Raw genomic sequence first — 115,343 nt, 5'->3', positions numbered from 1 at the left:
CTCGGCGACGTCGACCTCGATCCGCGACTGCTGATGTGGGACATGCACCGGCACGTCGACCACACGGTTCTGCCGGAATCCCGGGTGGTCGTGGAGTTCGTCTTCCCCGCAGTCACCCACGCGTCGCGCCGGTGGTGGATGGTCATCACGCCGCAGGACGTCGACGTGTGCGACGAGGACCCGGGCTTCGAGGTCTCGATCCGGGTGACGGCGGGACTGCGGGAACTGACCGAGATCTGGCGTGGCGAAACCACATGGCCGGACGCGTTGCGCTCGGGTGCCGTGGTCGTCGACGGTCCGAGCGCCCTGCGCCGGTCGCTGCCGCGCTGGTTCGACTCCCCTCTGGCCTCACCGGTCGAGCACGCCGCCCGGTGAGGCGGGGCGTCTATCCGTTCGCGGCGGGCCGGGACGGACGTTTCGGCGGCTCACAGCACCCGACGGCGCACAGGCTCCCGTTGCACGCGGATCCGAGCAGCGGTTCGGTGCCGCAGCGGCGGGCGGTGATCCCGTCGCGCTGTTCCTCGACGAGCTCGCGGACCAACTGCGCGAAGCGCGGGTCGGTTCCGGCCGTTGCCGCGCGTGAGAAGCCCATCCCCAGTTCGGCAGCGCGGTCGCGGGCCTCGGTGTCGAGATCCCACACGACCTCGAGATGGTCGGAGACGAATCCGACCGGCACGACCACGACGGCGCGGACTCCCCGTTCGTGCAGGGCGTCGATGTGGTCGACGATGTCGGGTTCGAGCCACGGCACCTGCGGCGGACCGGACCGCGACTGCCACACCAGGTCGTAGTCGTCCTCGCCGAGCGCTTCGGCCACCAGCTGCGCCGCTTCGGCGACCTGCCGGCTGTAGAGACGACCGCCCTCCTCCGGCGGACCACCGGTCGCGTCGAAGGAGGTCGGGACGGAGTGGGCGGTGAACACCACGCGTGCGGAATCGCGCACCTCGTCGGCGAGTTCGACGCGGGCCGCGCGCACGGCGTCGGTGACGGCGTCGAGGAACAAGGGGTGGTCGTAGAAGTGCCGCAGCTTCGTCAGCTGCGGGGCGTCCTCGACGGCGTCCCGCGCCCGAGCGATGTCCTCGTGGTACTGCCGGCATCCCGAGTAACCGCCCCAGGCGGAGGTCGCGAACACCAGAGCGTTACGGATCCCGTCGTCGCGCATCCGCGCGACGGTGTCCTCGACCATGGGATGCCAGTTGCGGTTGCCGAAGTAGATCGGCAGGTCGATACCGTGCGCGTCGAACTCGGCGCGGACGGCATCGATGATCGCCCGGTTCAGGGCGTTGATCGGCGAGACACCCCCGAAGTGCAGATAGTGCTGCGCGACCTCGTCGAGTCGTTCCGGCGGGATCCCTCGTCCGCGGGTGACGTTCTCGAGGAACGGCCGCACGTCGTCGGGTCCTTCCGGTCCGCCGAACGACAGCAGCATCAGCGCGTCGTACGCCCCGGGGGTGTTCGTCATGGAAGTGCCTTCCGTCGTACGGTCAGCTGCCGAAGCCGACCTGGGAGTGGAAGCCACCGTCGACGTAGACGATGGATCCCGTTGTCCCGGGTAGCCAGTCGGACAGCACCGCACACACGGTCTTCGCCACAGGCGTCGGATCGTCGACGTCCCAGCCGATCGGGGACGCGGCCGACCAGCCCTCGTTCAGGCGGTTCATCTCCGCGCCCGGGCCGGTCGCGTCGCCCGCGATGGCCTTGGCCGCGAGTGTCTTGATCGGACCGGCGGCGACGAGGTTCGAACGGATGCCGCGCGGGCCGACCTCCTTGGCCACGTAGCGGTTCACCGACTCGAGCGTCGCCTTGGAGACACCCATCCAGTTGTAGAACGGCACGGCCCGGGACGGGTCGAAGTCCATTCCGACGATCGAACCGCCCTCGTTCATGACGGGCAGGACGGCCTTGGCGAGCGCGCCGTAGGAGTAGGCCGACACTTCGAGCGCCACCGCGACGTCCGTCCACGGCGCGTCGAGGAACGGGCTGCCCAGGCACGACCGGGGTGCGAAACCGATGGAGTGGACGACACCGTCGATCCCCTCCGGTGCGAGTTCGCGGATCTTGTCGGCGAGACCGTCGAGATCCTCCTGGTTCTGCACGTCGAGGCTGATCGCCGGCGGCACCGGCTGTGGGAGACGTTGTGCGATCCGGTCGATCAACCGGAGTCGCTCGAAGCCGGTGATGATCACCTTCGCGCCCTGTTCCTGCGCGGCCTTCGCGGTGTGGAAGGCGATCGAGGCATCGGTGATGATGCCGGTGACGAGAATGGTCTTGCCCTCGAGCAGTCCGCCCATGAGTGTGTCGGTCCTCCAGTGAGATTCGGATGTGGTCGCGAGACCGTCAGTGGCCCATGCCCATGCCGCCGTCGACCGGGATGACGGCGCCGGAGACGTAGGCGGAGTCGTCGGAGGCCAGGAAGCTGACGACGGCTGCGACGTCCTCGGGCTTGCCGAGTCGCTGCAGCGGGATGAACTTCTTCGCGGTGTCGCGCAGGTCGTCGGACAGATCCGCGGTCATGTCGGTCTCGATGAAGCCGGGAGCGACGACGTTGGCGGTGATCGATCGCGAACCGAGTTCGCGGGTGACGGAGCGGGCGAGACCGATGACACCGGCCTTCGAGGACGCGTAGTTGATCTGACCGGCCTGACCGGCGAGGCCGACCACGGAGCCGAGGAAGATCATGCGGCCCCAGCGGGCACGGAGCATCGCGCGGTTGGCGCGCTTGGCGCACCGGAAGGCCCCGGTGAGGTTCGCGTCGATCACCGAGCTGAACTGGTCCTCGGTCATGCGCATCAGCAGGGTGTCGTCGGTGATGCCCGCATTCGCGACGAGCACCTCGACGGGTCCCTGATGCTCCTCGACCTCCTTGAACGCGGCGTCGACCGAGTCGGCGTCGGTGACGTCGCACCGCACACCGAACAGGCCGTCGGGCGCGCCCGAACCGCGGTGGGTCACGGCGACCTTGTGGCCGTCGGCCTGCAGGCGACGGGCGACGGCGAGGCCGATCCCCCGATTTCCGCCGGTGACGAGGACGGATCGGGGGGTGACACCCGCGCGCGTGGACGCTGCGGCACTATCTGCGTCAGTCATGCATTCCAACCTATCTGGTGGCCGGTCCGGGACGGAAAACGCTCCGTGAGCGTGCACAAGACGGATCAGGGCAGCCGTTGGCGCAACACCATCGCCGCGCCGAGCCCCGCGATGACCGACAGCGCTCCGAGCAGGAGCCACGGACGGCTGGCGTCGCCGCGGGTCGTCTCGAAGCCGATCTGCTCCTCGAGCGTGTTGTAGGCGTCCTCGAGTTCCTCGAGGCTCGCCGCCGTGAAGAAGCTTCCGCCCGAGAGGTTGGCGATCTCCTTGAGCGACGGATCGTCGACGGGCACGGGAATCCGGTCGTCCTCGATGGTGACGGTGCCCGTCTGGGTCCCGAACGAGATGGTCGAGACCGGGATCCCCTTCTCCGCCGCCTGTCGCGCCGCGGTGAACCCACCGCGGGGATCGTCGGGACTCTCGGGGACGGTCTGTTTGCCGTCGGACAGCAGTACGATCCGCGCGGGCGGTGCCTGGTCGCTGCCGCCGAGCACGGCGGCGAGCGTGTCGATCGACTGCATCGCCGTGAAGATCGCCTCGCCGGTCGCGGTGCGCTCGCTGAGCTGCAGGTTGTCGATCGCGGACTTCGTCGCCTCCCGGTTGGTGGTCGGCGAGACCAGGACCGAGGCGGTACCCGAGAACGCCACGAGACCGAGGTTGATGCCGGGTGTCAGATCGTCGGCGAACTGCTTGGCCGCCTCCTGAGCAGCCGCGAGTCGCGTAGGTGCGACGTCCGTGGCCTCCATCGACAACGACACGTCGATGACGAGCACGACCGTGGCACGGTTGCGCGGCACCCGCTGTTCGGCGGTCGGACCGGCGAGCGCCACGGTGAGGAAGACCAGACCGACGAGCAACAACGCGACGGGGAGGTGCCGGGCGCGCCCAGGGCGGGCGGGCGCGACCTTCTCGAGCAGCTCGAGATTGGTGAAGCGCAGCGTGTTCGTCTGGCGCCGGCGCTGGACCAGCACGTACGCACCGCCGAGGGCGGCGACGACGAACAGCAGCAGCAACCACCACGGTGAAGTGAAACCGGACAGGCTCATCGTCCCCCCTGCCGTGCGGGTGCGCCGAAGCTGTGCCGCCGGGCCGCGACGAACCGGACCACGTCGCCGATCCAGTCGCGGTCGGTGCGCAGCGTCAGCACGGGCGCACCGGAACTGCGCAGCGCCTGGTGCACGGCCGCGCGGTGTTCGGCGGCGGCCTGCGCGTAGTCGGCCCGCAGTTCTGGAGTGGTCGTGAATTCACGGGTGCGGCCCGTCTCCGGGTCGTGCAGCACCACGTCGCCCAGATCGGGCAGTTCGAGGTCGCGGCGATCGATGATCTCGACGGCGAGCAGTTCGTGCCGGCCGGACAGTGCCCGCAGAGATCGCTCCCAGTCGAGAGGGCCGAGGAAATCGCTCACCACGACCGCCAGACCGCGGCGGCGCTGGGGACGTCGCAGCGACTCGACGAGCCCCTGGAGATCACCGCGGGTCCCGTCGGGTGCGTGCGGGGTGGTCGCGACGGTACGCAGCAACGATTGGGCGTGCAGCCGTCCGCCGCGGGCGGGGACGCGGACCGTCTCGTTGCCGGTGGAGATCACCGCGCCGATCCGATTCCCGCCGCCGGTGGTCAGATGCGCGAGCGCGGCCACCGCTGCGATCGCCAGGTCGCGCTTCTCGCACACGCCGGTACCGAAGTCCAGGCTGGCCGACAGGTCGACCGCGAGCCACGTCTCGAGTTCCCGGTCGGCGACGGTCTGCCGCACGTGCGGGTGCGTCGTGCGCGCGGTGACCGACCAGTCCATCTGCCGCACGTCGTCGCCCGGCTGGTACTCGCGGGCGTCCCCCGGCTCGGAACCGGGGCCCGGGATCAGACCGAGATGGTCGCCGTGCAGGACGCCGTCGAGACGGCGCCGCACGGTGAGCTCGAGGGTGCGGAGCGCGGCGGTGAGCGCGGGATCGCGCAGCTCACCGGAGCGGAACCGCGGTGGCGACCCGTCGTGAGGACGTGTGCTCACCGCGCGCCCGCACCTCCCTGCGGACCGGGTGCACCGACGGGCGCCTGCTGACCGGCAGCGGCCCGCGGATCGGCCGGCGCCGGGCCGGGGGTCGCGGTCGGTACGGGTGCGTTGGCCTGCGGGGCGACCTGCGGAAGTCCCACGGTCTGCAGGATGCGGGTGATGATCTGGTCCGGGGAGACGTCGTCCGCGAGCGCGTCGTAGGACAGCACCAGGCGGTGGCGGAGCACATCGGGGATGACGTCGACGATGTCCTGCGGCACCACGTAGTCGCGGCCACGCACGAGCGCCAGGGCACGCGCCGAGGAGATGATGCCGAGCGTCGCGCGGGGCGAGGCACCGTAGGCGATCCAGCCCTGCACGTCGTGCAGGCCGAGTTCGGCGGGCCGACGCGTCGCGAAGATGACCCGCACCACGTAGTCGACGAGCGCGTGGTGCACGAACACACGTCCGGCGATCTTCTGCAGGCGCAGGAGCTGCTCGTTGTCGAGCACCTGCTTCGGCTCGGGAGCGGCGACACCCATCCGGTAGACGATCTCGCGTTCCTCCTCCACCGTCGGGTAGTCGACGAGGACCTTGAAGAGGAAGCGGTCGCGCTGTGCTTCCGGCAGCGGGTAGACGCCCTCGTTCTCGATGGGGTTCTGCGTCGCCATCACGAGGAACGGCTCGGGCATCGGGAAAGTCTTGCCGCCGATGGTGACGTGGCGTTCGGCCATCACCTCGAGCAGCGCCGACTGCACCTTCGCCGGGGCGCGGTTGATCTCGTCGGCGAGCACGAAGTTCGCGACGACCGGTCCGAGTTCGGTGTCGAACTCCTCGCGTCCCTGCCGGTAGATGCGGGTACCGACCAGGTCGGTCGGCACGAGGTCGGGGGTGAACTGCACGCGGGAGAACGATCCACCGACGACCTTCGCGAAGGTCTCGACGGCCAGCGTCTTGGCGACGCCCGGAACGCCCTCGAGCAGCACGTGCCCGCGCGCGAGCACACCGACGAGCATCCGCTCGACCAGCAGGTCCTGGCCGACGATCACACGCTTGACCTCATAGATGGCCCGTTCGAGGAGACGGACGTCGTCGGCCGGGTCGTACGCCTTCGCGGGAGCGTCACCGGGTTTCCGCATGTTCGCGCCGGTTGCCTGCTGGGTGTTCGTACCGGACCCCTGCGGAGCCGGCTGAGCGTTCGCGCCGGACCCCTGCGGAGCCGGGCCGTTCGCACCGGCCGCCTTCGGCGCCGGCGCAGCACCCGCTGCAGCCTGGTTGTTCTTGCGTCCGTCGTTACCGCCCTGGTTGCCCGGCGTTGCCGAACCGGACGTCCCACCCTCGCGTGAGGTCACCAACAATCCACCGCTTTCGCCTACGTCGCTCCGCTGGAAACACCTGCTGCACCACTATTGCAGGTGCCGGCTCGGTGTGTCGTCGCCCCTGCACCGACCGGGAGACGACATCCGGAAACGACCGGATGGCACCCGTCCTCGGTGGTACGAGGGCCGCGGCAAACCTCGCCCTCACGACACCATGCGCACCACGTACGGTGTCATGCCGCCCCAGCGTACCGGCGAGATCTTCACGAACGATCCCGACTGCGGCGCCTCGAGCATCTGCCCGTCGCCGAGATACAGCGCGACGTGCTGGCTGGCGTTGGGCCCGTAGAAGATCATGTCGCCCCGTCTCATCTGCGACGACGGAACCTGGGTACCGGCCGTGTACTGGTAGCCGGTGTAGTGCGGGAGCGAGATGCCTATACCCGCGAACGCGTAGATCATCAGTCCCGAACAATCGAAGCCGACCTTGGCGTAGTCGCCGTGGACGTCGGCGACGCCACCGTCGCGGATACCGCGGGTCGGGCCGTTCTCGTTGCCACCACCCCACGCGTACGGGACGCCGATCTGGGACATCGCGCGGTCGATGACGATCTCCACCGCAGCGGGACCGGTGACGGACGGACGCGACGGGGTGCTCGGCGTCGAATTCGGTGTGGAGGGGCGGGAACCCGATCCCCCGGTACCCGATCCGGGAGTCTCCACGACGGGGTCGCCCGGATCCGGGTTGTCCCAGTCGATGCCACCGTCGCTGCCGCTGTCCTCGTCGTCGTCCTCGTCGGGGATCGTGCCGCTGTCGGTGTCATCGGGGACGGTTCCATCGTCGGTATCGTCCGGGACGGTTCCGCTGTCCGTGTCCTCGAGGACGTCGTCCAGGACGCTTCCACGGTCGCCGTAGTCCGGAACGGTGACGTCGTCGGTGTAATCCGGTGCAGCCGTGTCGGTGCCACTCGTATCGGTGCCACTCGTATCGGTGCCACTCGTAGCGGTGTCACTGCCCTCCGGCACTCCGGATTCGGTGGTGACCTCGCCCGGTGCGGCGACGTCGCTCTCGCGGGTCGACGGAGACTCCTCGATCAGCGTGTGGGGGCGACGGCCGTTGGCCAGTTCCGACGCACGTTCCCGGGCTGCGGCGTCGGCGGCGACACGCTCGGCTGCCTCGGCTGCCGCGACCCGTGCCGCCTCGGCGGCCGCCGCGGCAGCTGCTTCCTCGGCTGCGCGGCGACGCTCCCAGTCCTGGTACTGCGCGCGTTGCCCTTCCAGGCCCGCAACGTTCACGCGGGCCCGGTCGAGTTCGCTCTGCGCGTTCGCACGTTCCTGCTCGATGCGCGACTTCTCGGCAGCCTGCCGACCGAGTTCCGCTCGCGCGACGGCGATCGCGGCCTCGGCCTCGGCCCTGCGCTGCTCGGCGGCTTCCGCCGCCGCGTCGGCCTCGAGCTTGGCCGCGCGTGCCCGCGAATGGGAGTTGGCCTCCTGGGCCCGGGCGCGCTGGAGCGCATCGAGCACCGCGGTGCGCCCGGCGGACAGCAACCGCATGACCTGGGCGCGGTCGAGCAGATCGTCGGGACCGTCGACGTCGAGGAAGGCCGCGAGGGAGACCGAGTTGGCGCCACGGGTGTAGCTGTCCCGGACGAACGCGTCGAAATTCTTCTGGGCAGCGGCGATCCGGTCGGCGGCGTCGTCGAGTGCGCGGCGGGAATCCACGACCACCCGTTCGGCGAGATCCGCCGCGTCGCGCGCGCTCTGGAGATCGACGAGGGCGCGGTTGACGTCCTCGCGGCGGATGGCGACCTGCGCGTCGAGCTCGGCGAGCTGCTGATCCGCGTCGGCGATCCGGACGATCAGCTGCCCGACCCGGTCGATGTTGGCCGCGACGGCCGCACCTGCGCGGTCGATCTCGGCGTCCGAGGGGTTCGGCGGCGGGGGCGGTGCGGCGGACGCCGTCGTGGTCACGGTGAGGAGCACGGCTGTGACCAACCCCAAACCGGCGAGGAGCGTGCCGGTGCGCGTCCGCGGGGTGCGACCGGGCGTCGGACCGTCGGGTCGACGGCCTGCAGTGAGCGTCGTGGCGGTGCCGTCCGGCCCCGACCGTCGCGGAATCCCTCCGTGGATACCGAACCGTCTCACTTGCATCTCCCTCGGTCGCACCTGGTGGCCGAGACATCCGGCCGGACGACCCGAGGAAGGCAGGCAGCATCCGCTCGCCGTGGGTGCCCCACGGCTCACACGCTGCAGTCGTACACCGGCTGCGGACAGCGCCCCCACGAGCCGGGTTGTGACACACCTTCCCCAAGAGCGTCATGAGAACCGTACGACACCTCAGGGGTATGTCGCATGACAGTCACGAAGATCGGCCGGAAGAACTCCGAAAGAACACGGAGCGGACACCGAGGAACACCGTGAGGACAACGAACGATCTTCCCTGCCGGATTCCGTCACGATCGAGGCGCCGAAGGCTCGTATTCCCTCTCCGGGGTGACGGGAAAGAGACCTCAGAGGTCCTTGGGCGATGACGGTCCGTTACCTCCGGCAACGGTCGCGTCACCGTCCGCGCGGCGGCGTTTGGCGAGATAGGTCGCGCCCGCCGCGAGGGCGACCACCGCGACGATCAGCAACGTCATCAGCGTCCATGGCGGCGACGGCTCGAGCACCGAATCCACGAAGTTGCGCGTGGAGACCACCGGGTCACCGGTGTAGGTGCGATCCTGGGCAGCCTCGAGAGTGACCCTGTCGAGGTCCTCACTGAACGTCCCGACCCATCCGGGGCTGAGAACCAGCACCGTGCCACCGTCCTCGGCTCCGACCTCTGTCGCGAGGTCGCGCAGCTGCGAATCCATGCGCGGGTCCCGGTCGAGCACGACCACGCTGAGGTCGATCCCGTTCTCCTGCGCGCGCTGCACCTCGGCGACGAGGTCGTCGACGTATTGCGAGGGCGCCGCCACCTGGTCGTCGGCGAGATCGGCGAACACTTTTTCGACCGAGACCCCGGTAGGAAGATCCGTGAGCACAGGGCCCGGTATGCGAAGCAGTGGCGCAGACATCTCTCTCCGGTGGTGCAGGGTCGGAAGCCGGGTGATACGGCGATCCGGCCGCGCGGAGACGACACGAAAAGCCACACCCGTGCGGCAAGGGAGAACACTACGCGATCGCGCAACGGCGGCTCGAAGCACTCGTCGCGAGCAGGACCGATGCCGGCGGGACACTCAGTCGGAACGACGGACCCCGACTTCGATTCAATACAGGACAAGCGTACTGTTAGAATCGAGTGCGAGACGCCACGACTTCGGCATCCGGGCAACAGGCCGCGGGTGGACGTCGTGTGCCTCGCTTCAGCCGTCGACACAGCCCCGTCGGCGGCCAGCCGAAACGACGAGTGGAGCTGACGTGAGCACCAGTAGTGATTCGTTCGGCGCCAAGGGTTCGCTGCAGGTCGGAGACAACTCCTACGAGATCTTCCGCCTGTCGGCCGTCCCCGGCACCGAGAAACTTCCTTACTCTTTGAAGGTCCTGGCCGAGAACCTGCTGCGCACCGAGGACGGTGCCAACATCACGGCCGATCACATCCGGGCCATCGCCAACTGGGATCCCTCCGCCGACCCGAGCATCGAGATCCAGTTCACGCCCGCCCGCGTGATCATGCAGGACTTCACGGGTGTCCCCTGTGTCGTCGACCTCGCCACCATGCGTGAGGCAGTGACCACCCTGGGCGGCGACCCGAACAAGGTCAACCCCCTCTCCCCCGCCGACATGGTCATCGACCACTCGGTGATCCTCGACTACTTCGGTCGCGCCGACGCCCTCGAGCGCAACGTCGACCTCGAGTACGAGCGCAACGGCGAGCGCTACCAGTTCCTGCGCTGGGGCCAGGGCGCCTTCGACGACTTCCGCGTCGTGCCCCCGGGCATGGGCATCGTCCACCAGGTCAACATCGAGTACCTCGCCCCGACCGTCATGGTCCGCAACGGGCAGGCCTACCCCGACACCTGCGTCGGCACCGACTCGCACACGACGATGGTCAACGGCCTCGGCGTGCTCGGCTGGGGTGTCGGCGGCATCGAGGCCGAGGCCGCGATGCTCGGCCAGCCGGTCTCCATGCTCATCCCGCGCGTGGTCGGCTTCAAGCTCACCGGTGAGATCCAGCCCGGCGTGACCGCGACCGACGTCGTGCTCACCGTCACCGACATGCTGCGCAAGCACGGCGTCGTCGGCAAGTTCGTCGAGTTCTACGGCGCCGGCGTGGCCGAGGTCCCCCTCGCCAACCGCGCGACCCTCGGCAACATGAGCCCCGAGTTCGGTTCGACCGCAGCGATCTTCCCGATCGACGGCGAGACCATCAACTACCTGCGCCTGACCGGCCGCAGCGACGAGCAGCTCGCTCTCGTCGAGGCGTACGCCAAGGAGCAGGGCCTGTGGCACGATCCGAGCCGCGAGCCCGAGTTCTCCGAGTACCTCGAGCTCGACCTGTCGACGGTCGTCCCGTCGATCGCCGGCCCGAAGCGCCCGCAGGACCGCATCCTGCTGTCCGAGTCGAAGGTCGCCTTCCGCAAGGACATTCACAACTACGTGGAGGAGAACCTCCCGGCCGAGCACACCAAGCTCGACGAGGCCGTCGAGGAGACCTTCCCGGCGTCCGACCCGGCCGTGCTGTCCTTCGCGGACGACGGTGCCGTCGACGTCCACTCGGCCGCCAACGGCGCCCACGGACGTCCGTCGAAGCCGGTCAAGGTCGTCTCCGAGGAGCGCGGCGAGTTCGTCCTCGACCACGGCGCCGTCGTGGTCGCGGGCATCACCTCCTGCACCAACACCTCCAACCCGTCGGTCATGCTCGGCGCCGCGCTGCTCGCCCGCAACGCCGTCGAGAAGGGCCTGTCCACCAAGCCGTGGGTCAAGACCAACATGGCTCCGGGTTCGCAGGTCGTCAACGACTACTACGAGAAGGCCGGCCTGTGGCCGTACCTCGAGAAGCTCGGCTTCTACCTCGGTGGCTTCGGTTGCACCACGTGCATCGGTAACACCGGCCCGCTGCCCGAGGAGATCTCGAAGGCCGTCAACGACAACGACCTCTCGGTCACCGCGGTGCTCTCCGGCAACCGCAACTTCGAGGGTCGTATCTCCCCCGACGTGAAGATGAACTACCTGGCCTCGCCGCCGCTGGTCATCGCGTACGCGCTCGCGGGCACGATGGACTTCGACTTCGAGACCGACGCGCTGGGCAAGGACAAGGACGGCAACGACGTCTTCCTGAAGGACATCTGGCCTTCCGCCCAGGAGATCGACGACACCATCAAGTCGGCGATCAACCAGGACATGTTCCGCAAGTCCTACGCCGACGTCTTCAAGGGCGACGAGCGCTGGCAGAACCTCGAGACCCCCGAGGGCGACACCTTCGCGTGGGACGAGGAGTCGACGTACGTCCGTAAGGCTCCGTACTTCGAGGGCATGACGATGGAGCCGGACGCGGTCAGCGACATCAAGGGCGCTCGCGTCCTCGCGCTGCTCGGCGATTCGGTCACAACCGACCACATCAGCCCGGCCGGTCCGATCAAGCCGGGTACCCCGGCCGCGCAGTACCTCGACGCCCACGGTGTCGAGCGCAAGGACTACAACTCGCTCGGTTCGCGTCGTGGCAACCACGAGGTCATGGTCCGCGGCACCTTCGCGAACATCCGTCTGCAGAACCAACTGCTCGACGGTGTCTCCGGTGGCTACACCCGCGACTTCACCCAGGACGGTGCTCCGCAGGCGTTCATCTACGACGCCTCGCAGAACTACCAGAAGGCCGGCATCCCGCTGGTCGTCCTCGGTGGCAAGGAGTACGGTTCCGGCTCCTCGCGCGACTGGGCCGCCAAGGGCACCCGCCTGCTCGGCGTCAAGGCCGTCATCACCGAGTCCTTCGAGCGCATCCACCGCTCGAACCTCATCGGCATGGGTGTCATCCCGCTGCAGTTCCCGGCGGGCGAGTCGGCCGCGTCGCTGGGCCTGACCGGCACCGAGGTCTTCGACATCGAGGGCATCGAGAAGCTCAACGAGGGCGTCACGCCGAAGACCGTCAAGGTCACGGCGACCAAGGACAACGGCGAGAAGGTCACCTTCGACGCTGTCGTCCGCATCGACACCCCCGGTGAGGCCGACTACTACCGCAACGGCGGCATCCTGCAGTACGTGCTGCGGAACATGATCCGCGGCTGAGAGCAGTGCTCGTGACCCGATCGGTCACATCCGTGTGAAGCGGCGGGCCCGGGACGAGACTCGTCTCGGGCCCGCCGTCTCCATCGAGCCGAAAGGAAGTGGCGCGTGCCCAAGGTCAGTGAGGACCATCTCGCCGCGCGGCGCAGGCAGATCCTCGACGGTGCCCGTCGCTGCTTCGCCGAATACGGTTACGACGGCGCGACCGTGCGACTGCTCGAAGACGCCACGGGTCTGTCTCGTGGCGCGATCTTCCACCATTTCAAGGACAAGGACGGACTGTTCCTCGCCCTCGCCCAGGAGGATGCGAGACGGATGGCCGACGTCGCGGCCAACGAGGGTCTCGTGCAGGTCATGCGCGACATGCTGTCCTCCCCCGACCAGTTCGACTGGCTCGGGACGAGGCTCGAGATCACGCGCCGTCTCCGCACCGACCCCGAGTTCGCGAAGGCGTGGATGCAACATTCGGCCGAACTCACCGAGGCCACCGTCGGACGCCTCGAACGGCAGCGGGAAGCGGGCCGGCTGCGCGACGACGTGCCGACCGAAGTCGTCCTGGGTTATCTCGACCTCGTGCTCGACGGGCTCGTCGCCCGCCTCGCTTCAGGGCACACCGAACAGGACCTCGTCGCGGTTCTCGACCTCGTCGAGGAATCCGTGCGCCGGCGCGACTGACGCGCCGGATCCGTTCCTCACGCCTTCTCGTCGCTCGCTGCCGCCCGACGACGATTCGGGCCGCCGCGGCCCCGCAGCCGCACCTGCGACTCCACGAGAACGTTGTGCACGAAACCGTAGGATCGACCGGTTTCCTGCGCGAGCCTCCGAATGCTCGCGCCCTCCTCGTAGCGGCGCTTCAGATCCTCCTGCAAGCGGTCCCGCGATTCCCCTGTAACTCGGGCTCCCTTCGCGTAGGTCGTCTCTCCACCACCGGAATTTCGCGCCATCGGATCCTCCCTGCGCCCTCGCCAAAGGTCCCTTTCCCAGGCTAGAGGACTGTCAGGTTGCGCGGACGCAGATCGGACCAGCGGGAGCGGATCAGGGGGCGGATCCGACCGGGAGCCCGATCAGGCGAGCTGGATGAGCTCGAGGTATTCCTGCGACCAGTGGTCCTCGGTTCCGTCGGGAAGCAGGATCACCCGTTCCGGGTCGAGGGCCTCGGCCGCACCCGGATCGTGGGTGACCAGCACGACGGCACCCTCGTAGCTCCGCAGCGCGTCGAGCACCTGCTCGCGCGAGATGGGATCGAGGTTGTTGGTCGGCTCGTCGAGGAGCAGCACGTTCGCTGCGGACGAGACGAGGCCCGCCAGGGCGAGTCGTGTCTTCTCACCGCCGGAGAGTGTTCCGGCCGGCTGCTCGAGCTGCGGACCGGTGAACATGAACGCGCCGAGCAGTCCGCGCAGGTCCTGTTCACCGGCGTCCGGAGCGGCGTGCCGGATGTTCTCCCACACCGTCGCCGAGTCGTCGATGGTGTCGTGCTCCTGCGCGAAGTAGCCGATCTTCAGACCGTGACCGGGCACGAGTTCGCCGAGATCCGGCTGCTCGACACCGGCGAGCAGTCGCAGCAGCGTCGTCTTGCCGGCACCGTTGAGGCCGAGGACGACGACGCGGCTGCCCCGGTCGATCGCGAGGTCGACGCCGGTGAAGATCTCCAGGGAGCCGTAGACCTTGGTCAGTTCCTTGGCCATCAGCGGGGTCTTTCCGCAGGCGGCCGGCGTGGGGAACCGGATCTTGGCCACCTTGTCGGCGACGCGTACGTCGTCGAGGTCGGAGAGCAGCTTCTCGGCGCGCTTGGCCATGTTCTGGGCGGCCGTGGCCTTGGTGGCCTTCGCGCCGAGCTTCGCGGCCTGCTTCTGCAGGGCGGACGCCTTCTTCTCGGCGTTCGCGCGCTCGCGCCGGCGCCGCGCCTCGTCGGTGGCGCGTGCGTCGAGGTACTTCTTCCAGCCCATGTTGTAGACGTCGGCCTCGCCGCGCACCGCGTCGAGGAACCACACCTTGTTCACCACATCGGCGAGCAGGTCGACGTCGTGGCTGATAACGATGAGCCCACCGTCGTGGTTCTGCAGGAAACCGCGCAGCCAGGTGATCGAGTCCGCGTCGAGGTGGTTGGTCGGCTCGTCGAGCAGCAGCGTGGTATCGGACTTCCCGCCGGAGCCGTCCGAGGCGGCGAACAAGATGCGGGCGAGTTCGACACGACGGCGCTGACCACCCGACAGCGTGTGCAGCGGCTGGCCGAGGACCCGGTCGGGCAGGCCGAGGCTGTGGCAGATACTCGCAGCCTCGGATTCGGCGACGTATCCGCCGAGCGTCGCGAAACGCTCTTCGAGCGAACCGTACTTGCGCACGGCGCGGTCGCGGATCTTCTCGTCGACAGCCTCCGCCATGAGCGCCTGCTGCTTCTCCATGCTGCGCATGATCTCGTCGAGACCTCGCGCCGAGAGCACCCGGTCCTTGGCGAGGACGTCGAGATTGCCCTCCTTGGGATCCTGCGGCAGGTAACCGATGTCGCCGGAACGGATCACGGTGCCGGCGTAGGGTTCGCCTTCACCCGCGAGGATCCGCAGGGTCGTGGTCTTGCCGGCACCGTTGCGTCCCACGAGGCCGATACGGTCCCCGGCCTGCACCCGCAACCCCGATCCGGGGGCGGAGAGCAGTGTCCGCACGCCGGCGCGGACTTCGAGGTCGGTAGCGGTGATCACGCACGGGCTCCTAGAACGAAAGACGATGGATGAGTGCCATGGTGGCAAACAGCCGGGCACACGAACCACTCATTTTACCGTGACGGCCCCTCTCCCCCACGGTGAGATTCGCTACCCTCGCCACGCACGGCCGGGTCCTCCCCTCGCGCGACCTAGGCTGACGCCCGTGACCCACCTTCCCCCCACCGACCTCGTCGTGGCCGGACTCGGTCCCGCGGGCCGTGCGCTGGCGTTCCGAGCGGCCGCAGCCGGACTGTCGGTGACGGCCGTCGATGTGCGCCCGCAGCGCCGATGGACCGCGACCTACGCGGCGTGGGCCGACGAACTACCCGCCTGGCTGCCCGACGAGGTGGTGGCAGCGCACATCGACAGGCCCGCAGCGTGGACGACCGGGCCCCACGTCGTCGATCGCGCCTACCGGGTGCTGGACACGGCGGGACTGCAGGACTTCCTCGCCCTCGACGCCGTCACGGTGGTCACGGGTCGGGTGCGCGACGTCGATGCGGACGGCGTGGTCCTCGGGGACGGCCGCCGGGTGCCTGCCCGCTACGTCGTCGATGCCCGCGGGGTTCCCGCCGAACCGGAACGCGCCCAGCAGACGGCGTTCGGGCTGATCGTCGACGATGCGACCGCGGCTCCGGCACTCGACGGCCACGACGCCTGGTTCATGGACTGGCGCCGCGACAACGGCACGGGCCCCGACGACGTGCCGTCCTTCCTGTATGCGGTGCCGGTCGGTGACGGACGCACGATCCTCGAGGAGACCTGCCTCGTCGGCCGTCCGGCACTCGGTCTCGGCGAACTCGAGCGGCGCCTGCACATCCGCCTCGCAGCTCGAGGAGTGCGCACGACCGGCGACGAGCAGGTCGAACGGGTTCGCTTCGCCGTCGAGGGTGCACCGACAGCCCCCGGGGTGATCGGTTTCGGCGCTCGCGGTGGTCTGATGCATCCGGCCACGGGATACGCGGTGGCTACCGCCCTGTCCACCGCTGATGCGGTGGTCGATGCGATACGCCGCGGCGACGATCCGCAGCGCGTCCTGTGGCCGGTCCGCGCCCGCTCGGTGGCGACGCTGCGGCAGATGGGGCTGCGGGTCCTGCTGCGACTCGACGCACGCGGAGCGATCGAGTTCTTCGACGCGTTCTTCGACCTTCCGGTCGAGCAGCAACGCGCCTACCTGTCCGGTCGCGACGATGCGACCGGCGTGGCGGCCACGATGTGGCGGCTGTTCCGGGTGCTGCCGATGGGTGCGCGCGCGACGATTCTGCGTTCGCTCCGCTGATCCGCCGGGCGCGGCGGTGTGGCGAACGTCGCGGCGAACCGGCCGGTGAGTTTCGCAGCTTTCCAGCGTGGCCCCGAGGTGTCGATCATGATGGACACATGCGGTCGATCTGGAAAGGCTCACTCGCGTTCGGCCTCGTCAACGTGCCGGTGAAGGTGTACTCGGCCACCGAGTCGCACGACATCTCCTTCCACCAGGTGCACGCGAAGGACGGCGGGCGGATCAAGTATCAGCGCGTGTGCACCGAGTGCGGTGAGGTCGTCCCGTACCAGGACATCGACAAGGCGTACGACTCCGAGGACGGCGAGCGGGTCGTGCTCACCGACGAGGATTTCGAGAAACTCCCCGCGGCCGAGAAGCACGAGATCCCGGTGCTGCAGTTCGTGCCCACCGAGCAGATCGACCCGATCCTGTTCGAGAAGTCGTACTATCTCGAACCCGATTCGTCGTCGCCGAAGGCCTACGGCCTGCTCGCCGCGACCCTCGAGCAGAGCGACCGGACGGCGCTGGTGCACTTCACGCTTCGTCAGCGCACCCGCCTGGCGGCGCTGCGCACCCGTGACGGACTGCTCATCCTGCAGACCCTGTTGTGGCCCGACGAGGTCCGCGCAGCCGAGTTCGAGTCGCTCGACGACATCGAGAAGCCGAAACAACGCGAACTCGCGATGGCAGAGACCCTCGTCGAGTCGATGTCCGACGATTTCGATCCCACCGAATTCACCGACGAATACCAAGTGGAACTGCGCACACTGATCGACGAGGCCCTCGCTCGTGGCGGCGAGAAGGTCTTCCAGGTCGCCGAACCCGACACCGGCGAAGAGGACGCCGAGGTGCTCGACCTCGTCGCGGCCCTGCAGCGCAGCGTCGACGCGGCGGGCAAGAAGGTCCCGTCCGGTTCGTCCTCCGGCGGGAAGAAGTCCTCGAAGGACGACGACGAGGACGAAGGCGAGGACGAGGGCGCGAAGAAGAAGGCCCCCGCGAAGAAGACCGCGTCCAAGAGCACGGCGAAGAAGAGTCCCGCGAAGAAGACCGCGGCGAAGAAGACCACGTCCAAGAGTTCGGCGTCGAAGAGCACGGCGAAGAAGAGTCCTGCGAAGAAGACGGCCGCCAAGAAGACCTCCGGCGAACGCAAAGGCGCCTGACCTCCGACGAGAAGTCGAAGATCAGGCGCCGAGGATCGGAGCCGGAGAAGGCCGGATCAGACGGTGAATCCGAGTGCGCGCAGCTGTTCGCGTCCGTCGTCGGTGATCTTGTCGGGACCCCACGGCGGCATCCACACCCAGTTGATGCGCAGCTCGTCGCACAGACCGCTGCGCACGAGTGCGCCCTTGGCCTGCTCCTCGATGACGTCGGTGAGGGGGCACGCCGCCGAGGTGAGCGTCATGTCCACGGTCACGGTCTCGTCGACCTCGGAGATCCCGTAGACGAGACCGAGATCGACGACGTTGATGCCGAGCTCGGGGTCGACGACGTCGCGCAGCGCTTCCTCGAGTTCGTCGAGGCGGCCCGGATCCAGCGGCGGGGCCGTGGCCGCGACCAGCGTCGAGGTCTCGTCCGCGCCGGCGTCGGCCGTCGGATTCTCGTCGGTGTTCACGGTGCCCGGTGCGGGTTCGGTCATCAGTTCTGTCCTCCGCTCGAAAGGGTGTGCGCGCCGCCCGCCAGGTCGGCGGGGGCGGCGTCCACGGTCTGCGCGACCGCGTCCTTGAAGGCCATCCAGCCCAGCAACGCGCACTTCACGCGCGCCGGGTACTTCGCGACGCCGGCGAACGCGATGCCGTCGCCGATCAGGTCCTCGTCGCCCTCGACGGTGCCGCGACTGCCGACCATCTCGACGAAGCCCTCGACGATCTTCAGTGCATCGCCGAGCGGAACGCCGATCACCTGGTCGGTGAGCACGGACGTCGACGCCTGGCTGATCGAGCAGCCCTGCCCGTCGTAGGAGACGTCGGCGACGGTGTCGCCGTCGATGTGCACGCGCAGGGTCACCTCGTCGCCGCAAGTGGGGTTGACGTGATGCACTTCGGCGCCGAACGGTTCGCGCAGTCCGCGATTGTGCGGGTGCTTGTAGTGGTCCAGGATCACTTCCTGGTACATCTGCTCCATCCGCATCGGATCACGCCTCCCCGAAGAACTTCTGGGCGCGCCGGATCGCCGCGCCGAGTGCCTGCACCTCATCCGGCGTGTTGTACACGGCGAACGATGCGCGGGCGGTCGCGGCCACCCCGAAGCGGCGGTGCAGCGGCCAGGCGCAGTGGTGTCCGACCCGGATCTCGACGCCCTCGTCGTCGAGGATCTGGCCGAGATCGTGAGCATGGATTCCGTCCACGACGAACGACACCGCCCCGCCGCGCTGTTCGCCGGTCGTGGGTCCGATGATGCGCACGCCGTCGATGCCGCCCAGCTCGGCGAGTGCCGCAGCAGTCAGCTCGTGTTCGTGTGCGGCGACGGCGTCCATGCCGATGTCCTGCAGGTAGCGCACGGCGGCACCGAGGCCGACGGCCTGCGAGACCATGGGCGATCCGGCCTCGAATCGCTGCGGCGGTGCGGCGAAGGTCGTCGCCTCCATCGTCACCGTCTCGATCATCGAGCCACCGGTGATGAACGGCGGCACGTCGGCGAGCAGGTCGCGGCGACCGTAGAGGACGCCGACGCCGGACGGACCGAACATCTTGTGTCCGGAGAACGCCGCGAAATCCACACCGAGGGCACGGAAGTCGACGGCCATGTGCGGCACCGACTGGCACGCGTCGAGCACGACGATCGCGCCGACCTCCTTCGCGCGCCGCACGATCTCCTCGACGGGGGCGACCGCACCGGTCACGTTCGACTGGTGCGTGAACGCCACGACCTTCACGGCGTCGGTCAGCGTCAGCGAATCGAGATCGATGCGACCGTCGTCGGTGACCCCGTACCAGCGCAGGGTGGCACCCGTCCGCCGCGCGAGTTCCTGCCACGGAACGAGATTCGCGTGGTGCTCGAGCTCGGTGACGACGATCTCGTCACCGGGGCCGAGCCGGTGCGGGAACCGGTCGTCGGCGAAGGCGTACGCGACGAGGTTGAGCGACTCGGTGGCGTTCTTGGTGAACACCACCTCGTCGACGTCGACCCCGACGAAGGACGCGATGACGGCGCGGGCGTCCTCGTACGAGTCGGTCGCCTCCTCCGACAACGCGTGCGCACCGCGGTGCACGGCCGCGTTCCGCGTCGCGAGGAACTCACGCTCGGCGTCGAGCACCTGTACCGGGCGCTGGGAGGTGGCCCCCGAGTCGAGGTAGACCAGGGGTTTGCCGTCGCGCACCGTGCGCGCGAGGATCGGGAAATCGGCCCTGATCCGGGCGATGTCCAAGGTCCGCACCGGCACCGTCATCCGATCACGCTCCTTGCGTTGCTGCCTGGGTGAAACGAACGTAGCCGTTGGTCTCGAGCTCGTCGGCGAGCTCCGGGCCACCGGACTCGACGACACGGCCACCCACGAAGACGTGCACGAACTGCGGCTTGATGTAGCGCAGGATGCGGGTGTAGTGGGTGATGAGCAGGACGCCGCCGTTCTCGTTCTCCTGGTAGCGGTTCACGCCTTCGGAGACGACGCGCAGCGCGTCCACGTCGAGGCCGGAGTCGGTCTCGTCGAGGATGGCGATCTTCGGCTTGAGCAGACCGAGCTGCAGGATCTCGTGGCGCTTCTTCTCGCCACCGGAGAAGCCCTCGTTGACGCTGCGCTCGCCGAAGGCCGGATCGATGTCCAGCTCGGACATCGCCTGCTTGACCTCCTTGACCCAGTGGCGCAGCTTGGGGGCCTCGCCGCGCACGGCGGTCGCGGCGGTGCGGAGGAAGTTCGACATCGACACGCCGGGCACCTCGACCGGGTACTGCATGGCGAGGAACAGGCCGGCGCGGGCGCGCTCGTCGACGCTCATCTCGAGCACGTCCTCACCGTTGAGGGTGATGCTGCCCGAGGTGATCTCGTACTTGGGGTGGCCGGCGATCGCGTACGACAGGGTGGACTTGCCGGAGCCGTTGGGGCCCATGATGGCGTGCGTCTCACCCGAGCGGACCGTGAGGTTCACGCCCTTGAGGATGTCGATCGGCTCGGCGTTCTCGTCGGTCTGTGCGACGCGGACGTGCAGGTCCTTGATCTCGAGGACGTTCGAAGGTGTGGACATCGAAATGCGTTTCCTTAGTGAGGTATCGGGAGTACGGGGAGGCAGGGCCGGTCAGGCGCCGACGGCGGCGAGTTCCGCCTCGATGGCGGCCTCGAGCCGGTCGCGGACCTCGGTGACCGTGATGCGCTCGAGCAGTTCGTGGAAGAAGCCGCGGACGACGAGGCGACGCGCTTCCTCCTCGGGGATGCCGCGAGCACGCAGGTAGAACAGCTGCTCGTCGTCGAAGCGGCCGGTCGCCGACGCGTGTCCGGCACCGACGATCTCACCGGTCTCGATCTCGAGGTTCGGCACCGAGTCGGCGCGTGCACCGTCGGTGAGCACCAGGTTGCGGTTGAGCTCGAAGGTGTCGGTGCCCTCGGCCTCGGCGCGGATGAGCACGTCGCCGATCCACACGGTGTGCGCGTCGGGCTTGCCGGAGGCCGGATCGCCCTGCAGCGCACCCTTGTACACGACGTTCGACTTGCAGTTCGGCTGCGAGTGGTCGACGAGCAGGCGCTGCTCGAAGTGCTGACCGGCGTCGGCGAAGTACAGGCCGAGCAGTTCGGCGTCGCCGCCGGGGCCGTCGTACTTGGTGGTCGCCGAGACGCGCACGAGATCGCCGCCGAGCGCCACGGTGAAGTGGCGCAGCACGGCGTCGCGGCCGAGTCGGGCGTGGTGCGCGGCGACGTGCACGGCGTCGTCGGCCCAGTCCTGCACCGCGACGACCTTCAACTGTGCGCTGTCGCCGAGCACGAACTCGATGTTCTCGGCGTAGGTGCCGCTGCCACGCTGGTCGATGACGAGCGTGAGGTTGGCGAACGCCTCGAGCCGGATCTGCACGTGCCCGTAGGCGACGGCGCCCTCACCCGGTCCCGTGATCGTCACGGTGACGGGTTCGGCGACCTCGACCTCGCGGCCGACGGTCAGGACGGTCGCGGTCTCGAACGACGAGTACGCCTGAGCTGCGATCCGGTCGAACGGCACACCGGCCTGCCCGAGTCGCGCGTCGTCGCGCGCCACGGTCTCGACCTGCACGCCGTCGACCGGGGTGACCTCGACGGTCGCGGTGCCGGTCGCGGGAGCGGTGCCGTCGTGCAGACCGCGCAGGCGACGCAGCGGGGTGAACCGCCACACCTCGTCGCGACCCGACGGAATCTCGAAGGCATTCACGTCGAACGACGTGAAGACCTCACCCTTGTTGATTGCCGGCTTGCCGGCGGTGTTGACGGCCGGCACCCGGTTCTCGGCACGCACGGCATCCTGCACGCCCGTCGCGGTAGCCGGCGTGTTCTTCGCTTCCGCAGTCATTTAGCCGACTGCCCCTTCCATCTGCAGTTCGATCAGGCGGTTCAGTTCGAGGGCGTACTCCATCGGCAGTTCCTTGGCGATGGGCTCGACGAATCCACGCACCACCATCGCCATGGCCTCGTCCTCGTCGAGTCCGCGGCTCATGAGGTAGAACAGCTGGTCGTCGCTCACCTTCGAGACGGTCGCCTCGTGACCCATCGTGACGTCGTCCTCACGGATGTCGACGTACGGGTAGGTGTCGGAACGGCTGATCTGGTCGACGAGCAGCGCGTCGCACTTGACCGTCGACTTCGAGCCGTGAGCGCCCTTGTTGACCTGCACGAGGCCGCGGTAGGAGGCACGTCCACCGCCACGCGCCACCGACTTCGACACGATGGTCGAGGAGGTGTGCGGAGCCAGGTGCAGCATCTTCGCGCCGGTGTCCTGGTGCTGGCCCTCGCCGGCGAAGGCGACGGAGAGCACCTCACCGCGAGCGTGCTCGCCCATCATCCACACGGCCGGGTACTTCATCGTCACCTTGGAACCGATGTTGCCGTCGATCCATTCCATCGAGCCGCCGGCCTCGACCTTGGTGCGCTTGGTCACCAGGTTGTAGACGTTGTTCGACCAGTTCTGGATGGTCGTGTAGCGGCAGTGGCCGCCCTTCTTGACGATGATCTCGACGACCGCGGAGTGCAGCGAATCGGACTTGTAGATCGGCGCGGTGCAGCCCTCGACGTAGTGCACCGAGGCGCCCTCGTCGACGATGATCAGGGTCCGCTCGAACTGGCCCATGTTCTCCGTGTTGATGCGGAAGTAGGCCTGCAGCGGGATGTCGACGTGCACACCCGGCGGGACGTAGATGAACGAGCCACCCGACCACACCGCGGTGTTCAGAGCGGAGAACTTGTTGTCGCCGGCCGGGATGACCGTGCCGAAGTACTCCTTGAACAGCTCGGGGTGCTCACGCAGACCCGAGTCGGTGTCGAGGAAGATCACGCCCTGGCTCTCGAGGTCCTCGCGGATCTGGTGGTAGACCACCTCGGATTCGTACTGGGCGGCGACACCGGCGATGAGGCGCTGCTTCTCGGCCTCCGGGATGCCCAGCTTGTCGTAGGTGTTCTTGATGTCCTCGGGGAGCTCGTCCCAGCTCGCGGCCTGCTTCTCCGTCGAGCGCACGAAGTACTTGATGTTGTCGAAGTCGATCCCGTCGAGGTTCGAGCCCCACACCGGCATCGGCTTCTTGTCGAAGGTGCGCAGCGCCTTGAGGCGGATGTCGAGCATCCACTCGGGCTCGTTCTTCTTGGCGGAGATGTCCCGCACGACCTCTTCGGACAGGCCGCGCTGCGCCGTGGCGCCGGCGGTGTCGGGGTCCGCCCAGCCGTATTCGTAGTGGCCGAGAGAATCGATCGTCTCTTCCTGCGTCAGCGGCGCGGTGCCGGACGTCTGATCCGATGCGACGGTCATGCGAGCTCCTTCCGGAGTCTGGTGGGCGTCGGCGCGGGCTGTGCGTCGACGGTCGACGGGTGGGTGGATGTCTTCCTGGTGTGCCCTGGTTCGCGGAGCACTCGCGGTGGGATCGTCACGTGGGCGGCTCCGGACGGGGCACATCCGCTCTGGGGAGAACGGGCACGTGTGTCGTGCAGAAGGCGTCGCCGTTCGCGATCGTCGCGAGGCGTTGCACGTGGGTTCCGAGGATCCGCACGAAGGCCTCCTGTTCCGCCTCGCACAGTTCGGGGAACTGCTCCGCGACGTGCGAGACCGGGCAGTGGTGCTGGCAGATCTGCACGCCGGTGCCGACGCGGCGGGTCGAGGCGGCGAAACCGGAGGCGGTGAACGCCCCGGCGATCTCCTCGGCGACACTCTCGACGTCGTCGACGTTCTCGTCGGCGGGTGCGACGGTGCCGAGGATCGAGTCCACGCGGCGTCGCGCGAAGTCCTCCACGGCGGCGTCGCCGCCGAGTTCGCGGAGGTGCCGCATGGCGGCGGTGGCAAGATCGTCGTAGGAATGTCCGAGGCGGGCGCGTCCGACGGCGGTGAGCTGGAAGCGGCGGGCGGGACGGCCACGACCGCGTCCCTGCCTGCGCGGCGGCGCGGCGGCCTGCGCCTCGCCGGACTCGATGAGGGCGTCGAGATGGCGTCGCACGCCCGCGGCGCTGAGCCCCAGACGCTCGCCGATCTCCGGCGCGGTGATGGGACCTTCTTCGAGCAGCAGCTGCACGACGGCGGCGCGGGTCTGACCCTCCGGGATCTCGCGACCTGCCGAGGCAGGATTCTTGCGGGTGTCCTCGCCGCGCGACGCCGTCGCGGCAGGTGCGTGACCTGCGCGTTCTGCGGTGTCGGTGGTGTCGGACGGGTATTTCACAACACCAGTGTGACGGAATTCGGAAGCACGGTCCACCAAGGGTGCCCTTTGTTACACCTCATGACGGAGCCGTCGGAGACCACCCTCGCCGTCCCGTTACGCTTCTGACGTGCCGTCGACTCCTCCCCTGTCCGCCCCGCGCACGACGTCTCCGTCGCCGGGCCGATCCGGGGTCCGCGAACGGCTGCACGTGTGGATCCGACGCGCCCTGGGCCTCGACGCCCCGGGCCCACACGCCGATGTCTCGGTCGTGCTGCACGGCGACGAGACCGAAGGTCGCGGACTCGATGCGATCGAGAACATCTATCTCCACCGCATCCGATTGCTCGGCGCCACCGGTGCCGTCCTCATGGCCGTCGGAGCGCTCGGCGCCGGCGCCCAGCCGGTCCTGCAGAACCCCGTGCAGGGCGTCCGCGCCCTCGGGTTGGCGGCACGCATGCCGAGCGCCGCCCTCACGACGACCATGATCGGCACGGCGCTGGTGATCCTCGCCTGGTTGCTGCTCGGCCGGTTCGCGATCGGCCGGGGCGCACCGGACGGTCCCGTGCGCCGACTGTCCCGGTCGCAGCTCGACCGCACCTTGCTGCTGTGGATCCTTCCGCTGGTCGTCGCGCCGCCGATGTTCAGCAAGGACGTCTACTCGTATCTCGCGCAGAGCGAGATCGCGGCGCGCGGGCTCGATCCCTACGCCATCGGTCCGGCCGGCGCGCTGGGGGTCGACCACGTCCTGACCCGGACTGTGCCGAACATCTGGCGCGACACCTCGGCCCCCTACGGCCCGGCCTTCCTGTGGATCGGCGAGAAGATCACCTACCTCACGGGCGAGAACATCGTGGCCGGCATCTTCGTCCACCGCCTGCTCGCGCTCGTGGGTGTAGCCCTGATCGTGTGGGCGCTGCCGCGGCTCGCCCGCCGGTGCGGCGTCGCGTCGGTGAGCGCATTGTGGCTCGGTGCCGCGAACCCGCTGTTGCTCTTCCACCTGGTTGCCGGCATCCACAACGAGGCCCTGATGCTCGGGCTCATGCTCGCCGGAGTCGAACTCGCGCTGCGGGCCGTCCACCCGGACGACGAGGCAGCCTCGCGCCTGCGTCTCGCGGGATGGCTCGCGGCCGGCACCGCGCTGATCGCCCTGTCGTCGATGATCAAGGTGCCCTCGCTGCTCGCGCTCGGATTCGTCGGCATGGCCCTTGCCCGCAAGTGGGGTGGCGGCTTCCGCGCCGTGATCGCCGCCGCCGCGATCCTCGGGATCGGGACCTGCGTCGTCATCGGCGCTGTGAGCTGGGGCAGCGGCTTGGGCTTCGGCTGGACGAAGACCCTGGGCACCGCCACGGAGGTCCGCAGCTGGATGTCGATCCCGACCCTGCTCGGCATGGGTACCGGCCTCGGGGGCGTGCTGCTCGGTCTCGGCGACCACACGACGGCCGTACTGTCCATCACACGCCCCATCGCAGCGCTGGTGGCCGCCTTCGTCACGGTGCGCATGCTGCTCGCGGTGCTCATGGGACGGATCCATCCGGTCGGTGCGCTGGGAGTGTCGCTGGGTGCGATCGTGCTGCTCTTCCCGGTCGTGCAACCGTGGTATCTGCTGTGGGCGGTGATCCCGCTCGCGGCCTGGGCGACCCGCCCGGTCTTCCGGATCCCCACCATCGCGTTCTCGTCGGTCGTCGGCATGATCCTCATGCCCAACGGCAGCGAATACCAACCGTTCATCATCGTCCAGGCGTCGATCGCGACCATCGTCGTGGTCGGGCTGATCATCGTCGCCACACGCTCCCGGCTGCCGTGGCGGCTGCAGGAGCGCACACCACCGCGTCCGACGGAAACCGCGGACGCCTAGGCTGGAACCCTGTGACCCCGAGTTCTCCCGCCGGTGCGGTACCGGCCGTGCGCCTGGACGGCGTCGTCAAGACCTACGGGGGCGTCACCGCCGTGAACGGTCTCGATCTGACCGTCGAACGTGCCCAGGTGCTCGCCCTCCTCGGCCCGAACGGCGCCGGTAAGACCACCACCGTGGAAATGTGCGAGGGGTTCGTCACTCCCGACGCGGGCACGGTCCGCGTCCTGGGTCTCGATCCTGTCGCCGATTCCGACGCCCTCCGCCCCCGGATCGGCGTGATGCTGCAAGGTGGCGGCGCATATCCGGGTTCGCGGGCCGGCGAGATGCTCGACCTGGTGGCGGCGTACTCGGCCGATCCCCTCGACCCCGACTGGCTGCTCCAGCGCCTCGGACTCACCGATGCCCGCCGCACCCCCTACCGCCGGCTGTCGGGCGGACAACAGCAACGCCTCGCGCTCGCGTGCGCGCTGGTCGGACGCCCCGAACTGGTGTTCCTCGACGAACCGACGGCGGGTCTCGACGCGCAGGCCCGGCTCCTCGTGTGGGAACTGATCGACGCGCTGCGCCGCGACGGCGTGAGCGTGCTGCTCACCACCCACCTCATGGACGAGGCCGAAGAGCTCGCCGACGAGATCGTCATCATCGATCACGGCCGGGTGGTCGCCGCGGGAACGCCGGACGAGGTCACCCGTGACGGCGCCGAGGGCCAGTTGTGGCTGACCGCGCCTGCGGGTCTCGACCTGAGCGCCCTGCAGTCCGCTCTGGCCGGCACCCACCGGGTCCGGGAGGACAATCCCGGGCGGTATCTCGTCGAGGGCACGATCGAACCGTCCGTCGTCGCGGCGGCGGCCACCTGGTGCGCGAACCTGGGCGCACTGGCAACCGAGATCCGGGTGGATCAACGCAGCCTCGAGGACGTCTTCCTCGAGTTGACCGGTCGGGAGTTGAGAGGGTGAGCGTGACCCACGATCGTCTGGCGAACAACCGGTTCGCGGAGGGGACCTTCACCCCGCGACCGCAGCCGAACTCGCCGTCGAAGATGCTCGCGGCGCAGACCGCCATGGAACTCAAGCTGCTGCTACGCAACGGCGAGCAGCTCCTGTTGACCATGTTCATCCCGATCACGCTGCTGATCGGCCTGTCGCTGCTGCCCATCGGCGATCTCGGCGACTCGCGGGTCGACAGCGTGCTGCCTGCGGTGATGATGGTGGCCGTGATGTCGACGGCGTTCACCGGTCAGGCGATCGCCGTGGGCTTCGACCGCCGCTACGGCGCCCTCAAGCGGATCGGCGCGACCGCGCTGCCCAAGTGGGGGATCATCGCGGGCAAGAGCGCAGCGGTGGGCATCGTCGTCGTGCTGCAGGCCGTGCTGCTCGGCGCCATCGGACTGGCCCTGGGCTGGCGCCCCTCCCCCGTCGACCTGCTCATCGGGGCGGTCGTCATCGCCCTGGGCACGGTGATGTTCGCGACACTGGGGCTGCTGCTCGGCGGAACCCTGCGCGCCGAGATCGTGCTCGCCCTCGCGAACATCGTGTGGTTCGTGCTGCTGGGCATCGGCAGCATCGTGGTGCTCGGCGACGTGATCCCCGAAGCGGTGGTCCACCTGCTGCGGATCGTGCCGTCGGGGGCGCTGACGCTCGCGCTCGAGAACGCCACCTCGGGTGTGTTCGACTGGCTGTCGATCGTCTCGCTGCTCGTCTGGACGGTGATCGGCGGCACCGCCGCGGCGCGCTGGTTCCGCTTCACCTGACTCGTGGGCGGCCCGATCGGGCACGACCCAACTACAGCGTGTAGTGGTTCACGCCGTACCATCGAACCGTGTTGTATCGCGGCTACCTGAGCCTTGTCGACCGTCTCCCCCTGCCGTCGCTGCGGACGCAGAAGATCATCGCGTTCCTCACGATCGTCACCCAGGGCGGCATCGCCGTGACCGGCTCGGTCGTCCGCGTCACCGCCTCCGGACTGGGTTGCCCGACCTGGCCGCAGTGCTTCCCCGGGTCGCTGGTTCCGGTGGGTGTGTCGAGCGGGGTGAACACCCTGCATCAGGTGGTCGAGTTCGGCAATCGGCTGCTGACCTTCGTGGTCGTGGCCGTCGCAGCCGCGATCGTCCTGGCCGTCACCCGCGCGCGGCGCCGCAAGGAGGTCATCGCCTGGGCATGGTTGATGCCTGCGGGCACCGTGCTGCAGGCGATCATCGGCGGCATCACCGTCCTGGCCGGTCTGGCCTGGTGGACGGTCGCGATCCACCTGCTCGCATCGATGCTCATGGTGTGGCTGGCGACGGTGCTCTACGCGAAGGTGAGCGAGCCGGACGACGGGACGGTGGTGCAGGTTCTGCCCCAGCCGCTGCGCTGGCTCACCGCGTTGTCGGGTGTCGCGCTCGCCGGGGTCCTCGTGCTCGGCACGATGGTCACCGGCGCCGGCCCGCACGCCGGAGACAAGAGCATCGACAGGCCCGTTCCGCGCCTCGCACTCGACATCACCAATCTCGTCCACCTGCACGCCGAAGCGCTCGTCGGCTACCTCGCGCTGCTGATCGGCCTCACCTTCGCCGTCTACGCGGTCCGCGCACCGCGAGCCGTCACGCTGCGACTGAAGGTCGTCCTCGCCCTGGTGGTCGCACAGGCCGGCATCGGCCTCGTCCAGTTCTGGACGGACGTGCCAGCCGTACTGGTCGTCTTCCACGTCGCCGGCGCCGGACTGTGCACGGCGGCGACCGCGGCGGTGTGGGCGGCCGGACGGACGCGCACGACCGCTCCGGATCGCGAACCCGTTCCGGCCTGATCGTTCGACGACGCGGCCCCTTCCCGGGTTTCCGGAAAGGGGCCGCGTGTCGTCGTACGGGGATCGGGCCTGTCAGCGCTCGTTGCGGGCCTTCGGGAACTTCGTCTGGCGTGCCACCCAGCCGGCCATCTTCGCCCAATGACCCTTCTGCGGGTTGGCGATGCTGGTGACCTCGCGGTCCCACTCGGAGACGGTGACGTCGGGGATCTCCTCGACGATGACGCGCGCCGTCGGGAGGTCCTTCGCGACGCGGTCGCCGAGGGTGCCGTCGGCGGCGACCACGGTGATCCGGACGCCGGACAGACCGATCGGCTGCAGCACGGCCTTCCCGGAACCTCCGTGCTCGGCGACGAAGCTGCGGATGGACGAGACGATGTCGGCCGGTGCGGCCACGACCTGTGTTTCGACGCTCATGTCTGCAGAATACTGTGAGCGCTATGCACGCAATCGAAGTGGCACAGCACGGAGGCCCCGACGTCCTCGTCCCCGTCGAACGACCCGACCCCTCGCCCGGACCGGGTGAGCTGCTGGTCCGCACGGACGCGATCGGCGTCAACTTCATCGACACCTACTTCCGCACCGGCCTCTACGGCACGGAGCTGCCGTACATCCCGGGCTCGGAGGGCACGGGCACGGTCGTCGCCGTCGGCGAAGGTGTGCGGGACACGGCGGTCGGCGACCGGGTGTCGTGGTGCGAGGCACCCGGCTCGTATGCCGAACTGGTCCGCGTCCGCGAGCAGGTCGCCGTGCCGGTCCCGGACTCGGTGCCGGCCGAGCAGGCCGCCTCGGTCCTCCTGCAGGGCATGACGGCGCACTACCTGCTGAACTCCGTCCACCCGGCACAGCCCGGCGAGACGGTGCTCGTCCACGCCGGTGCCGGTGGGGTGGGGCTGATCCTGACGCAGCTCGCCGTCGCGAAGGGCGTGCGGGTGATCACCACGGTGTCCTCCGACGAGAAGGAGGCCCTGTCGCGCGAGGCCGGTGCCGCGGAGGTGCTGCGCTACGGCGACGACCTCGCCGGGAAGGTGCGCGAGCTCACCGACGGTGAGGGGGTGGCCGCGGCCTACGACGGTGTCGGTGCCGCGACCTTCGAGGCGTCGCTGGCGTCCGTCCGCGTGCGCGGCACGGTCGCGCTGTTCGGTGCCGCGAGCGGACCCGTCCCGCCCTTCGACCTGCAGCGGCTGAACCCGGCGGGTTCGCTGTTCGTCACGCGGCCGACCCTCGTGCACTACACCCGCGACCGCGAGGAACTGCTGTGGCGGGCGGGCGACGTGCTCGCGGCGCTGGCCGACGGGTCGCTGAAGCTCCGCGTCGGAGCGAGCTATCCCCTCGCCGAGGCCGCCCGCGCCCACGCAGATCTCGAAGGACGCCGGACCACCGGATCGATCGTCCTGATCCCGTGATCTCCCGACCCGACACGACGAACGCCCCGGCCGATCGGCCGGGGCGTTCGTCGTCGAGCGTGGGTCAGAAGTACGAGCCGATCGTGGGCAGTGCGAGCACGGAGTCGATCGCCAGGCCCAGGCACACCACCGCGAGGTAGTTGTTGGACTGCAGGAACAGCTTGAGCGGCTTGACCGACGCCCCACCGCGCACGCTGTTGAACAGCTGGTGCGCGACGATCAGGAACCAGGCGCCCGCGAGCAGCGCGACGGCCGCGTAGATCACACCGGCGGCCGGGACGATCACCAGCGTCGCGATCACGGTCGCCCAGGTGTAGAGCACGATCTGCTTCGTGACGTGCTGCTCGGTGGCGATGACCGGCAGCATCGGCACGCCGGCGGCCTTGTAGTCCTCCTTGTAGCGCATCGCGAGCGCCCAGGTGTGCGGCGGCGTCCAGAAGAAGATGACCAGGAACAACACGATGGGTTCCCAGCTCAGCGAACCCGTCACGGCGGCCCAGCCGACCATCACGGGCATACATCCGGCGGCCCCGCCCCAGACCACGTTCTGCCAGGTCCGGCGTTTGAGCACCATCGTGTACACGAGTACGTAGAACGCGATCGTCGCCACGACCAGCAGTCCGGCCAACAGGTTGGCGCGCCACCACAACCACGCGAAGGACGCGATCCCGAGGATCATGCCGAAGACGAAGGCGTTGCGTGTCGGCACCGTCTGCCGGGCGAGAGGACGCAACGCGGTGCGTTTCATCACCTTGTCGATATCGGCGTCGACGACGCAGTTGAGCGAGTTGGCGCTCGCCGCACCCATCCAGCCGCCGAACAGGGTGCTCAGGATGAGCACGATGTCGACGTTGCCGCGGTCGGCGAACAGCATCGCGGGAATGGTCGCGACCAGCAGGAGTTCGATCACCCGCGGCTTGGTCAACGCGATGTAGGCGAGGACGGTGCCGGAGATCCGGCCCCACGCGGTGTCGGGGCGCGGGGCGCTCGGCGCTTCGGGGACGCCGAAGCCGTGTCCTCCCGGCCGTCGCCCTGCCCGCACACTGTCTCCTTGTCCCACGCGGATCCGCACCTTCGTTTCGCCCGTTCACGGTCGCCCGGTTCCGGACGCTCCTCTACTACGAACGATGGTAGACCGGACCGTTGCCCGGACCGAATCGACCCGTTCGGAGCAGCGCACTAGTCTGAAGTAGCGCGCGGGCCGACTTCCACCCGCCGGGACCCCGTACACCCATGTCAGGAGACTTCAAGCTCGTGTCGATCACAGACGAGATCCGCACCCTCACCCAGCCTGCGCATCCTGCCGACTGGACCGACCTGGACACCAAGGCCGTCGACACCGCGCGCGTGCTCGCCGCCGACGCCGTGCAGAAGGTCGGAAACGGGCATCCCGGTACCGCGATGAGCCTCGCTCCCCTCGCGTACACCCTCTTCCAGCGTGTGATGCGCCACGATCCGACCGACCCCGAGTGGGTCGGCCGCGACCGCTTCGTGCTCTCGTGCGGACATTCGAGCCTGACGCTGTACACCCAGCTGTACCTGTCCGGTTACGGACTCGAGCTCGCCGACCTCGAGGCGCTGCGCACGTGGGGTTCGCTCACCCCGGGCCACCCCGAGTACGGCCACACCGCCGGCGTCGAGATGACCACCGGCCCGCTGGGTCAGGGTCTCGCCTCCGCCGTGGGTATGGCGATGGCCGCCCGCCGCGAGCGCGGTCTGTTCGATCCCGAGGCGCCCGCCGGCTCGAGCCCGTTCGACCACTACGTCTACGTGATCGCCTCCGACGGCGACATCGAGGAGGGCGTGACCTCCGAGGCGTCCTCGCTCGCCGGTGTCCAACAGCTCGGCAACCTGATCGTCTTCTACGACGACAACAAGATCTCCATCGAGCACGACACCGCGATCGCTCTCGGTGAGGACGTCTCCAAGCGCTACGAGGCCTACGGCTGGCACGTGCAGACCGTCGAGGGCGGAGAGAACGTCGCCGCGCTGCTCGAGGCCGTCGAGGCCGCGAAGGCGGTCACCGACCGTCCGTCCTTCATCTCCGTCCGCACGATCATCGGCTACCCGGCCCCGACGAAGATGAACAGCGGCGACGCGCACGGTGCCGCGCTCGGCGCCGACGAGGTCGCCGAGATCAAGAAGATCCTCGGCTTCGACCCCGAGAAGAACTTCGACGTCGACCCGGCCGTGATCGAGCACGCCCGGCAGGTCGTGACGCGCGGCACCGAGGCACGCGCGGCTTGGCAGGCCGACTTCGACGCGTGGGCCGCCCGCGAGCCGCAGCGCAAGGAACTGTTCGACCGCCTGCACGCCGGTGAGTTCCCGGAGGGCTGGGTCGACGCACTGCCGACCTACGAGCCCACCGAGAGCGGTCCCGCGACCCGCTCGGCGTCCGGCAAGGCCCTCGCCGCGCTCGGACCGGTGCTGCCCGAGCTGTGGGGCGGCTCCGCCGACCTCGCCGGCAGCAACAACACGACGATCCCCGGTTCCGACTCCTTCGGTCCCGAGTCGATCTCCACGAAGGACTGGAACGCGCAGCCCTACGGACGCACGCTGCACTTCGGTGTCCGTGAGCACGCGATGGGATCGATCCTCAACGGCATCGCCCTGCACGGCCCGACCCGCCCCTACGGCGGCACCTTCCTCGTCTTCTCCGACTACATGCGGCCCGCGGTGCGTCTCGCGGCCCTCATGCAGACCCCGGCGATCTACGTGTGGACGCACGACTCGATCGGTCTCGGCGAGGACGGCCCGACGCACCAGCCGATCGAGCACCTCGCGGCGCTGCGCGCGATCCCGAATCTCGCCGTGATCCGCCCGGCCGACGCCAACGAGACGTCGTTCGCGTGGAAGGCCGCGCTGGAGAACCGCACCGGCCCGACCGCGCTCGCGTTGACCCGTCAGAACGTGCCGGTGCTCGAGGGCACGCGGGAGAAGGCCGCCGAGGGTGTCGCCCGCGGCGCCTACATCCTGGCCGAGGCATCCTCGGGCACCCCGGAGGTCGTGATCCTCGCGACCGGTTCCGAGGTTCAGCTCGCCGTCGCCGCCCGCGAGACCCTCGAGGCCGACGGTGTGGCCACCCGCGTCGTCTCGGTGCCGGTGCTCGACCGGTTCCTCGAGCAGGACCAGGCCTACCGCGACGAGGTGCTGCCCCCGTCCGTGCGTGCCCGCGTGTCCGTCGAGGCCGGTCTCGCGATGCCGTGGTACCGCCTCATCGGCGACGCCGGTGAGCCGGTCTCGCTCGAGCACTACGGCGCCTCCGCCGACTACAAGACCCTGTACCGCGAGTTCGGCATCACTGCCGAGGCCGTCGTCGACGCCGCGCGTCGCTCGCTGACCCGAGTGAAGGGATGATCCGATGACCCAGCAGACCTCCACGCAGAACGCTGCGCTGGCCGAACTGTCCGCCCAGGGTGTCTCGGTGTGGCTGGACGACCTGTCCCGCGACCTCATCGATTCCGGCAAGCTCGCCGAGCTCGTCGCGACCCGCAGTGTCGTGGGCGTGACGACCAACCCGTCGATCTTCCAGGCCGCCCTGTCGAAGGGCCACGCCTACGACGCGCAGATCCGCGATCTCGCTGCCGCCGGCGCGGACGCCACCGAGGCGATCCGCACCGTCACCACCGACGACGTGCGCGCGGCCTGCGACGTCCTCGCGCCGGTGTTCGAGGCGACGGACGGCCTCGACGGACGGGTGTCGATCGAGGTCGACCCGCGTCTGGCGCACAAGACGGACGACACCGTCCAGCAGGCCCTCGAGCTGTGGCGCATCGTCGACCGCCCGAACCTGTTCATCAAGATCCCGGCGACGGTGGCGGGTCTGCCGGCCATCGCCCGGGTGATCGGTGAGGGTGTCAGCGTCAACGTCACGCTGATTTTCTCGGTCGAGCGCTACGAGCGGGTCATCGAGGCCTACCTCGACGGCCTGACCGCAGCGAAGGCCTCCGGCCACGACCTGTCGAAGATCCGCTCGGTCGCGTCGTTCTTCGTCTCGCGTGTCGACACCGAGATCGACCCGCGCCTCGAGGAGATCGGCACCGATCAGGCGCTGGCGCTGCGCGGCAAGGCCGGTCTCGCCAACGCGCGGCTCGCGTACGGCGCCTACCAGCGCGCGTTCGAGGGCGGGACGCGGTTCGAGCAGCTCACCGAGGCGGGTGCCGTTCCCCAGCGTGCACTGTGGGCGTCGACGGGTGTGAAGAACCCCGATTACCCCGACACCCTCTACGTCACCGAGCTGGTCGCGCCGAACACCGTGAACACGATGCCGGAGAAGACCCTCGAGGCCGTCGCCGACCACGGTGAGGTCACGGGCGACACCGTCACCCGCAACATCGCCTCCTCCCAGCAGGTCTTCGACGCGCTGGCATCGGTCGGTGTGGATCTTCCCGACGTCTTCCGCAAGCTCGAGGACGAGGGTGTGGAGAAGTTCGTCGTGTCGTGGAAGGACCTGCTCGCGGCGACGGCGGAACAGCTCGCGGCTCACGCGCCGGGCGCGGAGGGCTGAACGTGCCCGAATCCGGTGCGGCGGAGTGGGTGAATCCGCTCCGGGACAACAGAGATCGCAGACTGCCACGTATCGCCGGCCCGTGCGCGCTGGTGATCTTCGGTGTCACCGGCGATCTGGCCCGGCGCAAGTTGATGCCCGCCGTCTACGATCTCGCCAACCGCGGCCTCCTGCCGCCCGGATTCGCGCTCGTCGGTTTCGCCCGGAGGGACTGGGCCGACGAGGATTTCGGTCAGGTGGTCCACGACGCGGTACGTGAGCATTCGCGTACCCCCTTCCGCGAGGAGGTCTGGCAGCGCCTCGCGGAGGGGATCCGCTTCGTGCAGGGCACCTTCGACGACGATGCGGCGTTCGCGGAGCTCGCGACGACCCTCGAGAAGCTCGACCGCGAGCGCGGTACGGGTGGCAACCACGCGTTCTACCTGTCAGTTCCCCCGGACGCCTTCCCCGTGGTGTGCGGGCAGCTGTCGCGTTCGGGCCTGGCCGCGCAACGCAACGGCTCGTGGAGCCGCGTCGTGATCGAGAAGCCGTTCGGGCACAACCTCGAGAGTGCGCGCGAGCTCAATTCGGTTGTCGGTGAGGTGTTCTCCGAGGAATCCGTCTTCCGTATCGACCACTATCTCGGCAAGGAGACGGTCCAGAACATCCTCGCGTTGCGGTTCGCGAACCAGATGTTCGAGCCGGTGTGGAACGCGCACTACGTCGACCACGTGCAGATCACGATGGCCGAGGACATCGGTCTCGGTGGTCGCGCCGGCTACTACGACGGCATCGGCGCGGCGCGCGACGTCATCCAGAACCACCTCCTGCAGCTGCTCGCCTTCACCGCGATGGAGGAGCCGGTGAGCTTCGCGGCGTCGGAGCTGCACGCGGAGAAGATCAAGGTGCTCTCCGCGACCCGGCCGGCCGAGCCGTTCGACGAGACCACCGCGCGCGGCCAGTACGCATCCGGCTGGCAGGGCGGCGAGAAGGTCGTCGGTCTGCTCGAGGAGAAGGGCTTCGCGGCGGATTCGACCACCGAGACGTACGCGGCCATCACCCTCGAGGTCGACACCCGCCGCTGGGCGGGTGTCCCCTTCTATCTGCGCACCGGCAAGCGCCTCGGCCGCCGCGTCACCGAGATCGCGGTGGTCTTCAAGCGGGCCCCACACCTGCCGTTCGACAAGACCATGACCGAGGAACTCGGTCAGAACGCGCTGGTGATCCGCGTGCAGCCCGACGAGGGCATCACGATGCGCTTCGGCTCGAAGGTGCCCGGCTCCGAGATGGAGGTCCGGGACGTGAACATGGACTTCAGTTACGGCCAGGCGTTCACGGTCTCCTCCCCCGAGGCCTACGAGCGGTTGATCCTCGACGTGCTCCTCGGCGTCCCGTCACTGTTCCCGGTGGACGAGGAAGTCGAATTGTCCTGGAAGATCCTCGATCCGGTGCTCGAGCACTGGGCGGCGAACGGGCGACCGGAGCCCTACGAGTCCGGCACCTGGGGTCCGCGTTCGGCCGACGAGATGCTGCGGCGCACCGGCCGGGAATGGAGGCGTCCGTGAGGCTCCAGTTGCGCAACACCTCCGCCAACGCCATCAGCCGCAAGCTGGTGGAGTTGCGGCGGTCGAGCGGAATGGTCACGCAGGGACGTGTTCTCACGTTCATCGTGTGCGCCGGCGACGCGCGGGGCCTCGACGCCGCGATCACGGCCGCCACCGAGGCGTCGAAGGAACATCCCTGCCGCGTCATCGTCGTCGGTCGCGGCCGGCAGGACGGTCCGTCGCGGCTCGACGCGGAGATCCGGGTCGCCGGTGAAGCGGGTGCCTCCGAGGCGTTGATCCTCGCCCTGCACGGCGAACTCGGTGAACATCAGGAGTCGGTCGTGGTGCCGTTCCTGCTGCCGGACACCCCCGTCGTCGCGTGGTGGCCCAACCAGGCCCCCGCGGTCCCGGCCGAGGACCCGGTGGGTCGCCTCGCCGTCCGCCGCATCACCGACGTGACCAACTCCGACGACCCGCGTGCCGATCTCGCGACCCGCCTGTCCGGTTACCGGCCGGGCGACACGGATCTGGCCTGGGCCCGCATCACCTACTGGCGGGCGCTGCTGGTCTCGGCACTCGATCAGCCGCCCTACGAGCCGGTGCTCTCGGCGCGCGTGTCGGGTCTGCGGACCGAGCCGGCCGTCGATCTGATCGCGGGCTGGCTCGCGAGCCGTCTCGACTGCCCCGTCGAGCGATCCGTCGGCGAGCTGAGGGTGGAACTGCGCACGGCGTCGCAGACGATCGCCCTGGAACGTCCGCAGGAAGGTCGCGTGGCGACCCTCGAACGCACCCACAAGCCCGATTCGCTGATCAGCCTGGCGCGCCGGAACTCGGCCGAATGTCTCGCCGAGGAACTGCGTCGCCTCGATCCCGACGAAGTCTACGAAGCCGCATTGTCGGCCCTGCCGAAGGTGGATTATGTCTGACACCGTCCGCACTCCGTCCGAGATCCGGCGTTTCGCCGACGCCGACGAGGTCGCCCGCGCGGCGGCGTCCGCCTTCGTCGATGCCGTCGTCGCCGCGCAGCGCGAGCGGGTGCAGGCCCACGTCGTGCTCACCGGCGGCGGTACCGGTATCGCGATGCTCGAGAACGTGCGGCGCGACCAGGGCGCCATCGACTGGTCGGCGGTGAACGTCTACTTCGGCGACGAGCGGTTCCTGCCACCCGGCGATCCGGATCGCAACGAGGTGCAGGCCCGTGAGGCTCTGCTCGACCATGTGCCGATCGACCCGGCCCGCATCCACACCATGCCGGCGCTCGGTGAGGACGGGTGCAGCACGCCGCAGGACTCGGCCCAGCGGTACGCCGAACTCCTCGCGGCGCACTCTCCCGACGGCACCGCACCGGTCTTCGACGTGCACCTGCTCGGCATGGGCGGTGAGGGACACATCAATTCGCTGTTCCCCCACACCGACGCGGTGCGCGAGTCCGAACGTCTCGTGGTGGGTGTCGACGACTCCCCGAAGCCGCCGCCGGCCCGGGTGACGCTGACGCTGCCCGCCGTGCAGCGGGCGCGGCAGGTCTGGTTGCTGGTCACCGGTGACGCCAAGGCGGAGGCCGTCGCAGCGGCCGTGGGTGGTGCCGCACCGGAGGACTTCCCCTCCGCCGGCGCCCGCGGCACCGAAGGGACCGTGTGGTTCCTCGATCCGGCTGCCGCAGCGCAACTCCCGGCGTAGTAACCGAGCGGAGCGCCGGGAGCCCGACGCCGTGATCGGCGATCCGGACGTCACGCGCCGGCGCCGTCGAAGTCGGGATCGTCGGCGTCGTCCGTCTCCACACGGCGCCCCTCCGAAGTACCGGCGGTGTCGCCGTCGTCGACACCGCTTCGCACGCACCGCATCCGATTCATCGAACGCGGGCCTGCCGTCGAGCGCAGCGCGCGCAGTGGTGATCGGCCCGGGACACATCGCACCGTTCGTGGGTCCATGCCGGTGAGCTCCTCCCGTCGTGGACCGTTGTCGTCACGGCCCTCTGTCTCGTTCGACGCGCCGGGACGCCCGACGGTTCCACTCGGGACGAAATCGATGGTTCCGATCCGGGATCGAGCGGTCAGATACTCCGTTCGATCACCGCGGCGGTGACGCGGTCGTCGATCGACGACACGGGGTTCTCCCGTGCCACCCAGGGATCGCCACCGAAGTACTTCGCGAAGATCTTCTCGGCCGTGCGGGTGGCGATCGCCTGTGTCGTCAACGTCGGGTTCGGGCCTCCGAGACTGTTGGCGAGCGCCGAGTTGTCGGCGACGAACAACCTTTTCACCCACCGCGCCTCCGCGTCGGCGTCGAGCACCGAATCCCGGTCGCTCACCCCCATCCTCATGCTCGACTGCGAGTGCAGGATCAGCGGTGGCCAGTCGCAGCGATGCACCCTCTTCGCGCCCGCCGCCCTCATCAACTCGACGGCCGTGCGGGTCGCGTGGTCACGATTGCGGCGGGTACGAGCCGAGCGCCGACGATGCTGCACGGTCACCCGCGGCGCCAGACCCCCTTCGTCCGGATACAGGATCGGTGAGAGCGTCACGCGGTTGTCCGGTTCGACGTCGTCGTCCGAGATGACGAGCGCGGCGAGGACGCGGTCGGCGTCGGCCATCGTGTCGAGCAGGTCGCGTCCGACGAGCCGACCCACACTGTCGGCCCCCGCCGAATCGACGACACCGCCGGCACGTCCGTATCCGTGGATGCCGGAGTCGCTGAAGTTCAGCGCGTACGCGATCAACGCCGGGGGCAGGCCGACCTGCTCGATCCCGCCGTAGCCGGGCAGATCGACGCGCGCGTTGGATCCCGGTCCGCGCGTCTGCCCGGTGTACTCGTCGAAGACGCCGAAGACCGCGTCCATGTGGTGGTCGGTGAGGCCGCGGCCGACCCAGCCGTTCGGATTCGGCAGCGTCGAGTTCAGCCACAATCTCGGGCTCTCGATGCACCCTGCCGCCAGCACCACCACCGGCGCGGTCGCCTCGTGCTCCTCCCCCGCTGTCGTGAACCGCACGCCGCGCGCCACGGTCTCCCCGTTCACCTCCTCGACGAGGATCTCGGAGACCACCGCATCGGCGATCAGGGTGACGGCACGCCCCTGGGGTGACCACGCGTCTGCGGTGAGCATCATCGGGACATACGAGTTGTCGGTGGAGCGTTTGGCCTTGAGATTCCGCGGCGCCCCCAGCGGCAGGAAACAGCCCTGATAACAGTGCCCGCACATCGTGCAGCCCCGCGCTTCTGGATGGTGCAGACGCGCGCGGTCCCGGGTGCGGCCGGCGGTGCCACCGGGCTGGAGGATCGCGTTCTGCTGGGCGCGATGGGCTGGCCCGGTGGTGTCGAGCGAGGTCTGGTGCGGCAGCCCCATGGCCGCTGCACCCCGCAGGAACAACTGCTCCTTGGCGCCCATCGGTGCGGTCTGCACGGGCAGCGTGGCCTCCACCCACTCGTAGTAGGGACGCAGCTCGTCGTATCCGAAGGGGAACAGGTGCGCCGTGTCGTACATGGCGCGGTCGGCGCCGTCGTATCCGGAGAACGCGCCGGGTGCCGCCCGCGGCGAGTTGCCGAAGAAGTGCAGCGTGGTGCCACCGACACCGGACACCTGCCACACGAACGAGTTCTGGGGCAGATCACGCAGCCACGGCGTGCCCGAGCGGTCCCCCGGCCCGTGGCGGAACAGCCCGGTGATCGGATTGTTGATGTCGTCCTCGAAATGGGTCCACTCGTTCTCCGGGTCGGCGAAGCGGGGGCCTGCCTCGAGAACGAGCACGTCGAGACCGCGCGCTGCGAGTTCCTTGGCCACGACGGGTCCGCCGCCACCCGCCCCGATGACGATGACGTCGGTCATCTATTTCTCCACCTCGTCGATTCCGCCGTAGTAGCCCAGGAACTCGTCCCACCCGTCGCTCGGCCCGGAATAGCGGCTCAGTTCCCAGCCGACCGGGCGCCCGGTGACCTCGCGCCGGGCGCGGTCGTACGCGGAGACCTCGGAGAAGGCCGCGAAGGCGGCCAGGGTGGGGATCGCGTTGACCACGAATTTCAGCACCAGGCCCTCGAAACGCGGGTCGGTGTCGAGCCATTCGAAGACCTGCGCTTTCGCGGCATGGCTCAGATTCGCGAAGGGCGCCGCGAACGGCCCGCTCACCGAACGCGGGTCGGCGGTGACACCGAAGGTGTTGAGCAGCACTGCGATCGCCGCGGCACCGGGCAGGTTGCCCGCCTCGGGTCCGAGCAACGGCATCGGCGACGCCTGGTCCAGGGTTCGCTCGAGGGATTCCGCCGTGCCGACGGTGACGCCGCCGGGCCGGTCGGTCCACACGCCCTGCTGGTGCGAGTACGGGTCGTTGCCGGGTACGACGAACGCGAGCACTCCGTTGATCGTGTCGCGCACGGGAGGCGTCTCGCTCAGCGGACTCGCGTTCACCTCCCGCGCGAACACGCCTGCGGTGCCGACCAACGCCGCCATCGTCGTGGCCATCCCGGCGAGAAAACGCCGCCTGTTCCAGTACCCGTGCTGCGGGTCGTCCACGTCGCCCCCTCGTCGCTTCGTGGTGCAGCGTACGAGATGTCACGGAACGGTTGCGGTATTTCGTCCGGATCGCCCCTCGGTCGCACGGACCGGCGGAGCGATCGACGGAATCGGGTAGCTCGCTACCCGTGCCGTCCGCACCCGAGGCGCGCAGGATTCGAACACAGCCGAACGATGCAACGGGGTGAGAATCATGTTGCAGAAGAGGGAGAGCAACCGGTTCGCGTCTGCCCTGAAGACACTCCGAAGCCTGGACGATGCTCTCGCTACCCGTCCCGGCAACGATAGCCACGGCGGCGCTCCCGCGCCGGCTTCGGACACGGCACCTGCGGAACTGCGCAATGCGACGCCTTCCCGCTTGCACATCACCCACGCGGACGGTCGGACGCTCGTGTTCGCACCGCTCGAACGCCGCGTACCGACCGACCCGGAGCGACAGTGGCCCTGGGAGGGCCTGATCCGCCACGGATACGTCGTCCCCCTGCACGCCACAACGGATACACCCCTCGACGGCACCAAGGCTCGTTCCCGCCGTCAACTCCACACGGTCACGTTGTGGTGCATGCTCGTGATCAGCGTGGCGGTGCCTATCTCGGCATTCGCTACCGGACTGGTGAGCATCACGGCGGCGCCCGTCGTCGCAGTCGCATTTGTCGCAGTGGCAACCATGTTGCCGGGCCTGTTGTTCTTCCTGTTCGACCGTCAACGTCTGAGTACGCTCCGCGACCGCTTCGAATGGCAGATCTTCCGCCTGGACCCGAACGTCCACACGTTGGCAGACGTGCAGGCCAAGTACGGCGGCCAGATGGACGAGGTCTTCTACGCCGCAGACGAGCGGACCACCACGGTGAACGCCACCCAGCGACTGTGGCCCATCCTCGTTTCCACCGTCACCATCGCGTTGGGCTGGACCATGGCGCTGTACTCCCCAGCCGCGTCGTCCGGCACGCCCGATACGAGTCTCTTCACTGCGCTCGCCGATCCGCTCGCGTTCGCATTCCTGGGCGCGTACTTCTTCTCCCTCAACACCTGCCTGCGCCGGTATTCACGGAACGACTTACGGCCCAAGGCATACAGCGCGATCACCGTACGAGTGATCACCGTCGTCATCCTTGCCTGCTTGCTCCAGGCCGTCGTCGAATCACCGGAGTCGCGGGTCTACGACGCCACCGTGCTCCCATTGGCGTTCGTGATCGGCGTGCTTCCCGAAACCGCGATGGTGCTACTGCGCGACACCCTGCGGCGTTTCGCCCTCACCAAGAAACGCCGCATGCTCGAAGAGCAATTGCCGCTCACCGACATCGAGGGACTCGACCTCTACGACCGGGCACGACTGATCGACGAGGGTGTGCCCAACGTCGAAGCCCTTGCGCATCACGATCTCGTCGATCTGCTGCTCGAGACACGGATTCCGGTCGGCCGCCTCGTCGACTGGGTCGACCAGGCGATTCTGCGACTCCATATCGTGGATTCGACCGCCGAGACGGATCCCGAGGGCGCGAGAGTGCTGTCCGACCTGCGCGCACTGGGCATTCGTAGCGCGACCGACCTCCTGGCGGCCCGGCAGAGATGCGCCCACCGTAAGGCGTTGGTCGAGGCGGTCGCCCGTGGTAACGAGTCACCCGCAGACGCCGAGAACCGTCTGGAACTTCTCGTCACCGCCCTGTGTGACGACGAGTGGATCACCTACATACGCACCTGGCGGGACCGGACCCTGGTCTCGGACCGGTACATCCGGCTCGACCGGAACGGTGAACCCGCATCCGTGAGGACCGAAGTGCCGGACAACGACCTTCACGACTGCCGCCGTCCGAATTCGCGGATCTCTTCCCTGTACCGACGGTTCACCCCGCCGTACCGAATCGAGACGATCCTGTGAACGGATTCGAGTAGCGCACTACTCGTGCCGATGCCTGCCGATGGCGCACACTGGGAATATCGATTCGGTGGACACGGAAGCGTCCCCCGTCCGAGGAGAAGTCGTGCGAATGCAGAACATGGAGCGACGAGTATCGCATCGGTGATCCCGCCTTCCGGCGGTCCGATCCCGGCGTGCCCTCGCTTCGTGTTGCATTCCGTTCCGGCCCTGCCCTCGACTCCGTCGAGCGCCGACTTCTTCCAAGGACCCGTCATGTCCTCGCACCATGTTGCGGTTCCGCAGCTCTCATCACCGACGTCCGGCGATCCATTACCCACACATCGCGACATTCTCGCGGTGCTGCTTCCCCTGCTCGCCGCGCTGTTCGCCGCCTTGCTCTCCGGCACCGTCGCGATTCCTGCACTGCCTGCCGTCACGGCGGAACTCGGTGGCGGGTCCGTAGGCCTGACCTGGATCATCACGGTCGCTCTCCTGGCCAACGCGACCACCACCCCGGTCTGGGGATCGATATCCGACCGCTACGACACACGCCTCCTCGTCCAGGCGGCGCTGCTGACGCTGACGGCGGGATCGGTGGTCTCGGCCTGCGCTCCGGCTCTGCCCGTCCTCCTCGCCGGCCGCGTGGTGCAAGGGATCGGCCTCGGCGGCGTCGTGGCCGTCACCGTCGCGGTGCTCGGCGCCCTCATCCCGCCGCGGGAACAGGGTCGTTATGCCGGATACGGCGCCGTGGTCATGGCGGTGTCGATGGCCGGCGGTCCGCTCCTCGGCGGCGCCCTCGTCGATACGCCCCTCGGCTGGCGGGCCTGCTTCCTCGTTCCTGCGGCACCGGCCGCCATCGCACTGGTCGCACTGCGACGCAGGCTGAAGCCGGGGCCGCGCAGCTCGTCGGACGCGCGGATCGACTGGGTCGGCGCGGTACTGCTCACGTCCGGGGTGACGCTGGTGCTCGTGTGGGTCAGCGCCGGAAATGGGAGCCGGTCGTCGTGGCCACAGGTCGGATACCTCCTCGGCGGCGGTGTCCTGCTCGTCGCTGCGCTCGCCGTCGAACGCCGCACTCCCGCACCTGTGGTTCCGGTGGATCTGCTCGGGCAGCGCACCGTCGCGTGCGCCCTGATCACGTCCGTGTCGTCCGGGTTCGCGTTCTACGCAGCGCTGTCCTTCCTCAGCGAGTACTTCCAGGCGGTGCGCCACCACACGGCCACTGCCACAGGGATCCTACTGACCCCCTTGGTGTTCGGACTCGCGTCGTCCTCCTACACCTCGGGTCGTCTCATCACCCGCTCCGGCAGGTGGAAGGCACTGCTCGTGGCCGGGTCCGTGCTCCAGGTCGCCGGATGCGCGATGCTCGCGTTCGCCGACGGCAACACCGCTCCGTGGTGGATCGAGCTCGCCGTCCTGCTGCTCGGCCTGGGAATCGGGGTCCTGTTGCAGAATCTCGTGACGCTGGTCCAGAACGCCGTCGCTCCGGAGCGTTTCGGAGCGGCCGGTGCGGCGGTCTTCTTCTTCCGTCTCATCGGAGCGGCGGTGGGTCTGCCTCTCCTCGCCGCGACGGTCCCGCCCCACGGCCAGGGCACCGGCCAGGTCTTCCTCCTGCTGGCGGCGCTGTCCGTCGTCGGACTCGTCGCGGTCGCGCTGCTGCCCAACCAACGGCTGCGCACCTCCTTCGCCGCAGCGGAGGAACCATCGCGGTGAAACGGACCGCGCAGGCAGCCGAATGCAGGACAATTCCGATAAGGCGAGCGCCATCGAGAGGAGCCGTGATGAGCACGCCGAGGACGAACACAGGCGAAGTGAGCCCGGAACGTGATTGTCCGAGCGACGCGTCGCTGGTGCGGCTGATCTACCACCGCAACTTCCTGCTCCCGATCGGCGAGGTCTGGGCGGCACTCACCGATTCGGAGAAGCTGGGTCGCTGGTACGGCACGTACACCGGCGACCCGGCCACGGGCCGTGTGCTCCTGACGATGACCGACGACCTCGACTCGGCCACCACCTATGTCGACATCCTCCGGTGCTCTCCCCCGGAGGGATTCGCCGTCGACGTGGACGGGTGGCAGCTCGAGGTGGCGCTGCGCCAGGTCGGGAAGGTCACCACCCTCGAGTTCACACACCGCCACGTCCCGCGCTCGGAGGCCGGAGAGATCGGGCCGGGGTGGCAGTACTACCTCGACCGTCTCGACGCGGCACTGGCCGGCACTCGCCCGCCGGTGTGGGACGACTACCTCGACCTGGTCGACGAATACCGCTGACCGGCGCCGTTCGCTGCAGTGATCCGCCCGACGAGCACCACCGGATTCGAGTAGCGCACTACCCGTGAGACCTCCCGAGCCGCCTCCTAGCGTCGAATCCACCAACCGGTCGCATTCAGGGAGCACTACGATGCCGCAGCCCGGAACGAGCACACAACCGACAGAGATCACGCAGAAGGTCGCGAGAAGGAAGGGATCGAAGAACATCGTCCTGTGCTTCGACGGCACCGGCAACGAAATTCGGGCGAAGGGGAACACCAACGTCGTCCGTCTGTTCCGCGCGCTCGAGAACACGACGGGCGAACAGGTCACCTACTACGACCCCGGCGTCGGTACCTTCTCCTCCGCCGGGGCCTCGACGCGTGTGGGACAGAGGATCTCCCGCACGCTCGGCCTCGCATTCGGCGTCGGTATCAAGACGAACCTCGCAGAGGCCTACACGTTCCTGATGAAGCAGTGGGAGCCCGGTGATCGCATCTATCTCTTCGGGTTCAGCCGGGGCGCCCACACAGCACGTGCCTTCGCGGCGATGTTGCATCTCGTCGGCCTTCCACGGGCGTCGTCCGAGAATCTCGTGCAGTACGCGATCGCCGCATACGCCCGTCGCAGGTCCTGGGACTCCGACGACTTCGCATGCGCCGAACAGTTCGCGACGACCGTGTGCCGCGCGTCGAACGGGACGTTCTCCGTCCCCGTGCACTACCTCGGGATCTGGGACAGCGTCAGCGCACCCGGAATCTTCGAGAAGGACTACCACTTCGAAAAGACGGCCGAGTTGCCGAACGTGGAATCCGGCCGGCACGCGATCTCCATCGACGAGTACCGCAGGCCGTACAGGGTGGACAAGGTCGCGAACGACCGGATCGAGGAGGTCTGGTTCTCGGGCGTCCACTCCGACGTCGGAGGCGGATTCGAGGACTGCCGACTCGCCGACATCTCGCTCCGCTGGGTCCTCGAGGGTGCCCTCGACCACGGCGTGCTCCTGCGCCGGACGGTGAGCCTGCGGCAGCTTCCGAAACCGGAGCAGACGAGCGCGACGGCCACGCCGACCCGGATGAGCCGCATCTGGTGGCTCATCGGTCGAGGAACTCGTGAGATCCTCGGCGGGACACGATCTCCCGAAGGACTGAAAGTCCACGAGAGCGTCAGGCTCCGGGAGGACCGTCTGGCGGCCCGGCTACGGAATCCGCACTGGGTCGATCCGGAGTGGTACACGCCGAAGCGCTACGACCTCGAGGTATCCGGCTATACGAACCGCCGAACCGCGCCGCTCCGTCCTGATCGGAGGTCTCGGCGCACCGGGGTCGGTCACAACTCGCGCGAACGCGACAGCTCCGCCGACCTCGCCCTGAGGTGGCGTCGCTCGGGTTCGGTACCGGCGAGCTCGAACGCCCGCCGATATGCTTCGGCCGCTTCGCCTTTCCGGCCGACCCGGGCCAGCAACTCGGCCCGCGCCACCACGTACGGCCCGTAGTCGCGCAGACCCGGCTCCTCGGCGAGTCCGTCGAGGAGTTCGAGGCCGGCCGCGGGCCCGTCGCGCATCGCAACCGCAACGGCGCGGTTCAGTGCGACGACCGGTGACGGGCTCATGGCGGTCAGCACGTCGTAGAGGGCGACGATCTGCGGCCAGTCGGTGCTGTCGAGGTCACTCGCTTCGTCGTGCAGCGCGGCTATCGCGGCCTGCACCCCGTACGGTCCGGGTGGTCCTCCGGTGAGCGCGGCGACCACCAGTGCACTGCCCTCGTCGATCATCGCGCGATCCCACCGGGAACGGTCCTGCACCTCGAGCAGCATCACGGCGCCGGACGGGTCGGTGCGCGCGTCCCGGCGGGCGTGGACGAGCAGCATCAGCGCGAGCAACCCGCTCACCTCCCGTTCCGCCGGCATCAGACGGTGCAGGATGCGCGTGAGGCGGATCGCTTCCTCGGCCAGGTCGGGGCGTTGCAGATGTTCGCCGCTGCTCGCGGCGTAGCCCTCGGTGAAGATCGCGTACAGCGCCGCGAGCACCACGGGCAGCCGCTCGGGCAGTTCGTCCGGTCCGGGCACCCGGAACGGGATGCGGGCACCGCGGATCTTCTTCTTGGCCCGCACGATCCGCTGCGCCATCGTCGGCGACGGGACGAGGAAGGCCCGCGCGACTTCGTTCGTGGTGAGACCGCCGAGGCAGCGCAGGATCAGCGCGACGCGGTCGTCCGTCGCGAGGGCGGGGTGGGCGCACGTGAAGAACAGCTCGAGGCGGTCGTCCGGCAGTTCCCCGGCCCCGAGCGGCTCGTACGGCGCGCGACGTTCGGTGTCGACGGCGAGTTCGGCCAGTCGCGTCGCATACACGCGGTCGCGGCGCACCCGATCCAGCGCTCGGCGCCTGGCCGTGGTGAGCAGCCACGCGCCCGGACGCTCGGGCACACCGTCGACCGGCCAGTGCACGAGCGCCGCCTCGAGTGCCTCCGATGCGACCTCTTCGGCGAGATCGAGATCGCCGAAGCGATGGACGAGCGCGGCGAGGAGCCGGCCGTGTTCCTCACGGAACACCGACTCGACGGCGGCGGCCGACTCCCCCATCGCTCAGTCCCCGAAGTCGGCGATCGGCCGCACGACGACCGTGCCGCCGTCCCTCGACCCGGGGCAGCGTGCCGCCCAGTCGAGTGCCTCGTCGAGGCTGCCGACGTCGATGACGTCGTATCCGCCGAGCACCTCGCGGCTCTCGCCGAACGGCCCATCGGTCACCGTGCGTCGTCCGTCCGCGTCGACCTGCACGGTCGTCGCGGTGACGAGATCCTGCAGGGCGTGCCCGGACACGAGGACACCCGCATCGCGCATCGCCTTCTCGTAGTCCTGCCAGTCCTCGAAGGTGCAGGTGGGCTCGTCGGTCGTGGATGCGTAGATCAGCAGCATGTACTTCATCGCGGTTGCTCCCGTCTGTGTGGTGTTCGTCCTACACCATCACGACGAGCGGACACCTGCCGTATCGACAACCGACGAGAAAAAATTTCTAGCCGCTGTTGCGCAACGCCGTGGCGAGACCGTTCATCGTGATCTGGATACCGCGCCGGACCCGGTCGGTGTCCTCCCCGGCACGGAACCGCCGCAGCAATTCGACCTGCAGGTGGTTGAGCGGTTCGAGATACGGGAAGCGGTTGTGCAGCGACCGCTCGAGCGCCGGATTGTCCGCGACGAGCGAGTCGTATCCCGTGATCTGCCGGTAGGCGTCGACCGTGCGGGCGTGCTCGTCGACGATGCTCCCGAACACCCGCTCGCGCAGTTCGGTGTCCTCGACGAGTTCGGAGTACCGGGCGGCCAGGCCGAGATCGGACTTGGCGAGCACCTGCGCCATGTTCGACAGCACCGAACGGAAGAACGGCCAGCGACGGTAGAGATCCTGCAGGGTCGCCAACCGGTCCGGATCACCGGCCACCCAGTCCTGCACGGCCGTTCCCGTGCCGTACCAGCCGGGGAGCATCACGCGGCTCTGGGTCCACGAGAGCACCCACGGGATGGCCCGCAGGTCGCTGATCGCCTTCGTCTGCTTGCGGGACGCGGGACGGCTGCCGATGTTGAGGGCACCGATCTCCGAGACCGGTGTCGCGGTGGTGAAGTACTCGACGAAACCCGGTGTCTCGTGCACGAGCCGGCTGTACGCGGCGCGAGCGAGATCGGCGAGTTCGTCGAGGATCCGGTAGGCCTCCGGTGCGTCCTTGCCGAGGCCCTCGACGTCGAGCAGGCTCGACTCGAGGGTCGCCGAGACGAGCGCCTCCAGGTTGCGGCGGGCGAGCACCGGTTCGCGGTACTTCGCGGCGATGACCTCGCCCTGTTCGGTCAGGCGCAGCGAGCCCTGCACCGCGCCGGGCGGCTGGGCGAGGATGGCGTCGTAGCTCGGTCCACCACCGCGGCCGACGGTGCCGCCGCGACCGTGGAACAGGCGCAGCCGGATCCCGGCGGTGCGCGCCGCCTCGACGAGGTCGAGTTCTGCGCGGTAGAGCGCCCAGTTGGCGGTGAGATAGCCGCCGTCCTTGTTGGAATCGGAGTAGCCGAGCATGATCTCCTGCAGTCCGTCGTGTCCGTCGACGAGGCTGCGGAACTCGGGCACGGCGAGCGCGGCGGTCAGCGTGGCGGCACCGCCGCGCAGGTCGTCGATCGTCTCGAACAGCGGGATGACCTGCACCGTGCTGCGCGGATAACCGCGGTCGAGATCGAGCAGCCCGACCTCCTTGAGCAGGACCTCGACCTCGAGCAGGTCGGACACCGACGTGCACATGCTGATGATGTAGTGCTCGATGGCGGCCGGTCCGATGCGACGGACCACGTCGGCCGCGGCACGCAGGATGCCGAGTTCCTTGGCGGTCTCGTCCGACAGGTGGGCGTCAGGAGCAGTGAGCGGGCGCCGGATCCGCAACTCCGCGGTGAGCAGCGCGACCTTGTCGTCCTCCGGCAGGTCGCGGTAGCGGTCGGTCACCCCCGCCCAGGAGAGCAGTTCGGCAACGACGTTCTCGTGGACCTCGGAGTTCTGCCGCAGATCGAGCGGGGCGAGATGGAAGCCGAAGACCTCGACGGCGCTGCGCAGGTGCGCGAGCCGATCGTCGGCGATCACGGCCGCGCCGCCGGCACGCAGCGAGGCGTCGACGATGTTCAGGTCGGTGTGCAGGCGGGCCGGGGTGGCATAGGGCTCGCACGGGATACGCACCGTGTGGGGCAGATCGACGCCGGGCAGCAACCTGTCCGCGGTCGCGGTGAGGCGAGCACGGATGCCGTGCACTGCGCGTCGGTACGGCTCGTCGCTGTGGGCGGGATTGTCGTCGCCCGAGTCGTCGGCGAGCTTCTTCAGAGCGCTGCTGATAATCGCGGTGCGTTCGGACATCGACAGTGCGCGTTCGAGCGCAGCGAGTTCGGTGAGGTGGTGTCGCAGCGCGGTCTCACAGGCGCGGTTCGCTGCGGTGGTGACGACCTCGCCGTCGACATTGGGGTTGCCGTCGCGGTCGCCGCCGATCCAGGTTCCGGGCCGGACCAGCGGTTCGGTGAGCACCGCCGCGTCGGGCCAGCGTCGCCGGAGTTCGCGTCGCACTTCGGCATTGAGGGCGGGAACGACGTCGAACAGCGCGAGGTCGTAGTAGCGCAGACCGTTGTCGACCTCGTCGCTGATCCTCAGACGCGCGAGCCTGATGAGCGCGGTGTCCCACAGGGTCAGGATGTGCCGGTACAGGGCGCGGTCGATCTCCTCGAGCGCGGCGGGATCGTCGGTCCTCTCCCGGCGCCGCATGAGCTCGGTGACGGCGGTCTGGACGTCGAAGACGGTACGTCGGCGGGTCTCGGTGGGATGAGCGGTGATGACGGGGGCGACGAGAGCCGATGCGAGCGCGTCGGTCACGGTATCGGCGTCGAGACTCGGGCCGGCGGCGTCGAGTTTGGCATAGGTGGCGGCGAGGCTGCTGTCCTGCGGTGGGTCGCCTGCGCGCACGTGCAGGGCCCGACGTCGTTCGCGGTGCAGGTCCTCGGCGAGATTGGCGAGCAGACCGAAATGGCTGAACGCCCGGGCGACGGGAATCAGGTCGTCGGTGGCGACGCCGGCGAAGCGTTCGGCGAGTTCGGTGCGGTCGATCTCGGAGCGCCGGATCCGGAAACTCTCCACCCGGGCGGATTCGACCAGGTCGAAGGTCTCGGGTCCCGCCTGCTCACGGATGACGTTGCCGAGGATGCCGCCGAGCAGGCGGATGTCCTCGCGGAGTGGTTCGGTCGCAGAGGCAGGCACAGTGTCCGTCATACAGCCAGTATCTGTGCCTGGCGGCCGGGGCGCGACCGCGGCAGCGGCTGTGCACCCGCGGGGATCAGCTGAACTTGATCTGCAGTCCGATGCCGAGGATCGAGATCACCCAGATGATGCCGGTGAAGACGGTGAGACGGTCGAGGTTCTTCTCCGCCACGGTCGAGCCCGAGAGATTGGACTGGACTCCGCCACCGAACAGGCTGGACAGACCACCGCCCTTACCGCGGTGCAGCAGCACCAGCAGGATGAGCAACAGGCTCGTGACGATCAGGAGGATGTCCAGGAACAGTTCCATGTCGGTGTTCGATGTCCTTCGGATGGTGGGCGACGTCGGCGTCAGCTTACCCGCTCGTCATACGGGGATGCTGCGGGTGTGCCGGGGACGGTCGTCGTGGCTGCGCGGGTCGGGGTAGCAACACCGCGGTGAGGCGAAACGCGGGTGGGGTGCAGGATCTCGTCGAGATCCTGCACCCCACCGTGATGCCGGTCGCTCTAGAGGAGCGGACCGCCTGCGGCGATCGCCGACAGCTGGGCGAATTCGTCGGCCTTGAGGGAGGCGCCTCCCACGAGGCCGCCGTCGACGTCGGTCTGAGCGATGAGCTCACCGACGTTCTTGGCGTTGACCGACCCGCCGTACAGGACGCGGACCGAGGCCGCGACCTCGGGCGAGGCCAGCTCGGCGAGGGTGTTGCGCACCGCGGCGCACACCTCCTGCGCGTCGGCCGCCGAGGCGACCTTGCCCGTGCCGATGGCCCAGACCGGCTCGTACGCGACGACGATCTTCGCGATCTCCTCGGCGGGCAGGCCGGCGAGCGAGTTCTTCAACTGCTCGACGTTGTACTCGACGTGGTTGCCGGCTTCGCGGACGTCGAGTCCTTCACCGATGCACACGATCGGCGTGAGACCGTGCCGCAGCGCGGCCTTGGTCTTGTCGCGGACGATCTCGTCGGTCTCACCGTGCAGGGTGCGACGCTCCGAGTGCCCGACGACCACGTAGGTGCAGCCGAGCTTCGCGAGCATCGCGCCGGAGATCTCGCCGGTGTAGGCGCCGGAGTCGTGGACCGACAGGTCCTGGGCTCCGTAGGTGATGCCGAGCTTGTCGCCCTCGACGAGGGTCTGCACCGAGCGGATGTCGGTGAACGGCGGGATGACCGTCACGTCGACCTTCTCGAGGTACTTCTCGGGAAGGGTGAACGCGATCTTCTGCACCAGAGCGATGGCCTCGAGGTGGTTGAGGTTCATCTTCCAGTTGCCCGCGATGAGCGGTGTCCGTGCCATGACCGTCAGCCCTCCAGAACTGCGATGCCGGGCAGTTCCTTGCCCTCGAGGTACTCGAGGGAGGCGCCACCACCGGTGGAGATGTGCGAGAAGCGGTCCTCACCGAGTCCGAGCGACCGCACGGCCGCAGCGGAGTCGCCACCGCCGACGACGCTGAACGCTCCCTTGCCGGTGGCCTCGATGATCGCTTCCGCGACACCCTTCGTTCCGGCCGCGAAGTTCTCGAACTCGAACACGCCCATGGGGCCGTTCCAGAACACCGTCTTCGCCGAGCCGAGGAGCGAGGCGAAGCGCTGCACGGATTCCGGTCCGATGTCGAGGCCCATCCATCCGTCGGGGATGGAGTCGGCCGCGACGGTCTGCAACTGTGCGTCGGCCGCGAACTTGTCGGCCACCACCACGTCCTGCGGGATGTGGATGACGTCGCCGAAGCGTTCGAGCAGCTGCTTGCAGGTGTCGATCATCGACTCCTCGAGCAGCGAGGTGCCGACCGAGTAGCCCTGTGCCGCAAGGAAGGTGAAGCACATACCGCCACCGATGACGAGCGTGTCGACCTTGGGTGCGAGCGCCTCGATGACCCCGAGCTTGTCGGAGACCTTCGAGCCGCCGAGCACCACGGCGTACGGACGCTCGGTGTCGGTGGTGAGCTTGGCGAGCACGTCGACCTCGGCTGCGACGAGACCACCCGCGTAGTGCGGGAGCAGCGTCGCGACGTCGTAGACCGACGCCTGCTTGCGGTGCACGACACCGAAGCCGTCGGAGACGAATGCGCCGTCGTCGCCGACGAGCTCGACGAGCTCACGGGCGAAGGCGAGCCGCTCGGCATCGTCCTTGCTGGTCTCGCGAGCGTCGAAGCGGACGTTCTCGAGCAGGAGGATGTCGCCGTCGGTCAGCCCTTCGGAACGCGCCAGCGCATCCTGGCCGACGACGTCGGAGGCGAGCTGGACGTTGCGGCCGAGCACCTCACCGAGCTTCGCTGCGACGGGCGCGAGCGAGTACTTCGGATCCGGCTCGCCCTTGGGGCGGCCGAGGTGCGCGGTCACGACGACCTTGGCCCCGGCCTCCGCGAGCGCGCGGATGGTGGGCGCGGACGCGAGGATGCGGCCGGCGTCGGTGATCGTGTCGCCGTCGAGCGGGACGTTGAGGTCGGAGCGCACGAGTACGCCCCGACCCTCCACACCTGCGTCGAGCAGATCCTCGAGGGTCTGAACTGCCACTGTTCAAATGTCCTGTTCTACGAGTTTCAGAGAGACTTGCCGACGAGACCGACGAGGTCGGCAAGACGATTCGAGTAGCCCCACTCGTTGTCGTACCACGAGACGACCTTGACTTGCTCGTCGATGACCTTGGTCAGAGGCGCGTCGAAGATCGACGAGTGCGGGTCGGTGACGATGTCCGAGGAGACGATCGGATCGGTGTTGTACTTCAGGATGCCCTTCAGCGGACCCTCCGCAGCAGCCTTCAGTGCGGCGTTGACCTCGTCGGCGGTGGCCTTCTTGGTGAGGGTCGCGGTGAGGTCGGTGACCGAGCCCGTCGGGACCGGGACGCGCAGCGCGTAGCCGTCGAGCTTGCCGAGCAGCTCGGGGAGCACGAGGCCGATGGCCTTGGCGGCGCCTGTGCCGGTGGGGACGATGTTCAGGGCGGCGGCGCGAGCGCGACGCAGATCCTTGTGCGGTCCATCCTGCAGGTTCTGATCCTGGGTGTACGCGTGGATCGTGGTCATCAGGCCCTTCTCGATGCCGAATTCGTCGTTCAGCACCTTTGCGAGGGGGCCGAGGCAGTTCGTGGTGCACGAGGCGTTGGAGATGATGTTCTGCGTGCCGTCGTACTTGTCGTGGTTGACACCCATGACGATGGTGATGTCCTCGTCGGTGGCGGGCGCCGAGATGATGACCTTCTTGGCACCGGCGTCGATGTGACCCTTCGCCTTGGCGGCGTTGGTGAAGATGCCGGTGGACTCGACGACGACGTCGACACCGAGGTCGCCCCACGGTAGAGCGGAGGGGCCTTCCTTGATCGAGAGGGCCTTGATCTTCTGGTCGCCGACGACGATGTCGTCGCCCTCGACATGCACGTCCTTGTCGAGGCGCCCCAGGATCGAGTCGTACTTCAGGAGCGTCGCGAGGGTGTCGTTGTCGGTGAGGTCGTTGACGGCAACGATCTCGATGTCGGTGGTACCGAGTGCCTTCTGTGCCTCGACCGCCCGGAAGAAGTTGCGCCCGATGCGTCCGAATCCGTTCACGCCTACGCGGACAGTCACAATGAAGCTCCTTTGCCCAGTATTCGATGGTCGTGGTGGTGCTCGTGCTCGTGTGACCTCCACCCTAGTGGGATGTGGCCGTACTGCGGGGAGCCGCCCGGTCGTGGCGCGAACTCCCTTGCAAGCCTGCCCCGCTATGCCTCGTCCAGCAACTCAGCGGTGACGGCCGACTCCGTGTCGGGGATCCCGAGTTCCTTCGCTCGACGATCCGCCATCGACAGCAGACGGCGGATCCGTCCCGCGACGGCATCCTTGGTCATCGGCGGATCGGCGAGCTGACCGAGTTCCTCGAGGGACGCCTGACGGTGCTGCACGCGCAGCGCGCCGGCGGCGGCGAGGTGATCGGGAACGTCGGCGCCCAGGATCGCCAACGCCCGCTCGACCCGCGCAGCGGCAGCGACGGCGGCGCGTGCGGACCGGCGCAGATTGGCGTCGTCGAAGTTGGCGAGACGGTTCGCGGTCGCCCGCACCTCGCGGCGCATGCGACGTTCCTCCCAGACCAGCCGGGTGTCCTGCGCGCCCATGTGGGTGAGCAGCGCGCCGATGGCCTCGCCGTCGCGGATCACCACGCGGTCGGCGCCGCGCACCTCACGTGCCTTGGCGGTGACGCCGAGCCGGCGGGCGGCGCCGACGAGCGCGAGGGCGGCCTCCGGGCCGGGGCAGCTGACCTCGAGGGCCGAGGAACGGCCCGGTTCGGTGAGCGAACCGTGGGCGAGGAACGCTCCGCGCCACGCCGCGGCGGAGTCGGAGACGCTGCCACCGACCACCTGCGCAGGCAGTCCGCGCACGGGTCGTCCGCGCCCGTCGAGCAGGCCGGTGCGGCGGGCCAGCGCCTCACCGTCCTTGCCGACGCGGACGATGTACCGGGAGCTCTTGCGCAGACCGCCCGCGCCGAGCACCTGGATCTCGGCGGGATAGCTGTAGAGCTCGAAGATCTCGCGGCGGAGGCGACGTGCGATCGATCCGAGGTCGACCTCGGCCTCGACGACCACCCGTCCGGCGACGATGTGCAATCCCCCGGCGAAGCGCAGGAGGGCGGACACCTCGGCCTTGCGATTGCTGATCCTGGTGACCGACAACCTGCTCAGCTCGTCCTTGACCTCCGCTGTCATTGCCACGAGACGCTCTCCCTCCCGTCCCCGCGCGCGGCACGGACTCCACCGCGCGAGGACAGACATGTTTCCAGTGCCCCCGCCAACTTGGCGGGGTCGTGTCGATGCGTACCGGGCTCGGCGACGTCGACGAACGAGACGTCCGCTCCGAATCGGGCCGCGGACCGGCTCAGGTGCTCGCGCTCGCGTCCTTCCGGTACCGAGGCAGCATCCACGACGACGTGGTCGACACGGAAATCGGGGGCGTGCTGGGCGAGAACGTGCAGGTGACGTTCCGCGGAGAAGCCGGCGGTCTCCCCCGGTTCCGCCGCGAGGTTGAGCACGAGGACCTTGAGCGCCGTCGTGTGGACCAGCGCCTCGTGCAGGTCCGGGACGAGCACGTGCGGGATGACGCTCGAGAACCAGGATCCCGGGCCGAGCACCACGAGATCGGCCTCGCACACGGCGTCGAGCGCCGGCGGGCAGGCCGGCGGATCGGCGGGGATCAGGCGGACGCGGCGCACCTTGCCCGGGGTGGTCGCCACCGCGACCTGTCCCCGGATGCAGCGGCTCACCCGCGGGTCGGATTCGAGTCCCGACACGTCGGCCTCGATGTCGAGCGGGATCGGCGACATCGGCAGCACACGGCCGCGCACGTCGAGGACGCGGGCGAGCATGTCGAGGGCAGTGACGGTGTCGCCCGCCACCTCGGCGAGCCCGGCGAGGATCAGGTTGCCGACGGAGTGTCCCGCGAGGGCGCCCGTACCGCCGAAGCGGTGTTGCACCGTCTCGGTCCACACCCGGACCTCGTCGTCGCAGCCGGCGAGCGCGGCGAGCGCCATGCGCAGGTCGCCGGGTGGAACGACGCCGAGTTCGGCGCGCAGCCGTCCCGAGGAACCTCCGTCGTCGGCGACGGTCACGACGGCGGTGACCCGGTCGGTGAGGCGCCGGACGGCGCTGAGCGTCGCGTACAGGCCGTGTCCGCCGCCGAGCGCGGTGATCGCAGGACCGGGCACCGTCCCGGAGCCCGGAGCGCTCTCGGAGTTCGGCGTGCTGTCGGAGTCGGGAGTCTCGGCGGCGTTCACTCGCGCCCCAGATCCCGGTGCACCACGTTCACCGTCAGATCCGGTGCCTGCTCGAGGCGTGCGGCGAGGGCCTCGGCCATCGCCACGCTCCGGTGTTTCCCTCCGGTGCAGCCCACTGCAATCGTCATGTAGCGCTTCCCCTCCCGACGGTAACCGGCGGTCGTCAGATCGAGCAGCCGGTGATAGGTGGCGAGATAGTCCTCGGCACCGTCGCGGGAGAGTACATAGTCGCGCACCGCCGCGTCCTGCCCGGTGTGCGGACGCAGTTCGGCGATCCAATGGGGGTTCGGCAGGAACCGCACGTCGCACACGACGTCGGAGTCCATGGGCAGGCCGTACTTGAAGCCGAACGACTCCACGGTCACCCGGATGGTGTCGGATGCGGCGTCGCCGAAGGCCGCCTCGATCTTGCGACGCAGATCGGGCCCGGACAGCGCGGAGGTATCGATGACGAGGTCGGCCGCGGCCTTCACAGGAGCAAGCTGCTCGCGTTCGACGGCGATGCCGTCGGTGAGCGTGCGATCGGCCGTGTCGGACTGCAGCGGATGACTGCGGCGTACCTGCTCGAACCGCCGGACGAGCACCGAGTCGGCGGCTTCGAGGAACAGCACCCGGGTATTGACCGGGCGGGCCGCCAGATCGGTGACGACGCGTTCGAGGTCGCCGGTGAACAACCGGCTGCGCACGTCCATCACCACGGCGAGACGTTGCAGCGGAGGTTCGGCCTGCACCGCGAGATCGATCATCGACAGCATCAGCTGGGGCGGGAGGTTCTCCGCGACGTACCACCCGAGATCCTCGAGGGCGGTCGCCGCCGTACTCAGTCCGGCTCCGGACAGGCCGGTGACGACGATGACCTCGGCCTGCGCCGGCCGTTCACCGTCGACACCCTGTTCCGAACCGTCCGCCATTCCCGGGATCCGACCCACTTCGGTCACTGTTCCGACTCCGCTCGTACTCCCGACACGCCGACGGAGCCATCATCGCCTACCGGCGTGTCGCCCGCATCCGCGGCAGCCGGGTCGACCACAGGTGCCGTAACCGGAGCGCCCGCAGGGGCGGGGGTGGCATCGCTCTCGTCCGCGACGGCCGGGGAGTCGGTGTCCTGCGGCGATTCGGCCGGAGCGGGTGCGTCACCCCGCAGCGCCTCGAGGACGGCCTTCGCCGTGGCCTGCCCGATCCCGGGCACCGCGGTGATCTCCTCGACGCTCGCCTCCCGCAGTCGCGCGACGGACCCGAAGTGGGTGACGAGCGCCTTGCGCCGGGTATCGCCGAGACCGCGGACCCCGTCGAGAGCGGAGGCCGTCATGCGCTTGGACCGCTTGCTGCGGTGGTAGGTGATCGCGAAACGGTGTGCCTCGTCGCGGATGCGCTGCAGCAGGAACAGCGACTCGCTGGTCCGCGGGAGGATCACCGGATCCTCCTCCCCCGGCACCCACACCTCCTCGAGACGCTTCGCGAGTCCGACGACCGCGACATCGGTGACACCGAGTTCGTCGAGGACCTCGCCCGCAGCCGCGACCTGCGGTGCACCACCGTCGACGACGAACAGGTTCGGCGGATAGGCGAACCGCCGCGGACGGCCCGTCGCCGGGTCCAGTGCCGCTTCGGGCGCCAGATCCCCGCCGTCGCCTCCCTCCGGGGCGGAACCGTCCGGATCTGCCTGCCGGGCGAGGTCGCGGTTGTGGCGGAGGAAACGCCGGCGCGTGACCTCGGCGATCGAAGCGACGTCGTCGGAGTGCCCGTCGCCGGCGGCGTGCTTGATGGCGTAGTGCCGGTAGTCGGACTTACGGGGCAACCCGTCCTCGAAGACGACCAGCGATGCGACGACGTCGGTGCCCTGCACGTGGCTGATGTCGACGCACTCGATGCGCAGCGGCGCCGAGTCGAGGTCGAGGGCGTCCTGGATGCCCTGCAACGCCGCCGATCGGGCGTTGAAGTCGCCCGCGCGCCGCAGCTTGTGCTGCGCGAGTGCTTCCTTGGCATTGCGCTCGACCGTGTCGGCCAGTGCCTTCTTGTCGCCGCGCTGCGGGATGCGCAGACGCACGGGACCGCCGCGCAGGCGCCCGAGCCAGCGGCTCATCTCGTCCGGGTCGGGCGGCAGGGCGGGAACGAGCACCTCGCGCGGCACAGCGCTGGTGGCGTCCGCGTCGTCGGTGCCGAGCGCGGCCTCCTCGCCGTAGAACTGGGTGAGGAACTGTTCGACGAGCAGCGAGAGTTCTTCGGCGTCGTCGGTCCCCTCGGCGGCCTCGACGCCTTCGACGTCGCGGTCCTCGGGACGGTCGAGCACGTCACCGGACTTCTCGACGACCCAGCCCCGCTGACCCCGCACGCGACCGCCGCGCACATGGAAGACCTGGACGGCCACCTCGAGGTCGTCGCCCGCGAACGCCACGAGGTCGGCGTCGGTGCCGTCGCCGAGCACGACGGCCTGCTTCTCGAGTGCCTTGCGCAGCGCCCCCAGATCGTCGCGCAGGCGAGCTGCGGTCTCGAAGTCGAGTTCCTCCGCGGCGGCCTGCATCCGCTTCTCGACATCGCGGACGAGCTTGTCGGTGCGACCGGCGAGGAAGTCGCAGAAGTCCTCGACGATGCGGCGATGTTCGTCGGCGGAGACGCGTCCGACGCACGGCGCGGAGCACTTGTCGATGTAGCCGAGCAGGCACGGGCGGCCGATCTGCGCGTGCCGCTTGAAGACCCCGGCCGAGCACGTGCGCGACGGGAACACCCGCAGCAGCAGGTCGAGGGTCTCGCGGATCGCCCAGGCGTGCGAGTAGGGACCGAAATAGCGCACACCCTTGCGGCGCGGCCCACGATAGACGAACAGGCGGGGATATTCCTCGTTCAACGTGACCGCGAGCATCGGGTACGTCTTGTCGTCGCGGTAGCGGACGTTGAACCGGGGGTCGAACTCCTTGATCCAGTTGTACTCGAGTTGGAGTGCCTCGACCTCGGTGCGCACCACCGTCCACTCGACCCGGCCCGCGGTGGTCACCATCTGACGGGTGCGCGGATGCAGCGAGGCGATATCGGCGAAGTACGAGTTCAGGCGGGACCGGAGGTTCTTCGCCTTGCCGACGTAGACGACCCGGCCGTGCGGGTCGCGGAACTTGTAGACCCCCGGCTCCGTGGGAATGGAACCGGGGGCTGGGCGATATGTCGAGGGGTCGGGCACAGGTCCAGGCTAGTCGTCGCCCCTGACGGCTCCGCCGTCCTTGTCACTGACGGCTCCGCCGTCCTTGTCACTGACGGCTCCGCCGTCGTCATTACGCCTGACGGCTCCGCCGCCGTCGTGGTTGTCGCGGACGGTGTAGCGGGATTCGAGTTCGCGGAAAAGCTCGAGCGCGTCCACGGCGCGTTCCCCGTCGCGCGCCTGGATGGCGACGACGGGCACGTACTCGTCGAACGGCAGCTCGAGACGGGCCCAGGGTGCGCCGTGGTCGAAGAACAGCCCGCGCACGTCGGTCCACGGGATGTGTCGTTCGGCGACCACGTTGCGGACGGAGACGCCGTCGGCACCCGCCCGCAGCCGCGGCCGGGTGAACAGCAGGACGCCTCCGGTGAGCACGACACCGATGGCGAGGATCGCGATCTGGTCGACAACCCGCAGGTTCACACCGGTGTCGCCGCCCCCGCGGAGCACGAGCGCCGCGAAGATGTGGACGGCCATGACGACGACCGCCGCCACGACGACCCAGCGCCGCATCTTCTCCGGGCGTACCTCGAGATCCCAGCCGGTCTCGTCGCGGGTCAACGCGCCGCCTTCCGCAGCCGCCGCAGGGTCACGGCAGTGTCGAGCGCCGCCGCGCAGGCCTGGCCGCCCTTGTCCTCTGCGGAGCCGGGCAGACCGGCGCGGTCGCGGGCCTGCTGTTCGGTGTCGGTGGTGAGGACGCCGTTGCCCACTGGGGTGCCCTCGTCGAGCGCGATCCGGGTGAGGCCGTAGGTCACGGCGTCGCACACGTACTCGAAGTGCGGCGTGCCGCCACGGATCACCACGCCGAGCGCGACGACCGCGTCGTGGGTGCGGGCGAGCTGCTGTGCGACGACGGGAAGCTCGATCGCTCCGGCGACCCGCTCGAGGGTGACGTCGGTGACGCCCGCCTGCTCGGCGACACGCTGTGCGCCGGCGATGAGGGCGTCGGAGATCTCGGTGTGCCAGCGACCGGCGACGATCGCGAGGCTCAGTCCCGCGGCGTCGGCGAGCTGCAGGTCGGGCAGGCCTTCGCCGCTCATCAGGCGTCTCCCTCGTCGAACTCGTCGAGACCGATCAGGTCGTGGCCCATGCGATCGCGCTTGGTGCGCAGGTACGAGATGTTCTCGCGGTTCGCGCGCAACGGCATCGGGACGCGCTCGGTGATCTGCAGGCCATAGCCGTCGAGACCGACGCGCTTGGCCGGGTTGTTGGTCAGCAGGCGCATCGACGAGATGCCGAGGTCGACGAGGATCTGGGCGCCGATGCCGTAGTCGCGGGCGTCGGCGGGCAGGCCGAGCTGCAGGTTGGCGTCGACGGTGTCGGAACCGGAGTCCTGCAGCTGGTAGGCCTGCAGCTTGTGCATCAGGCCGATGCCGCGTCCCTCGTGGCCGCGCATGTACAGCACGACGCCGCGGCCTTCCTCGGCCACCATCTCGAGGGCGGCGTCGAGCTGCGGACCGCAGTCGCAGCGCAGCGACCCGAAGACGTCGCCGGTCAGGCATTCGGAGTGCACGCGCACGAGCACGTCGGAGCCGTCGCCGTCCGGGCCGGCGATGTCGCCGCGGACGAGCGCGACGTGTTCGACCTCGTCGTAGATGCTCTGGTAGCCGACGGCCGTGAAGTCGCCGTGCCGGGTGGGGATGCGGGCCTCGGCGACGCGCACGACATGCTTCTCGTGCTTGCGGCGCCACGCGATGAGATCCGCGATCGAGATCAGGGCGAGCTCGTGCTCGTCGGCGAAGACCCGCAGTTCGTCGGTGCGGGCCATCTCGCCTTCGTCCTTCTGCGAGACGATCTCGCAGATGACGCCGGCCGGCCGCAGGTCGGCCATGCGGGCGAGGTCGACGGCGGCCTCGGTGTGCCCGGGCCGGCGCAGGACGCCGCCCTCCTTGGCGCGCAGCGGCACCACGTGACCGGGACGCGTGAAGTCCTGGGCAGTGGAGGTCGGGTCGGCGAGCAGCCGCATGGTGGCGGCGCGGTCGGACGCGGAGATACCCGTGCCGATGCCTTCCTTCGCGTCGACGGTGACCGTGTAGGCGGTGCCGTGCTTGTCCTGGTTGACGCTGTACATGGGAGGCAGACCGAGACGGTCGCAGTCCTCACCGTCCAGCGGCACGCACAGGTACCCGGATGTGTAGCGGACCATGAACGCCACGAGTTCCGGCGTTGCCTTCTCCGCGGCGAAGATGAGGTCGCCCTCGTTTTCACGGTCTTCGTCGTCGACCACGACGACCGCCTTACCGGCGGCGATGTCGGCGACCGCGCGCTCGATGGTGTCGAACCTCGTCACTTCCCTGGACTCCAACTCTCGTATCCGGACGACTCGTGCTCCGCGTCCACTGTCGATCTCCACAGTACGACGCGTCAGCGCGCGTTCTGCAGGCGCTCCACGTACTTGGCGATCACGTCGACCTCGAGGTTGACGAGGGTGCCCGGCTCGGCGGTGCCGAGGGTCGTCAGCGACAGGGTGGTCGGGATGAGCGAGATCTCGAACCACTCCTCCCCTCGTTCCCCTCCGAGACCCGAGACCGTCAGCGAGACACCGTCGACGGTGATCGAGCCCTTTTCGACGACGTAGCGGGAGATTTCGGCCGGGAGCGAGATGCGCACCACGGTCCAGTTCTCCGAGGGTGTGCGGGAGACGACGGCGCCGGTGGCGTCGACGTGGCCCTGCACGAGGTGGCCGCCGAGGCGGCTGTTCAGTGCGGCGGCGCGTTCGAGGTTGACGGAGCTGCCGAGGGTGAGCTGTCCGAGCGACGACCGGTTCAGCGTCTCCTGCATCACATCGGCGGTGAAGGCCCCGCCGTCGAGGACGTCGACGACCGTCAGGCACACCCCGTTGACCGCGATCGAATCGCCGTGCTTGGCGTCGGAGGTGACCAGCGGTCCGCGCACGGTGAAGCGTGCCGCGTCGGCGAGGTCCTCCTTCGCGACGATCTCCCCGAGTTCCTCGACGATGCCGGTGAACATGTTCCGCTCCTTAGCTCCCGATCCGCGACCGGGTCCGATTCAGTTGTCCCGGTCCGGGACGAGTGTCAACAGAATGTCCGAGCCGACGGTCTCGACCCGTTCCCGGCGGAACCGTAGCGCGTCGGAGATCGTGCCCACGCCGGCGTCCTCGACGGCGGCCTCACCGGCTCCGAGCACGACGGGCGCCAGGTAGGCCTGGATGCGGTCGACGCAGCCCGCTGCGAGGAAGGCGCCCGCGAGCCGGGGGCCGCCCTCGAGCAGCACGTCGGGTCGGTCGCCGAGCGCGTCGAGCACCTCCCCGATGTCGTGGGTGCGCAACACCAGCGTCGGCGCCGCGTCGTCGAGAACCCTTGCAGAGGTGGGAATCTCACGCATGCCGACGACGACCCGCAGCGGCTGGTGCGGCGCGAGTTCACCGTCGGGCAGACGGGCGGTCAGCCACGGATCGTCGGCGAGGACGGTGCCGGTTCCGACGATGATGGCATCGAGCCGGCTGCGCTGGTCGTGCACGCGCGCACGCGATTCGGGACCGGAGATCCACTTGCTCGTGCCGTCGGCGGCCGCGCTGCGGCCGTCCATCGACGCGGCGTACTTCCACGTGACGTGCGGCCGGCCGGTGTGCTGCCGGTGCAGCCATGCCCGCAGCGGGCCGCGCGCGACGGCCTCGGCACCGAGGCCGGGATGCACGGCGATGCCCGCGGCGCGAAGAGTGTCGGCGCCTCCCCCGGCGACGGGATTCGGGTCGGCGACGGAGTAGTACACCGTCGCGATCCCCGCCTCGATGAGGGCAAGCGCGCACGGGCCGGTGCGGCCGGTGTGGTTGCACGGTTCGAGGGTGACGACGGCGGTGCCGCCGCGCGCGCGTTCGCCCGCTGCCTCGAGTGCCCGGACCTCCGCGTGCGGACCGCCGGCTGGTGCGGTGGCCCCGACACCCGCCACCGCGCCGTCCGCGTCGAGGATCACCGCTCCGACAGGCGGGTTGGGGCTGGTCGTGCCCCGCACGGCCTCCGAGGCGTCGAGCGCGAACTGGAGGGCTTCGGCGATCTCGGGTGCGGTCACGGCGCGAGCGTCAGGTGCGGGGATGCAGCCCCGGCCTGCGCCCGCAGCTTGCGGACCGCCTCACCGGGATCGGCGGCGCCGTAGACGGCGGACCCGGCGACGAAGCAGTCCACACCGGCTTCCGCGGCGGCCTCGATGGTGTCGGCGTTGATGCCGCCGTCGATCTCGACGAGCAGGCGCAGTTCACCCGAGTCGACGAGGCGACGCACCTGACGGGCCTTGTCGAGGACGTCCGGGATGAAGGACTGACCACCGAAGCCCGGCTCGACGCTCATCACCAGCAGCGTGTCGAATTCCTTCAGGATCTCGAGATAGGGCTCGATGGGGGTGCCGGGCTTGACGGACAGCCCGGCCTTGCCGCCGGCCGCGCGGATGTCGCGGGCCACGGAGACCGGGTCGTCGGTCGCCTCCGCGTGGAAGGTGACGTTGTGGGCACCGGCCTCGGCGTAGGGCGGAGCCCACCGACCGGGGTTCTCGATCATCAGGTGACAGTCGAGCGGGATGTCGGTCGCCTTCAGCAGCGACTCGACGACCGGGAGACCGAGCGTCAGGTTCGGAACGAAATGGGCGTCCATCACGTCGACGTGGAGCCAATCGGCACCGGCGACGGCCTGCGCCTCGTCGGCGAGACGAGCGAAATCCGCGGACAGGATGGACGGAGCGATCATCGGGTGGGCCACAACCGACGAGTCTAGTCGGCGCCCTCCACCGGGTCGGACCTGCGTCGGACCGGCGGTCCACAGCCGAACCGCCGGGAATTTCCGCTCTCGGGCGCATTGGTGCCATCAGGTGGCCGTTATGCCCGGAAGGCTGGCAGTCACCCGATCGAAAGGATCATCGTGACCGCTCTCCATCACCGCGAATTCCTCCCTCCCCGACCGGACGGATCGAACACCGTCGACACCTTCCTGATCTCCGACCGCGCAGCCGAACTCGTCGACTTCCTCGTCGCCGTCCTCGAGGCCGAGGAGGTGCCCGAGGCGCGCACCCTCGACCACGACGGGCTCCTCCTCCACTCCGAGGTGCGGGTCGGCGATTCCGTGCTCGTGGTCGCCGACCGGAAACCGGACTGGCCCTTCACACCCGCCTTCGTGCGGGTCCACGTGCACGACGTCGATGCCGTCCTCGAACGTGCCACGCAGCACGGCGCGGAGATCGTCACACGGCCGACGGATTTCTTCGGCGATGTCCTCGCCCGGTTCTCGGATCCGTCCGGCAATCTCTGGTGGATCCAGTGGCACGATCCCGGCGCCGACACATCCGCGTGGACGGACGACGCAGCGACGGAAGACACAGCGACGGACGAGTCGGCGGACTGGTCGGACGTTGCGAGTCCGGAGCTCGGGTACATCCACTCGACACTCACCGAAGCTGTTCGCACCCTGCGGGATCCACGGTCCCGCGCGGTGTGAACGGCGGGTCGTCAGACCACGCGTGCGAGGGCGTCGAAGCGGTCGATGTCCTCGCGGCGGCAGACGTGGCTTCCGGCGGTGAGCAGTGCCGCGGTGCCGCAGGCGATCCCGAGAGCGAGCGCGTCCCGCAACGACCGTTCCTGCAGCAGTCCGACGACGAGTCCGGCGACCATGCTGTCGCCGGCGCCGACGGCGCTGCGCACCTTGGCCGCCAGGGCCGGCACCCGCACGGCCTCGTCGGCGGTCACCATGATCGCCCCGTCCGCCCCGAGCGAGACGACGACGATCTCCGTGACACCGGAGGTGACGAGTTCCCGCGCGGCCGCGATCTGCTCGTCGTCGGTGACCAGCTCCCGCCCGGTCCACTCGCACAACTCGTCCAGGCTCGGTTTGACGAGGTAGACCCCTGAATCGATGCTGGTCAGCGCATCGCCCGACGAGTCGAGGACGAACCGTGCGCCGGCTTCGTGCGCCGCGGCTGCGATGCGTCGGACGAAGGTGCCGGGTACACCGGGCGGGAAGCTGCCGCTGGCCACCACGTACTTCGCTCCTTCGGCGACCTTCTCGAGTGTCGCGAGACAGCGTTCCTGCTCGTCGTCCGTCAGCTCGGGACCGGGTGTGACGAAACGGTATTCCTGACCGCTGCGACGGTCGATCGCCGTGAAGCACTCGCGGGTGGACCCGGCGATCGGGACGATGTGTTCCTCGACGTCGTCGTCGTCGAGCAGACCGCTCATCTGCTCACCCCGCGCACCACCGGCGGGGTAGACGGCGGCGGCCGAGGCACCGAGCACACGCGCGACCTTCGCGACGTTCACTCCTCCCCCACCGGCGTCGTAGAACGGCTCGTCGCAGCGGAGTTTGCGGGTGGGCACCACCGCGTCGGTGAAGGTCGTGACGTCGAGTGCCGGGTTCATGGTCAGGGTGACGATCTCGGGCATGCCCGAAACCCTATTCGGACCGATCGACGTACGCGTGCTGCTTTCGCCCGACCGGTCCGGAGCGCGGCACCTCGCGGTCAGCGCTCCGGTTTACGCAGCGCGGCCATGAACATGGCGTCGGTGCCGTGGCGGTGCGGCCAGAGCTGGACTCCCGGCCCCTCCCCGACCTGCGGCACGCCGGGGACGAGTTCGCGGGTGTCGAGCTGTTCGACACCGTGGCGGCGCACCGCATCGGACACCACGGCGACCGTCTCCGAGACGTGTGGTGAACACGTCGAGTAGAGCACCACACCACCGGGACGCAGCAGTCCGATCGCCGATGCGAGCAGTTCCTTCTGCAAGCGCACGAGTTCGGCGACGTCGCCGGGTTGCCGGCGCCATCGCGCCTCGGGACGCCGACGCAATGCGCCGAGTCCCGTGCAGGGCGCGTCCACGAGGATCCGGTCGTAGCCCGGTTCGAGTCCGGGCTCGCGCCCATCGGCGACGTGCACGGTCACCGGTAGGTCGCGGGCGGTCTTGCGGACCAGCTCCGCGCGATGTTCGACCGGTTCGACCGCGTCGACGGCGAACCCGTCGATCGCGGCGATGGCGCCGAGCAGTGCCGCCTTTCCGCCCGGTCCCGCGCACAGGTCGAGCCAGCGGCCCCGGTCCTCGCCGACGAGGGGCGCGAGCGTGAGGGCTCGTGCGACGAGCTGGCTGCCTTCGTCCTGCACTGCGGCCATGCCTTCGCGGACGGGTTCGAGGCGGCCGGGGTCGCCGTGCTCGAGATGCACTGCATAGGGCGACCACGGTCCGATCTCGCCGCCGGTGACGAGCGCGAGTTCCTCCGCGGTGATGACCCCGGGGCGGGCGACGAGGTGGACGATCGGGCGCGCGTCGTCGGCCGCGAGGACGTCGGAGAGTTCGGAGGCGTCCGATCCGAGCGCGTACGCGAACGCCTGCGCGATCCACAGGGGGTGGGCGTACCGGAAGGCCAGGTGACCCACCGGATCGCGGTCCGCGTCGGGGGCGAGCAGCGTGATCCACTCCTCCTCCGAACGCTCCCCCACACGACGGAGCACCGCGTTGACGAAACCTGCTCGGCCCGCTCCGAATTCGGCCCGGACGAGGTCGACGCTCGTGGCGACGGCGGCGTGCGGGGCGACGCGCGTGCGCAGCAGCTGGTAGGCACCCAGACGCAGCACGTCGAGCAGCGCACCGTCGATCTCGTCGACGGGACGGTTCGCGGCGTCGGCGATCACGGCGTCCAGCAGACCCCGTGCACGGGCCGCGCCGTAGGTGAGTTCGGTGGCCAGGGCAGCGTCGCGCGCGTCGAGATGCCGTTCCCGGAGCAGCGACGGGAGAACGAGATTGGCGTAGGCGTCCCGTTCGCGCACCGCGCGCAGCACGTCCCGCGCGGCGACGCGTGCGGGGTCAGCGGGTGGCTTCGACGGCCGGCGGGTGTGTTCGGACGCCGGATTGCGGTTCGGCTTCCCTCCGCCGTTGCGTCCCCCGCGGCCTGCCGGGTTCCGTCCTCCGGGATTGCGCTTGCCCCGCGGGGGCCTGCCGGATTCGCTCATCGCGCACGCACCTTCGGGTCGAGACGGGCGCCGCGCGCCCAGTCCGTGGCTGCCATCGCCTTCTTCCCGGGCGGTTGCACCGTCCCGAGCCGGACGGCAGTCGTGGCGGTACCGACGAGCACACCGTCCTTGCGGATGTCGAGCTCACCGGGTTCGAGGGTCTCGTCGGTCACTGTCACGGGGCCGATCTTCACGCGCAGGTCGCCGATCATCGTCCACGCGCCCGGAGCGGGGGTGACGGCGCGGATCCGGCGGTCGATGACGTGTGCGGGGAGGGTCCACTGCACCTGAGCGGCCTCGACGGTGACCTTGGGCGCGTGCGAAACACCGTCGGCCGGCTGCGGTGCGGGCGTGAGGATGCCGTCCTCGAGTCCGTCGAGGGTGGATTCGAGCAGTGTCGCACCGGCCTCGGCGAGTCGGCCGAGCAGGTCGCCGGCGGTGTCGGTGGGACGGATCGTCTCGGTGACGACGCCGTAGACCGGACCGGTGTCGAGTCCGGCCTCGAGCCGGAAGGTGCTCGCTCCGCTGATCTCGTCACCGGCGGCGATCGCCGCCTGGACGGGCGCCGCGCCGCGCCAGGCGGGCAGCAGCGAGAAGTGGAGGTTCACCCATCCGTGCGTGGGGATGTCCAGGACGTCCTGCGGGATCAGGGCGCCGTAGGCCACCACGGGGCAGCAGTCGGGTGCGAGTTCGGTCAGCCGCGCGACGAACTCGGGGTCGCGCGGCGAGCGCGGCGTGAGCACCTCGATGCCGTGTTCGTCGGCGATCTGCCCCACGGCCGATCGCACGACCTTCCGGCCGCGACCGGCGGTGGTGTCGGGGCGGGTGACCACCGCGACGACCTCGTGGCGCGACGACTCGATGAGGCGGAGCAGCGAGGGGACGGCGGGTTCCGGCGTTCCCGCGAAGACCACGCGCATGTCAGAGCACCGCCGGGCAGGAGGTGGGGTGCGCTGCGTGTGGACTGTGCGGGGATGTCACGGATGCTGCTCCAGTTTTCGACGGCGATGACCTCTCACAGTCTAGGGAGTCGACGTCGTGGGACCTGCATCACCGCGCCGAGCGGTCACCTCACGGAGGTCGGTGCCCGAGCAGCAGGGAGCTCAGGTGTTGGACTGCAGGATCAGTTCGGGGATACCGGTGCCGAGCGCGACGGGAGTGCACTCCCCGATCGCGTACCGGTCGGGGTCGAGCGCATGCCGTGCGAGCTGCAGCGAGAACGGGTCGTAGACCATGTTGAAGTGACCCGTCAGATCCTGCGGGCACAGCTCCTGGATCACGTAATTGACGGCGCCCTCACCGTGGAGCGCGACGTTGCCGGCAGGCTGGATGACCTCGTCGACCTCGCTACCGATGGTCGTATAGCGCACGCCGGGCACGGTGTCGGTGGGTGTGTTGAGCTCGTTGAGCAGTTCCGACCCCTGGAGCTGCTGCACGAGGGCGACGGAGAACTCGCCCTCGACGATGTCGGTCGCTCCGGGCAGCGTGGCGAAGGCGGCCCCGATGCCGTAGAAGGTGCCCCCGTAGCTCGGCGACGCGACTCCGACCCACCGGTCGACGACTTCGGAACCCCCGAGCTCGTTGATGTAGTAGCGGGCGACGGTGGCTCCCTGCGAGTAGCCGATGACGTCGACCTCCTCCGCACCGGTGGCGTCGAGGACCTCGGTGACGAACTCACCGAACTGTGCTGCGGAGACCCGGATGTCGCCCGTGCCGTAGTCCTCGGCGCCGTCGGCGAACCCGTAGTTCAGAGCGAACACGCACCAGCCGGACGCGGCGAGCAGCGGTGAGAGAGCAGCGAAGTCGGAGTAGGCGTTGGAATCGGTGCCGTGCGCGAGCACCACCGGACGGGGGTGCTCCTCGGACGGCACGCACGCGAAGTCGTTGCTACCCGCGGGGGCGACATCGGGGTTGTTCTCGGCGTATTCGGCGGCTTCGGCGTGCCCGGTGGCCACCGGTCCCGCCGGGACGGGCACGCTGCTGTACGACCCCTCCCCGAGACCGAGGATCGGTCCGTCGTCGGACGGGAGCGGCTGCGCCGCCGCTGCACCCACAGTCAGCATCGCGACGACACACGCTCCGACGACACCTCCGACACTCCGCCCGGCACCCATTCGTCCGTCCTCCCCTCCTGTGCCTCCCCGGCACCTACGGAAGAGATCGGTCACAATCACCGGCTCCGTTACTGTGACAAATAATATCTCCGGCAACGCGTGTCGCTGGCGTACACATGTAGGACAGCAGCGGGCGGGTCTTGCGCTCGGTCCACGCCCGGATCGACACTGGGAACAGCCTCCGTCGACGGAAACTCCACGGTGCGAACACGGTGCCCCCACCGTCCTCGCAGATCCCCGCCTGCGCTCCGCAGGTCTCGTTGCTCGTCGATTCACGGGAGTCGTCATGATCACCGATCCCGACGGACCTGCCGATACCCGAATCATGGGAATCGTGCATTCCGCCCTCCGCCGCGACCTACTCCGCATCGAGGTCGCCACCTCGACGAAGACATGGCAGGAGACCCACCGAGTGGCTCTCGCCGATCATGTGTTGTGGATGATGGATTTCCTGCACCATCACCACGAGTCCGAGGACCGTGGGCTCTATCCGCGCGTGGTGCAGTGCAATCCCGACGCGGCGCCGCTCGTGGAGAGGATGAACGCCGACCACCGCACCATCGAGCCTGCGATCGCCACCGTCGAGGACGCCGCCCGGGATTTCCGCGCCGACCGCCCCGGTTCCGGGGAGGCACTCGGTGCAGCACTGTCCCGCCTGTCCGAGGTGCTACTACCCCATCTCGAACGCGAGGAGCGGGAGATGATGCCGCTGGTCTCGACCAGTATCACCGATGCGCAGTGGCGCGCGGGGGACCAGGAGTTCAATATCGAGCCGAAAGGCATGCAGCAGCTCGGCAAGGAAGGGAACTGGCTGATCGACGGCCTCGACGACTCCTCGCGCGATCACGTCGTGCATCTCGTGCCGCCCGTACCGCGCTTCATCCTCGTGCACGTCCTCGGCATACGCCATCGCCACGACTTCGCGGCACTGTGGAAGGGTACGGACGCCGCATCGATTCCGTCGCAACCGATTCCGAAAGCGGCCTAGCCGGGCGGTGGCGATCCGCGCCCGCTCACCTCGGCCGGTTCAGCCGATACGCGGCGGATCCACCTGGACCCGCAGCGGCCCGTCCGCGCGACGCGCCGTGCGGGTGGCCTGCGCGTCTCGCAGGGCGCGACCGAGTGCGCGACCGCGCTCGCGTGCGACCCGCACGATCATCCGGTGCACGTCCTCCGGTTCGGGTCCCTCGGACCCGAACGGCAGTCGTTGCCCCGGCGGTAGCGGCACGGGCCCGAGCACCTCGGCTCCCTCGGGCAGGTGTGTGGCCTCGAGCAGTTCCGCGACCGCCGCGGACGACCCGTCGATCGCGGCCATGTGGACCGCAGGTGGGAAACCGACCTCGGCTCGTTCGGAGACCTCGGACTGCGCGTGCCCCACGGGATCCCAGCGGACGAGCGCCTGCACGGTGGGGATGCCGGAATCGGCGACGACCACGACCTGTCCCCCGTCGGCGAACGACCGTACGAGCGCCGACGCGGTGAGCCAGCGGCGCATCGTCTCCTCGGTGGCGCGCAGGTCGGCACGGCCGAGCAGCGCCCACCCGTCCAGGAGCAGCGCCGCCCCGTAACCACCTTCGGCGACCGGTTCGGCACCCACGGTGGAGACGACGAGCGACGCCGAACCGGGCACGGTGTGCTTGACGTCGTTGCCGCCGGAGGTCACGACCGGCACGCCGGGGAAGGCGCGGCCCAGTTCTTCGGCGGTGCGGGCCGCCCCGACCACCACGGCCCGCAACGAGCGCGCACCGCACGCATGGCAGCGGTGACGCGCATCGGCGACACCGCACCAACGGCACGCAGGGATCGCGGCACCGTCGGGACCGGCCGCCGTGGGCAGAGCGAGCGGGCCGTTGCAGTGCCGGCAGCGGGCGGGTGCCCGGCACTTTCCGCACGCCAGCGCGGGCACGTACCCGCGCCGCGGTACCTGCACGAGCACCGGGCGGTCGGCCGCGAGGGCGGATCGGGCGGCGGCGAACGCGATGGCCGGCAGTCGCGCGGCACGCGCGGCCGGATCCCGTGCGAGTGCGTGGTCGCTGTCGGCGAGGGCCGTGACCTTCGGCGCGCACGCCCGTACGACGTCACGGGGTGCCACGAGATCGTGTGCCCAACCGGCGTCGACGAGTGCCTGGGTCTCGACGGTGCGGGCGTGCCCGGCGATGACGATGGCGGCACCCACGGCGTGGGCGCGCAGAGCAGCCACTTCGCGGGCGTGCGGATACGGCGACCGCGGTTCGCAGTGCAGGTCGTCGCCGTCGTCCCACACCACGAGGAGCCCGAGCTCGGGCGTCGGGGCGAAGACCGCAGCCCGCGTTCCGACGACGATGCGGGCGGATCCACGCAGGGCCGCGAGCCAGCGTCGATAACGTTCGGCCGGTCCGAGGCCGGCGGCGAGGCCGACGACGTGATCGGCGCCGGCGACGTCGGCGCACGCCGTCACGAGACGGTCGAGGTCGCGCTGGTCGGGAACGACCAGCACGGCCGCCTTCCCCGAGGCGAGGGTCAGCGCGGCGAGTTCGGCGAGCCGTCGGGGCCAGTCCTCACCGGGCAGCGCCTGCCAGGCCGCGCGCGGGGCGCGACCGCCGCCGAGCGCTTCGAGGAAGTTCTCGCCGTGCCGGTACCGACTCCATGCCGCGTGCTCGATCTCCGGGACAGGCGGAGTTTCCGGTGTACGCGGCGCCTCGGCTTCGACGCGTGCGTGTCGCGGAGGTACCGCCAGACGCAGCACGTCGGCCCGGGTCCCGGCATAGCGGGTCGCGACTTCCTCTGCCAGAGCAGCGATCTCGGGGGTGAGGACCTGTTCGGACGAGACGACCCGGTCGAGCCGGCCGAGCTTGCCGGTGTGATCGCTCGTCGCGGCGCGCGCGAGCAGGAAACCGTCGACGAGACGTCCGGCGAAGCGGACGCGGACGCGGACGCCCGGGCGGGCGTCCGCGTCCAGGTCGCGCGGGATCAGGTAGTCGAACTCCCGGTCGAGGTGCGGAACCGGTAGCAGCGGGAGAACCCGCGCGACCGGATCGACCTCGGCGGCGTCGAAATCAGCAGCCACCCGGGCCCGATCGGAATCTACAGACCGGCGGCCGCGCGCAGCTTGTCGGCGCGGTCGGTGTTCTCCCACGGCAGCTCGATGTCGGTACGGCCGAAGTGGCCGTACGCAGCGGTCTGCGCGTAGATCGGGCGCAGCAGGTCGAGGTCGCGGATGATCGCGCCCGGACGCAGGTCGAAGACCTCGCCGATGGCCTGCTGGATGCGGGCCGGGTCGGTCTTCTCGGTGCCGAAGGTCTCCACGAACAGACCCACCGGAGCCGCCTTGCCGATCGCGTAGGCGACCTGCACCTCGATGCGGTCTGCGAGACCGGCAGCGACGGCGGTCTTGGCGACCCAGCGCATCGCGTAGGCGGCCGAACGGTCGACCTTCGACGGATCCTTGCCGGAGAACGCGCCACCACCGTGACGGGCCATGCCGCCGTAGGTGTCGACGATGATCTTGCGACCGGTGAGGCCGGCATCGCCCATCGGGCCGCCGAGGACGAACGATCCGGACGGGTTGACCAGCAGCCGCACGTCGGTCGTGTCGAGATCGGCCAGGTTCGGGTCGGCGAGCACCGCGTCGACGACGTGGGTGCGCAGGTCCGGCGTGAGCAGGTTGTTCAGATCGATGTCGGCGGCGTGCTGCGTCGAGATGACGATCGTGTCGAGGCGGACGGGCTTGTCGCCGTCGTACTCGATGGTGACCTGGGTCTTGCCGTCGGGACGCAGGTACGGCAGGACCCCCGACTTCCGGACCTCGGTGAGCCGGCGCGACAGGCGATGCGCGAGGGAGATCGGCAGCGGCATGAGTTCGGGCGTGTCGGAGCACGCGTATCCGAACATCAGGCCCTGGTCGCCGGCGCCCTGACGAGCGACCTCGTCGTCGGTGAGCACACCGCTGCGCGCCTCGTGCGAGACGTCGACGCCGCCGGCGATCTCGGGCGACTGCGCGCCGATCGCGATGTTGACACCGCAGGAGTTGCCGTCGAAGCCCTTCGACGACGAGTCGTAACCGATCTCGAGTACCCGATCGCGGACGATCTTGGGGATGTCGGCGTACGCCGAGGTGGTGACCTCACCCACCACGTGCACCTGACCCGTGGTGACGAGGGTTTCCACTGCTACCCGGGCACGAGGATCCTCGGTGAGGAGCGCGTCGAGAACCGAGTCGCTGATCGCGTCACAGATCTTGTCCGGATGCCCTTCGGTCACGGACTCACTGGTGAAAAGACGACCGCCGGTCTTGCTCACGAAACTCCCTCTCGACTGTGCGCCAGGCGCTGGACGGACAAACCGTATGGAGCATGCGCTCCCCGATCGGGCCGGAAGGACCCGATCGCAGTGCCGACGCTACTGCTCCGCAGGCGTCGGCGCGAGTATTGAAATCACCCGATTCTGCTGCGTTCCGCCAGCAGAGGTCCCAACGCGTCGAGCACGCGGCTGGCCATGAGAGCCTTCGATCCGTGGGCGAGGGCCGTTTCCGAACCGTCCGCGGACAGCAACCAGCCGTTGTTGTCGTCGACCTCGAACGCCTTGCCTTCCCCGACGGCGTTGACGACGAGCAGATCGCATCCCTTGCGGGCGAGCTTCTCGCGGGCGTAGGAGAGCACGTCGCCGTGTTCGTCGCCGGTCTCCGCCGCGAATCCGACGATGACCGTCTCGGCGGACAGGCCGCCGTCGGCACGCGCCCGGACGAGACCGGCGAGTATGTCGTCGTTCTTCGTCAGCGCGATGGAGTCGGGTTCGCCCTCGCCCTTCTTGATCTTGCTGGTCGCGAAGGTGGAGGGCCGGAAATCGGCGACGGCCGCGGACATGATGACCGCGTCGGCACCCGAGGCGTGCTTGGCGACGGCGTCCTGCATCTGTGCGGCCGTCTGGACCCGGACGACGTCGACCGCGGCCGGGTCGTCGAGACCCGCGATGCTGCCGGCGACGAGCGTGACGTCGGCGCCGCGCTGCGCGGCGAGACGGGCGAGCGCGTAACCCTGCTTGCCGGACGACCGGTTGCCGAGGAAGCGCACCGGGTCGAGGGGCTCGCGGGTACCGCCGGCGGAGACGACGATGCGGCGACCGGCGAGGTCGCGGGGCAGCGCGTCGGCCCGCTCGAGCAGCAGCGAGGCCAGATTGAAGATCTCGTCGGGTTCGGGCATGCGCCCGGCACCGGTGTCCTTGCCCGTCAGCCGACCGGAGGCCGGTTCGACGACCACGGCACCGCGGCGGCGCAGCGTCGCGACGTTGTCGACGGTCGCAGGATGCTCCCACATCTCGGTGTGCATCGCGGGCACGAACATCACGGGGCACCGCGCGGTGAGCAGGGTGGCCGTGAGGAGGTCGTCGGCGCGACCCGCGACCGCCCGCGCCATGAGGTCGGCGGTGGCCGGAGCGATGACGACGAGGTCGGCCTCCTGCCCGAGCCGGACGTGCTGCACCTGCGGCACCTCGGCGAACACACCGGTCTGCACGGGATTGCCGGAGAGCGCCTCGAAGGTGGCGCGCCCGACGAATTCGAGGGCGGACTCCGTCGGGACGACCCGCACGTGGTGTCCGCTCTCCGTGAAGGCACGGATCAGTGCGCAGGACTTGTAGGCGGCGATGCCACCGGCGACACCGACGACGATGCGGCGGCGCTGCACGGATCCGGCCTCGCCGCTCGAAGCGGGGTTGCTCACTCGCCTTCGGTGTGCTCGAGCAGATCCGAGTGGATCTCGCGCATGGCGATCGACAGCGGCTTCTCCTGCAGGCCCGGCTCCACGAGGGGGCCGACGTATTCGAGGATGCCGTCGCCGAGCTGGTTGTAGTAGTCGTTGATCTGGCGTGCCCGCTTGGCGGCGTAGATCACCAGCGCGTACTTCGAGGAGGCGCGCTCGAGCAGCTCGTCGATAGGCGGGTTGGTGATACCCGTGGGGGTGTCGTAGACCGGAAGGGTGTTGCCCTCGAGGTCGGTCGCGGCTGCCTGGATGCTGCTCACTCGGTGTTCTCCTGAGATGTCGCGGGATGGGAGGGCGCCGGAACCGGCAGCCGGACGCGCTCGAGGCGCGGACGGTCAGTCGGCTCCGGGTCCAACCAACAAGGATACCAATTCATCGCAGGCCCGGTCGACATCGTCGTTGACGATCACGACGTCGAACTCGTCCTGCGCGGCCAGTTCGCTGCGGGCGGTATCGAGCCTGCGAGCGACGACCTCGTCGGTTTCGGTGCCTCGGCCGGTGAGGCGCTCGACGAGCACCTCCCAACTGGGCGGGGCGAGAAAGGCGAGGACTGCGTCCTGCATCGCGGCACGGACGGCTCGCGCTCCCGCGAGGTCGACCTCCACGAGCACCGGATGTCCCTCGGCGAGTGCGTCGAGCACCGGCTTGGCCGGAGTGCCCGATCGTTGCAGGCCGCCGTGGATGTCGGCCCATTCGAGCAGTTCACCGGCTTCGATCATCCGGTCGAACTCGGCGCGGCCGACGAAGTGGTAGTCCACCCCGTCCACCTCGCCCGGTCGCGGGTCCCGGGTGGTGGCCGAGACACTGAAGTGCAGATCCGGGATCCGGCTCCGCAGAAGGCGTACGACGGTCGACTTACCCACCGCGGAGGGTCCGGCCAGTACCACCAGCCGGCCCCTCCGCGTTGCGGGTGCGCTGTCCGTCACAGGTCGTGCGTCAGCTACCACGGTGCTCAGGCGTCGAAATCGAACCTGGCGAGCAGGGCCTTGCGCTGACGGTCGCCGAGGCCGCGCAGACGGCGGGTCGGGGCGATCTCCAGCTCGGTCATGATTTCCTGCGCCTTGACCTTGCCGACCTTCGGCAGGGCCTCGAGCAGAGCCGACACCTTCATCTTGCCGAGGATCTCGTCGTTCTCGGCGTCCTTGAGCACCTGCTTGAGGTCGGTGCCGCCGCGCTTGAGGCGCTCCTTGAGCTCAGCCCGGGCACGACGGGCAGCAGCCGCCTTCTCCAGAGCAGCGGCGCGCTGCTCATCGGTCAGCTGGGGAAGGGCCACGGTTCCTCCGTCTCATCGTTGGCTTTCGAGTCTTCACCGCTGTAACCAGCGGCGATAGCGACCGTACTCACGACCACCGACGAATGCGAACCCACCCCCCGGCGATCCGCTCGAAAATCCGTGCGGTAGTGCACGCCGTTTCCGCAGTGGATCTCGCGCCCCCCGATCGGCGTCGAGACATCGCCGCGAACTGCTCGAACAGCGAAAAACCGCAGGTCACCGGGTATCCGCCGCGACAGAGGGGGCGGCATCGGGCCGGGCGGCTTCCCCGCTCACCGACCCGCTGTTCCGGCGATTCGGCGGGCCGAGAAATTTTTTTCCCATTCCGCGTGTCGCGCCACTCCGAGCGCAGGTCAGAGTGCATACGAGCGGTATGTACGACTCGTGCCCGGACCGCGCGTGGCGATCCGGGCACGAGAGTCGAACGTCTCAGTTCGTGAGGAAGGCGAAGCCGTCCAGGGCGCGGGCGACGGCGGCCCGCAGGTCGGCGACGGACGGGCCGGCCCGCAGCACGTCACGTGAGACGTTGGGCACCACCGCGCGCAGGTGGTCGCCTGCGAGTCGTCGCACGTCGTCGGCGGTGCCGCCCTGGGCCCCCACTCCGGGCATCAGGATGGGCCCGTGGAGGTCGGACAGGTCCGGTGCCTCGGTGAGGGTCGCACCGACCACCACACCCACGGAGCCGAGTTCTGCGGCCCCGTCCGTGCGGGCAGCGCTGTTGCGGGCAGCGCACTCGTCCACCACGACCTGCGCGACGGTGCGCCCGTCGTCGAGCCGTGCGCGCTGGAACTGGGCGCCCTCGGGATTGGAGGTCGCCGCGAGCACGAACACCCCGCGGCCCGTTCCGGCAGCCAGATCGAGCGCCGGGGCGAGCGAACCGAACCCCAGGTACGGGGAGACGGTCACCGCGTCCGAACGCAGCGCAGAGCCGTCCGACAGCCAGGTGCGCGCGTAGGCGTCCATCGTGGAGCCGATGTCGCCGCGCTTGGCGTCGGCGAGGACGAGCGCCCCCGCCTCCCCCAGGTCGGCGATGGTGCGTTCGAGCACCGCGAGACCGGCGGAGCCGTACGCCTCGAAGAACGCCACCTGCGGCTTGACGACCGCGACGGTGTCGCCGAAGGCCTCGACGCACAGTTCGCTGAACCGGGCCAGGCCGTCGGCGTCGTCGTCGAGCCCCCACGCGGTGAGGAGCCCCGGGTGCGGGTCGATGCCCACGCACAGCGGCCCGCGGCTCCCGAGGGCGTCCGCGAGTCGCTGCCCGAACGGCGTCACGCCTGTTCGGCGGGCACGCCGCGCAGCCGCGCGTGCATCCGCTGGATCGAGCTGACTCCGATCTCGCCGCGCAGTGCCGCCTCGATACCCTGCACGGCCGCGGAGGCACCCTGCACCGTGGTGATGCACGGGATGTTCGCGGCGACCGCCGCGCTGCGGATCTCGTAACCGTCCACGCGCGGACCGGCGTTGCCCCAGGGGGTGTTGATGACCATGTCCACATCGCCGGCACGGATGCGGTCGACGACGTCGAGCGCGCCTTCCGGCTTGTCCTCACCGGAGACCTTGTGGACCTGCTCGCACGGAACACCGTTGCGGCGCAGCACCTCTGCGGTTCCCACAGTGGCCATGATGTGGAAGCCCAGGTCGGCGAGGTGCTTGACCGGGAAGATCATCGACCGCTTGTCCTTGTTCGCGAGCGAGACGAAGACCGTGCCGGAGGTCGGCAGGGAGCCGTAGGCGGCGGTCTGGCTCTTCGCGAATGCGGTTCCGAAGTCGTCGTCGAGGCCCATGACCTCACCGGTGGACTTCATCTCCGGGCTGAGCAGGGTGTCGATGCCCGTGCCGTCGGCACGCCGGAACCGGTTGAAGGGCAGCACCGCTTCCTTCACCGCGACCGGTGCATCGAGCGGGATGTCGCTGCCGTCTCCCTCGGCCGGGAGGATGCCCGCGGCACGCAGCTCGGCGATGGACTCGCCGAGCATCACCCGGGCGCAGGCCTTGGCGAGCTGCACCGCGGTGGCCTTGGAGACGAACGGCACCGTGCGGGAGGCACGGGGGTTCGCCTCGAGGACGTACAGGATGTCGTCCTTGAGCGCGTACTGGACGTTGAGCAGGCCCTTGACGCCGATGCCCTTCGCGAGCGCCGCAGTCGAGCGGCGGACGTTCTCGATGTCGGCGCGGCCCAGGGTGATCGGCGGCAGCGCACACGCCGAGTCGCCGGAGTGGATGCCGGCCTCCTCGATGTGCTCCATGATCCCGCCGATGTACACGTCGGTGCCGTCGCACAGCGCGTCGACGTCGATCTCGACGGCGTCGTCGAGGAAGCGGTCGACGAGCACCGGCCGGTCGTCGGAGATCTCGGTGGCGTTGGAGATGTAGGTCTCGAGCGCCTTCTCGTCGTAGACGATCTCCATGCCGCGACCACCGAGCACGTAGGACGGGCGCACCAGCACCGGGTATCCGATGCCGGCGGCGATCTCGCGCGCACCCTCGAAGGTGGTGGCCGTGCCGTACTTCGCGGCCGGCAGGTCGGCCTCGTCGAGCACGCGACCGAACTCGCCACGGTCCTCCGCCAGGTCGATGGCCTCCGGCGAGGTACCGACGATCGGCACCCCGGCGGCCTTCAGGCGACGCGCCAGGCCGAGCGGGGTCTGGCCGCCCAGCTGGACGATGACGCCGGCGACGGTGCCGGACTCGCACTCGGCGCGGTAGACCTCGAGGACGTCCTCGAAGGTCAGCGGCTCGAAGTACAGGCGATCGGCGGTGTCGTAGTCGGTCGAGACCGTCTCGGGGTTGCAGTTGACCATCACGGTCTCGTAGCCGGCCTCGGACAGCGTCAGCGCGGCGTGGACGCACGAGTAGTCGAACTCGATGCCCTGGCCGATGCGGTTGGGGCCGGAACCGAGGATGAGCACCTTCGGCTTGTCGCGCTGCTCCGCGACCTCGGACTCGGCCGCGGGGTCGAGCTCGTAGGTCGAGTAGTGGTACGGCGTCTTCGCCTCGAACTCGGCGGCGCAGGTGTCCACGGTCTTGTAGACCGGGTGGACGCCCAGCTCCTGACGCAGGGCGCGCACGTCGTCCTCGGAGGCGAACTGCGACGGGCGCAGGGCTGCGATCTGCCGGTCGGAGAATCCGTGGTGCTTGGCGTAGCGCAGCTCGGTGGCACCGAACTGCTCTGCGTTGCGGACGTCCTGGCCCAGCTCGACGATGTGCGCGAACTGCTCGAGGAACCACGGGTCGATCTTCGTGGCGTCGAAGAGCTGCTCGACGGTCGCACCGAGCTCCAGGGCCCGGGCGATCCGGTAGAACCGGCCGTCCGTGGGGGTGCGGATCTCCTCGAGGATCTCGTCGAGGGTGCCCTCGACCTCGGGGCCCGTCCAGAAGCCGGCGGACTTCGTCTCGAGCGAGCGCAGCACCTTGCCGAAGGCCTCGGAGAAGTTGCGGCCGATCGACATGGCCTCACCGACCGACTTCATGGTGGTGGTGAGGGTGCCGTCGGCGCCGGGGAACTTCTCGAAGGCGAACCGCGGGGCCTTGACCACGACGTAGTCGAGGCTCGGTTCGAAGCAGGCCGGGGTCTCCTTGGTGATGTCGTTGACGATCTCGTCGAGCGTGTAGCCGATGGCGAGCTTGGCGGCCATCTTCGCGATCGGGTAGCCGGTGGCCTTCGACGCGAGCGCCGACGACCGCGACACGCGCGGGTTCATCTCGATGACGACGAGCCGGCCGTCGCGCGGATCCATCGCGAACTGGATGTTGCAGCCGCCGGTGTCGACACCGACCTCGCGCAGGATGGCGATCGAGAGGTCGCGCATCTTCTGGTACTCGCGGTCGGTGAGCGTCATCGCGGGAGCGACGGTCACCGAGTCACCGGTGTGCACACCGACCGGGTCGACGTTCTCGATCGAGCAGACGATGACGACATTGTCGGCGCCGTCGCGCATGAGCTCGAGCTCGTATTCCTTCCAGCCAAGGATGGACTCCTCGATGAGCACGTTCGCGGTGGGCGAGGCCGCGAGGCCGCCACCGGCGATGCGCTCGAGGTCGGCGTCGTTGTAGGCCATGCCGGAGCCGAGGCCACCCATTGTGAAGGAGGGGCGCACGACGACCGGGAAGCCGAGTTCGGCGACGGTCGCGCGGACCTCGTCCATCGTGTAGCAGACGGCCGAGCGGGCGGACTCGCCGCCGCACTTGGCGACGATGTCCTTGAACTTCTGCCGATCCTCGCCGCGCTGGATCGCGTCGAAGTCGGCGCCGATGAGTTCGACGTCGTACTTGTCGAGGATGCCGCGCTCGGACAGGGCGACGGCGGTGTTGAGGGCGGTCTGGCCGCCGAGGGTCGCGAGCACCGCGTCGATCGGGGTGCCGTTGGCCTGCTCGGTCGCGATGACCTTCTCGACGTAGTCGGCGGTGATCGGCTCGATGTAGGTCGAGTCGGCGAACTCGGGGTCGGTCATGATCGTGGCCGGGTTCGAGTTGACCAGGGAGACGCGCAGGCCCTCCTCGCGGAGCACCCGGCACGCCTGGGTGCCCGAGTAGTCGAACTCGCAGGCCTGTCCGATGACGATCGGGCCGGACCCGATGACCAGGACGTGGGAGAGGTCGGTACGGCGTGGCATCAGTTCTTCTCTCCCTCGAGCATGCGGGTGAAACGATCGAACAGGTAGGCGGCGTCGTGCGGTCCGGCCGCCGCTTCGGGGTGGTACTGCACGGAGAAGGCACGGCCGTCGAGGAGCTTGACGCCCTCGACCGCACCGTCGTTGGCGCAGGTGTGGCTGACGACTGCGCGACCGAACGGGGTGTCGAACTCCTGGCCGGCCTCGCCTTCGAGCGCGAACCCGTGGTTCTGCGCGGTGATCGCGATGCGACCGGTCTCGTGCTCGACCACCGGGATGTTGATGCCGCGGTGACCGAACTTCATCTTGTAGGTGCCCAGGCCGAGCGCGCGGCCGAGGATCTGGTTGCCGAAGCAGATGCCGAACAGGGGCAGTCCCTGGCCGAGCACCTCCTTGGTCAGGTGCACCGCGCCGTCGGCGGTCGCCGGGTCGCCCGGGCCGTTGGACAGGAAGACGCCGTCGGCCTTCAGGTCGAGGATGTCGTGCAGCGTCGCGGTGGACGGCAGCACGTGCACCCGGATGCCGCGCTGGGCGAACATGCGCGGGGTGTTGGTCTTGATGCCGAGGTCGATGGCCGCGACGGTGAAGCGGGCGTCCCCGTCGGTCGGTTCGACGACGTAACCGGAGGTGGTGCTCACCTCGCCGGCGAGGTCGGCGCCGAGCATCGAGGGCTGGCTCTTCACCCGGTCGAGCAGGACGTCGATGTCGAGGTCGTCACCCTTCCAGGCGAGGGCGTCGCCGGAGAAGATGCCGGCGCGCATCGAACCGCGGGTGCGCAGGTGCCGCACGAGTGCGCGGGTGTCGATACCCGCGAGACCCACGATGTTCTGCCGCTCGAGTTCGTCCTGCAGCGAGCCGGTGGCGCGCCAGCTCGACACGCGACGCGAGGGGTCGCGGACGATGAAGCCGGCCACCCAGATCTTGGACTCGGTGTGGTCGCCGGTGGGGCCGACGGACTCGTTGTCCTCGTGGTTCCAGCCGGTGTTGCCGATCTGCGGGGCCGTGGCCACCACGATCTGCCGGTGGTAGCTGGGGTCGGTGAGGGTCTCCTGGTAGCCGGTCATGCCCGTGCTGAAGACGGCCTCGCCGAGGGTCTGTCCGACCGCACCGAAGGGGATGCCGCGGAAGACCCGTCCGTCCTCGAGGACCAGCACAGCCGTGCCGCCGCCGAATGTTCTGCCGCTCATGCGTTGTCTCCGTTCTTATCGACCGCACCAGAGCCGGCCGCACGGGCTGAGATCTCGCGTGTCGTGATCGTCGTGTTGTTCGTCGTGATCGTCATCGTCGTTGTGATCGTCACCGTCTCAAGATTTTTCGTCCGACCCGTTCGTCCAGAGCGGGTAGATCGACTTGTCGTCACCGCGGAAGCCGGTGTCGACCTCCGTGCCCGAGGGCAGCTGCCAGCGGATGACCAGCACCCCGTCCTTGGACATGACCTTGCCCGCCAGACCGCGTTCGGTGCGGATCGCGCGGATCGAGTCCTGCGGGATCCAGATCGGGGACGCACCGTCGCGTTCGAGCAGGGCACCGGATCGGTATCGGGTCAGTTCCGCGTTGGCGCGGTGGCCGAGATCGCCGACCGCGATGCGGTCCTGCCAGCTCGGCGCGAGCGTGCTGCCGACGTACAGACCGGTGGTCGGTTCGACGAGCCGCTCCCCCAGCTCGGCCGGCACGGTCGGCAGTTCGCCGACCGCGTCCTGCTGACGTCGGGCACGTGCCTTCCAGCCCTTCCACATCAGCAGCACGAGCACGACCCAGAGCGCGAGGAAACCGACGGTGATGAAGAAGCGATCCATGTCGGTTCCTACCTTTCGGTCGAGCGCGGGAACACCGCACCGTCGCGAGCGGTGATCCGCCCGCGCAACACGGTGGTGGTGACCCGGCCCGGCAGGGTCATGTCCTCGTAGGGCGTGTTGTGGGAGATGCTCGCGAGGTCGGGGCCGTGCACCGTCCACTCGGTATCCGGGTCGACGAGCACGATGTTCGCGGGTTCGCCCACCTCGAGGGGCCGGCCCTGATCGTCGAGGCCCACGATCTCCGCGGGACGCTCGCTCATGACCTTCGCGACGCCGCGCCAGTCCAGCAGGCCCGGCCGGACCATCGTCTCGATCACGACGGACAACGCCGTCTCGAGCCCGAGCATTCCCGGACGCGCCTGCGAGAACTCGCAGCACTTGTCCTGTTCGGCGTGCGGGGCGTGGTCGGTGGCCACACAGTCGATGGTCCCGTCCGCGAGGCCGCGGCGCAGCGCTTCGACGTCGGATCGCTCGCGCAGCGGCGGATTGACCCGGTTGATGCCGTCGTAGCTCTCGAGACGCGAGTCGTCGAGGAGCAGGTGGTGCGGCGTGACCTCGGCGCTGATCGAGATGCCCTGCGAGCGTGCCCACCGGACGAGTTCGACGGTGCCGGCCGTGGACGCGTGGCAGATGTGCACGCGGGCTCCGGCGTCGCGGGCGAGCAGCGCGTCGCGGGCGACGATGGACTCCTCGGCGGCGCGGGGCCAGCCGGTGAGGCCGAGACGCGCCGCGGTCGGTCCCTCGTGCGCGACGGCACCGACGGTCAGCCGCGGTTCCTCGGCGTGCTGGGCGATGAGCACACCGAGCGAGGCGGAGTACTCGAGCGCGCGACGCATGAGCAGCGGGTCGTAGACGCACTTGCCGTCGTCGGAGAACATCCGCACGCCCCCGACGCCGGCGGCCATCGTGCCCATCTCGGCGAGCTGCTTGCCCTCGAGTCCGACGGTGACGGCACCCACGGGGTGGACGTCGACGAGCCCGACCTCGCGGCCGCGGCGCCACACGTGGTCGGTGACGACCACCGAGTCGGCGACCGGATCGGTGTTGGCCATCGCGAACACCGCGGTGTACCCGCCGCGCGCCGCGGCAGCCGAGCCCGAATCGACGGTCTCGGTGTCCTCGCGGCCCGGTTCACGCAGGTGCGTGTGCAGGTCCACGAAGCCCGGGAGCACGATCTGCCCGGTGCCGTCGACGATCTCCGCGTCGGCGTCGGCCTCGAGGTCGGTGCCGATCGCGAGGATCTGCTCGTCGCCGAGCAGCACGTCGACCGGGTCGCCCTCGCCGTAGAGGCGGACGTTGCGGATGAGCACCTGCGGCGTCACCTGTGTCACTCCTGTTCCTGTGTCTCCCGGGTGGGAAGTGTGGGTCACGACAGGTTCCCTTCCGTGCCCACGAGCAGGCGGAAGAGCACCGCCATCCGCACGTGGACACCGTTGCTCACCTGCTGCAGCACAGCGCTCTGCGGGGCGTCGGCGACGGGGAAGCCGATCTCCATGCCGCGGAGCATCGGGCCGGGATGCAGGATCACGGCGTGCTCCGGCAGCAACGCCGCGCGCTTGGCGTTGAGCCCGTATCGGATCGAGTACTCGCGGGCGGACGGGAAGAACCCGCCGTTCATGCGCTCGGCCTGCACGCGCAGCATCATGACCGCGTCGAGGGTGGGCAGTTCGGCTTCGAGCGAATCGGCGACCGTCACCGGCCAGGTCTCCACACCCACCGGCAGCAGGGTGCGAGGAGCGACGAGCACGACCTCGGCGCCGAGCATGCTCAGCAGCAGCGCGTTCGACCGGGCAACGCGGCTGTGCAGCACGTCGCCGACGATGCCGATCCGGCGCCCTTCGATGGAGCCGAGACGCTGACGCAGGGTGAGCGCGTCGAGCAAGGCCTGGGTGGGATGTTCGTGGGTGCCGTCGCCGGCGTTGACCACGGCCGGTCCGGAGCCGGATTCGTTGGTCCACTGCGCGATCCGGTGTGCGGCACCGGAGGCGGAGTGACGGACCACCAGCGCGTCGGCGCCGGCGGCGTGCAGCGTCAGGGCGGTGTCGCGCAGCGATTCGCCCTTCTTCACCGACGAGCTGGACGCCGAGACGTTGATGACGTCGGCGCTCATCCACTTGCCGGCGACCTCGAAGGACACGCGGGTGCGGGTGGAGTTCTCGTAGAAGACGGTCATGATGGTGCGGCCGCGCAGCGTGGGGAGTTTGCGCACCTCACGCCCGAGCAGTGCCTGCTCGAACCGCTCGGCCTCGTCGAGAAGCCCCGTCGCGGAGTCCTTCGTCAGATCCGCGATGGTGAGCAGGTGTTTCACTGGGACTTGCCTCCGGAGATCTCGACGGCGTCGCGCCCGTCGTGTTCGGTCAGCAGTACGCGGACGTCCTCGCTGCGCGCGGTGGGCACGTTCTTGCCGACATAGTCGGCGCGCAGCGGCAGTTCGCGGTGGCCGCGGTCGACGAGGACCGCGAGTTGCACCGCGCGGGGTCGGCCGAGATCGCGCAGGGCGTCGAGCGCGGCGCGGACGGAGCGTCCCGAGAACAGGACGTCGTCGACGAGGACGACGAGGGTGTTGTCGACGCCGCCCTCGGGCACCGAGGTGCGCTCCAGCGGGCGGTGCGGCTTCGTGCGGAGGTCGTCGCGGTAGAGCGTGATGTCGAGCGAGCCGACCGGGACACGGACGCCGGCGAATTCCTCGATGCGGTCGGCGAGGCGCTGGGCGAGGGTGATCCCGCGGGTGGGGATGCCCAGGAGCACGACACGCGGTGCGTCCTCGGGGGTGTCGAGCGCGGTCTTCTCGATGATCTGGTGCGCGATGCGCGAGATCGTCCGGTGGACGTCGGCAGCGGAGAGCAGCTCACGCGCCGGCACGCCGGTACCGGAAGACGTAGTGGGGGTAGAAGCTGTGGACCCGTCCTCGGACACGGCCATGCAGCGACCTCCTTCTCCGCCTCACTGGACGGATCGTTAAAGGATGCCTGACAGTTGTCGAGCCTATCAGCGTCGACGTCCGCCCCGGCACGGATGACGGGTGAAGCGCAACACAGACCCCGGATGCGTGGACGGGCCCGGCGGGAAGACTCCCACCGGGCCCGCTCACGGTGCCTCGTGTCGTCGCTCACCCGAAGAGGGTGACGAATTCAGGACTCGTCCGAGCCCTGATCCTGCGACTCCTGCGCCGGCCGGACGAGGGTGGCAGCGGCAGCTGCACGCACCTGGTCGGCGACGGCGACGATCTGACCGAGCACCCCGTTGACGAAGGCCGGGGAATCGTCGGTGGACAGCTGCTTCGCCAGCTCGACCGCCTCGTCGACGGCCACCACGGGCGGCACGTCGGTCGCATGGAAGAGCTCCCACACCGCGATGCGCAGGATCGCGCGGTCGACGGCGGGAAGACGGTCCAACGTCCATTCGTGCAGGTGATCGGCGATCACCCGATCGGTCTCGTCGAGATTGTCGGCGACACCGCGGATGATGGTCTGCGCGTATGCCGGCACCGGCGCGACCTGGTCGTCGTCGATCGCGAGTTCGACGCGATCGGCGGCGAGGTCGACGGGATGCACGTCGCGGGCCTCCGCCTCGAAGAGCAGATCCACGGCCCGCTTGCGGGCCTTGTGGCGGGCCCCGAGCTTCTTCTGGTTACCGGACACTCAGGAATTCACTCGCCCGAGGTAGCTGCCGTCGCGGGAATCGACCTTGAGCTTGTCGCCGGTGTTGATGAACAGCGGGACCTGGATCTCGGCACCGGTCTCGAGGGTCGCAGGCTTGGTGCCACCGGTGGAGCGGTCGCCCTGCAGGCCCGGATCGGTGTGCTGGACGACGAGCTCGACCGTGACCGGGAGCTCGACGAACAGCGGAACGTCCTCGTGCGTCGCGACCTGCACGGGCATGTTCTCGAGGAGGAAGTTGGCGCTGTCGCCGAGCAGCTCGGGCGAGATGGTGATCTGGTCGTAGGTCTCGCCGTCCATGAAGACGTAGTCGGTGCCGTCGTTGTAGAGGTAGGTCATGTCGCGGCGATCGACGGTGGCGGTCTCGACCTTGACACCGGCATTCCAGGTCTTGTCGACGGTCTTGCCCGACGTCACATTCTTGAGCTTCGTGCGCACGAAGGCGGGGCCCTTGCCCGGCTTGACGTGCTGGAACTCGATGATCTGCCAGAGCTGTCCGTCGATTTTCAGAACGAGGCCGTTCTTGAAGTCACTGGTATCAGCCACTTGGTTCGTGTCTCCTAGGGTCGAGGAACCGCCCTCAAACGACGGTCAATGTCTTGTCGGTGAGCGTGAGCAACTCCGGAGTATGCTCCCGCACCACGAGCGTGTCTTCGATCCGCACGCCTCCGCGCCCCGAGAAGTACACACCCGGCTCGACGGTCACCGCCGCACCGGCGACAAGTGTACCGGTCGCCGCCGCGCCGATTCCGGGTGCTTCGTGGATCTCGAGCCCGACTCCGTGACCGAGCCCGTGCAGGAACAGGTCGGCGTAGCCCGCCTCGGCGATCACGGTGCGCGCCGCGGCGTCCACCGCGGCGCAGTCGACACCGGGGGCGAGCGCCTCGCGTCCGGCCTGCTGAGCGCGCAGGACCAGCTCGTACAGATCACGCTGCCAGTCCGCGACCCGGCCCAGCACGTAGGTGCGCGTCATGTCGGAGTGGTAGCCGCCGATCTGCGCCCCGAAGTCGAGTTTCACGAAGTCGCCCTCCGCCAGGACCGCGCCGGTCGGGCGATGGTGCGGGATCGCCGAATTGGCGCCCGCGGCGACGATCGTCTCGAAGGAGATGCCGTCGGCGCCGTGCTCGAACATGCGCCATTCGAGGTCGCGGGCGACCTCCTTCTCGGTTCGTCCCGGACGCAGGCCGCCCGCCGCGATGAGGTCCGCCAGTGCGCGATCGGCCGCACCGCACGCGTCGCGCAACAGACCGATCTCGTGTTCGTCCTTCACGGCCCGCAGCTGCTCGACGAGTCCGGGAGCGGGAACGAAGCGGACGGACACGCCGAGATCGTCCCACCGCGATCGTTCGTCGACCGTGACGACGTGGCTCTCGAATCCCCAACGCGCAGAACCGGTTCCGAACTCGGCGACGAGGTGCGCGGCCGACGACCGGGCGATCACGGCCCGCAGATCGGGGACCTGCTCCCCCACCTGCGTGACATAGCGGCCGTCGGTGCAGATGACGGTGCGCGTCTCGTTCTCGTCGTCCTCGGTCGAGACGATCAGCGCCGCGTTGGATCCCGTGAAGCCCGTGAGATAGCGGATACCGGTCAGATCGGTCACCAGCAGCGCATCGAGTTCGCGTTCGGCGAGCAGCGCACGCAGCGCTCGACGGCGGGAGGCGTGGTCGGCAGACATATCGCTCAACCTACCGCGATCACGGCTGTGGGACGGGACACACTGTCGGCTTCGCCACCCGTTACGCTGAGGTACATGAAACCCTGGTTGCTCCGCGGACTCGGGCTCGCCCTGGTCCACGTGGTCGTGCGCGTCCTGCTCGGTGCCGCTCTCATCCAGTGGCCGTTGCAGGGATCGGTACTGCGCTGGCTGGGCTTCGCCGTGGTGGTCGTCGCAGCGTTCGTCTGGGCCGGCCTCGACGGCATCCGCGACCACCGCGCCCATCCCGAACCCGACGAGGGCGACGACCTCACGATGCGCTGGCTCGCCGCCGGTGCGGTCACCGGACTCGTCGGCGGGGTCCTCACCTGGCTCGTCGACACCGTCACCCCGATCCCGGTGGGCGTGACCTCCCTGTTCTTCGAGATCACCTCCGGTGCCGCGTTCACCGTGCTCCTGGTGTTCCTGCCGGCGATGGCCGCGGTGACGCTGGGCCGGTTCTTCGCGCGCCGGAACGAGCGCAAGGCCGCCCGCGACGACGACTGGTCCGTCCACCACGAGCACCACGCGCCCGCAGGGGTCGCAGCGACCGCGTCCGCGGGTTCGGCGCCCGCGAACTCCGCACAGCAGGCCGATCCCGCCTGGCGCAGCGACGACTCGCCCACCGAGGTGTTCCCGAGGATCGATCCGAAGCAGTGACACCGCAACACTGAGACCGCAACACTGCTGAGCGTCCGCCCCGCATGCCGGGGGCGGGCGCTCAGTTTTCGGCGCGGTGACGGTCGGTACACGTAACCGACCTCGAGGAGCTGGCCATGACCGACACCACCGAGACGCTCGACCTGACTCCCGCGACCCGCCGCATGGAGCGCATCCTGGCAGGGATCGACGACGCCCACTTGGCGGGGCCCACACCGTGCTCCGAAATCTCCGTCGGTGCGCTCGTCGACCACGTGCTGGGCCTGTCGCTCGCCTTCACCGCCGCCGCGCGCAAGGACATCGGCCCGTACACCGACACTCCCCCGGAGCTCACGAGCGAACTGCCGCCGGACTGGCGGCGTCTCGTTCCCGATCGGCTCGGCGAACTTCGCGGAGCGTGGAGCGATCCCGCGGCCTGGGAGGGCATGACGCGTGCGGGCGGCCTCGACCTGCCCGCGCCGGTCGCCGGACTCGTCACGCTCGACGAACTCGTCGTCCACGGCTGGGACCTCGCCGTCGCCACGGGACAGCAGTACTCCTGCGAGCCCGACGAGATCGCCGCGTGTACCGCCTTCGCGGAGAGCATCACCGACGAGGAACGCGTCGCCGACGGGGGTGGCCTGTTCGGTCCGGCCGTCCGGGTGGGCGAGGACGCTCCGCCGCTGGAACGCCTGATCGGACTCACCGGGCGCGACCCGTCGTGGAGACCGCCCGCGTCGAACCGGACGGCCTGACTACGCGGAGGTCAGAGCAGGACGGTTCCCGCGTCGGCCTTGCCCTGGCGCGCGACCTCGGAGTAGGCCGCCGCGAGCAGGGTCGGGTCAGGCCCTTCGAGCCTGCCGGGCTTCGCGAGCCCGTCGAGGACGACGAACCGGAGCATGCCGGCACGGTTCTTCTTGTCGGTCTGCATGCCCTTGAGCAGATCGCCGAAGGCGTCGGGCTCGTAGGTGGTCGGCAGGCCGACGGATTCGAGGATCGCGCGGTGCCGGTCGGCGGTGGCGTCGTCGAGACGCCCGGCGAGCCGGCCCAACTCGGCGGCGAAGACCAGGCCCACCGACACGGCGGCGCCGTGACGCCAGCGGTACCGCTCGCGACGCTCGATGGCGTGGCCGAGCGTGTGACCGTAGTTGAGGATCTCGCGCAGGCTCGACTCCTTGAGGTCGGCCGCGACCACCTTCGCCTTGACCTCCACCGAGCGCCGGATGAGCTCGGGCAGCACCGTCCCGGCGGGATCGAGCGCGGCCTCGGGGTTCTCCTCGATCAGGTCGAGGATCACCGGATCGGCGATGAAGCCGGTCTTGATCACCTCGGCGAGGCCGGCCACGATCTCGTTGCGCGGCACCGTCTCGAGGGTCGCGAGGTCGACGAAGACCGCCGACGGCTCGTGGAACGACCCGACGAGGTTCTTGCCCGCCTCGGTGTTGATGCCGGTCTTGCCGCCCACGGCGGCGTCGACCATCGCCAGCAGCGTGGTGGGGATGTGGTAGACCCGCACACCACGCATCCACGTCGCGGCCACGAAGCCCGCGAGATCGGTGGCGGCACCGCCGCCGAGGCTGATGACGGCGTCCGAGCGGGTCAGGCCGATGCGGCCGAGCACCTCCCAGCAGAATCCGGCGACGGCGAGCTCCTTACCGTCCTCGGCGTCGGGGATCTCGATGCGGTGGGCGTCGATGCCGGTCTCGGCGAGAGCCTCCCGCACGGCCTCGGCCGTCGCGGTGAGCGTCGGCTGGTGGAAGATCGCGACGGTCCGCGTGCCGGACAGTTCTTCGACGACGTCGCCGAGCAGTCCCCGGCCGATGATCACCGGATAGGGCTGGGCGGTCTCGACGTCGATGCGTACCGGTTCGGTCACGGTGTGGGGCTCCGATCCTCGCTGATGGTCTGGCTGGTGGCGGCGTCCGCCGCTTCGAGTTTGGCGAGCACCTGCTGGACGACCCGCCCGGGGCTCCGGCCGTCGGTGCGCACCCGGATGGTCGCCGCCTGCCGGTACAGCGGGCGGCGGCGACGCATGAGGTCGCGGTACTTCTGGGCCGGATCACCGCCGGCCAGCAACGGCCTGGTTCCGGCGGCGCCGACCGCGCCGGTGCGACGCAGTCCTTCCGCCACGCTGATCTCGAGATAGACGACGGTGTGGCCGGCCAGTCGCGCGCGGGTGCGCTCCGAGAGGATCGCTCCCCCGCCCAGCGACACCACTCCGTCGTGGGTGTCGAGGGCCCGCGCGACGACCTCCTCCTCGATCTCCCGGAAGGCCGGTTCGCCGTCCTGGGAGAAGATCTCGGGGATGGTCCGGCCGGTCACACGCTCGATCTCGGCGTCGGTGTCGAGCAACAGCAGTTCGAGTGCGTTCGCGACCCGACGTCCGATCGTCGACTTGCCCGCTCCCGGCGGGCCGATGAGTACCAGGCGAGGCGACATGAGATCACCGCGGCGGCCGCGCCGCGATGCCCTTCAGGTAGTGGTCGATGTTGCTCACGGTCTCGGCGAGCGAGTCGCCGCCGAACTTCTCGAGGGCGGCCTGCGCGACGACGAGGGCGACCATCGCCTCGGCGACGACACCCGCTGCGGGCACCGCGCACACGTCGGAGCGCTGGTGGATCGCGACGGCCTCGTCGCCGGTGGTCATGTCGACCGTCGACAGCGCACGCGGGACGGTCGAGATCGGCTTCATCGCCGCCCGCACGCGCAGGGCCTCACCGTTGGTCATGCCGCCTTCGATGCCGCCGGCACGGTTGCTCGAACGGAGCACACCGTCGGGGCCGGGCTTCATCTCGTCGTGGGCGGCGCTGCCGCGTCGGCGCGCGGTCTCGAAGCCGTCGCCGACCTCGACACCCTTGATGGCCTGGATTCCCATGAGGGCCGCGGCCAGTCGCGCATCGAGGCGATCGGCACCGCTGACGAACGAACCGAGGCCCACGGGCAGACCGTGCACCACGACCTCGACGATCCCGCCGAGGGTGTCACCGTCGCGCTTCGCGGCCTCGATCTCGGCGATCATGGATTCCTCGGCGGCCTTGTCGTAGGCGCGCACGGGGCTCGCGTCGATCGCGGCGAGATCGTCGGCACCGGGTTCGGGGCCGACATAGGGATCGGATGCGCCGATGGAGATGACGTGCGAGACGACCTCGGCGCCGAACGCCTGGCGCAGGAAGTTCCGGGCGACGGTGCCGGCCGCCACGCGTGCTGCGGTCTCCCGGGCGCTGGCACGCTCGAGGACGGGACGCGCGTCGTCGAAGCCGTACTTGAGCATGCCCGCGAAGTCGGCGTGGCCGGGGCGGGGACGGGTCAGCGGCGCGTTGCGCGCCTGGCCTTCGAGCAGTTCGGCATCGACCGGGTCGGCGGCCATGATGGTCTCCCACTTGGGCCACTCGGTGTTGCCGATCTCGATCGCGATCGGGCCGCCCAGGGTGCGTCCGTGCCGGACGCCACCGATCACGGTGACCTTGTCGGCCTCGAACTTCATGCGTGCGCCGCGGCCGTAGCCCAGTCGCCGTCGCGCGAGTTGCTCCGAGATGTCGTTCGACGTCACCTCGACTCCGGCGACCATCCCCTCGAGCATCGCGACGAGGGCGGGACCATGGGATTCTCCAGCAGTTATCCAACGCAGCACACGTCCATCCTTCCATGTTCGTCCGCCACCTCGACATGCCGCCCCTGGTCAACCCGTCGAGATCGCCGCCAGTGCCGCGGCGGCGCACATCGACGGTCCGTGCGGAAGCACGCGCGGAGCGGCACGCGCTCCCCCGCGGCCGGCCTCCCGGAGCCGCAGAAACAGGGCCGCACCTGCGGTGAGGACGGATGGGAGCAGTGCACCGAGGAGCACCGCCGAGGGGCCGGCGAGTCCGGTGACGGCCCCGAGACCGAGGGCGAGTTTGACATCACCCGCACCCACCGACCGCGGCACCACGAGGTGGGTGATCAACAACGGTGCCGCGAGCAGAAGTGCACCGGCGAACGCCGCCCGGCCGTGCCCCGTCGCCGCGGCCACGCCGAGGATCGTGCCCGCTCCCCCGAGCGTCAGCACGTTCGGCAGACGCCGCACGAGCAGGTCCACGGCGCTCAGGCACACGCACCACCATCCGAACATCGCTGCTCCGACGACCGCGGCACCTGTGGTGATCGAGACCGCGACGAGTGCGGCTGCCGCGCATGCCGCCTCGCACAGACCCGGCGGTGGCCGACGACCGGCCATTCCTCCCGCCACCACGCGCACGATCGCTCCCACGCCCACACCGAGGACCACCGTCGCGAGCACACCCACCGTTTCCCCTGTCACGACCCGGAGCATCCCCCATCCGCACTCGCCGGCATGGTGTTCGCGCGGTGTCCGGCCCGGCCCTGTGGACAGGCACACCTCCTGTGGACAAAGCCGCACGGTGCGTCGATCGTCCTGCGAGGATTGCCGGAGTCTGTCGGTTCCGGTCGGAAGGTTCTGGTCGAATGGAGATTTCGTCGCTGCTCGAACACGTGGGCACGGCCATCGACGTCGTCGGAGTCGGCGTCATGGTGATCGGCGCGTTGGCGGCGACGTGGATCGCGGCGACCGCCCGGCGGGGCGGGCCGGGTTCGGAGATCTACGAGCCGTACCGGCGCAATCTCGGCCGGTCGATCCTGCTCGGCCTCGAATTCCTGGTCGCCGCCGACATCATCAAGACCGTCGCCGTCACGCCGACCTTCACATCGGTGGGTGTGCTGGCGGTCATCGTGCTCATCCGCACCTTCCTGAGCTGGTCGCTACAGCTGGAGATCGACGGCCGGTGGCCGTGGCAGCGTTCGGTTCCCGAGTCCGAAACGACGACCGGCACGACACCGGTTACCTGAGCGAGCCCCGGAGTTCGTCGCGCCGGCGCAGGAGATGGGCGCGTTCGATCGTGTTCTCCGTGCGCGCGGCGGCGGTGGCGTATGCCTCGCTCGCCTCGGTGATCCGGCCGAGGCGGGCGAGCAGGTCGGCTCGGACGGCGTGGAAGACGTGGTACGGCTCGAGGTCGAGGCGGTCGACGATCCCGAGAGCGACTGCGGGACCCTCCATTTCGGCGAGTGCGACGGCCCGGTGCAACGCGACGACCGGGGTGGGGTCCGCGGCCATCAGCAGGTCGTAGAGCGCGACGACCTGCACCCAATCGGTGTCCTCGAAGGTGGGCGCGTCCGCGTGCACTGCGGCGATCGCGGCCTGGATCTGATAGGGCCCCGGCCTGTTCCAGCGCAGGGTGCGCCGCACGAGCGCATGCCCTTCGTCGATCAGCGCGCGGTCCCACCGCGAGCGGTCCTGGTCTGCGAGCAGGACGAGTTCGCCGCCGGGTCCCGTACGCGCCGGGCGCCGGGATTCACCGAGGAGCATCAGGGCGAGAAGTCCCGTGGTCTCGGGATCGCCGGGAACGAGCCCGGCCAGCACGCGGGCCAGCCGCACCGCCTCGGCACACAGGTCCGTGTCGGCGAGTTCGGGTCCGGTGCTCGCCGTGTGGCCCTCGGTGTACACGAGATAGAGCACGGACCGCACCGCGCCGAGGCGTTCGGGAAACTCGTCCGGAGACGGGATACGGAACGGGATGCGCGCGTCGCGGATCTTCCGCTTGGCGCAGGAGATCCGTTGCCCCATCGTCGCTTCCGGAACGAGGAAGGCCCGGGCGATCTGCGCGGTGGTGAGCCCGCCGAGCAGCCGCAATGTCAACGCGACTCGCGACGCAGGCGCGAGCGCCGGGTGACAACAGGTGAAGATCAGACGGAGGCGATCGTCGGGGATTTCGGGCGAGTCGACCGCCTCGGGGTCGAACGCGACGCCGGATGCCGGGTGGAGCAGGTCCGCCTCGGCGTGCTTGACCGAGCGTGCGGCCTCCCGCCTCGCCCTGTCGATCGCCCGGCGACGGGCAGTGGTGATGATCCACCCGGCCGGGCTCGGCGGGATCCCCTCCCCGGGCCACCGTTCGACGGCGATCGAGAAGGCGTCCTGCACCGCGTCCTCAGCGGCGTCGATGTCACCGAGGACGCGGGTGAGCACGGCGACCGCCCGGCCGTATTCCTCACGGAAGACACGTGCGATGTCGGCGGCGGAGGGCGCGGTCATCGAGGTGTGCACGTCATCCGGCGCAGGATCCGAACGCCAGGGGCCGCACCTCGATGGGCAGTGTGGTGGCGTCGGCGAGACCGCGCGCCCACTTCAGCGCCTCGTCCAGGTCGGGCACGTCGATGACGTCGAAACCGCCGAGATGCTCCTTGCCCTCGATGTACGGACCGTCGGTGGTCACCGTGCGCCCCTCGTCCGTGCGCACGACCGTCGCCGTGTCCGGTGGATGCAGGCCGCCGGAGAACACCCAGATCCCGGCCTCCCGGATCTCGTTCTGCCACGCCTCGACCCTCTTCATGATCGGTTCGAGGAACTCCGCTGACGGCGGTTCGCCGTCGGGCTGGTAGATGCTCAGCAGGTACTGCGCCATGTCGGGGTCCTTCCCCTCGGCGGCCGGCGGTTCCGGCCTCTCACCCTCTACACGAACGGTAGGGCGCCGATTCGACACCTGCGCGGAGAAATCCGCTGCCCACCCGCTCAGGCATCGCGGGTGGACAGCGGACGGTGTCGGGTGCGGCTACTGCGCGACGAGTTCGAGGATGGTGGCGTTGGCCTGACCGCCGCCCTCGCACATGGTCTGCAGGCCGTACCGGAGGTTGTTGCGGCGCATGTGGAAGATCATGTCGGTGAGGATGCGGGCACCGGAACCACCGAGCGGGTGACCGAGGGCGATCGCACCACCGTTGGGGTTGAGCTTGTCCTCGGGTGCGCCGATCTCCTTCTGCCACGCCATGGGCACCGGAGCGAACGCCTCGTTGACCTCGAAGACGCCGATCTCGTCGACGGACAGGCCGGACTTCGCGAGCGCCTTCTCCGTCGCCGGGATGGGTGCGGTGAGCATGATGACCGGGTCGGAGCCGGTCACGACGGCAGTGTGGATCTTCGCGAGCGGGGTGAGACCGTGCTTCGCCGCGGCCTCCTCGCTCATGATGAGCAGTGCGGCGGACCCGTCGGAGATCTGCGAGGAGTTCCCGGCGTGGATGACGCCGTCCTCCTTGAAGACGGTCTTCAGGCCGGCGAGCTTCTCGACGGTGGTGCCGCGACGAATGCCCTCGTCCTGGGAGACCACAGTTCCGTCCGGGGTGGTGACCGGCACGATCTGGTCGGCGAACAGCCCAGCGTCCTGGGCGGCGGCGGCGCGTTCGTGCGAGCGCGCGGAGAAGGCGTCCACATCGGTGCGGCTCAGGCCCCACTTCTCGGCGATCATCTCGGCACCGATGCCCTGGTTCGGCCGCACCCCGTCGTACCGCTCGAGAAAGGCCTCGGGGTAGGGCGACCCGCCCACCGAGGTCGAGGTGCCCATGGGCACCCGCGACATCACCTCGACGCCACCGGCGACGACGACGTCGTAGTGTCCCGCTTCGACGCTCGCGATCGCGAAGTTCAGCGCCTGCTGGCTCGAGCCGCACTGCCGGTCGATGGTCACGCCGGGCACGGACTCCGGCCAGCCCGCCGTGAGCACCGCGGTGCGGGCGATGTCGATGGCCTGCTCGCCGGCCTGCTGCACGCAACCCCAGATGACGTCCTCGACGACCGACGGATCGATGCCGGCGCGCTCGACCAGCGCGTTCAGGACCACGGCGGACAGCTGTGCCGGGTGCACGCCGGACAGACCGCCGTTCCTCCTGCCGACAGGCGTACGCACGGCCTGGACGATCACTGCACTCATGTTTGCTCCTTCTCGACCCGCAGGCGACAGCGGTGACGGCCGTCACGGCCGTCGGACGGGTCCGACACTACTTCGCGAAGGGGCCGGAAAGTGCTTGCGGACCATTCTTGTTCGGTATCGGACCCCTCACCCGTATCTATGGATCAGGAGCGCGCGAATTCTCAGGCCGGGCGCGGAGAATTCAGGTCGAGTCCGACGGCGCGCGCCATCTCCGCGCGCGGGGCGGGAAGACCCGTGAACTGCTCGACCTGCCCGAAGGCCTGGTTCAACAGCATGTGCAGACCGCTGACGACGCGGACGCCGCGCGCCTCGGCCGCTGCCGCCAGCGGCGTGGGCCAAGGGTCGTAGATCGCGTCGAGGATGCACGGGGCCTGTGCGAGAGCTTCCGCGTACGGCGCCGCCGCGGGTGCGGGCACGGTGCTCACGAGCGCTCCGGCCTCGGCGCAGACCCGGCCGAGTTCGGGTGCGTCGAACGACAGCCATCGGGCCTCGATGTCGTCGTCGAGACAATCGAACGTCGCTCGGGCCTTCTCCTCGGACCGAGCGACCACGGTCACCGAGCGCACACCGAGGTCGGTGAGACCGACGAGCGCCGGCCGCGCGGTACCACCCGAGCCCACGACGACCGCCGTCGCGTCGGACAGATCACCGACGCCGGCCGAGCGCAGTGCTCCGGACACGCCGTCGACGTCGGTGCAATCGGCACGCCACCCGTTCTCGATGCGCACGAGGGTGTTCGCCGAGCCGATCCTCACGGCCCGCTCAGTGCGTTCGGTGGCGAACTCGAGCGCCGCGAACTTGCCGGGCATCGTCACCGACAGACCGACCCATTCCTCACCGAGTGAGGACACGAGTCCCGGTAGTTGTTCACCGGTGCATTCGATGCGTTCGTAGGTCCACTCGGCGAGCCCGAGGGCCCGGTACGCCGCGAGATGCAACAGGGGCGACTTCGAGTGCGCGATGGGTTTCCCGAGGACCGCCGCCTTCCGGACACCCGACTTCGGATCAGCGGCCACTGTCGAGGATCCCGCTCGCGAGTGCCAGTTCGGTGTTCTGCAGGTGCTCCTCGTAGGAGTTCGCGAAGAGCGTGGTGCCCTTGTCGTCGATCGTCACGAAGTAGATCCATTCCCCCGGTTCCGGGTTCTCCATCGCCTGCAGCGCGCCGATGCTCGGTGACGAGATGGGCGTCGCCGGAAGACCGACCATGGCGTAGGTGTTCCAGGGGGTCACCCGCGCGCGGTCGGCGTCGGTGGTCGCGAGTTCGGTCTCGTCGAGCTCGTAGTTGACGGTCGAATCGAACTGGAGCATCTGGTCGATGTCGAGGCGGTTGAGGATCACGCGCGCGACCTTCGCGAAATCCTGTGGCAGCGCCTCGCGTTCGACGAGCGATGCGGAGATGAGCATCTCGTACGGGGTCAGCCCCACCCGTGCGGCCGCGTCGGTGATCCCCGTCGCGTCGTAGCTCGCAGCGCTTTCCGACACCAGGCGGGCAAGGATCTCGACGGGTTCGGCCGTCGGATCGAAATCCCAGCTGCCCGCGGCGATGAGGCCTTCGAGCTGCCGCCTGCGGTCGGGCACGTTCGCCACCGCGTCGCGCGCCCATTCCGGAACGCCGAGTGCCTGCAGGTCCGGGGTGGCACCGGCCGCGTCGAGTTCCTCGTAGGTGACGCAGTTCTCGGCGGCCGGATCGCCGTGGCAGCTCGCCTCCGCGATGAGTGTGTAGATGCCCTTGCGGACGGCACCGGTGTTGACGTCGCGGATGTCGTGGAGCTGACGTCCCTCGGAGATCACGAGCGCACCGACCCGGCTGGCCGGGTCGACGAGCGCGGCGACGGCGTCGACGGCCGGGATGTTCGTGGCCACCTGGTAGAAGCCGGGCTGCAGCGAGTTCATCCCCGAGTTCTGCACGGCCGCTTCGTAGAAGGCGGCGGAGCTCGCGACGACTCCCTTGTCGACGAACTCGCTGCCGATCTCCCCGGCGGTCTCACCCGGGTTGACCTGGACGACGACGGCGGGTCCGGGAGGTCCGGTGAAGTCCGGCGGAAGGTTCGTGCCGAGAAACCGGTCGTAGGCGAGATAACCGCCGCCCACGACGACGAGCAGGAGCACCGCGGCGGCGAGTGCGCCCACGACCCGTCCGCGTTTCTTGCGCCCGCTCGCCTTCGGATCGCGGCGTGCAGCGCGTTCCGAACCACCGACCGCGACGGGGACCGCACGTTGCTCGGCGGTGATCTCCTCCGCTGCGACCGCGTCGTCGGCGGGGTCGTCGTCGCGGTAGGCGTCACGGTTCGCGTCGCGTGCGGCGTAGGAGTATCCGCCCGGGTACTCGTCGTCGAGATGTCCACCCTCGGGGTGATCGGCCGGAGCGTATCCGGGATCGGTGTCGGTCGATCCGTCCTGCTCGTACCCGGCTCCTGCGTAGCCCCCGTCGCCGTAGCCCTGCTCGGCATAGCCCTGCTCGGCATAGCCCTGCTCGGCATAGCCCTGCTCGGCGTACCCCTGCTCGGCGTACCCCTGGTCCGCATAACCCTGTTCGGCGTAACCCTGTTCCGGGTGACCGGGCGGCGGGCCGTCGAACACACCCGGCTCGAAGTTCAGGACCGTGGTCTCGTGATCGTCCGGATCGGGTCGACGGGCCTCCGGGGTCTCACCCGGGGCGCCCTCGTACGCACCACCGCCGTACGGGTCGTGCCCGTACGCATCGTGACCCCGGGGGTCGGATACGTACGGATCGTCGTACCGGTACCGCGGGTCCGATCGATACGGATCCTCTGCTCCCGCGCGATACGGATCGTCTGCTCCGGTGCGATCGACCGGAGGTTGCGCGTACCCACCGGCATAGGGATCCGCGAACAGATCCTCCCGTGCGTTCTCCGAATGGTCGTCGTGTCGTCCGTGCCGGCTCACCGGCTGCCCCCCGCGTCACGCCCCGACTCGTTCACTACCGAACTCCGCTCGTCCAACCAACCCTGCAAGATGGCCACGGCGGCAGCCTGGTCGATGACCGGCCGCGCACCTCGCGCACTCACCCCGCTCTCGCGGAGGGCGCGCGCCGCAGTGACCGTCGTGAAGCGTTCGTCGGCCAGGCGCACGGGAACGTCGGGTAGGGCACGGCGAAGTCGGCGCGCGAAATCGCTCGCCAGTTTCGCAGCCTTGCCGGGCTCACCGCGCAGTGTCTGCGGCAGCCCGACGATAACCTCAACAGCCTCGTATTCCCTAACGATCTCGACGATGCGCCGGATATCGGGTGCGTCGGGTCCGCGTTCCTTGGACCGCGGCACCGTCTCGACCGGGGTGGCGAGGATGCCGTCGGGGTCGCTGGAGGCGACCCCGATCCGGACGCTGCCGACGTCGACTGCGATGCGGCGACCACGGCCGGGATCGTCCACTCCGGGACGATCGGGGCGCGGCGGTTCGGCCACGCTCAGCCGGCCAGCTCGCTCAGGCGGGCACGGAAGGCATCGAGTGCGGCCGGGATACCGGCCGGATCCGACCCTGCACCCTGCGCCATGTCGGGCTTGCCGCCACCGCGACCACCGATCGCGGGACCGAAGCTCGCAACGAGGTCGCCTGCCTTGATGCCCTTCTCCTGCGCTGCCTTGGTGGTGGCGACGACGAAGGGCACCTTGCCGCCGGCGTTGCCGAGCAGCAGCACCACGGCGGGCTCGGTGCCGAGCCGGCCACGGACGTCGGATGCGAGTGTGCGCAGGTCGTTGCCGGCGACACCCTCAGGGGCGGCCTCGGCCACGACGAGCACGTCACCGACGCGCTGCGCCTTGCCCACGTACGTTCCGGCTGCGGCGGCGACGTTCGCGGCGCGGGTCTTCTCGAGTTCCTTCTCGGCGGCCTTGAGCCGGTCGAGCAGGGCCTCGACACGTCCGGGCACCTCCTCGGAGGGAACCCTCAGGGTCGAGGACAGGCCCGCGAGCAGCGCGCGTTCCTTCGCCAGGTGGCGGTAGGAGTCGAGACCGACGTACGCCTCGACGCGGCGGATACCGGAACCGACGGACTGCTCACCGAGGAGCGTGACGGTGCCGACGTGCGAGGAGTGCTGCACGTGCGTGCCACCGCACAGCTCCATCGAGAACGGCCCACCGATCTCGACGACGCGGACCTCGTCGCCGTAGTTCTCGCCGAACAGGGCCATCGCACCCATCTTCTTGGCCTTGTCGAGGTCGGTGACGAAGGTGTTGACGGGATAGTTCGCCGCGACGGCCTCGTTGGTGACGGCCTCGATGTCCTGCTTCTGCTGCTCGGACAGGGCGCCGGGCCACGAGAAGTCGAAGCGCAGGTAGCCGGGCTTGTTGAGCGAACCGGCCTGCACGGCGTTGGGGCCGAGCACCTCGCGCAGCGCGGCGTGGACCAGGTGGGTGCCGGAGTGGCCCTGGGTGGCGCCCTTGCGCCACTCGGGATCGACCTGCACGAGGACGGCGTCGCCTTCGACGACCTGACCCTCGAGCACCGTGACCTTGTGCGTCCACAGCTGCTTGGCGATCTTCTGGACGTCGTCGACCTTGATCTTCAGGCCGGGGCCGGTGATGGTGCCGATGTCGGCGATCTGACCGCCGGACTCCGCGTAGAGGGGGCTGCGGTCGAGGATGAGCTCGACCTGCTGGCCCGCGCTCGCCGCGTGCAGGCGCTCGCCACCGGTGATGACGGCGAGCACGTGCGCCTCGGTCACCAGCTCGCTGAAGCCGGTGAACTCGGTGGGACCGCGGTCGAGGAGTTCCTTGTAGACGGTCAGGTCGGCGTGGGCGTGCTTGCGGGCGCGGGCGTCGTCCTTGGCGCGCTGGCGCTGCTCGGCCATCAGCGACCGGAAGCCCTCCTCGTCGACGGTCAGGCCCGCCTCGGCCGCCATCTCGAGGGTGAGATCGATCGGGAATCCGTAGGTGTCGTGGAGGGTGAACGCCTCGGTGCCACCGAGCACGTTGCTGCCCTGCGACTTCACGGTCTCGACGGCGCCTTCGAACAGCTTGCTGCCGGTACCGAGGGTCTTGAGGAAGGCCGTCTCCTCGCCCACCGCGACGGTCTCGATGCGCGAGAAGTCGGTGTCGAGTTCGGGATAGGACGGGGCCATGGTGTCGCGCACGACCGCCATGAACTCGCGCATGGTGGGCTTGTCGGCGCCGAGCAGACGCGCCGAGCGCACGATGCGGCGGAGCAGACGGCGCAGCACGTAGCCGCGGCCGTCGTTGCCGGGGTTGACGCCGTCGACGATGAGCATCGCCGCGGTGCGGGCGTGGTCGGCGATGACGCGGAAACGCACGTCGTCGTCGTGCTTCGCACCGTAGACGGCGCCGGTGAGTTCGGCGGCCTTGTCGATCACCGGGCGCAGCAGGTCGGTCTCGTAGACGTTCTCGACGCCCTGGAGCAGGAAGGCGACGCGCTCGACACCCATGCCGGTGTCGATGTTCTTCTTCGGCAGCGGGCCGAGGATCGGGTAGTCGTCCTTCGCACCGCCCTCACCGCGCTCGTTCTGCATGAACACGAGATTCCAGATCTCGATGTAGCGGTCCTCGTCGGCCTCGGGGCCGCCTTCGACGCCGTAGGCGGGGCCGCGGTCGTAGAAGATCTCGGAGCACGGGCCGCACGGTCCAGGGATGCCCATCGACCAGTAGTTGTCCTTCATGCCGCGACGCTGGATGCGTTCCTCGGGCACGCCGACCTTGTCGCGCCAGATCGAGAACGCCTCGTCGTCGTCGAGATAGACCGTCGCCCACAGCTTCTCGGGATCGATGCCGTAGCCGCCGTCCTCGACGGAGCCGGTGAGCAGCGACCACGCGAAGGTGATGGCCTCTTCCTTGAAGTAGTCGCCGAACGAGAAGTTGCCGGCCATCTGGAAGAAGGTGTTGTGGCGGGTGGTCTTGCCGACCTCCTCGATGTCGAGGGTGCGCACACACTTCTGCACCGACGTGGCGCGGGTGTAGGGCGGGGTCTGCTGACCGAGGAAGTAGGGCACGAAGGGGACCATGCCGGCGTTGACGAACAGCAGGTTGGGATCGGCGAGGATCAGCGACGCGCTGGGCACCTCGGTGTGTCCCGCCTTCACGAAGTGATCGAGAAAGCGCCTGCGGATCTCGTGGGTCTGCACGTCGATGGTCCTTTGTGGTCTGGCGATGGTGTGAACTACCCGGGACGGGCGGTCGATCCTGTCGATCGGCCGTTCTTCAGCTTATCGCGCCGCCCGAAGTGGCCTCGGTACGGCGCCGTGAGTACTCGGCGTCACCGCTCACCGCGCACGATGCGGCGCAGCTTGGGCAGGCGGGCCGACAGCTCCCGCTCCACGCCGCGGCCGGTCGGCTCGTAGTAGTCGACGCCGACCAGCTCGTTCGGGGCGTACTGCTGCGCGAGCACGCCGTCCGGGTGCGCGTGCGGGAACTTGTAGCCGATCGCGTTGCCGAGCTTCTGCGCGCCCTGGTAGTGCCCGTCGCGCAGGTGCGCGGGTACCGGACCGGCCTTGCCGGCCCTCACGTCGGCGATCGCGGCGCCGAGGGCGGCGGTGACCGATCCCGACTTGGGGGCGGTGGCGATGTGGATGGTGGCCTGGGCGAGTGCGAGCTGGGCTTCGGGCATCCCGACCTGCTGCACGACCTGCGCGGCGGCGACCGCCGTCTGCAGAGCGGTGGGATCGGCCATGCCCACCTCCTCGCTGGCCTGGATCATCAGGCGACGGGCGATGAAGCGCGGGTCCTCCCCCGCGACGATCATCCGTGCCAGATAGTGCAGGGCTGCGTCGACGTCGGAGCCGCGCAGCGACTTGATGAAGGCGCTCGCGACGTCGAAGTGCTGGTCGCCGTCGCGGTCGTAGCGGACGGCGGCCTCGTCGATGCTCGACTCCACGGTCGCGAGGTCGATGACGGCCGCGTCGCCACCGGAGACGGCGAGCGCGGTGTCGGCGGAGGCCTCGAGCGCCGTCAGGGCGCGGCGGGCGTCGCCGCCGGCGAGCCGGACGAGGTGGTCGAGGGCGTCGTCGTCGATCTCGACCGCACCGGCGAGTCCACGGGCGTCGGTGCGCGCGCGTTCGAGCAGGGCCCGGATGTCGTCCGGCCCGAGCGGCTGCAACTGGAGCACCAGCGAGCGCGACAGCAGCGGGGCGACCACCGAGAACGACGGGTTCTCGGTCGTCGCGGCGACGAGCAGCACGATGCGGTTCTCGACCGCGGCGAGCAGCGCGTCCTGCTGGGTCTTCGAGAAGCGGTGGACCTCGTCGATGAACAGCACGGTCTGTTCGCCGTGGGTGAGGCGCCGGCGTGCCAGATCGATGACGGCACGCACGTCCTTGACGCCCGCCGACAGGGCGGACAACGCTTCGAACCGGCGTCCGGTGGCCCCGGAGATCAGCGAGGCCAGGGTCGTCTTCCCGGTACCGGGCGGACCGTAGAGCACGACGGAGGCCGCACCCGATCCCTCGACGAGCCGCCGCAGCGGCGCTCCCGGTTCGAGCAGGTGCTGTTGTCCGACCACCTCGTCGAGACTCGCCGGTCGCATGCGCGCAGCGAGGGGCGCGTTCGCGCCGCCGGCCGCGACGGGTTGCCGGCGGACCTGCGGTTCGTCCTCGGGTTCCGGTTCGCGTGGCGCCTCGAACAGGGCGTCCGGTTCGGCAGACGGGTCGTTCGCCCCGAAAAGATCACTCACACATCCGACGCTACAAGCTCGCGCCGACGCCCGGTCGACGGCGGTGTTCGTCGTTCGTATGGACGGATGACCGACCGTGTGGTCGGATCTTGGTCGTGGCCACGACACCGTCCGCCGATCATGTGTCCCGCCGCGCCGTGCTCCGGTCGTCGATCCTCGCCGCCGGTGTTGCGGCCTTAGCCTCGACCACGCAGCACGCGCAGGCGTCCCCCGCCGTCTTCGCGCACGGCGTCGCGTCGGGAGATCCGTTGCCCGACGCGGTGATCCTGTGGACGCGGGTGACACCCTCGCCGGAGGCGACACCCGGCTCGGGTGCGGGACCGGACGTCCCGGTCACCTGGGAGCTCGCCCGCAGCAGCAGCTTCGACGCGGTGGTCGCAAGCGGGACCGCGACGGCGAGTTCCGTCTCCGACCACACGGTCAAGGTCGACGCCCGCGGGCTCGCACCGGGAACGACCTACTTCTATCGATTCCGCGCCGGCGGCGCCGTCTCCCTGACCGGCAGGACGTCCACCGCCCCCTCGCACGACGCTGCGGTCGGACGCCTGCGCTTCGGGGTCGTGTCGTGCGCCGACTGGGAGGGCGGCTTCTTCTCCTCCTACCGCCACCTCGCTGCACGCGACGATCTCGACGCCGTGATGCACCTCGGCGACTATCTGTACGAATACGCGGCGGGGAAGTTCCCCGTCGCCGGCGGCCGGGGCGTCCGGACGCACGAGCCCGCCCACGAGATCGTGAGTCTCGCCGACTACCGCATCCGGCACGCGCAGTACAAGACCGACCCGAACCTGCAGGCACTGCACGCGAAGGTGCCGTGGATCGTGATCTGGGACGACCACGAGGCGGCGAACGACGCGTGGGCGGGAGGGGCGGAGAACCACGATCCGCTCGTCGAGGGCGACTGGGCCTCCCGCAAGGCCGCATCGGTGCAGGCCTACGACGAGTGGATGCCCGTGCGTCCGAACGGCGGCCGATTCTACCGGCGTCTGCGGTACGGACAGCTCGCCGAACTGTCGATGCTGGATCTGCGGAGCTACCGTTCCCGGCAGGTCCTCGCAGTCGGACGGCAGGTCGACGATCCGGGTCGCACGATGACCGGACGGGACCAGATGGAGTGGCTCACCGCCGGCCTGACGACCTCCCCCACCCGATGGCAGTTGATCGGCAATTCGGTGATGTTCTCGCCGATCGTGTTGCCGCCCCTCGATCCGCGGACCACCGGAGCACTGACCGAACTCGTCGGAGTGCCGGCCGGAGGTGTGCCCTTCAACACCGATCAGTGGGACGGCTACACCGCCGACCGCCGGCGGTTGATGGACACCATCACGGCGGCGGGACTGCGCAACGTCGTCTTCCTCACCGGCGACATCCACACCTCCTGGGCGATGGACGTCCCGGTGGACGCCGCCGACTATCCGGGTGCGGGCACCGTCGCCACGGAGTTCGTGGTTCCGTCGGTGACGTCGGCGAACATCGACGAGTTGCTCGGCGTGCCCCCGCGTAGCCTGTCTCCCGCGCTGGAGGCGACGGCGACCGCGGCCAACCGGCACGTGCGGTTCGTCGAACTGGATTCGCACGGTTACGGCGTACTCGACGTGACTCCCGAGGCGACACAGATGGAGTGGTTCTTCATCGGCGACCGCACGGATCCGAACACGGCCGCGCGTCGCGTCGCGGGATACCGGGTGGCCGACGGCGCGACGAGGATCGAGCCCGCCGCTCCGCTGGTGTAGACGCCGGTCGGCGCCTGCCGGATCGACCGCGCTAGCCGGCGGCGCGGTCCTCGAGGTGGGCGAGCACGTCGCGGGCGTGTGCGGCGACGTCGTCGTGGCATGTCGCGGTGGCGAACTCGGCGAGCAGCGACCAGCGGGCGCGGAGCGCGGGGATGCGCGGCACCGACAGTCCGTGTTCGCGTACCGAGGCGATCCGGGCATGATCCTCGGGCAGGAACAGGTGCGTGCTCAGCCAGATGCACGCGAGAAGGGCGTCGAGCAGCCGCTCCTCGAGTACCTCGTCGTAGGCCAGCTGCGGCCACATGGCGACGACCTCGGCGCGCCACGCGTCGGCCATCGCACGGATGCGATCGACGGACAGCGGCACCGAGCACAGGCACAGCGGGAAGGAGCTGAGGGCGTACGCGATGTCGAGGGTCGCGTCGCGGAAGCCGCCCCATTCGTAGTCGAGGAACTGCACGCCCTCGTCGCCGACCACGATGTTGTCGGGGCACAGGTCGGACGGGCTGAAGGCCCGGAAACGACCGCCGGTGAAGAGCTTGGACGCCCGCTCGGCACGCTCGCGTACCGACTCGGGCACCGACAGACCGAAGTCGGCCTCGAGGAGCTCGGGCACGCCCCGCACGGCGTCGAGAGCCTGCTGGGACACGGCGTCGGCGACCCGCGCGACGTCGGCGCGACGCAGCAGCGCCGCGAAGTCCTCCTCGCGGCCGACGGTCGCGGCATGCATGCGCCCGAGTGCCTGGGCCAGGGCCATCAGAGTGTTCCCGGCGGCCTCGGAACTGTTGCGCAGCACCTCCGACAGCGTGGTCGCGTCGCCGAGATCGCTGAGGACCAGCAGGCGGGCGTCGAAGTCGTAGGCGAGCAGTTCGGCGCCCGGACGGTGATCCTTCGCCAGGGCCGTCGTGAACTGGTAGGAGACCGCCTCGCGGAGGAAGGCGATCTGCTCGTCCGTCTCGGAACCGCGGAAGTCGACGTGGCCGGTGCCACGCGAGGGCGGTACCTGCTTGAGGACGAGGGTGCGCGGGAGCGAGAACGGATTGGCGGCCACTCGTACCCGTACGACCACCGAGCGGCCACTGCCCCCGAGATCCACGGGATCGGTCAGGGTCACCGTGGCGCCGGTACGGCGGGTGAGCAGCGCTTCGGCGGCGTGAACCACCTCGGACACGGGGTCTGCCAATGTTGCGGTCATCACTGCCCAATCTACAGGTTCCCGGTCACGACGAGGTCGTCCACAATGCTCGGATCGAGCAGGACCTTCCTCACCCGCGCCCGGCCCACCAGGTCGCTATTGTCTGCTTTGCGAGGGAAAATCGCTGTTCATGCGGGCGTGTCCCCGTCCGCGCCCCGGCAACTCCGCGCTTCGGGCACCGATCACGATCGGGACACGTCACGATCATTCGGGTGAAACGTGTGTCACCTTCTGAAAACCACGGGCCGTACCGCGGTCCACCGCAGCCTTCACGACACCGAAGATCAGACCCTGGAGGGCAGCCGCGATCAGCACGTCCCGGGTGCGCTGCGACAGATCCTGGGGTTCGGGCCGTTCGTCACTGCCGCCGACCTTCTTCCACACCTGGTTGAAGACGGCTCCGGCGAGGATGCCGCCTCCCACACTGGCTGCGAGAGCGAGCGGCTTGTAGAAGATCACGCGTGCGTCGGCCATGGATACCTCCTCGATCCGTCGCCCCCGTTGGCGCCGGACCGACGGAGTACCCGGGCTCGATCCTCACAAACCTCATCGGGCCCACGAACCTCACCCGGGAACACCGCCGGACGGCACACACGACGGCGCGGCGCCCCCGTCCGGAGACGGGCGACACCGCGCCGTCGACAGCTACGGGTGATCAGGCCTTGTCGGTGCCCTCGGTCTCGGGTTCGGGCACGAAGTCGATGCCCGTCTCCTTGCGCTGCTCCGGCGTGATCGGGCCGGGAGCATCGGTCAGCGGATCGACACCGCCACCGGACTTGGGGAACGCGATGACCTCGCGGATCGAGTCCACCCCGGCGAGCAGCGCGGTGATGCGGTCCCAGCCGAAGGCGATGCCGCCGTGCGGGGGCGCGCCGTACTTGAACGCCTCGAGCAGGAAGCCGAACTTCTCGTTCGCCTCCTCCTCCGAGATGCCCATCACCTTGAACACCCGCTCCTGGATGTCGGGGCGGTGGATACGGATCGAGCCGCCACCGATCTCGTTGCCGTTGCAGACGATGTCGTAGGCGTACGCCAGCGCCGAACCCGGATCGGTGTCGAAGGTGTCGATGTACTCGGGCTTGGGCGAGGTGAACGCGTGGTGCACCGCGGTCCACGCCGAGTGACCGAGGGCGACATCGCCACTCGCGGTCGCGTCGGCCGCCGGCTCGAACAGCGGGGCGTCGACCACCCACACGAACGCCCAGGCGTTCGGATCGATCAGATCGAGCTTGCGGGCGATCTCGTCGCGGGCCGCACCGAGCAGGGCGCGCATCTGCTTGGTCGGACCGGCGGCGAAGAAGATGCAGTCGCCGGGGTTCGCGCCCACGTGCGCGGCGAGGCCCTCGCGCTCGGCGTCGGTGAGATTCTTGGCGACCGGACCGCTCAACGTGCCGTCCTCACCGACGAGCACATAGGCGAGGCCCTTGGCACCGCGCTGCTTGGCCCACTCCTGCCACGCGTCGAGCTGACGACGCGGCTGGCTCGCACCACCGGGCATGACGACGGCACCGACGTACTCGGCCTGGAAGACACGGAAGGTGGTGTCCTTGAAGAACTCCTTGCACTCCACGAGTTCGATGCCGAAACGCAGATCCGGCTTGTCGGTGCCGAAGCGGCGCATGGCCTCGGCGTAGGTCATCCGCGGGATCGGGGTCTCGAGTTCGTAGCCCACCAGACGCCACAGCGCGTGCAGCACCTCCTCGGCGAGGAGGATCACGTCGTCCTGGTTGACGAACGCCATCTCGATGTCGAGCTGGGTGAACTCGGGCTGACGGTCGGCGCGGAAGTCCTCGTCGCGGTAGCAGCGGGCGATCTGGTAGTAGCGCTCGATGCCACCGACCATGAGCAGCTGCTTGAACAGCTGCGGGGACTGCGGCAGAGCGTAGAAGTTGCCGGGCTGCAGACGGGCCGGGACCAGGAAGTCGCGCGCGCCCTCCGGCGTCGAGCGGGTGAGGGTCGGAGTCTCGACCTCCACGAACTCGTGGTGGGCGAGCACCGCGCGGGCCGCAGCGTTGACCTTGCTGCGCAGACGGATGGTCTTCCCGGGCTTCTCGCGACGCAGATCCAGGTAGCGGTACTTCAGGCGCGCTTCCTCGCCGACCTGGTCGTCGAGCTGGAACGGCAGCGGGGCGGCCTCGTTGAGAACCACGAGCTCGGAGGCGTCGACCTCGATCGCACCGGTCGGGATCTCGAAGTTCTGGTTGCCCTCGGGGCGGATGTCCACCTTGCCGGTGATCCGGACGCAGTACTCCGCGCGGAGCCGGTGCGCCTGCTCGAGGACGCCGGCGCTGCGGAAGACCACCTGCGATACACCCGAGGCGTCGCGCAGGTCGATGAAGATGACCCCGCCGTGATCGCGTCGCCGGGCAACCCAACCGGTGAGGGTGACTGTCTGCTCGGCGTGCTCGGCTCGCAACGAGCCGGCGAGATGGGTGCGCAGCACGGAATTCCTTTCGAAACGATCAGCGACGGGTTCGTCGGCTGTAATCCTACGAAAGACACGATCGGCCCGAGCGCACCCGTACCGAATAGTTCGTGCCAAGCTTGTCCGAATCCGACGAACACAGGAGAAAGCGGCGGCGATGACGTTCAGAGAAGGTGCACGCATGGATGCGGGCCGGGTCCGTACCGGCGGCGGTGGGCGCGGTGGAAAGCTCGCTCTCGGTGGCGGGGCCGGTGGCCTGATCGTCATCATCCTGGCGCTGCTGTTCGGCGGCGATCCGTCCTCGCTGCTCGGCTCGGGAGTGCCCGACACCTCCGGCGATCCGCAGGCCGAGAGCGCACTCGAACAGTGCGAGGTCGGCGGCAGCGCCGCGAACGAGAACGTCGACTGCCGGGTGCTCTACACCGTCGGGTCGCTCGACTCCGTGTGGGAGCAGCAGTTCGGGACGCAGACCGGCGTGGCCTACGTGCAGCCGGAGGTCGAGATCTTCACCTCGGCCACGTCCACCGGGTGCGGCAACGCCACCAGCGACATCGGGCCCTTCTACTGCCCGGCGGACCGGACCGCCTACTTCGACACCAGCTTCTTCGACGAACTCGAGACGCGATTCGGCGCCAGCGGCGGTCCGCTCGCGCAGGAATACGTCGTCGCCCACGAGTTCGGGCACCACCTGCAGAACCAGCTCGGCGATCTCGGTCGCGCGCAGGCCGATCCGCGCGGCCCCGAATCCGGCGCCGTCCGTACGGAACTGCAGGCCGACTGCTACGCCGGGGTGTGGGCCTACCACGCCGACAAGCTGCCCGAACCGACCACCGGCGAGCCCTTCCTCGTGCCGCTCACCGACACCGACATCCGCGACGCACTGTCGGCAGCATCGGCCGTCGGCGACGACCGGATCCAGCGGGCCGCCACCGGCCGGGTGAACCCGGAGGGCTGGACGCACGGGTCGTCCGAGCAGCGTCAGGCATGGTTCCTGGCCGGCTACCGCACCGGCCGGGTCGACGCGTGCGACACCTACTCGGCACGCGATCTCGACAACCCGCCTGTACTGCGCTGAGTCCGTGCGCCTCCGGCACTGCGCTGAGTCCGTGCGCCTCCGGACACCGTCACGCGACGGTGACGGTCATGTTCGCGCGGTCGGCGACGAGATCGGCATGCTTCCGCATGCGCAGGGAGATGGGCCAGGTGCCGGCGCGGCGCGCCTTGAAGAAGAAGACCCGCTCGCCGGTCCCTCCCGGCAACGGGTTCTTCGACGGCACGAATCGGATGTCGCGAAGGACGAGCCCTTCTCCGACCCTCGACGTCGACCAGCAGTAGTCCCGGGAGGTGTTCTCGGGAAGATGCAGCTCGATCATGTCCCCGACACCGACAGTGACATCCTTCGGACCAGTGGCGATGTGCTTCATGACCTCAGGATAGCCCGCGAATGTGATTCCCCTCACTCTCGCGACGATGACGCTCGTGCACTGGTGGCGGCAGCGATGTGTGATGGGACACAAAACGGGGCATTCGTTCTCCATGCACGAGGAACGAGCCGGAATCACACGCAGCGACGCGGTGATGGGAGGACGCCTTCTCGCTCTGGCACACGAGAACGGCTACAGCGAACTGACCGAAGAGGTCGCGGCGCTGGTGTCGAGCGCCGGTTCGGACTCGCCGTCACAGATCACTCCCCCGCTCTACGGGGGCGTGCTGAGGTGGACGGTCTCGACGATCGCCGACGTCGTCGTCGACAAGATCGGTCCGCAGGTGCGGGGCGACGAGAGCTTCGAACTGACCATCCGGACCGAGAGCGGCCGTCACGTCCGGCCGGAGGAACTTCCGCAGCCGGAGAGCACCGTGATGAAGGCGGTCGTCGACGCGCTCGCCGGCGACTCGATCGCAGCCCGCAGCGACCTCGACGAAGTGGTCTTCGCGATGGACTGGGCGTCGCAGATGGAAGCGCTGGTCGAGGCGGTGCTCTGGCTCGATCGGCTTCTCGACACACCGGTACCGGAGGGGAACGACACACCGCCCTGGTGACGTCCACCCCCGGAAGGGAGTGACGGCGAGCGATGGCCGCCTTCACTCCCCTGACCCCCGAGATACTCACGATCTCCGTCGCCGATCGCGCCGCAGCGCTCACCGGACGCGTGTGTGTCGCCGTGAACGCACCGGACGCGGCGGATCCGGTGGAGTTCGCGCAGCATGTCGCGATGGAACTGAGAACGCGGGGCCGCGCGGCGGACGTCGTCGATCTCCACGATTTCGTCCGGCCCGCGTCGCTCCGGCTCGAGCACGGGCGGACCGATCCGTACAGCTACCGCCACGACTGGTTCGACTACGCCGCGGTCGACCGGGAGGTGCTCCGCGCGGTACGCGAACACCAGCGGTGGCTTCCGCGTCTGTGGGACGAGCGCACCGATCGTTCTGCGCGCGAACGCCCTCGGCGAGCGGCGGAGGACCAGATCCTCGTCGTCGCCGGCCCCATGCTCCTCGGCCGTGGTCTCGACTTCGACGTCACCGTCGTCCTGACGATGTCCCGGGGCGCACTCGAAAGGCGCACGCGCGCCGAGGATCACTGGACGATCGACGCGGTGCTCGAACACGACGAGACGGACGCGGACGTCCTGGTGCGCTACGACCACCCCACCCGCCCGGCAGTGCGGACGCGATCGGCCTGAGCGCTCCTGCCGTCGCGGATCATCGCCCCGATCGAGGCTTGGCCAGGACCCGGTGGACGGCCGAGGTCACCGCGTCGGGCGCCACCGTGCCGAAGACCGCCATCGACTTCGCGAGCACGGACCCGGGCACCACGTTCGCCTCGCTGCGCATCAGAGCGGCATAGCCGTCGCGCGCGACGTGGGCGGGATCGTCCTTGGGCGCCTTCCCGAGGATCGTGTCGAGCATCCCGGCACGTGCGAAGAAGTGGGTGTCCGTGGCCCCGGGCAGCATGGCCGTGAGCGTGACCCCGCTGCCGTCGAGTTCCTTGCGGACGCCGTCGGTGAAGGACTGCACGAAGGCCTTGGATGCGTTGTACACGGCCTGGTACGGGCCGGGCATCTTCGACACGACCGACGAGGTGACGAGCATCCGGCCCGAACCCACCCGCAGCATGTCGTTCAGCAACAGATGCGCCAGATGCACCGTCGAGCGCACGTTGACGTCGACGATCGAGAGAACGTCCTCGAGCTCTGCGTCGACGAACGCCCCGCCGATCCCGACACCGGCGTTGAGCGCAGCCGCCGCCGGGACGCGACCTCCGGCCGTCGCCGCCTCGTGCACCGCCCGGACCCCTTCCGGAGTCCTCAGATCCGCGTGGACCGACATCACCTCCGCACCGGACATCCGCAGGTCGGCAGCGACCTCGTCCAGAGTGTCCGATCTCGCCGCGAGCACGAGGTCGTATCCGTCGGCCGCGAACAGGGCCGCCAGCTCCCGGCCTATGCCTCGCGATGCTCCGGTCACCAGAGCGAGAGGTCGAGCGTCGTTCATATCTCCTCCTCGGCACGTATGGCTCGCGGGTACCCACACCCCGTCGGCTCGACACGGCACCGGGAGCTCGCAACCGTTTGGGTCGGGCACGTCGTCGGGTATGCGGGAGACATCCTGCGCTCGCCCCGTCACGGGCAGTCCCTTCCGATTCCTGGAGTCCACTTGCAGCACAAGACATATCGGCCGTCGTCCGACAGAGCATCGGAGGATGCCCGCGAGGAACTGTGCGCCGCGGCGCAGAAGGTGTTCGGCTGGGACACGCTGCGTCCCGAACAGTTGGACGCGATGGTTCCGCTGCTCGACGGACGCGACGTCCTGGCCGTGATGGCCACCGGCTCCGGGAAGTCCGCGATCTATCAGGTGCCCTCACTGCTGCTACCGGGGGTGACGGTCGTCGTCTCCCCCTTGATCGCGTTGCAGAACGATCAGATCGCCGGTCTGGACCACTCGGAGGCGCCCGAGGCGGTCGCGATCAATTCGCGCCAGCGCGAGTCGGAGAACGAGGCGAACTGGCAGGCCGTGCTCGAACACGACGCCGACTACGTCTTCCTCGCTCCCGAACAGCTCGCCAAGGACGAGGTCCTGGAGCGCCTGAGGAGCGTGGAGGTCTCGCTCCTCGTCGTCGACGAAGCGCACTGCGTCGCCATGTGGGGGCACGACTTCCGGCCCGAATATCTGCGCCTGGGAGACGTGGCCGAGGCTCTCGGCCGACCACCCGTCGTCGCACTCACCGCGACCGCCTCACCCCCGGTCCGCGAGGACATCGTCGAGGCGTTGCGCATGCGGGATCCGCTCGTCGTCGCCGGAGGTTTCGACCGGCCGAACCTCGACATCGAGGTGCGCAGACACACCGACGACGGCGAGAAGCGACGCGCCGTCGTCGAAGCAGTGGCGTCCCTGTCCGGTCCGGGCATCCTATACGCCGCGACCCGCAAGGACACCGAGCGGTACGCCGAGGCCCTGCGCGAACGCGGGATCGATGCGTGCCCTTATCACGCCGGGATGCGCGCGGCCGAGCGCGAGGACGTCCACCTCGGATTCCTCGACGGTCGCTGCGATGTCGTGGTGGCGACCTCCGCCTTCGGCATGGGTATCGACAAGCCGGATGTGCGTTTCGTCGTGCACGCCTCGGTACCCGACTCGGTCGATTCCTACTACCAGCAGATCGGGCGCGCCGGACGCGACGGGGAGCCGGCCACCGTCCTGATGTTCTACCGTCCCGAGGATCTGTCGCTCGCGACCTTCTTCACCACCCACAACCCCGACGAGGAGCTGATCGGCCGGGTGTTCTCGGCGGTCCGCTCCGCGTCGCCGATGAAGCTCGGACGGCTGCGTACCGAACTCGACGTGCGGGGCCGGAGACTGTCAAACGCGGTGAACCTGCTCGAGCGGTGCGGGGCTCTCGTCTCCGGCCGACGCGGACTCTCCGCCGCCGACATCCCACGACGGAAGGCGGTCGTGCGCGCACGCGAGACGGCTGCCTCGGGTGAACGACTGGACCGGTCGCGGGTCGAGATGATGCGCGGCTACGCCGAGACCCGCGGATGCCGCCGCCGGTTCCTGCTCGGATACTTCGGCGAGGCGCTGTCCGACCCCTGCGGCCGGTGCGACACCTGCCGGGACGGCGCGTCCGACGAGGCCGCAACGGTATCCGTGCTTCCGGGCACCGAGACGGCGCAGGTGGACTGCGAGACGTCGGCGTTCGCCCCGAACACTCGCGTGGTGCATGCCGAGTGGGGACCGGGAGTGGTGATGACTTGCGAGCACGATCGCGTCACCGTCCTGTTCGACAGCGAGGGCTACCGGACGCTGTCGCTCGAGGCGATCGCCGAGTCGGGGGTGCTGACGGTCGACGATACCGATCGCCCCGACGAGACCCACACCGACACCCTGCCTGCCCACATGGAAGAACCCGTGGCGTGAACCACGGGTTCTTCCGGATCC

General features: G+C 69.3%; 102 protein-coding genes and 2 pseudogenes (1 of these 104 running past the window's edge). 29 read left to right on the top strand and 75 right to left on the bottom strand.

What is annotated here, in order from left to right:
* Positions 1-375 carry the 3' portion of a helix-turn-helix domain-containing protein gene (locus tag B9C99_RS15950; protein ID WP_016694067.1) on the top strand. It extends 306 nt beyond the left edge of the window, so 375 of the gene's 681 nt are visible here — the last part of the coding sequence; its start codon lies off the left edge, out of view; the stop codon is at positions 373-375.
* A gap of 10 nt (positions 376-385) precedes the next feature.
* Here B9C99_RS15950 and B9C99_RS15945 read toward each other — a convergent pair whose 3' ends face one another.
* From B9C99_RS15945 to B9C99_RS15910, 8 genes are all read right to left on the bottom strand, one after another.
* The gene (locus B9C99_RS15945) at positions 386-1,462 is read right to left on the bottom strand and encodes a ferrochelatase (RefSeq protein WP_016694068.1); all 1,077 of its coding nucleotides are present in this window, start codon (positions 1,460-1,462) and stop codon (positions 386-388) included.
* A gap of 22 nt (positions 1,463-1,484) precedes the next feature.
* Positions 1,485-2,291 carry an NADH-dependent enoyl-ACP reductase InhA gene (gene inhA, locus B9C99_RS15940; RefSeq protein ID WP_016694069.1) on the bottom strand — a complete coding sequence of 269 codons (807 nt, stop codon included), beginning with the start codon at positions 2,289-2,291 and terminating at the stop codon, positions 1,485-1,487.
* A 46-nt stretch (positions 2,292-2,337) separates the two neighbouring features.
* Positions 2,338-3,087, bottom strand: a complete 750-nt coding sequence (gene fabG1, locus B9C99_RS15935; RefSeq protein WP_016694070.1) for a 3-oxoacyl-ACP reductase FabG1 — start codon at positions 3,085-3,087, stop codon at positions 2,338-2,340.
* A gap of 65 nt (positions 3,088-3,152) precedes the next feature.
* Positions 3,153-4,133 carry a VWA domain-containing protein gene (locus B9C99_RS15930; protein WP_016694071.1) on the bottom strand — a complete coding sequence of 327 codons (981 nt, stop codon included), beginning with the start codon at positions 4,131-4,133 and terminating at the stop codon, positions 3,153-3,155.
* Positions 4,130-5,089, bottom strand: a complete 960-nt coding sequence (locus B9C99_RS15925; protein ID WP_016694072.1) for a DUF58 domain-containing protein — start codon at positions 5,087-5,089, stop codon at positions 4,130-4,132. The genes B9C99_RS15930 and B9C99_RS15925 overlap by 4 nt, the downstream gene beginning before the upstream one ends.
* Positions 5,086-6,210, bottom strand: coding sequence for a MoxR family ATPase (locus B9C99_RS15920; RefSeq protein ID WP_051033057.1), 1,125 nt, complete (start codon positions 6,208-6,210; stop codon positions 5,086-5,088). Before B9C99_RS15920 ends, B9C99_RS15925 begins: the two co-directional genes overlap by 4 nt.
* 384 nt (positions 6,211-6,594) lie before the next feature.
* On the bottom strand, positions 6,595-8,541 hold the full coding sequence (locus B9C99_RS15915) for an NlpC/P60 family protein (RefSeq protein WP_253250092.1): 1,947 nt from the start codon (positions 8,539-8,541) through the stop codon (positions 6,595-6,597).
* Between the two features lie 359 nt (positions 8,542-8,900).
* Positions 8,901-9,416 (bottom strand): DUF6676 family protein, encoded by a 516-nt coding sequence (locus B9C99_RS15910; RefSeq protein WP_367301600.1) that lies wholly within the window; start codon positions 9,414-9,416, stop codon positions 8,901-8,903.
* A 376-nt stretch (positions 9,417-9,792) separates the two neighbouring features.
* On the opposite strand from B9C99_RS15910, the gene acnA reads away from it, so the two are divergent.
* Both acnA and B9C99_RS15900 read left to right on the top strand, forming a co-directional pair.
* Positions 9,793-12,597 (top strand): aconitate hydratase AcnA, encoded by a 2,805-nt coding sequence (acnA, locus tag B9C99_RS15905; protein WP_088898529.1) that lies wholly within the window; start codon positions 9,793-9,795, stop codon positions 12,595-12,597.
* 105 nt (positions 12,598-12,702) lie between these two features.
* Complete coding sequence (locus B9C99_RS15900; protein ID WP_016691734.1) at positions 12,703-13,269, top strand: TetR/AcrR family transcriptional regulator; 567 nt, start codon at positions 12,703-12,705, stop codon at positions 13,267-13,269.
* Positions 13,270-13,286: 17 nt separating this feature from the next.
* Here the strand turns inward: B9C99_RS15900 and B9C99_RS15895 are convergent, their stop codons facing one another.
* Positions 13,287-13,538 (bottom strand): helix-turn-helix domain-containing protein, encoded by a 252-nt coding sequence (locus B9C99_RS15895; protein ID WP_026061044.1) that lies wholly within the window; start codon positions 13,536-13,538, stop codon positions 13,287-13,289.
* A gap of 120 nt (positions 13,539-13,658) precedes the next feature.
* A complete protein-coding gene (locus tag B9C99_RS15890; protein ID WP_088898528.1) occupies positions 13,659-15,290 on the bottom strand; it encodes an ABC-F family ATP-binding cassette domain-containing protein in 1,632 nt (543 codons plus the stop codon).
* 166 nt (positions 15,291-15,456) lie between these two features.
* Here B9C99_RS15890 and B9C99_RS15885 point away from each other — a divergent pair, with 166 nt between their 5' ends.
* Together B9C99_RS15885 and B9C99_RS15880 are read left to right on the top strand one after the other, a co-directional pair.
* Positions 15,457-16,572: a lycopene cyclase family protein gene (locus tag B9C99_RS15885; protein WP_088898527.1), complete on the top strand. Its 1,116-nt coding sequence runs from the start codon at positions 15,457-15,459 to the stop codon at positions 16,570-16,572.
* Between the two features lie 98 nt (positions 16,573-16,670).
* Positions 16,671-17,714 (top strand): Ku protein, encoded by a 1,044-nt coding sequence (locus B9C99_RS15880; protein ID WP_088898526.1) that lies wholly within the window; start codon positions 16,671-16,673, stop codon positions 17,712-17,714.
* 56 nt (positions 17,715-17,770) lie between these two features.
* Here B9C99_RS15880 and B9C99_RS15875 read toward each other — a convergent pair whose 3' ends face one another.
* The 7 genes from B9C99_RS15875 to B9C99_RS15845 form a co-directional block, all read right to left on the bottom strand.
* Positions 17,771-18,190, bottom strand: a complete 420-nt coding sequence (locus B9C99_RS15875) for a metal-sulfur cluster assembly factor (protein WP_016691730.1) — start codon at positions 18,188-18,190, stop codon at positions 17,771-17,773.
* The gene (sufU, locus tag B9C99_RS15870; protein ID WP_026061042.1) at positions 18,190-18,681 is read right to left on the bottom strand and encodes a Fe-S cluster assembly sulfur transfer protein SufU; all 492 of its coding nucleotides are present in this window, start codon (positions 18,679-18,681) and stop codon (positions 18,190-18,192) included. The genes B9C99_RS15875 and sufU overlap by 1 nt, the downstream gene beginning before the upstream one ends.
* Positions 18,682-18,685: 4 nt before the next feature.
* Positions 18,686-19,939 (bottom strand): cysteine desulfurase, encoded by a 1,254-nt coding sequence (locus B9C99_RS15865; protein WP_088898525.1) that lies wholly within the window; start codon positions 19,937-19,939, stop codon positions 18,686-18,688.
* A 4-nt stretch (positions 19,940-19,943) separates the two neighbouring features.
* Positions 19,944-20,732: a Fe-S cluster assembly ATPase SufC gene (gene sufC / locus B9C99_RS15860; RefSeq protein WP_016691727.1), complete on the bottom strand. Its 789-nt coding sequence runs from the start codon at positions 20,730-20,732 to the stop codon at positions 19,944-19,946.
* Between the two features lie 51 nt (positions 20,733-20,783).
* Entirely contained in the window at positions 20,784-22,019 is a 1,236-nt protein-coding gene (sufD, locus tag B9C99_RS15855) for a Fe-S cluster assembly protein SufD (protein ID WP_016691726.1), read from the bottom strand.
* Positions 22,020-23,465, bottom strand: coding sequence for a Fe-S cluster assembly protein SufB (gene sufB, locus B9C99_RS15850; protein WP_006551501.1), 1,446 nt, complete (start codon positions 23,463-23,465; stop codon positions 22,020-22,022). It abuts the gene before it with no gap.
* A 115-nt stretch (positions 23,466-23,580) separates the two neighbouring features.
* Complete coding sequence (locus B9C99_RS15845; protein ID WP_088898570.1) at positions 23,581-24,399, bottom strand: metalloregulator ArsR/SmtB family transcription factor; 819 nt, start codon at positions 24,397-24,399, stop codon at positions 23,581-23,583.
* A gap of 154 nt (positions 24,400-24,553) precedes the next feature.
* Between B9C99_RS15845 and mptB the strand changes: the two genes are divergently transcribed.
* From mptB to B9C99_RS15825, 4 genes are all read left to right on the top strand, one after another.
* The gene (gene mptB, locus B9C99_RS15840; RefSeq protein WP_088898524.1) at positions 24,554-26,200 is read left to right on the top strand and encodes a polyprenol phosphomannose-dependent alpha 1,6 mannosyltransferase MptB; all 1,647 of its coding nucleotides are present in this window, start codon (positions 24,554-24,556) and stop codon (positions 26,198-26,200) included.
* Positions 26,201-26,211: 11 nt separating this feature from the next.
* Positions 26,212-27,156, top strand: a complete 945-nt coding sequence (locus B9C99_RS15835) for an ABC transporter ATP-binding protein (protein ID WP_016691723.1) — start codon at positions 26,212-26,214, stop codon at positions 27,154-27,156.
* Positions 27,153-27,950, top strand: a complete 798-nt coding sequence (locus tag B9C99_RS15830; RefSeq protein ID WP_016691722.1) for an ABC transporter permease — start codon at positions 27,153-27,155, stop codon at positions 27,948-27,950. Before B9C99_RS15835 ends, B9C99_RS15830 begins: the two co-directional genes overlap by 4 nt.
* A gap of 68 nt (positions 27,951-28,018) precedes the next feature.
* The gene (locus tag B9C99_RS15825; protein WP_088898523.1) at positions 28,019-28,984 is read left to right on the top strand and encodes a heme A synthase; all 966 of its coding nucleotides are present in this window, start codon (positions 28,019-28,021) and stop codon (positions 28,982-28,984) included.
* A 72-nt stretch (positions 28,985-29,056) separates the two neighbouring features.
* Here B9C99_RS15825 and B9C99_RS15820 read toward each other — a convergent pair whose 3' ends face one another.
* Entirely contained in the window at positions 29,057-29,398 is a 342-nt protein-coding gene (locus B9C99_RS15820; protein ID WP_088898522.1) for a hypothetical protein, read from the bottom strand.
* A 23-nt stretch (positions 29,399-29,421) separates the two neighbouring features.
* On the opposite strand from B9C99_RS15820, the gene B9C99_RS15815 reads away from it, so the two are divergent.
* Positions 29,422-30,387 carry a quinone oxidoreductase gene (locus B9C99_RS15815; RefSeq protein WP_088898521.1) on the top strand — a complete coding sequence of 322 codons (966 nt, stop codon included), beginning with the start codon at positions 29,422-29,424 and terminating at the stop codon, positions 30,385-30,387.
* 64 nt (positions 30,388-30,451) lie between these two features.
* Here B9C99_RS15815 and B9C99_RS15810 read toward each other — a convergent pair whose 3' ends face one another.
* On the bottom strand, positions 30,452-31,429 hold the full coding sequence (locus B9C99_RS15810) for a heme o synthase (protein ID WP_088898520.1): 978 nt from the start codon (positions 31,427-31,429) through the stop codon (positions 30,452-30,454).
* Between the two features lie 212 nt (positions 31,430-31,641).
* Between B9C99_RS15810 and tkt the strand changes: the two genes are divergently transcribed.
* From tkt to pgl, 5 genes are read left to right on the top strand one after another with little or no spacing between them, the layout of a single operon-like run.
* Positions 31,642-33,744 carry a transketolase gene (tkt, locus tag B9C99_RS15805; RefSeq protein WP_088898569.1) on the top strand — a complete coding sequence of 701 codons (2,103 nt, stop codon included), beginning with the start codon at positions 31,642-31,644 and terminating at the stop codon, positions 33,742-33,744.
* A 4-nt stretch (positions 33,745-33,748) separates the two neighbouring features.
* Complete coding sequence (tal, locus tag B9C99_RS15800; RefSeq protein WP_088898519.1) at positions 33,749-34,894, top strand: transaldolase; 1,146 nt, start codon at positions 33,749-33,751, stop codon at positions 34,892-34,894.
* A 2-nt stretch (positions 34,895-34,896) separates the two neighbouring features.
* A complete protein-coding gene (zwf, locus tag B9C99_RS15795) occupies positions 34,897-36,438 on the top strand; it encodes a glucose-6-phosphate dehydrogenase (protein WP_172414976.1) in 1,542 nt (513 codons plus the stop codon).
* Complete coding sequence (gene opcA, locus B9C99_RS15790; protein WP_024100808.1) at positions 36,435-37,343, top strand: glucose-6-phosphate dehydrogenase assembly protein OpcA; 909 nt, start codon at positions 36,435-36,437, stop codon at positions 37,341-37,343. Before zwf ends, opcA begins: the two co-directional genes overlap by 4 nt.
* On the top strand, positions 37,336-38,094 hold the full coding sequence (pgl, locus tag B9C99_RS15785) for a 6-phosphogluconolactonase (protein WP_016691714.1): 759 nt from the start codon (positions 37,336-37,338) through the stop codon (positions 38,092-38,094). The genes opcA and pgl overlap by 8 nt, the downstream gene beginning before the upstream one ends.
* 373 nt (positions 38,095-38,467) lie before the next feature.
* Here pgl and B9C99_RS15780 read toward each other — a convergent pair whose 3' ends face one another.
* Together B9C99_RS15780 and B9C99_RS15775 are read right to left on the bottom strand one after the other, a co-directional pair.
* A complete protein-coding gene (locus B9C99_RS15780) occupies positions 38,468-40,237 on the bottom strand; it encodes a GMC family oxidoreductase N-terminal domain-containing protein (protein WP_088898518.1) in 1,770 nt (589 codons plus the stop codon).
* Positions 40,238-40,918: a hypothetical protein gene (locus tag B9C99_RS15775; RefSeq protein WP_016691711.1), complete on the bottom strand. Its 681-nt coding sequence runs from the start codon at positions 40,916-40,918 to the stop codon at positions 40,238-40,240.
* A 193-nt stretch (positions 40,919-41,111) separates the two neighbouring features.
* Between B9C99_RS15775 and B9C99_RS15770 the strand changes: the two genes are divergently transcribed.
* The 4 genes and pseudogenes from B9C99_RS15770 to B9C99_RS26155 form a co-directional block, all read left to right on the top strand.
* Positions 41,112-42,797 carry a hypothetical protein gene (locus B9C99_RS15770; protein ID WP_088898517.1) on the top strand — a complete coding sequence of 562 codons (1,686 nt, stop codon included), beginning with the start codon at positions 41,112-41,114 and terminating at the stop codon, positions 42,795-42,797.
* Between the two features lie 336 nt (positions 42,798-43,133).
* On the top strand, positions 43,134-44,489 hold the full coding sequence (locus B9C99_RS15765; RefSeq protein WP_172414975.1) for an MFS transporter: 1,356 nt from the start codon (positions 43,134-43,136) through the stop codon (positions 44,487-44,489).
* Between the two features lie 68 nt (positions 44,490-44,557).
* Positions 44,558-45,046 (top strand): SRPBCC domain-containing protein, encoded by a 489-nt coding sequence (locus B9C99_RS15760; protein WP_088898515.1) that lies wholly within the window; start codon positions 44,558-44,560, stop codon positions 45,044-45,046.
* Between the two features lie 130 nt (positions 45,047-45,176).
* A pseudogene (locus B9C99_RS26155) lies at positions 45,177-45,992 on the top strand (DUF2235 domain-containing protein); the annotation flags it as partial.
* A 362-nt stretch (positions 45,993-46,354) separates the two neighbouring features.
* Here B9C99_RS26155 and B9C99_RS15750 read toward each other — a convergent pair.
* From B9C99_RS15750 to rpe, 17 genes and pseudogenes are all read right to left on the bottom strand, one after another.
* Complete coding sequence (locus B9C99_RS15750) at positions 46,355-47,605, bottom strand: RNA polymerase sigma factor (RefSeq protein ID WP_088898513.1); 1,251 nt, start codon at positions 47,603-47,605, stop codon at positions 46,355-46,357.
* A gap of 3 nt (positions 47,606-47,608) precedes the next feature.
* Positions 47,609-47,947: a YciI family protein gene (locus B9C99_RS15745; protein ID WP_088898512.1), complete on the bottom strand. Its 339-nt coding sequence runs from the start codon at positions 47,945-47,947 to the stop codon at positions 47,609-47,611.
* Between the two features lie 88 nt (positions 47,948-48,035).
* Positions 48,036-50,798, bottom strand: a complete 2,763-nt coding sequence (gene ppc, locus B9C99_RS15740; protein ID WP_088898511.1) for a phosphoenolpyruvate carboxylase — start codon at positions 50,796-50,798, stop codon at positions 48,036-48,038.
* Between the two features lie 64 nt (positions 50,799-50,862).
* Entirely contained in the window at positions 50,863-51,096 is a 234-nt protein-coding gene (secG, locus tag B9C99_RS15735; RefSeq protein ID WP_006551479.1) for a preprotein translocase subunit SecG, read from the bottom strand.
* 197 nt (positions 51,097-51,293) lie between these two features.
* Positions 51,294-52,079 (bottom strand): triose-phosphate isomerase, encoded by a 786-nt coding sequence (gene tpiA / locus B9C99_RS15730; protein WP_088898510.1) that lies wholly within the window; start codon positions 52,077-52,079, stop codon positions 51,294-51,296.
* Between the two features lie 5 nt (positions 52,080-52,084).
* Complete coding sequence (gene pgk, locus B9C99_RS15725) at positions 52,085-53,296, bottom strand: phosphoglycerate kinase (protein ID WP_088898509.1); 1,212 nt, start codon at positions 53,294-53,296, stop codon at positions 52,085-52,087.
* 26 nt (positions 53,297-53,322) lie between these two features.
* Positions 53,323-54,339 carry a type I glyceraldehyde-3-phosphate dehydrogenase gene (gene gap / locus B9C99_RS15720; RefSeq protein WP_088898508.1) on the bottom strand — a complete coding sequence of 339 codons (1,017 nt, stop codon included), beginning with the start codon at positions 54,337-54,339 and terminating at the stop codon, positions 53,323-53,325.
* Between the two features lie 134 nt (positions 54,340-54,473).
* Complete coding sequence (gene whiA / locus B9C99_RS15715; protein WP_006551475.1) at positions 54,474-55,457, bottom strand: DNA-binding protein WhiA; 984 nt, start codon at positions 55,455-55,457, stop codon at positions 54,474-54,476.
* Entirely contained in the window at positions 55,448-56,515 is a 1,068-nt protein-coding gene (gene yvcK / locus B9C99_RS15710) for a uridine diphosphate-N-acetylglucosamine-binding protein YvcK (protein WP_088898507.1), read from the bottom strand. Before yvcK ends, whiA begins: the two co-directional genes overlap by 10 nt.
* A complete protein-coding gene (rapZ, locus tag B9C99_RS15705; protein ID WP_059381381.1) occupies positions 56,512-57,426 on the bottom strand; it encodes an RNase adapter RapZ in 915 nt (304 codons plus the stop codon). The genes yvcK and rapZ overlap by 4 nt, the downstream gene beginning before the upstream one ends.
* Positions 57,427-57,449: 23 nt before the next feature.
* Positions 57,450-59,687 (bottom strand): excinuclease ABC subunit UvrC, encoded by a 2,238-nt coding sequence (gene uvrC, locus B9C99_RS15700; protein ID WP_088898506.1) that lies wholly within the window; start codon positions 59,685-59,687, stop codon positions 57,450-57,452.
* 135 nt (positions 59,688-59,822) lie between these two features.
* Positions 59,823-60,218: pseudogene (locus B9C99_RS15695) on the bottom strand (PH domain-containing protein); the annotation flags it as partial.
* A 44-nt stretch (positions 60,219-60,262) separates the two neighbouring features.
* Positions 60,263-60,745: a 6,7-dimethyl-8-ribityllumazine synthase gene (gene ribH / locus B9C99_RS15690; protein ID WP_016691694.1), complete on the bottom strand. Its 483-nt coding sequence runs from the start codon at positions 60,743-60,745 to the stop codon at positions 60,263-60,265.
* On the bottom strand, positions 60,745-61,995 hold the full coding sequence (locus B9C99_RS15685) for a bifunctional 3,4-dihydroxy-2-butanone-4-phosphate synthase/GTP cyclohydrolase II (RefSeq protein WP_016691693.1): 1,251 nt from the start codon (positions 61,993-61,995) through the stop codon (positions 60,745-60,747). The genes ribH and B9C99_RS15685 overlap by 1 nt, the downstream gene beginning before the upstream one ends.
* Positions 61,996-62,069: 74 nt before the next feature.
* On the bottom strand, positions 62,070-62,675 hold the full coding sequence (locus B9C99_RS15680; RefSeq protein WP_088898504.1) for a riboflavin synthase: 606 nt from the start codon (positions 62,673-62,675) through the stop codon (positions 62,070-62,072).
* A 39-nt stretch (positions 62,676-62,714) separates the two neighbouring features.
* On the bottom strand, positions 62,715-63,734 hold the full coding sequence (gene ribD / locus B9C99_RS15675) for a bifunctional diaminohydroxyphosphoribosylaminopyrimidine deaminase/5-amino-6-(5-phosphoribosylamino)uracil reductase RibD (RefSeq protein WP_088898503.1): 1,020 nt from the start codon (positions 63,732-63,734) through the stop codon (positions 62,715-62,717).
* Positions 63,731-64,414 (bottom strand): ribulose-phosphate 3-epimerase, encoded by a 684-nt coding sequence (gene rpe, locus B9C99_RS15670; protein ID WP_016691690.1) that lies wholly within the window; start codon positions 64,412-64,414, stop codon positions 63,731-63,733. Before rpe ends, ribD begins: the two co-directional genes overlap by 4 nt.
* A 159-nt stretch (positions 64,415-64,573) precedes the next feature.
* On the opposite strand from rpe, the gene B9C99_RS15665 reads away from it, so the two are divergent.
* Entirely contained in the window at positions 64,574-65,146 is a 573-nt protein-coding gene (locus B9C99_RS15665) for a glyoxalase/bleomycin resistance/extradiol dioxygenase family protein (RefSeq protein WP_016691689.1), read from the top strand.
* 11 nt (positions 65,147-65,157) lie between these two features.
* Here the strand turns inward: B9C99_RS15665 and B9C99_RS15660 are convergent, their stop codons facing one another.
* The 4 genes from B9C99_RS15660 to B9C99_RS15645 form a co-directional block, all read right to left on the bottom strand.
* Positions 65,158-66,087, bottom strand: coding sequence for a 1-phosphofructokinase family hexose kinase (locus B9C99_RS15660; RefSeq protein WP_016691688.1), 930 nt, complete (start codon positions 66,085-66,087; stop codon positions 65,158-65,160).
* Positions 66,088-66,164: 77 nt separating this feature from the next.
* Positions 66,165-67,646 (bottom strand): transcription antitermination factor NusB, encoded by a 1,482-nt coding sequence (locus B9C99_RS15655; RefSeq protein WP_088898502.1) that lies wholly within the window; start codon positions 67,644-67,646, stop codon positions 66,165-66,167.
* The gene (fmt, locus tag B9C99_RS15650; RefSeq protein ID WP_016691686.1) at positions 67,643-68,566 is read right to left on the bottom strand and encodes a methionyl-tRNA formyltransferase; all 924 of its coding nucleotides are present in this window, start codon (positions 68,564-68,566) and stop codon (positions 67,643-67,645) included. Before fmt ends, B9C99_RS15655 begins: the two co-directional genes overlap by 4 nt.
* Positions 68,567-68,749: 183 nt before the next feature.
* The gene (locus B9C99_RS15645) at positions 68,750-69,760 is read right to left on the bottom strand and encodes a triacylglycerol lipase (protein WP_016691685.1); all 1,011 of its coding nucleotides are present in this window, start codon (positions 69,758-69,760) and stop codon (positions 68,750-68,752) included.
* Positions 69,761-70,046: 286 nt separating this feature from the next.
* Here B9C99_RS15645 and B9C99_RS15640 point away from each other — a divergent pair, with 286 nt between their 5' ends.
* Positions 70,047-70,748, top strand: a complete 702-nt coding sequence (locus B9C99_RS15640; protein WP_088898501.1) for a hemerythrin domain-containing protein — start codon at positions 70,047-70,049, stop codon at positions 70,746-70,748.
* Positions 70,749-70,787: 39 nt separating this feature from the next.
* Here the strand turns inward: B9C99_RS15640 and B9C99_RS15635 are convergent, their stop codons facing one another.
* The 16 genes from B9C99_RS15635 to B9C99_RS15560 all read right to left on the bottom strand — a co-directional run bounded on the left by B9C99_RS15635 (position 70,788) and on the right by B9C99_RS15560 (position 88,511).
* Positions 70,788-72,806 (bottom strand): primosomal protein N', encoded by a 2,019-nt coding sequence (locus B9C99_RS15635; protein WP_088898500.1) that lies wholly within the window; start codon positions 72,804-72,806, stop codon positions 70,788-70,790.
* 17 nt (positions 72,807-72,823) lie between these two features.
* Positions 72,824-74,038 carry a methionine adenosyltransferase gene (gene metK, locus B9C99_RS15630; RefSeq protein WP_088898499.1) on the bottom strand — a complete coding sequence of 405 codons (1,215 nt, stop codon included), beginning with the start codon at positions 74,036-74,038 and terminating at the stop codon, positions 72,824-72,826.
* 134 nt (positions 74,039-74,172) lie between these two features.
* Positions 74,173-75,456, bottom strand: a complete 1,284-nt coding sequence (gene coaBC / locus B9C99_RS15625; protein ID WP_088898498.1) for a bifunctional phosphopantothenoylcysteine decarboxylase/phosphopantothenate--cysteine ligase CoaBC — start codon at positions 75,454-75,456, stop codon at positions 74,173-74,175.
* Positions 75,453-75,755: a DNA-directed RNA polymerase subunit omega gene (gene rpoZ, locus B9C99_RS15620; protein WP_016691680.1), complete on the bottom strand. Its 303-nt coding sequence runs from the start codon at positions 75,753-75,755 to the stop codon at positions 75,453-75,455. Before rpoZ ends, coaBC begins: the two co-directional genes overlap by 4 nt.
* Positions 75,756-75,830: 75 nt before the next feature.
* Positions 75,831-76,382, bottom strand: coding sequence for a guanylate kinase (gmk, locus tag B9C99_RS15615; RefSeq protein ID WP_016691679.1), 552 nt, complete (start codon positions 76,380-76,382; stop codon positions 75,831-75,833).
* Between the two features lie 65 nt (positions 76,383-76,447).
* A complete protein-coding gene (gene mihF, locus B9C99_RS15610; RefSeq protein WP_006551450.1) occupies positions 76,448-76,768 on the bottom strand; it encodes an integration host factor, actinobacterial type in 321 nt (106 codons plus the stop codon).
* 429 nt (positions 76,769-77,197) lie between these two features.
* The gene (gene pyrF / locus B9C99_RS15605) at positions 77,198-78,040 is read right to left on the bottom strand and encodes an orotidine-5'-phosphate decarboxylase (RefSeq protein WP_088898497.1); all 843 of its coding nucleotides are present in this window, start codon (positions 78,038-78,040) and stop codon (positions 77,198-77,200) included.
* Positions 78,037-81,381, bottom strand: coding sequence for a carbamoyl-phosphate synthase large subunit (gene carB, locus B9C99_RS15600; RefSeq protein WP_088898496.1), 3,345 nt, complete (start codon positions 81,379-81,381; stop codon positions 78,037-78,039). Before carB ends, pyrF begins: the two co-directional genes overlap by 4 nt.
* Complete coding sequence (gene carA, locus B9C99_RS15595) at positions 81,381-82,565, bottom strand: glutamine-hydrolyzing carbamoyl-phosphate synthase small subunit (RefSeq protein ID WP_033096601.1); 1,185 nt, start codon at positions 82,563-82,565, stop codon at positions 81,381-81,383. Before carA ends, carB begins: the two co-directional genes overlap by 1 nt.
* Positions 82,566-82,682: 117 nt before the next feature.
* The gene (locus tag B9C99_RS15590; RefSeq protein WP_033096600.1) at positions 82,683-83,174 is read right to left on the bottom strand and encodes a hypothetical protein; all 492 of its coding nucleotides are present in this window, start codon (positions 83,172-83,174) and stop codon (positions 82,683-82,685) included.
* 8 nt (positions 83,175-83,182) lie between these two features.
* Complete coding sequence (locus B9C99_RS15585; protein WP_006551445.1) at positions 83,183-84,496, bottom strand: dihydroorotase; 1,314 nt, start codon at positions 84,494-84,496, stop codon at positions 83,183-83,185.
* Between the two features lie 44 nt (positions 84,497-84,540).
* On the bottom strand, positions 84,541-85,482 hold the full coding sequence (locus B9C99_RS15580) for an aspartate carbamoyltransferase catalytic subunit (protein ID WP_016691672.1): 942 nt from the start codon (positions 85,480-85,482) through the stop codon (positions 84,541-84,543).
* On the bottom strand, positions 85,479-86,096 hold the full coding sequence (gene pyrR / locus B9C99_RS15575) for a bifunctional pyr operon transcriptional regulator/uracil phosphoribosyltransferase PyrR (RefSeq protein WP_024100783.1): 618 nt from the start codon (positions 86,094-86,096) through the stop codon (positions 85,479-85,481). Before pyrR ends, B9C99_RS15580 begins: the two co-directional genes overlap by 4 nt.
* A gap of 209 nt (positions 86,097-86,305) precedes the next feature.
* Positions 86,306-86,815, bottom strand: a complete 510-nt coding sequence (gene nusB / locus B9C99_RS15570) for a transcription antitermination factor NusB (protein WP_016691671.1) — start codon at positions 86,813-86,815, stop codon at positions 86,306-86,308.
* Positions 86,816-87,379, bottom strand: a complete 564-nt coding sequence (gene efp / locus B9C99_RS15565) for an elongation factor P (protein ID WP_006551441.1) — start codon at positions 87,377-87,379, stop codon at positions 86,816-86,818.
* A gap of 34 nt (positions 87,380-87,413) precedes the next feature.
* Entirely contained in the window at positions 87,414-88,511 is a 1,098-nt protein-coding gene (locus B9C99_RS15560; RefSeq protein ID WP_088898495.1) for a Xaa-Pro peptidase family protein, read from the bottom strand.
* Positions 88,512-88,586: 75 nt separating this feature from the next.
* On the opposite strand from B9C99_RS15560, the gene B9C99_RS15555 reads away from it, so the two are divergent.
* Positions 88,587-89,189: a B-4DMT family transporter gene (locus B9C99_RS15555; protein ID WP_016691669.1), complete on the top strand. Its 603-nt coding sequence runs from the start codon at positions 88,587-88,589 to the stop codon at positions 89,187-89,189.
* 116 nt (positions 89,190-89,305) lie between these two features.
* On the top strand, positions 89,306-89,923 hold the full coding sequence (locus B9C99_RS15550; RefSeq protein WP_016691668.1) for a TIGR03086 family metal-binding protein: 618 nt from the start codon (positions 89,306-89,308) through the stop codon (positions 89,921-89,923).
* Positions 89,924-89,934: 11 nt separating this feature from the next.
* On the opposite strand, the gene aroB is transcribed toward B9C99_RS15550, so the two are convergent.
* From aroB to B9C99_RS15530, 4 genes are read right to left on the bottom strand one after another with little or no spacing between them, the layout of a single operon-like run.
* Positions 89,935-91,044, bottom strand: a complete 1,110-nt coding sequence (gene aroB, locus B9C99_RS15545) for a 3-dehydroquinate synthase (protein WP_088898494.1) — start codon at positions 91,042-91,044, stop codon at positions 89,935-89,937.
* Positions 91,041-91,607, bottom strand: coding sequence for a shikimate kinase (locus B9C99_RS15540; protein WP_088898493.1), 567 nt, complete (start codon positions 91,605-91,607; stop codon positions 91,041-91,043). Before B9C99_RS15540 ends, aroB begins: the two co-directional genes overlap by 4 nt.
* 4 nt (positions 91,608-91,611) lie before the next feature.
* Positions 91,612-92,799: a chorismate synthase gene (gene aroC / locus B9C99_RS15535; protein ID WP_026061033.1), complete on the bottom strand. Its 1,188-nt coding sequence runs from the start codon at positions 92,797-92,799 to the stop codon at positions 91,612-91,614.
* Between the two features lie 48 nt (positions 92,800-92,847).
* Positions 92,848-93,477 carry an A24 family peptidase gene (locus B9C99_RS15530; RefSeq protein ID WP_088898492.1) on the bottom strand — a complete coding sequence of 210 codons (630 nt, stop codon included), beginning with the start codon at positions 93,475-93,477 and terminating at the stop codon, positions 92,848-92,850.
* 152 nt (positions 93,478-93,629) lie between these two features.
* Here B9C99_RS15530 and B9C99_RS15525 point away from each other — a divergent pair, with 152 nt between their 5' ends.
* The gene (locus B9C99_RS15525; protein WP_088898491.1) at positions 93,630-94,010 is read left to right on the top strand and encodes a DUF1622 domain-containing protein; all 381 of its coding nucleotides are present in this window, start codon (positions 93,630-93,632) and stop codon (positions 94,008-94,010) included.
* On the opposite strand, the gene B9C99_RS15520 is transcribed toward B9C99_RS15525, so the two are convergent.
* The 8 genes from B9C99_RS15520 to B9C99_RS15485 all read right to left on the bottom strand — a co-directional run bounded on the left by B9C99_RS15520 (position 94,003) and on the right by B9C99_RS15485 (position 104,554).
* Positions 94,003-95,250 carry a DUF6596 domain-containing protein gene (locus B9C99_RS15520; protein ID WP_088898567.1) on the bottom strand — a complete coding sequence of 416 codons (1,248 nt, stop codon included), beginning with the start codon at positions 95,248-95,250 and terminating at the stop codon, positions 94,003-94,005. The genes B9C99_RS15525 and B9C99_RS15520 overlap by 8 nt on opposite strands.
* 13 nt (positions 95,251-95,263) lie before the next feature.
* Entirely contained in the window at positions 95,264-95,620 is a 357-nt protein-coding gene (locus B9C99_RS15515) for a YciI family protein (protein ID WP_088898490.1), read from the bottom strand.
* 147 nt (positions 95,621-95,767) lie between these two features.
* Complete coding sequence (locus B9C99_RS15510; RefSeq protein WP_088898489.1) at positions 95,768-96,919, bottom strand: thiolase family protein; 1,152 nt, start codon at positions 96,917-96,919, stop codon at positions 95,768-95,770.
* A gap of 161 nt (positions 96,920-97,080) precedes the next feature.
* Positions 97,081-97,935 (bottom strand): shikimate dehydrogenase, encoded by an 855-nt coding sequence (locus B9C99_RS15505; protein ID WP_088898488.1) that lies wholly within the window; start codon positions 97,933-97,935, stop codon positions 97,081-97,083.
* Positions 97,925-99,826: an endolytic transglycosylase MltG gene (mltG, locus tag B9C99_RS15500; RefSeq protein ID WP_088898487.1), complete on the bottom strand. Its 1,902-nt coding sequence runs from the start codon at positions 99,824-99,826 to the stop codon at positions 97,925-97,927. Before mltG ends, B9C99_RS15505 begins: the two co-directional genes overlap by 11 nt.
* A complete protein-coding gene (gene ruvX / locus B9C99_RS15495; protein WP_026061030.1) occupies positions 99,823-100,341 on the bottom strand; it encodes a Holliday junction resolvase RuvX in 519 nt (172 codons plus the stop codon). The genes mltG and ruvX overlap by 4 nt, the downstream gene beginning before the upstream one ends.
* A gap of 2 nt (positions 100,342-100,343) precedes the next feature.
* Positions 100,344-103,010 carry an alanine--tRNA ligase gene (gene alaS / locus B9C99_RS15490; protein WP_016691643.1) on the bottom strand — a complete coding sequence of 889 codons (2,667 nt, stop codon included), beginning with the start codon at positions 103,008-103,010 and terminating at the stop codon, positions 100,344-100,346.
* Positions 103,011-103,141: 131 nt separating this feature from the next.
* A complete protein-coding gene (locus B9C99_RS15485; protein WP_088898486.1) occupies positions 103,142-104,554 on the bottom strand; it encodes a replication-associated recombination protein A in 1,413 nt (470 codons plus the stop codon).
* A gap of 95 nt (positions 104,555-104,649) precedes the next feature.
* On the opposite strand from B9C99_RS15485, the gene B9C99_RS15480 reads away from it, so the two are divergent.
* A complete protein-coding gene (locus tag B9C99_RS15480; RefSeq protein ID WP_088898485.1) occupies positions 104,650-106,287 on the top strand; it encodes an alkaline phosphatase in 1,638 nt (545 codons plus the stop codon).
* A gap of 31 nt (positions 106,288-106,318) precedes the next feature.
* On the opposite strand, the gene B9C99_RS15475 is transcribed toward B9C99_RS15480, so the two are convergent.
* The 3 genes from B9C99_RS15475 to aspS all read right to left on the bottom strand — a co-directional run bounded on the left by B9C99_RS15475 (position 106,319) and on the right by aspS (position 109,925).
* On the bottom strand, positions 106,319-107,482 hold the full coding sequence (locus B9C99_RS15475; RefSeq protein WP_026061028.1) for a kinase: 1,164 nt from the start codon (positions 107,480-107,482) through the stop codon (positions 106,319-106,321).
* Between the two features lie 204 nt (positions 107,483-107,686).
* Positions 107,687-107,956: a DUF4235 domain-containing protein gene (locus tag B9C99_RS15470; RefSeq protein ID WP_006551422.1), complete on the bottom strand. Its 270-nt coding sequence runs from the start codon at positions 107,954-107,956 to the stop codon at positions 107,687-107,689.
* 181 nt (positions 107,957-108,137) lie between these two features.
* Positions 108,138-109,925: an aspartate--tRNA ligase gene (gene aspS / locus B9C99_RS15465; RefSeq protein ID WP_016691638.1), complete on the bottom strand. Its 1,788-nt coding sequence runs from the start codon at positions 109,923-109,925 to the stop codon at positions 108,138-108,140.
* A 139-nt stretch (positions 109,926-110,064) separates the two neighbouring features.
* Between aspS and B9C99_RS15460 the strand changes: the two genes are divergently transcribed.
* The gene (locus B9C99_RS15460; protein WP_016691637.1) at positions 110,065-110,982 is read left to right on the top strand and encodes a neutral zinc metallopeptidase; all 918 of its coding nucleotides are present in this window, start codon (positions 110,065-110,067) and stop codon (positions 110,980-110,982) included.
* Between the two features lie 49 nt (positions 110,983-111,031).
* On the opposite strand, the gene B9C99_RS15455 is transcribed toward B9C99_RS15460, so the two are convergent.
* Positions 111,032-111,331 carry a protease inhibitor I42 family protein gene (locus B9C99_RS15455; RefSeq protein ID WP_016691636.1) on the bottom strand — a complete coding sequence of 100 codons (300 nt, stop codon included), beginning with the start codon at positions 111,329-111,331 and terminating at the stop codon, positions 111,032-111,034.
* A gap of 82 nt (positions 111,332-111,413) precedes the next feature.
* On the opposite strand from B9C99_RS15455, the gene B9C99_RS15450 reads away from it, so the two are divergent.
* Together B9C99_RS15450 and B9C99_RS15445 are read left to right on the top strand one after the other, a co-directional pair.
* Entirely contained in the window at positions 111,414-111,947 is a 534-nt protein-coding gene (locus B9C99_RS15450) for a hypothetical protein (RefSeq protein ID WP_237451178.1), read from the top strand.
* A gap of 32 nt (positions 111,948-111,979) precedes the next feature.
* Complete coding sequence (locus B9C99_RS15445) at positions 111,980-112,588, top strand: hypothetical protein (RefSeq protein ID WP_016691632.1); 609 nt, start codon at positions 111,980-111,982, stop codon at positions 112,586-112,588.
* A gap of 19 nt (positions 112,589-112,607) precedes the next feature.
* Here B9C99_RS15445 and B9C99_RS15440 read toward each other — a convergent pair whose 3' ends face one another.
* Positions 112,608-113,399, bottom strand: coding sequence for an SDR family oxidoreductase (locus B9C99_RS15440; RefSeq protein ID WP_088898483.1), 792 nt, complete (start codon positions 113,397-113,399; stop codon positions 112,608-112,610).
* 162 nt (positions 113,400-113,561) lie between these two features.
* Between B9C99_RS15440 and B9C99_RS15435 the strand changes: the two genes are divergently transcribed.
* Positions 113,562-115,322 carry an ATP-dependent DNA helicase RecQ gene (locus B9C99_RS15435; RefSeq protein ID WP_088898482.1) on the top strand — a complete coding sequence of 587 codons (1,761 nt, stop codon included), beginning with the start codon at positions 113,562-113,564 and terminating at the stop codon, positions 115,320-115,322.
* Positions 115,323-115,343: the final 21 nt, after the last annotated feature.

This window comes from Rhodococcus sp. BUPNP1 (genome assembly GCF_002215235.1).
Classification (GTDB): domain Bacteria; phylum Actinomycetota; class Actinomycetes; order Mycobacteriales; family Mycobacteriaceae; genus Rhodococcus.
This window is presented reverse-complemented; position numbering and strand designations above follow the sequence as displayed.

Excerpts from the sequence above, each read along its gene's own strand:
- inhA (WP_016694069.1), bottom strand. The coding sequence starts at position 2,291 with ATGGGCGGACTGCTCGAGGGCAAGACCATTCTCGTCACCGGCATCATC.
- B9C99_RS15460 (WP_016691637.1), top strand. The coding sequence starts at position 110,065 with ATGACGTTCAGAGAAGGTGCACGCATGGATGCGGGCCGGGTCCGTACC.
- carA (WP_033096601.1), bottom strand. The coding sequence starts at position 82,565 with ATGAGCGGCAGAACATTCGGCGGCGGCACGGCTGTGCTGGTCCTCGAG.
- sufC (WP_016691727.1), bottom strand. The coding sequence starts at position 20,732 with ATGTCCACACCTTCGAACGTCCTCGAGATCAAGGACCTGCACGTCCGC.
- ppc (WP_088898511.1), bottom strand. The coding sequence starts at position 50,798 with ATGACGGACACTGTGCCTGCCTCTGCGACCGAACCACTCCGCGAGGAC.
- B9C99_RS15815 (WP_088898521.1), top strand. The coding sequence starts at position 29,422 with ATGCACGCAATCGAAGTGGCACAGCACGGAGGCCCCGACGTCCTCGTC.
- B9C99_RS15440 (WP_088898483.1), bottom strand. The coding sequence starts at position 113,399 with ATGAACGACGCTCGACCTCTCGCTCTGGTGACCGGAGCATCGCGAGGC.
- B9C99_RS15470 (WP_006551422.1), bottom strand. The coding sequence starts at position 107,956 with ATGGCCGACGCACGCGTGATCTTCTACAAGCCGCTCGCTCTCGCAGCC.
- pgl (WP_016691714.1), top strand. The coding sequence starts at position 37,336 with ATGTCTGACACCGTCCGCACTCCGTCCGAGATCCGGCGTTTCGCCGAC.
- B9C99_RS15780 (WP_088898518.1), bottom strand. The coding sequence starts at position 40,237 with ATGACCGACGTCATCGTCATCGGGGCGGGTGGCGGCGGACCCGTCGTG.
- carB (WP_088898496.1), bottom strand. The coding sequence starts at position 81,381 with ATGCCACGCCGTACCGACCTCTCCCACGTCCTGGTCATCGGGTCCGGC.
- B9C99_RS15655 (WP_088898502.1), bottom strand. The coding sequence starts at position 67,646 with ATGAGCGAATCCGGCAGGCCCCCGCGGGGCAAGCGCAATCCCGGAGGA.
- sufU (WP_026061042.1), bottom strand. The coding sequence starts at position 18,681 with ATGCGGATGGAGCAGATGTACCAGGAAGTGATCCTGGACCACTACAAG.
- B9C99_RS15760 (WP_088898515.1), top strand. The coding sequence starts at position 44,558 with ATGAGCACGCCGAGGACGAACACAGGCGAAGTGAGCCCGGAACGTGAT.
- B9C99_RS15865 (WP_088898525.1), bottom strand. The coding sequence starts at position 19,939 with ATGACGGTGCCGGTGCGGACCTTGGACATCGCCCGGATCAGGGCCGAT.
- sufD (WP_016691726.1), bottom strand. The coding sequence starts at position 22,019 with ATGACTGCGGAAGCGAAGAACACGCCGGCTACCGCGACGGGCGTGCAG.
- B9C99_RS15645 (WP_016691685.1), bottom strand. The coding sequence starts at position 69,760 with ATGGGTGCCGGGCGGAGTGTCGGAGGTGTCGTCGGAGCGTGTGTCGTC.
- B9C99_RS15895 (WP_026061044.1), bottom strand. The coding sequence starts at position 13,538 with ATGGCGCGAAATTCCGGTGGTGGAGAGACGACCTACGCGAAGGGAGCC.
- ribH (WP_016691694.1), bottom strand. The coding sequence starts at position 60,745 with ATGAGCGGCGAAGGCCTGCCCGACCTGCAGCTCGCCGACGCCGCGGGA.
- B9C99_RS15820 (WP_088898522.1), bottom strand. The coding sequence starts at position 29,398 with ATGAGCGTCGAAACACAGGTCGTGGCCGCACCGGCCGACATCGTCTCG.
- B9C99_RS15770 (WP_088898517.1), top strand. The coding sequence starts at position 41,112 with ATGTTGCAGAAGAGGGAGAGCAACCGGTTCGCGTCTGCCCTGAAGACA.
- sufB (WP_006551501.1), bottom strand. The coding sequence starts at position 23,465 with ATGACCGTCGCATCGGATCAGACGTCCGGCACCGCGCCGCTGACGCAG.
- fmt (WP_016691686.1), bottom strand. The coding sequence starts at position 68,566 with ATGCGCGTGGTCTTCGCGGGAACGCCGGAACCCGCCGTCCCCTCGCTG.
- B9C99_RS15445 (WP_016691632.1), top strand. The coding sequence starts at position 111,980 with ATGGCCGCCTTCACTCCCCTGACCCCCGAGATACTCACGATCTCCGTC.
- B9C99_RS15945 (WP_016694068.1), bottom strand. The coding sequence starts at position 1,462 with ATGACGAACACCCCCGGGGCGTACGACGCGCTGATGCTGCTGTCGTTC.
- B9C99_RS15450 (WP_237451178.1), top strand. The coding sequence starts at position 111,414 with ATGGGACACAAAACGGGGCATTCGTTCTCCATGCACGAGGAACGAGCC.
- B9C99_RS15555 (WP_016691669.1), top strand. The coding sequence starts at position 88,587 with ATGAAACCCTGGTTGCTCCGCGGACTCGGGCTCGCCCTGGTCCACGTG.
- B9C99_RS15520 (WP_088898567.1), bottom strand. The coding sequence starts at position 95,250 with ATGACCGCGCCCTCCGCCGCCGACATCGCACGTGTCTTCCGTGAGGAA.
- B9C99_RS15540 (WP_088898493.1), bottom strand. The coding sequence starts at position 91,607 with ATGTCGCCTCGCCTGGTACTCATCGGCCCGCCGGGAGCGGGCAAGTCG.
- B9C99_RS15920 (WP_051033057.1), bottom strand. The coding sequence starts at position 6,210 with ATGCGGAAACCCGGTGACGCTCCCGCGAAGGCGTACGACCCGGCCGAC.
- B9C99_RS15680 (WP_088898504.1), bottom strand. The coding sequence starts at position 62,675 with ATGTTCACCGGCATCGTCGAGGAACTCGGGGAGATCGTCGCGAAGGAG.
- pyrR (WP_024100783.1), bottom strand. The coding sequence starts at position 86,096 with ATGGCCGTGTCCGAGGACGGGTCCACAGCTTCTACCCCCACTACGTCT.
- tal (WP_088898519.1), top strand. The coding sequence starts at position 33,749 with ATGACCCAGCAGACCTCCACGCAGAACGCTGCGCTGGCCGAACTGTCC.
- tpiA (WP_088898510.1), bottom strand. The coding sequence starts at position 52,079 with ATGGCACGGACACCGCTCATCGCGGGCAACTGGAAGATGAACCTCAAC.
- B9C99_RS15875 (WP_016691730.1), bottom strand. The coding sequence starts at position 18,190 with ATGACCGAACCCGCACCGGGCACCGTGAACACCGACGAGAATCCGACG.
- B9C99_RS15745 (WP_088898512.1), bottom strand. The coding sequence starts at position 47,947 with ATGAAGTACATGCTGCTGATCTACGCATCCACGACCGACGAGCCCACC.
- B9C99_RS15475 (WP_026061028.1), bottom strand. The coding sequence starts at position 107,482 with ATGACCGCAACATTGGCAGACCCCGTGTCCGAGGTGGTTCACGCCGCC.
- B9C99_RS15510 (WP_088898489.1), bottom strand. The coding sequence starts at position 96,919 with ATGAGTGCAGTGATCGTCCAGGCCGTGCGTACGCCTGTCGGCAGGAGG.
- B9C99_RS15550 (WP_016691668.1), top strand. The coding sequence starts at position 89,306 with ATGACCGACACCACCGAGACGCTCGACCTGACTCCCGCGACCCGCCGC.
- fabG1 (WP_016694070.1), bottom strand. The coding sequence starts at position 3,087 with ATGACTGACGCAGATAGTGCCGCAGCGTCCACGCGCGCGGGTGTCACC.
- B9C99_RS15455 (WP_016691636.1), bottom strand. The coding sequence starts at position 111,331 with ATGAAGCACATCGCCACTGGTCCGAAGGATGTCACTGTCGGTGTCGGG.
- B9C99_RS15660 (WP_016691688.1), bottom strand. The coding sequence starts at position 66,087 with ATGCCCGAGATCGTCACCCTGACCATGAACCCGGCACTCGACGTCACG.
- B9C99_RS15525 (WP_088898491.1), top strand. The coding sequence starts at position 93,630 with ATGGAGATTTCGTCGCTGCTCGAACACGTGGGCACGGCCATCGACGTC.
- secG (WP_006551479.1), bottom strand. The coding sequence starts at position 51,096 with ATGGAACTGTTCCTGGACATCCTCCTGATCGTCACGAGCCTGTTGCTC.
- B9C99_RS15530 (WP_088898492.1), bottom strand. The coding sequence starts at position 93,477 with ATGCTCCGGGTCGTGACAGGGGAAACGGTGGGTGTGCTCGCGACGGTG.
- B9C99_RS15880 (WP_088898526.1), top strand. The coding sequence starts at position 16,671 with ATGCGGTCGATCTGGAAAGGCTCACTCGCGTTCGGCCTCGTCAACGTG.
- B9C99_RS15590 (WP_033096600.1), bottom strand. The coding sequence starts at position 83,174 with ATGGATCGCTTCTTCATCACCGTCGGTTTCCTCGCGCTCTGGGTCGTG.
- B9C99_RS15915 (WP_253250092.1), bottom strand. The coding sequence starts at position 8,541 with ATGCAAGTGAGACGGTTCGGTATCCACGGAGGGATTCCGCGACGGTCG.
- B9C99_RS15560 (WP_088898495.1), bottom strand. The coding sequence starts at position 88,511 with ATGTCTGCCGACCACGCCTCCCGCCGTCGAGCGCTGCGTGCGCTGCTC.
- B9C99_RS15515 (WP_088898490.1), bottom strand. The coding sequence starts at position 95,620 with ATGGCGCAGTACCTGCTGAGCATCTACCAGCCCGACGGCGAACCGCCG.
- rapZ (WP_059381381.1), bottom strand. The coding sequence starts at position 57,426 with ATGGCGGACGGTTCGGAACAGGGTGTCGACGGTGAACGGCCGGCGCAG.
- B9C99_RS15640 (WP_088898501.1), top strand. The coding sequence starts at position 70,047 with ATGATCACCGATCCCGACGGACCTGCCGATACCCGAATCATGGGAATC.
- B9C99_RS15930 (WP_016694071.1), bottom strand. The coding sequence starts at position 4,133 with ATGAGCCTGTCCGGTTTCACTTCACCGTGGTGGTTGCTGCTGCTGTTC.
- B9C99_RS15750 (WP_088898513.1), bottom strand. The coding sequence starts at position 47,605 with ATGGGGGAGTCGGCCGCCGCCGTCGAGTCGGTGTTCCGTGAGGAACAC.